The sequence below is a fragment of the Amycolatopsis sp. NPDC051371 genome, from assembly GCF_040682155.1.
GTDB lineage: Bacteria > Actinomycetota > Actinomycetes > Mycobacteriales > Pseudonocardiaceae > Amycolatopsis.
In genome coordinates this window covers 1-91010 of sequence record NZ_JBFBAG010000048.1, presented here as the reverse complement: position 1 = coordinate 91010, position 91010 = coordinate 1, and the positions used below count along the sequence as shown (strand labels likewise).

Annotated in this window: 79 protein-coding genes and 1 pseudogene; 46 read left to right on the top strand and 34 right to left on the bottom strand. The window is 71.2% G+C overall.

The window, feature by feature from the left end; all coding sequences use genetic code 11:
• Nucleotides 1–494: 494 nt before the first annotated feature.
• Complete coding sequence (locus AB0M59_RS42060; RefSeq protein ID WP_364627040.1) at nucleotides 495–1292, top strand: alpha/beta fold hydrolase; 798 nt, start codon at nucleotides 495–497, stop codon at nucleotides 1290–1292.
• Nucleotides 1289–2050 carry an SDR family oxidoreductase gene (locus AB0M59_RS42055; protein ID WP_364627039.1) on the top strand — a complete coding sequence of 254 codons (762 nt, stop codon included), beginning with the start codon at nucleotides 1289–1291 and terminating at the stop codon, nucleotides 2048–2050. Before AB0M59_RS42060 ends, AB0M59_RS42055 begins: the two co-directional genes overlap by 4 nt.
• On the opposite strand, the gene AB0M59_RS42050 is transcribed toward AB0M59_RS42055, so the two are convergent.
• Nucleotides 2035–3591, bottom strand: a complete 1557-nt coding sequence (locus AB0M59_RS42050; protein WP_364627045.1) for a transposase — start codon at nucleotides 3589–3591, stop codon at nucleotides 2035–2037. The genes AB0M59_RS42055 and AB0M59_RS42050 overlap by 16 nt on opposite strands.
• Nucleotides 3592–3744: 153 nt before the next feature.
• Here AB0M59_RS42050 and AB0M59_RS42045 point away from each other — a divergent pair, with 153 nt between their 5' ends.
• The 5 genes from AB0M59_RS42045 to AB0M59_RS42025 all read left to right on the top strand — a co-directional run bounded on the left by AB0M59_RS42045 (nucleotide 3745) and on the right by AB0M59_RS42025 (nucleotide 10488).
• Complete coding sequence (locus tag AB0M59_RS42045) at nucleotides 3745–6342, top strand: bifunctional FO biosynthesis protein CofGH (protein WP_364627037.1); 2598 nt, start codon at nucleotides 3745–3747, stop codon at nucleotides 6340–6342.
• A 90-nt stretch (nucleotides 6343–6432) separates the two neighbouring features.
• Nucleotides 6433–6963: a DUF4232 domain-containing protein gene (locus AB0M59_RS42040; protein WP_364627035.1), complete on the top strand. Its 531-nt coding sequence runs from the start codon at nucleotides 6433–6435 to the stop codon at nucleotides 6961–6963.
• An 87-nt stretch (nucleotides 6964–7050) separates the two neighbouring features.
• Entirely contained in the window at nucleotides 7051–7908 is an 858-nt protein-coding gene (locus tag AB0M59_RS42035) for an arpA protein (RefSeq protein ID WP_364627034.1), read from the top strand.
• Between the two features lie 16 nt (nucleotides 7909–7924).
• On the top strand, nucleotides 7925–8752 hold the full coding sequence (locus AB0M59_RS42030) for a class I SAM-dependent methyltransferase (protein ID WP_364627032.1): 828 nt from the start codon (nucleotides 7925–7927) through the stop codon (nucleotides 8750–8752).
• On the top strand, nucleotides 8749–10488 hold the full coding sequence (locus AB0M59_RS42025; RefSeq protein WP_364627030.1) for a choline/carnitine O-acyltransferase: 1740 nt from the start codon (nucleotides 8749–8751) through the stop codon (nucleotides 10486–10488). The genes AB0M59_RS42030 and AB0M59_RS42025 overlap by 4 nt, the downstream gene beginning before the upstream one ends.
• On the opposite strand, the gene AB0M59_RS42020 is transcribed toward AB0M59_RS42025, so the two are convergent.
• Together AB0M59_RS42020 and AB0M59_RS42015 are read right to left on the bottom strand one after the other, a co-directional pair.
• Nucleotides 10474–11400: an alpha/beta hydrolase fold domain-containing protein gene (locus AB0M59_RS42020; protein WP_364627028.1), complete on the bottom strand. Its 927-nt coding sequence runs from the start codon at nucleotides 11398–11400 to the stop codon at nucleotides 10474–10476. The genes AB0M59_RS42025 and AB0M59_RS42020 overlap by 15 nt on opposite strands.
• Nucleotides 11397–12179 carry a methyltransferase domain-containing protein gene (locus AB0M59_RS42015; RefSeq protein ID WP_364627026.1) on the bottom strand — a complete coding sequence of 261 codons (783 nt, stop codon included), beginning with the start codon at nucleotides 12177–12179 and terminating at the stop codon, nucleotides 11397–11399. Before AB0M59_RS42015 ends, AB0M59_RS42020 begins: the two co-directional genes overlap by 4 nt.
• 199 nt (nucleotides 12180–12378) lie before the next feature.
• Here AB0M59_RS42015 and AB0M59_RS42010 point away from each other — a divergent pair, with 199 nt between their 5' ends.
• From AB0M59_RS42010 to AB0M59_RS41980, 7 genes are all read left to right on the top strand, one after another.
• Nucleotides 12379–14658, top strand: coding sequence for a discoidin domain-containing protein (locus AB0M59_RS42010; RefSeq protein ID WP_364627025.1), 2280 nt, complete (start codon nucleotides 12379–12381; stop codon nucleotides 14656–14658).
• A gap of 12 nt (nucleotides 14659–14670) precedes the next feature.
• Nucleotides 14671–16845, top strand: a complete 2175-nt coding sequence (locus AB0M59_RS42005) for a discoidin domain-containing protein (protein WP_364627023.1) — start codon at nucleotides 14671–14673, stop codon at nucleotides 16843–16845.
• A gap of 88 nt (nucleotides 16846–16933) precedes the next feature.
• Nucleotides 16934–17941, top strand: coding sequence for a LacI family DNA-binding transcriptional regulator (locus AB0M59_RS42000; protein WP_364627021.1), 1008 nt, complete (start codon nucleotides 16934–16936; stop codon nucleotides 17939–17941).
• A 193-nt stretch (nucleotides 17942–18134) separates the two neighbouring features.
• Nucleotides 18135–19514, top strand: a complete 1380-nt coding sequence (locus tag AB0M59_RS41995; RefSeq protein ID WP_364627019.1) for an extracellular solute-binding protein — start codon at nucleotides 18135–18137, stop codon at nucleotides 19512–19514.
• Entirely contained in the window at nucleotides 19492–20466 is a 975-nt protein-coding gene (locus AB0M59_RS41990; RefSeq protein ID WP_364627017.1) for a sugar ABC transporter permease, read from the top strand. Before AB0M59_RS41995 ends, AB0M59_RS41990 begins: the two co-directional genes overlap by 23 nt.
• Entirely contained in the window at nucleotides 20463–21332 is an 870-nt protein-coding gene (locus AB0M59_RS41985; protein WP_364627016.1) for a carbohydrate ABC transporter permease, read from the top strand. Before AB0M59_RS41990 ends, AB0M59_RS41985 begins: the two co-directional genes overlap by 4 nt.
• Nucleotides 21333–21366: 34 nt before the next feature.
• Entirely contained in the window at nucleotides 21367–22944 is a 1578-nt protein-coding gene (locus AB0M59_RS41980; RefSeq protein ID WP_364627015.1) for a glycoside hydrolase family 13 protein, read from the top strand.
• Nucleotides 22945–23001: 57 nt separating this feature from the next.
• Here AB0M59_RS41980 and AB0M59_RS41975 read toward each other — a convergent pair whose 3' ends face one another.
• Nucleotides 23002–24336 (bottom strand): hypothetical protein, encoded by a 1335-nt coding sequence (locus AB0M59_RS41975; RefSeq protein ID WP_364627013.1) that lies wholly within the window; start codon nucleotides 24334–24336, stop codon nucleotides 23002–23004.
• A 97-nt stretch (nucleotides 24337–24433) separates the two neighbouring features.
• On the opposite strand from AB0M59_RS41975, the gene AB0M59_RS41970 reads away from it, so the two are divergent.
• Together AB0M59_RS41970 and AB0M59_RS41965 are read left to right on the top strand one after the other, a co-directional pair.
• Complete coding sequence (locus AB0M59_RS41970) at nucleotides 24434–25891, top strand: ABC transporter substrate-binding protein (RefSeq protein WP_364627012.1); 1458 nt, start codon at nucleotides 24434–24436, stop codon at nucleotides 25889–25891.
• A complete protein-coding gene (locus AB0M59_RS41965) occupies nucleotides 25888–26115 on the top strand; it encodes a hypothetical protein (protein WP_364627011.1) in 228 nt (75 codons plus the stop codon). The genes AB0M59_RS41970 and AB0M59_RS41965 overlap by 4 nt, the downstream gene beginning before the upstream one ends.
• 102 nt (nucleotides 26116–26217) lie before the next feature.
• Here AB0M59_RS41965 and AB0M59_RS41960 read toward each other — a convergent pair whose 3' ends face one another.
• The gene (locus tag AB0M59_RS41960) at nucleotides 26218–27096 is read right to left on the bottom strand and encodes a LysR family transcriptional regulator (protein WP_364627009.1); all 879 of its coding nucleotides are present in this window, start codon (nucleotides 27094–27096) and stop codon (nucleotides 26218–26220) included.
• Nucleotides 27097–27166: 70 nt separating this feature from the next.
• Here AB0M59_RS41960 and AB0M59_RS41955 point away from each other — a divergent pair, with 70 nt between their 5' ends.
• A complete protein-coding gene (locus AB0M59_RS41955) occupies nucleotides 27167–28165 on the top strand; it encodes an SDR family oxidoreductase (protein WP_364627007.1) in 999 nt (332 codons plus the stop codon).
• Here AB0M59_RS41955 and AB0M59_RS41950 read toward each other — a convergent pair.
• The gene (locus AB0M59_RS41950; RefSeq protein WP_364627005.1) at nucleotides 28162–28896 is read right to left on the bottom strand and encodes an SDR family oxidoreductase; all 735 of its coding nucleotides are present in this window, start codon (nucleotides 28894–28896) and stop codon (nucleotides 28162–28164) included. The genes AB0M59_RS41955 and AB0M59_RS41950 overlap by 4 nt on opposite strands.
• 21 nt (nucleotides 28897–28917) lie before the next feature.
• Between AB0M59_RS41950 and AB0M59_RS41945 the strand changes: the two genes are divergently transcribed.
• A complete protein-coding gene (locus AB0M59_RS41945) occupies nucleotides 28918–29547 on the top strand; it encodes a class I SAM-dependent methyltransferase (protein WP_364627004.1) in 630 nt (209 codons plus the stop codon).
• Between the two features lie 37 nt (nucleotides 29548–29584).
• Here the strand turns inward: AB0M59_RS41945 and AB0M59_RS41940 are convergent, their stop codons facing one another.
• Nucleotides 29585–31489, bottom strand: a complete 1905-nt coding sequence (locus tag AB0M59_RS41940; protein WP_364627002.1) for a S8 family serine peptidase — start codon at nucleotides 31487–31489, stop codon at nucleotides 29585–29587.
• Between the two features lie 146 nt (nucleotides 31490–31635).
• On the opposite strand from AB0M59_RS41940, the gene AB0M59_RS41935 reads away from it, so the two are divergent.
• The gene (locus tag AB0M59_RS41935) at nucleotides 31636–31989 is read left to right on the top strand and encodes a PH domain-containing protein (protein WP_364627000.1); all 354 of its coding nucleotides are present in this window, start codon (nucleotides 31636–31638) and stop codon (nucleotides 31987–31989) included.
• Nucleotides 31990–31991: 2 nt separating this feature from the next.
• Here AB0M59_RS41935 and AB0M59_RS41930 read toward each other — a convergent pair whose 3' ends face one another.
• The gene (locus AB0M59_RS41930; RefSeq protein ID WP_364626998.1) at nucleotides 31992–32564 is read right to left on the bottom strand and encodes a nucleotidyltransferase family protein; all 573 of its coding nucleotides are present in this window, start codon (nucleotides 32562–32564) and stop codon (nucleotides 31992–31994) included.
• A 21-nt stretch (nucleotides 32565–32585) separates the two neighbouring features.
• Here AB0M59_RS41930 and AB0M59_RS41925 point away from each other — a divergent pair, with 21 nt between their 5' ends.
• Entirely contained in the window at nucleotides 32586–33032 is a 447-nt protein-coding gene (locus AB0M59_RS41925; RefSeq protein WP_364626996.1) for a GNAT family N-acetyltransferase, read from the top strand.
• Here the strand turns inward: AB0M59_RS41925 and lpdA are convergent.
• The 3 genes from lpdA to AB0M59_RS41910 are packed head-to-tail and all read right to left on the bottom strand — an operon-like array spanning nucleotide 33022 to nucleotide 35692.
• Nucleotides 33022–34413 carry a dihydrolipoyl dehydrogenase gene (gene lpdA / locus AB0M59_RS41920; RefSeq protein WP_364626994.1) on the bottom strand — a complete coding sequence of 464 codons (1392 nt, stop codon included), beginning with the start codon at nucleotides 34411–34413 and terminating at the stop codon, nucleotides 33022–33024. The two genes, AB0M59_RS41925 and lpdA, sit on opposite strands and share 11 nt — an antisense overlap.
• 49 nt (nucleotides 34414–34462) lie before the next feature.
• The gene (locus AB0M59_RS41915; RefSeq protein WP_364626993.1) at nucleotides 34463–35233 is read right to left on the bottom strand and encodes a lysophospholipid acyltransferase family protein; all 771 of its coding nucleotides are present in this window, start codon (nucleotides 35231–35233) and stop codon (nucleotides 34463–34465) included.
• Nucleotides 35234–35287: 54 nt separating this feature from the next.
• Nucleotides 35288–35692, bottom strand: a complete 405-nt coding sequence (locus AB0M59_RS41910) for a nitroreductase family deazaflavin-dependent oxidoreductase (protein ID WP_364626992.1) — start codon at nucleotides 35690–35692, stop codon at nucleotides 35288–35290.
• A 215-nt stretch (nucleotides 35693–35907) separates the two neighbouring features.
• On the opposite strand from AB0M59_RS41910, the gene AB0M59_RS41905 reads away from it, so the two are divergent.
• The 10 genes from AB0M59_RS41905 to AB0M59_RS41860 all read left to right on the top strand — a co-directional run bounded on the left by AB0M59_RS41905 (nucleotide 35908) and on the right by AB0M59_RS41860 (nucleotide 46740).
• Complete coding sequence (locus tag AB0M59_RS41905; protein ID WP_364626990.1) at nucleotides 35908–36948, top strand: LacI family DNA-binding transcriptional regulator; 1041 nt, start codon at nucleotides 35908–35910, stop codon at nucleotides 36946–36948.
• Nucleotides 36949–37273: 325 nt separating this feature from the next.
• Complete coding sequence (locus AB0M59_RS41900) at nucleotides 37274–38407, top strand: dihydrodipicolinate synthase family protein (protein ID WP_364626989.1); 1134 nt, start codon at nucleotides 37274–37276, stop codon at nucleotides 38405–38407.
• Nucleotides 38407–39219 (top strand): sugar phosphate isomerase/epimerase family protein, encoded by an 813-nt coding sequence (locus AB0M59_RS41895; protein WP_364626988.1) that lies wholly within the window; start codon nucleotides 38407–38409, stop codon nucleotides 39217–39219. Before AB0M59_RS41900 ends, AB0M59_RS41895 begins: the two co-directional genes overlap by 1 nt.
• Before the next feature lie 47 nt (nucleotides 39220–39266).
• On the top strand, nucleotides 39267–39926 hold the full coding sequence (locus AB0M59_RS41890; protein WP_364626987.1) for an IclR family transcriptional regulator: 660 nt from the start codon (nucleotides 39267–39269) through the stop codon (nucleotides 39924–39926).
• 16 nt (nucleotides 39927–39942) lie between these two features.
• Complete coding sequence (locus AB0M59_RS41885) at nucleotides 39943–40653, top strand: response regulator transcription factor (protein WP_364626986.1); 711 nt, start codon at nucleotides 39943–39945, stop codon at nucleotides 40651–40653.
• 2 nt (nucleotides 40654–40655) lie between these two features.
• Entirely contained in the window at nucleotides 40656–41951 is a 1296-nt protein-coding gene (locus AB0M59_RS41880) for a HAMP domain-containing sensor histidine kinase (RefSeq protein WP_364626984.1), read from the top strand.
• 234 nt (nucleotides 41952–42185) lie between these two features.
• Nucleotides 42186–43577 carry an amino acid permease gene (locus AB0M59_RS41875; RefSeq protein ID WP_364626982.1) on the top strand — a complete coding sequence of 464 codons (1392 nt, stop codon included), beginning with the start codon at nucleotides 42186–42188 and terminating at the stop codon, nucleotides 43575–43577.
• Nucleotides 43574–44326, top strand: a complete 753-nt coding sequence (locus AB0M59_RS41870) for a carbon-nitrogen hydrolase family protein (RefSeq protein ID WP_364626980.1) — start codon at nucleotides 43574–43576, stop codon at nucleotides 44324–44326. The genes AB0M59_RS41875 and AB0M59_RS41870 overlap by 4 nt, the downstream gene beginning before the upstream one ends.
• Nucleotides 44323–46026, top strand: coding sequence for an NAD(P)/FAD-dependent oxidoreductase (locus AB0M59_RS41865; RefSeq protein WP_364626978.1), 1704 nt, complete (start codon nucleotides 44323–44325; stop codon nucleotides 46024–46026). Before AB0M59_RS41870 ends, AB0M59_RS41865 begins: the two co-directional genes overlap by 4 nt.
• Nucleotides 46027–46095: 69 nt before the next feature.
• Nucleotides 46096–46740, top strand: a complete 645-nt coding sequence (locus AB0M59_RS41860) for a TetR/AcrR family transcriptional regulator (protein ID WP_364626976.1) — start codon at nucleotides 46096–46098, stop codon at nucleotides 46738–46740.
• 108 nt (nucleotides 46741–46848) lie between these two features.
• Here the strand turns inward: AB0M59_RS41860 and AB0M59_RS41855 are convergent, their stop codons facing one another.
• Nucleotides 46849–47580, bottom strand: coding sequence for a TetR family transcriptional regulator (locus AB0M59_RS41855; RefSeq protein WP_364626974.1), 732 nt, complete (start codon nucleotides 47578–47580; stop codon nucleotides 46849–46851).
• 67 nt (nucleotides 47581–47647) lie between these two features.
• Between AB0M59_RS41855 and AB0M59_RS41850 the strand changes: the two genes are divergently transcribed.
• Nucleotides 47648–48514 carry an alpha/beta hydrolase gene (locus tag AB0M59_RS41850; RefSeq protein WP_364626973.1) on the top strand — a complete coding sequence of 289 codons (867 nt, stop codon included), beginning with the start codon at nucleotides 47648–47650 and terminating at the stop codon, nucleotides 48512–48514.
• Between the two features lie 46 nt (nucleotides 48515–48560).
• Nucleotides 48561–48986, top strand: coding sequence for a hypothetical protein (locus AB0M59_RS41845; protein ID WP_364626971.1), 426 nt, complete (start codon nucleotides 48561–48563; stop codon nucleotides 48984–48986).
• Nucleotides 48987–49329: 343 nt separating this feature from the next.
• Here the strand turns inward: AB0M59_RS41845 and AB0M59_RS41840 are convergent, their stop codons facing one another.
• Nucleotides 49330–50565, bottom strand: a complete 1236-nt coding sequence (locus tag AB0M59_RS41840) for a helix-turn-helix domain-containing protein (protein WP_364626969.1) — start codon at nucleotides 50563–50565, stop codon at nucleotides 49330–49332.
• Between the two features lie 111 nt (nucleotides 50566–50676).
• Here AB0M59_RS41840 and AB0M59_RS41835 point away from each other — a divergent pair, with 111 nt between their 5' ends.
• Nucleotides 50677–51519, top strand: coding sequence for an SGNH/GDSL hydrolase family protein (locus tag AB0M59_RS41835; protein ID WP_364627043.1), 843 nt, complete (start codon nucleotides 50677–50679; stop codon nucleotides 51517–51519).
• Here the strand turns inward: AB0M59_RS41835 and AB0M59_RS41830 are convergent.
• The 6 genes and pseudogenes from AB0M59_RS41830 to AB0M59_RS41805 all read right to left on the bottom strand — a co-directional run bounded on the left by AB0M59_RS41830 (nucleotide 51509) and on the right by AB0M59_RS41805 (nucleotide 57373).
• Nucleotides 51509–52027, bottom strand: coding sequence for a pyridoxamine 5'-phosphate oxidase family protein (locus tag AB0M59_RS41830; RefSeq protein ID WP_364626967.1), 519 nt, complete (start codon nucleotides 52025–52027; stop codon nucleotides 51509–51511). The genes AB0M59_RS41835 and AB0M59_RS41830 overlap by 11 nt on opposite strands.
• Nucleotides 52028–52029: 2 nt before the next feature.
• Entirely contained in the window at nucleotides 52030–53013 is a 984-nt protein-coding gene (locus AB0M59_RS41825; protein WP_364626965.1) for an LLM class F420-dependent oxidoreductase, read from the bottom strand.
• A complete protein-coding gene (locus tag AB0M59_RS41820) occupies nucleotides 53010–54203 on the bottom strand; it encodes an acetyl-CoA acetyltransferase (protein WP_364626964.1) in 1194 nt (397 codons plus the stop codon). The genes AB0M59_RS41825 and AB0M59_RS41820 overlap by 4 nt, the downstream gene beginning before the upstream one ends.
• A 4-nt stretch (nucleotides 54204–54207) precedes the next feature.
• The gene (locus AB0M59_RS41815; RefSeq protein WP_364627041.1) at nucleotides 54208–54489 is read right to left on the bottom strand and encodes a hypothetical protein; all 282 of its coding nucleotides are present in this window, start codon (nucleotides 54487–54489) and stop codon (nucleotides 54208–54210) included.
• Nucleotides 54490–54693: 204 nt separating this feature from the next.
• Nucleotides 54694–55904: pseudogene (locus AB0M59_RS41810) on the bottom strand (AMP-binding protein); the annotation flags it as partial.
• On the bottom strand, nucleotides 55901–57373 hold the full coding sequence (locus tag AB0M59_RS41805; protein WP_364626962.1) for a carotenoid oxygenase family protein: 1473 nt from the start codon (nucleotides 57371–57373) through the stop codon (nucleotides 55901–55903). The gene AB0M59_RS41805 and the pseudogene AB0M59_RS41810, both read right to left, overlap by 4 nt.
• Nucleotides 57374–57512: 139 nt before the next feature.
• Here AB0M59_RS41805 and AB0M59_RS41800 point away from each other — a divergent pair, with 139 nt between their 5' ends.
• The 5 genes from AB0M59_RS41800 to AB0M59_RS41780 all read left to right on the top strand — a co-directional run bounded on the left by AB0M59_RS41800 (nucleotide 57513) and on the right by AB0M59_RS41780 (nucleotide 61959).
• Nucleotides 57513–58469 carry a winged helix-turn-helix transcriptional regulator gene (locus tag AB0M59_RS41800; RefSeq protein WP_364626961.1) on the top strand — a complete coding sequence of 319 codons (957 nt, stop codon included), beginning with the start codon at nucleotides 57513–57515 and terminating at the stop codon, nucleotides 58467–58469.
• Between the two features lie 82 nt (nucleotides 58470–58551).
• A complete protein-coding gene (locus AB0M59_RS41795; RefSeq protein ID WP_004559232.1) occupies nucleotides 58552–58737 on the top strand; it encodes a DUF5302 domain-containing protein in 186 nt (61 codons plus the stop codon).
• A gap of 100 nt (nucleotides 58738–58837) precedes the next feature.
• Nucleotides 58838–60064 (top strand): histidine kinase, encoded by a 1227-nt coding sequence (locus AB0M59_RS41790; RefSeq protein WP_364626959.1) that lies wholly within the window; start codon nucleotides 58838–58840, stop codon nucleotides 60062–60064.
• Complete coding sequence (locus tag AB0M59_RS41785; RefSeq protein WP_364626957.1) at nucleotides 60061–60726, top strand: response regulator transcription factor; 666 nt, start codon at nucleotides 60061–60063, stop codon at nucleotides 60724–60726. Before AB0M59_RS41790 ends, AB0M59_RS41785 begins: the two co-directional genes overlap by 4 nt.
• 102 nt (nucleotides 60727–60828) lie before the next feature.
• A complete protein-coding gene (locus tag AB0M59_RS41780; RefSeq protein WP_364626955.1) occupies nucleotides 60829–61959 on the top strand; it encodes a glycosyltransferase 87 family protein in 1131 nt (376 codons plus the stop codon).
• Nucleotides 61960–62111: 152 nt separating this feature from the next.
• Here the strand turns inward: AB0M59_RS41780 and AB0M59_RS41775 are convergent, their stop codons facing one another.
• Nucleotides 62112–63059, bottom strand: a complete 948-nt coding sequence (locus AB0M59_RS41775) for an MBL fold metallo-hydrolase (RefSeq protein ID WP_364626953.1) — start codon at nucleotides 63057–63059, stop codon at nucleotides 62112–62114.
• Nucleotides 63060–63143: 84 nt separating this feature from the next.
• Between AB0M59_RS41775 and AB0M59_RS41770 the strand changes: the two genes are divergently transcribed.
• Nucleotides 63144–64091: a LysR substrate-binding domain-containing protein gene (locus tag AB0M59_RS41770; protein ID WP_364626951.1), complete on the top strand. Its 948-nt coding sequence runs from the start codon at nucleotides 63144–63146 to the stop codon at nucleotides 64089–64091.
• Here AB0M59_RS41770 and AB0M59_RS41765 read toward each other — a convergent pair.
• From AB0M59_RS41765 to AB0M59_RS41745, 5 genes are all read right to left on the bottom strand, one after another.
• The gene (locus AB0M59_RS41765) at nucleotides 64076–64879 is read right to left on the bottom strand and encodes a serine hydrolase (RefSeq protein WP_364626950.1); all 804 of its coding nucleotides are present in this window, start codon (nucleotides 64877–64879) and stop codon (nucleotides 64076–64078) included. The two genes, AB0M59_RS41770 and AB0M59_RS41765, sit on opposite strands and share 16 nt — an antisense overlap.
• Nucleotides 64876–65949 (bottom strand): Glu/Leu/Phe/Val dehydrogenase dimerization domain-containing protein, encoded by a 1074-nt coding sequence (locus tag AB0M59_RS41760; protein ID WP_364626948.1) that lies wholly within the window; start codon nucleotides 65947–65949, stop codon nucleotides 64876–64878. Before AB0M59_RS41760 ends, AB0M59_RS41765 begins: the two co-directional genes overlap by 4 nt.
• 171 nt (nucleotides 65950–66120) lie before the next feature.
• Nucleotides 66121–67314 carry a kynureninase gene (locus AB0M59_RS41755; protein WP_364626946.1) on the bottom strand — a complete coding sequence of 398 codons (1194 nt, stop codon included), beginning with the start codon at nucleotides 67312–67314 and terminating at the stop codon, nucleotides 66121–66123.
• Entirely contained in the window at nucleotides 67311–68105 is a 795-nt protein-coding gene (locus tag AB0M59_RS41750) for a tryptophan 2,3-dioxygenase family protein (RefSeq protein WP_364626944.1), read from the bottom strand. The genes AB0M59_RS41755 and AB0M59_RS41750 overlap by 4 nt, the downstream gene beginning before the upstream one ends.
• Nucleotides 68102–68917, bottom strand: a complete 816-nt coding sequence (locus AB0M59_RS41745) for a PaaX family transcriptional regulator C-terminal domain-containing protein (RefSeq protein WP_364626943.1) — start codon at nucleotides 68915–68917, stop codon at nucleotides 68102–68104. Before AB0M59_RS41745 ends, AB0M59_RS41750 begins: the two co-directional genes overlap by 4 nt.
• A 47-nt stretch (nucleotides 68918–68964) precedes the next feature.
• On the opposite strand from AB0M59_RS41745, the gene AB0M59_RS41740 reads away from it, so the two are divergent.
• Genes AB0M59_RS41740 through AB0M59_RS41725 form a run of 4 tightly spaced genes read left to right on the top strand, consistent with a single transcriptional unit; the run spans nucleotide 68965 to nucleotide 72734 of the window.
• Entirely contained in the window at nucleotides 68965–69717 is a 753-nt protein-coding gene (locus AB0M59_RS41740) for a creatininase family protein (RefSeq protein ID WP_364626941.1), read from the top strand.
• Nucleotides 69710–71221 carry a benzoate-CoA ligase family protein gene (locus tag AB0M59_RS41735; protein WP_364626939.1) on the top strand — a complete coding sequence of 504 codons (1512 nt, stop codon included), beginning with the start codon at nucleotides 69710–69712 and terminating at the stop codon, nucleotides 71219–71221. The genes AB0M59_RS41740 and AB0M59_RS41735 overlap by 8 nt, the downstream gene beginning before the upstream one ends.
• Nucleotides 71218–71910, top strand: a complete 693-nt coding sequence (locus AB0M59_RS41730) for an SDR family oxidoreductase (protein ID WP_364626937.1) — start codon at nucleotides 71218–71220, stop codon at nucleotides 71908–71910. The genes AB0M59_RS41735 and AB0M59_RS41730 overlap by 4 nt, the downstream gene beginning before the upstream one ends.
• Nucleotides 71907–72734, top strand: a complete 828-nt coding sequence (locus AB0M59_RS41725; protein WP_364626936.1) for an enoyl-CoA hydratase family protein — start codon at nucleotides 71907–71909, stop codon at nucleotides 72732–72734. Before AB0M59_RS41730 ends, AB0M59_RS41725 begins: the two co-directional genes overlap by 4 nt.
• A gap of 184 nt (nucleotides 72735–72918) precedes the next feature.
• Here AB0M59_RS41725 and AB0M59_RS41720 read toward each other — a convergent pair whose 3' ends face one another.
• The 5 genes from AB0M59_RS41720 to AB0M59_RS41700 are packed head-to-tail and all read right to left on the bottom strand — an operon-like array spanning nucleotide 72919 to nucleotide 76691.
• Nucleotides 72919–73302 carry a VOC family protein gene (locus tag AB0M59_RS41720; RefSeq protein ID WP_364626934.1) on the bottom strand — a complete coding sequence of 128 codons (384 nt, stop codon included), beginning with the start codon at nucleotides 73300–73302 and terminating at the stop codon, nucleotides 72919–72921.
• A complete protein-coding gene (locus AB0M59_RS41715; RefSeq protein WP_364626932.1) occupies nucleotides 73302–74219 on the bottom strand; it encodes an SMP-30/gluconolactonase/LRE family protein in 918 nt (305 codons plus the stop codon). Before AB0M59_RS41715 ends, AB0M59_RS41720 begins: the two co-directional genes overlap by 1 nt.
• Nucleotides 74220–74229: 10 nt before the next feature.
• Complete coding sequence (locus AB0M59_RS41710; protein WP_364626930.1) at nucleotides 74230–74886, bottom strand: histidine phosphatase family protein; 657 nt, start codon at nucleotides 74884–74886, stop codon at nucleotides 74230–74232.
• Nucleotides 74887–75942 carry a phosphotransferase family protein gene (locus AB0M59_RS41705; RefSeq protein ID WP_364626929.1) on the bottom strand — a complete coding sequence of 352 codons (1056 nt, stop codon included), beginning with the start codon at nucleotides 75940–75942 and terminating at the stop codon, nucleotides 74887–74889.
• A complete protein-coding gene (locus AB0M59_RS41700; RefSeq protein WP_364626928.1) occupies nucleotides 75939–76691 on the bottom strand; it encodes an SDR family oxidoreductase in 753 nt (250 codons plus the stop codon). The genes AB0M59_RS41705 and AB0M59_RS41700 overlap by 4 nt, the downstream gene beginning before the upstream one ends.
• 365 nt (nucleotides 76692–77056) lie before the next feature.
• Here AB0M59_RS41700 and AB0M59_RS41695 point away from each other — a divergent pair, with 365 nt between their 5' ends.
• Nucleotides 77057–77983, top strand: coding sequence for a hypothetical protein (locus AB0M59_RS41695; RefSeq protein ID WP_364626926.1), 927 nt, complete (start codon nucleotides 77057–77059; stop codon nucleotides 77981–77983).
• 1 nt (nucleotide 77984) lies between these two features.
• Here the strand turns inward: AB0M59_RS41695 and AB0M59_RS41690 are convergent, their stop codons facing one another.
• On the bottom strand, nucleotides 77985–80924 hold the full coding sequence (locus AB0M59_RS41690; RefSeq protein WP_364626924.1) for a LuxR C-terminal-related transcriptional regulator: 2940 nt from the start codon (nucleotides 80922–80924) through the stop codon (nucleotides 77985–77987).
• A 75-nt stretch (nucleotides 80925–80999) separates the two neighbouring features.
• Here AB0M59_RS41690 and AB0M59_RS41685 point away from each other — a divergent pair, with 75 nt between their 5' ends.
• Nucleotides 81000–81290 carry a nuclear transport factor 2 family protein gene (locus AB0M59_RS41685; protein ID WP_364626922.1) on the top strand — a complete coding sequence of 97 codons (291 nt, stop codon included), beginning with the start codon at nucleotides 81000–81002 and terminating at the stop codon, nucleotides 81288–81290.
• A 56-nt stretch (nucleotides 81291–81346) separates the two neighbouring features.
• Here AB0M59_RS41685 and AB0M59_RS41680 read toward each other — a convergent pair whose 3' ends face one another.
• Nucleotides 81347–82981, bottom strand: a complete 1635-nt coding sequence (locus AB0M59_RS41680) for an acyl-CoA synthetase (protein ID WP_364626921.1) — start codon at nucleotides 82979–82981, stop codon at nucleotides 81347–81349.
• Between the two features lie 154 nt (nucleotides 82982–83135).
• Here AB0M59_RS41680 and AB0M59_RS41675 point away from each other — a divergent pair, with 154 nt between their 5' ends.
• Complete coding sequence (locus tag AB0M59_RS41675; protein WP_364626919.1) at nucleotides 83136–84824, top strand: bifunctional 3'-5' exonuclease/DNA polymerase; 1689 nt, start codon at nucleotides 83136–83138, stop codon at nucleotides 84822–84824.
• A 192-nt stretch (nucleotides 84825–85016) separates the two neighbouring features.
• On the opposite strand, the gene AB0M59_RS41670 is transcribed toward AB0M59_RS41675, so the two are convergent.
• Nucleotides 85017–86783: a sialidase family protein gene (locus AB0M59_RS41670; protein WP_364626918.1), complete on the bottom strand. Its 1767-nt coding sequence runs from the start codon at nucleotides 86781–86783 to the stop codon at nucleotides 85017–85019.
• A gap of 102 nt (nucleotides 86784–86885) precedes the next feature.
• The gene (gene hrpA / locus AB0M59_RS41665) at nucleotides 86886–90779 is read right to left on the bottom strand and encodes an ATP-dependent RNA helicase HrpA (protein WP_364626916.1); all 3894 of its coding nucleotides are present in this window, start codon (nucleotides 90777–90779) and stop codon (nucleotides 86886–86888) included.
• Nucleotides 90780–91010 lie beyond the last annotated feature (231 nt).

The following is a 91010-nucleotide window of genomic DNA, read 5'->3' as shown; positions in this document are numbered from 1 at the left end:
CGTTCGTCCTGAGCCAGGATCAAACTCTCCAACAATGAATAGTTTGATCGAGACTATGTACTCAATCATTCTCAAAGGAACCTCATACGAGGTTATATATAAGCTCTACTGGCTTAGTTCACTAGCACACTGTTGAGTTCTCAAGCAACACACTCCGAGTCGCGCCACCGTCAAGCGGCCTTACTCGAAGCGAGTATTCCTAGCAGTTTTTGGTGGGACACCCACTCAATCGCTTCTGCGAGAGCTTGGTTCGTGTCCCGGCGGCCACCCGGTTTCCCTGGCGACTTGGAGAACTTTACATGCCCGGAAACCCCCTGGAACAGGGGGGTCCGTTAGCAAGATCAGCGCAGGTCAGACCCCATGACGGAGCCCGCCTGAAGCCCAGTGTGCACCTGCCGGCCCCGGAGCGCCAGAGAAAGGGCCGGGAAAGAACATTGCTCCGAGTACATTGCGCCGTATTGCTCCGCGCCAAAGCTCCGCCTAGCGTCGGCCGCATGACCCTCGCGTACGACGACCTCGGCCCGGAGGACGGCCGGCCGGTCCTCCTCGTCCACGGCCACCCCTTCGACCGCTCGATGTGGCGTCCCCAAGCCGAGTACCTGGCGGCCCGCGGCCACCGCGTCGTGACCCCCGACCTCCGTGGCTATGGGGAGTCCCCGGGGCGAGGCACCAAGACCACCCTCGACGTCTTCGCCCGGGACCTCGTCGACCTGGCCGACCACCTGAAGATGAACCGCTTCGTCCTCGGCGGCCTCTCCATGGGCGGCCAGATCGTCATGCATCTGCTCGAGGACCACCCGGGCCGGGCGGAAGCCGTCCTGCTCGCCGACACCTTCCCGGGCCTCGACACCCCGGACGCGAGGCAGGCCCGGATCGACACCGCGGCGAGGATCACCGAGGAGGGCATGGCGAGCTACGCCGACGAGCTTCTCCCCAAGATGATCTCGAAGCAGACCCGCGCGACCAGGCCGGACGTCGAGGCCCACGTCCGGAAGATGATGCGCGACGCGCCGGCAGAAGGAGCCGCCGCCGCACTGAGGGGGCGTGCCGAGCGCCCCGACTACACCGAGGGACTGCAGCGCATCGACGTCCCCACCCTGGTGGTCGTCGGCAGCGAGGACGAGTTCACCCCGGTGGAAGACGCCGAACGAATCCACCAGCACGTCCGGGGTTCGGCCCTGGTGGTCGTCGAGGGCGCCGGGCACCTGCCTAACCTGGAGCGCGAGACCGAGTTCAACGAGGCACTCGGCACGTTCCTGACCGGCAGCAAGAGCAGCGGAGCCACCCCATGACCCAGCAGCAGACCGTGTTCGTGACCGGCGCCAGCGCCGGCTTCGGTGCCGCCATCGCGCGCCGGTTCGTCGCCGAGGGCGCCCGCGTGATCGCCGTCGCCCGCAGCGCGGACAAGCTCGAGAAGCTGGCCGGCGACCTCGGCGACGCCGTTCTCCCGGTGACCCTCGACGTCAGCGACCCCGAAGCGGTCAAGGCCGTGATCGGCAACCTCCCGGAGGGTTGGCAGGAAGTCGACGTCCTGGTCAACAACGCCGGCCTGGCGAAGGGCCTCGAGCCCGCGCACCGGGCAGAACTGGCCGACTGGGACGAGATGATCGCGACCAACGTCCGCGGCCTCACGCACGTGACGCGCGCGCTGCTGCCCGGCATGGTCGAGCGCGGCCGCGGCCACGTCATCAACATCGGCTCGATCGCCGGCACCTATCCCTACCCCGGCGGCAACGTCTACGGCGCGACCAAGGCCTTCGTCCACCAGTTCAGCCTCAACCTGCGCAGCGACCTGCACGGCACCGGCGTCCGCGTGACGAACGTCGAGCCCGGCATGGTCGGCGGCACGGACTTCTCGAAGGTCCGCTTCGACGGCGACCAGGACAAAGCGGACAAGGTCTACCAGGGCACCACGCCGCTGACCGCCGACGACGTCGCCGAGTCCGTCTTCTGGGCGGCGAACCAGCCGAAGCACGTGAACATCAACGTCATCGAGCTGATGCCGGTGGTGCAGAGCTTCTCGGCGCTGCAGATCTACCGCGAGAGCTGAAAGAGGTCGGCCAAAGCCTGCTGACCCGGGTCCCGCTCGGTGGGCAGGCGTTTCGTCCGCGGCCGCCCGCCGGTGGACGGGTAGCGCAGCACCAGCTCGCCGATGCCGGCCAGCTGGTCGAGCAGCTCGCGCACGGACAGGTTCATCCCGGCCCGGTCGGCCTCGCGCCGCATCAGGTGCGTCACGGTCGCGGCGAGCACCGAGACGAGCCCGTGCGCGGCGATCCGCTGCCGCGTCCACTCCCAGCGCGGGGTCGGCCCGGTGACGGCCGGGCCGGTGAGCCAGCGGAACGTCGACTCCAGGTGCGTGCGGGCCCGGTAGGCGGTGACGACGTCCCCGATCGGCCAATCCCGGTCGGTGACCAGCACCTGCTTGCCGAAGAACTCGTCGTCGAGCCGGGCGATGGCCACGGTGTCGACGCGCCGTTCGAGCCGGATCTCGCCGGGCCGGTTCCCGCTCAGGACGGCGGTGAGCACGCGCTCGATGCGCCGGCCGCGCGTCACCCGGCCGAGCTCGGCGTGGATCTGGGCGCGGTCGCCGCGGTGGGTGCCCGCCGCGAGCGCCCCGGCCAGGCCGTCCAGCTCGCGGGTCGCGGTGGCCAGCTCGTCGGCGAACGCGCGGGACTGCGCCGCGTGCAGCGTCGCCGAATGCGTGAGGATCACCCGCCGCCGCACGCCGTCGACGACCGCGTGCGTGTCCAGGGCGGTGAGGCCGGCGAACCGCTCGGGGTCGACGCGCTTGCGCGCGGACGCGGGCTGGGTCAGCAGCTCGGGGTGGTCGGTCAGCGGCAGCGAGCCGACGAACCCGCTGCGTGAGCCCAGGTCGAGCTGGGCCGCCTGGCCGGAGTGGAAGACGAGCGTCGCGGGGCCCAGCTCCGCGGTCAGCGACGCGAACGTCGGTGCCGAGCCGTCGTCGCGCCGGTACACCCTCGACGCCAGGGGGATCGCGCCGTCGCGGGTCACCCGCAGGCCGGCCCCGGCGAGCACGCCCTGGCACGCCGAGGGCAGCGTGCAGTCGGCCGGGGCGAACGCGGCGAACTGGGGGACGTCGACGGCGAGCGCCGCGTGGTCGTCGAGCGTGTCCAGCACGACGGACGCGATGGTGTCTTCGATGCGTGTGATGCGTTCCGGCGTAAGGCGTTCCAATGCCCGCCACGCCGCGTCCACTGTGGACACGCGGGGCCGCACGACGTCCGCCGCCACGCCCGACTCCCACCACTCGCCGAGCGGCGTGTCAGGCGCGGTCGCGCGGTGCAGCACGGCGATAGCCAGCATGAGCCCGAGCGAGGGCTTCGCCCGCTGAACACCCACGACGGAGTCGACGCGGTGCACGAATTCGAGCCGCGAAAGCGTCGACCAGACCGCGGCGACATCGCCGTACGTCCGGTACGAAGCGGACGCTGGTTCGCCGCCCGGGACGGCGCGGGCGATCTCCTCGGCCGTCCCGAGGTAACGCTGGGTCACCACCCGGGGCTTGCCGTCGACCCGGCCGGATTCCGCCAGGTAGTAGTACGTCCGTCCGCCGATCTTCTTGCCGACCACCGATGCCACCCTTTAGGTAATACACCGCGAACAGCTGATCGACAACCACGGCACCAGGCTGACCTGCGACGACGATCACGCGCACCGATCGGGTGAGCGGGGTGCGGAACACACACTGGCTGGTCTCGTGAGGACGGTCCTAGCGTGGGTGGAATGGGACCCGAACCCGACGCCACCGCCCCGACCGCCTCCGCGATGCGCCGCGCGCTCGCCCGGGCGCGTGACGGGAAGACACTGGACGTAGCCGAAGCGAGCGTCCTGCTGCACGCCCGCGGCGAAGACCTGGGAAAGCTTTCCGAGTACGCCTCCCGCATCCGCGACGCGGGCCTGGCCGAGGCCGGCCGCGCGGGCATCATCACCTACAGCCGCAAGGTGTTCATCCCCCTGACCCGGCTGTGCCGCGACCGCTGCGGTTACTGCACCTTCGTCACGGTCCCGGGCCGGCTCGAATCGCCGTTCCTGTCCCCGGACGAGGTCCTCGACATCGCTCGCAAGGGCGCGAAGATGGGCTGCAAGGAAGCTCTTTTCACGCTTGGCGACCGGCCCGAGGACCGCTGGAAGGCGGCTCGCGACTGGCTGGACGCGCACGGCTACGACGACACGCTCTCCTACGTCCGCGCGATGGCCATCCGGGTGCTCGAAGAGACCGGCCTGCTGCCGCACCTCAACCCGGGCGTCCTGACCTGGCAGGACTTCCAGCGGCTCAAGCCGGTCGCGCCGTCGATGGGCATGATGCTGGAGACCACCGCCACGCGGCTCTGGTCCGAAAAGGGCGGCCCGCACTACGGGTCCCCCGACAAGGATCCCGCGGTCCGGCTCCGGGTGCTCGAAGACGCCGGGCGCAGCAGCGTCCCCTTCACCACCGGCGTGCTGATCGGCATCGGCGAGACGCACGACGAGCGCGCGGACGCGCTGTTCGAGATCCGCAAGGTCGCCAAGACCTACGGCGGCATCCAGGAAGTCATCGTGCAGAACTTCCGGGCCAAGCCGGACACGAAGATGCGCGCGACGCCGGACGCCGACCTCGAAGAGCTCGCCGCGAACATCGCCGTGGCGCGGCTGGTGCTCGGCCCGAAGATGCGCATCCAGGCGCCGCCGAACCTGATCGGCGCCCAGTACGACCTGATGATCCGCGCCGGGATCGACGACTGGGGCGGCGTCTCGCCGCTGACCCCGGACCACGTCAACCCGGAGCGCGCGTGGCCGCAGATCGACGAGCTGGCCCGCCAGACCGAGAAGGCCGGGTTCGAGCTCAAGGAACGGCTGACCATCTACCCCGAGTACGTCAACGCCGGCGAGCCGTGGCTGGACCCGCGGATCACGCGGCACGTCGCGGCGCTCGTCGACCCGGCCACCGGAATGGCGCGCGAAGGTGCGATGCCGGTCGGCATCCCGTGGCAGGAGCCGGACGGCGGCTGGCAGCAGTCCGGGCGCACCGACCTCCACACCGAAATCGACACCACCGGCCGTACCGAAGACCGCCGCAGCGACTTCGACTCCGTCTACGGGGACTGGAAGGAGATCGGCGACCGGATCAAGACCGGGCCGCAGAAGTTCGACTCGACCGTGCTGGAAGCCTTGCGCAGCGCGGAAAAGGACCCCGCCGGGCTGTCCGACGACGCCGCGCTCGCGCTGCTGTCCGCCGAGGGCAAGGAGCTGGACGCGTTCACGCGGCTCGCCGACGACCTGCGGCGCGAGACGGTCGGTGACGACGTCACGTTCGTCGTCACGCGGAACATCAACTTCACCAACGTCTGCTACACGGGTTGCCGCTTCTGCGCCTTCGCGCAGCGTCGCACCGACGCCGACGCGTACACGCTCTCGCTGGAGCAGGTCGGCGACCGCGTCGACGAGGCGTGGGCCGCGGGCGCGACCGAGATCTGCATGCAGGGCGGCATCCACCCGGACCTGCCGGGCACCGCGTACTTCGACCTCGCGGCCGAGGTCAAGCGGCGCCAGCCGGAGATCCACCTGCACTCCTACAGCCCGATGGAGGTCGTGAACGGCGCTTCGCGGACCAACCTGTCGCTGAAGGACTGGCTCATCAAGGCCAAGGAAGCCGGCGTCGACTCGCTGCCCGGCACGGCCGCGGAGATCCTCGACGACGACGTCCGCTGGGTGCTCACCAAGGGCAAGCTGCCGACGTCGGAGTGGATCAAGGTCGTCACCACCGCGCACGAGATCGGGCTGCCGACGACGTCCACGATGATGTACGGCCACGTCGACACGCCGGCGCACTGGGTCGCGCACCTGAAGCTGCTCGCGCGGCTGCAGCGCGAAGGCCTGGAGAAGCACGGGCGGCGGGGGTTCAGCGAGTTCGTGCTGCTGCCGTTCATCCACCAGAGCTCGCCGATCTACCTCGCGGGCCTGGCCCGCCCGGGCGCGACCCAGAACGAGAACCGGGCGGTGCACGCGCTGTCCCGGCTGCTGCTGCACGGGATGATCGACAACATCCAGAGCTCCTGGGTGAAGCTGGGCACCGAAGGCAGCCGCGCGGTGCTGCAGGGCGGCGTCAACGACATCGGCGGCACGCTGATGGAGGAGACGATCAGCCGGATGGCCGGTGCGTCGAACGGGTCGTACAAGACAATCAGCGACATGCGCGAAATGGTCGAGCCACTGGGCCGGCCGCTGGTGCAGCGGACCACCGGCTACGGCCGGCCGTCGGCTGAGCGGATCGCCGCCGCGGAAGCGTCGGACGGCGTCGCGACCGCCGTGCGCAAGCCGCTGCTGCCCCTGCTCACGCCGTAGAAACGATTCGGGGGGCCGGGTGGCGGAGCCCCGGTTGACACAGCTGTAGCGGGCGCCCGGCTCCGGGGCGCCCGCTACTCTTTCCGGCCCATGGGGGTTTCTCGCTTCACACCGCTTCTCTTCGTCGCGCTTCTCGCGGGTTGCGGCACTCCGCCGCCGCCACCGGTACCGACGCCCACGACGACACCGAGCCCGACGTACGGGCCGCCGCCGTCGATCGGGCTGTCGCTTTCGGTCGGCCAGGTCGAAGCCGGGCTCGGGCACCGCGCGAGCGTGCTGACGCTGACCAACCGGGACAGCGTGCCGCGCAAGGTCACCGGCTACCCGGACGTGAAGGTCCTGGCGGGCGACGGCGCGCCGCTCGACGTCAAGGTCCTGCACGAGACGTCCTACTTCGCCCCCGATCCCGGCCCGCAGGACCTGACCCTCCAGCCGGGCGGGAAGGTGCTGTCCGTGCTCGCGTGGTCGGCCACCGTCACCAGCGGCGACCAGCACACCGGCGCGGCGATCTCGGTGATCCCGATCCCCGGGGAAGCCGCGCAGAAGCAGCCGCTGGAGACCGACCTCGGCACCACGGACACCGTCAAGCTCAGCGCGTGGGCCACCGGAATCGGCCACTGATGACCTTGTGTCACCGCTCACAAACCGACGGTTGACCAGCCGGATTCTGTGCTAACTCTGTTCCCTCACCCGCCGGAAGGGACTTCGATGAGCACCTCCGTGGCGCCACTGGAAATGGTCGACACCGACCGGTACCCGCTGACCGAACCGGACAGTCCCGCTTGGCGGGAGACCGTCGCCCGTACCCGTGCGGACCTGGCCGACGTCGGCTGCAGCGTGCTCGCCGACTTCGTCCGCCCGGAACTGCACGACGTCCTCCGCGAAGAATGCGCCGCGCTCGAGCCGTACGCTTACACGAAGGTCGAAAAGGTCAACGCGTACAACACCGCGATCGACGAGCCGCTGCCCGAGGACCACCCGGGCCGGACGATCATGGAACGCGGCAACGCCTTCGTCGCGCGCGACCGCATCCCGGCGTCGTCGCTCATCAGCCGGCTCTACACCAGTCCGCTGTTCCAGCGGTTCGTCGCCGACTGCTTCGGACTGCCGGAGCTGCACGAGCTCGCCGACCCGCTGTCCGGGCTGACGCTGAACGTGATCGCGCCCGGGCGCGCGCACCCGTGGCACTTCGACACGAACTCCTACACCGTCAGCATGCTGACGCAGGCCGCTGAGGACGGCGGGACCTTCGAATTCTGCCCGGGCATCCGCTCCTCCGACGCCGAGAACTTCGCCGGTGTGCGGGCCGTGCTTTCCGGGGAAAGCACCCGTCCGGTGCAGCGCCTGAGCCTCCGTCCGGGCGATCTACAGCTCTTTCAAGGGCGCTTCGCCTTGCACCGGGTCAGTACGGTGAGAGGCAAGGTCGCGCGTCATTCCGCGATCTTCGCCTACAGCGAGCGCCCGGGGGTCATCGGCAGCGCGGAGCGGACCAGGCAGTTGTTCGGCCGGGTCCGGCCGGCACACCTCGCCGGGCGCACCGACCGGGGCGACGAGCTGCTCGACTAGATCAGGAGCCTGGCCTGTGCCTTTCGACTCGACCGGCAAGATCTCGTTCGACCACATCTACACCGCTCCCGACCCGCGGCCGTTCTTCGGCACACTGCGCCGGGTCGGCTACGAAATCCCCCAGCTCGCGAAGCCGTACTTCGCGAAGCTGATCGGCGAACACCCGGCCGAGTCCCCGACCGTGCTCGACGTCGGCTGCTCGTACGGCGTCAACGCCGCGCTCCGCCGCTGCGAAGCCACGATGGACGACCTCTACGCGCACTACACCGGCCCGGACGTGCTCGCGCTGAGCCACACGGGGCTGATCGAGGCCGACCGGGCCCGCGTCACCGGCTCGGGCGGCGCGAAGTTCTTCGGCCTCGACGCGGCGGCGCCGGCGCTCGAGTACGCGCTTTCCGCCGGGTTCCTCGACGAGGCCATCCACGCCGACCTCGAACACGACGACCCGGACAGCACCCAGCGCAAGCTCCTGGAAGACGTCGACCTCGTGATCTCGACCGGCTGCATCGGCTACGTCACCGAGAAGACGATCGCCCGGATCGCCCGCGGCTCGCGGCCGTGGATGGCTCACTTCGTGCTGCGGATGTTCTCCTACGAACCGGTCGCCGACAGCCTGGCCGGGCTGGGGTACGAGACCGCGCAGGTACCCGGCGTGTTCCGGCAGCGGCGGTTCGCTTCGGACGAAGAGCGGACGCAGATCCTCGACACCCTCGACGCCGCCGGGGTCGACCCGACCGGCGTGGAGTCCGACGGCTGGCTGTACGCCCAGCTGTATGTTTCCCGTCCTGAAGGCGCGGCCACGGAACTCGCGGCCACGCTCGCCACTTCTCAGCAAGAAGGATGACCGTGAGCAGTCCGGAATGGTCCACCCGCACCTTCGGCAACGAGGACCGGCTCCCCCGCGTCCCCGTCCCCGCGCTGGAGGACAGCGGCCGCCGCTTCCTCGAGTGGTGCGCGCCGCTGCTGACGCCGGAGGAGCTGGCCGAGACCGAAGCGGCCCTCGCGGAGTTTCTGGCCGGCCCCGGGCCGGAGCTGCAGGCCGCGCTCGAGGAGTACGACCGCTCGCCGGGCGTGCACAGCTGGCTCGACACGTTCTGGCCGTACCGCTACCTCGGCCGCCGCGACCGGATCGCGCTCAACGCCAACTTCTTCTTCCTGTTCCAGGACTCCCCGCTGGGCCAGGTGGAGCGTGCGGCCGAGCTGACCGCGTCCGCCGTGGACTACAAGCTGAAGCTCGACGAGGAGCTGGTGCCGCCGGTGCTGGTGCGCGGCGGGCCGCAGTCGATGGTGCAGCACAAGTACCTGTTCTCGGCCACGCGGATCCCGGGCGGACTGCTCGACACCGCGCGCACGCGGTACCCGTCGCCCGAGCGGCACATCGTCGTGTTCTCGAAGGGCACACCGTTCCGGCTGGACGTCCTCGCCGAGGACGGCCGCCCGTACTCCGCCGAGCAGATCGCCGACGGCCTGCGGGCGATCCTCAAGGACGACCACGGCACCGACGTCTCTGCCGGGCACTTCACGACGAAGGCGCGTGCCGAGTGGGCGGCCACTCGCCAGGCTCTGCTCGACGCGGGCAACGCCGCGGCACTCGAAACCGTCGAGACCGCGTTGTTCTGCCTGTGCCTGGACGACTTCACGCCGTCGAACGCCCTGGAAGCCGGTGACCGGCTGCTGTACGGCGACAACCGCTGGTACGACAAGGCGGTCTCGCTGGTCGTGTTCGAGGACGGCACCGCGGGGATCAACGTCGAGCACTGCGAACTCGACGGCACCACGATCCTCGGCTTCACCGACGCGCTACTGAGCGGTTCGCGGGCACCCCGGGAAGGCGCCGAGGGCGTCCCCGGCCACGAGGTCGTCGAGTTCACGCTGACCGACGCCCTGCGCGAAGACGCCCGGGCGGCCGGAGCGGCCTTCAGGGCGTACGCGGACGCGACGGCGACGCAGACCGTGTCGTTCGACTTCGGCGCCAACCGGGCGAAGGAATTGAAGATGTCCCCGGACGCCTTCGCGCAGATGGCGTACCAGCTGGCGCATCGCCGCGCGAAGGGCCTGACCGGTGCGACGTACGAGTCGATCGCCACCCGGCAGTTCCGCAACGGCCGCACCGAGGCGATGCGCGTCGTCACGCCGGAGGTCGTGCGCTTCGCCGACGTCCTGACCGATGCGAACGCTTCGGCCGACGAGAAGCGCGAAGCGTTTCGCGCGGCGGCCGCGAAGCACGTTTCGCGGGCGAAGGAGTGCCAGGCCGGGGACGCGCCGGAGCAGCACCTGTGGGAGCTGCAGCTGATCGGGAAGCGCCGGGGCGACACTTCTGTTGCGGCGCTCTACACGTCGCCGGGCTGGCTGAAGATGCGCGACGACTACCTGAGCACCAGCTCGGCGCCGTCGGTCAACATCCAGTACTTCGGGTTCGGCTCGACGAGCCCGCAGTGCATCGGCATCGCGTACGTGCTCCTGCCGGACCGCTGGAACATCTACCTCAGCACGCCGAAGCACGTCTCGGCCGAGATGCACCGCTTCGCCGACGAGCTGGCTGTCGCGGTGCGGGAACTGCAGGAGCTACTGGCCGAGTAGCCGGCGCAACCAGGTCAGCCGGGCGGCGCGCGCTGCCCGGCTGACTTGCGCTTCCGGTACCAGCGAATCGAAGCCGTGGAAACCTCCGGGCCAGACGTGCAGCTCGGCCTCGCCGCCCGCCTGCCAGATCCGGCTCGCGTAGGCGACGACCTCGTCGCGGAACGTCTCGGCGGTACCGACGTCGAGGAACGCCGGGGGCAGGCCGGAGAGATCTTCGGCGCGGGCCGCGGCGGCGTACGCCGGGACGTCAGCCTTGCCGCGGCGGTCACCCAGGTAGGCCGTCCAGCCGACGATGTTGGCCGTGCGATCCCACAATCCGCGTCCGTCGAGGTCGACGGCCGAGGGCGTGTCGTTGCGGTCGTCGAGCATCGGGCAGATCAGCAGCTGCCCGGCGAGCTCCGGGCCGCCGCGGTCGCGGGCGAGCAGCGCCGTGGCCGCCGCGATGCCGCCGCCCGCGCTGATACCCCCGAGCACCACCGGCCCGGCGCAGTGCTCGACTGTCCACAGTAGACCGGCGTAGCAGTCTTCGACCGGCACCGGGTACGGGTGCTCGGGCGCGAGCCGGTAGCCCGGCGAGACGATCGTCAGGTTCAGCGCACCCGCCCAGTCCAGCAGGTTCGGCACGTCGGCGCCGAGGTGGCTGCCGACGATCGTCCCGCCGCCGTGCACGTAGTAGAGGACCCCGGTGCTCTCGGCCGCCGGGCGCAGGACGAGCAGCGGGACGCTCCCCGCGTACTCCTCGGCGACCTTGTACGCCGGGTACGCGGCGGCCAGCTCCTCGACGGTCCGGTGCTCGGCGGCATTCAGCTCACGGCGGCCGGGGATGTCGTCGAGCGAAGCCAGCGGCGGGCGCAGGGCACGCAGGGTTTCGACGACGGGCACCAGCTCCGGGTCGAACGGGGGCGGCGTCATCCGGTGGGGTCCGAGACGACGAGGACCAGCGAGCCTTCGAACGTCGGCTGCTCGCGCAGGCGGCCGTAGCGGCGTTCCCACGTGCCGTCGTCGAGGTCGTGCTGCAGCTCGGCGGCGAACCGGTGGTGCACGCGGTCGTCGACGAAGCTCCACGCCGAGCACGACAGCCGCGCGCCCGGGTCGAGCAGGCGTTCCGGGCGGGCGTAGTAGGCCTCGTTGAAGCCGTCCGTGCAGTCGATCGGGATCGGCACGGGGACGATCGACGTGTGGCCGCCGAGGCCGTCGGCGATGTCGTCGACCGACGGGTAGCGCCCCGCCTCGGTCTCGATGACCTCGGGTGCGTAGTCGAGCAACCAGAACCGCCGCAGCAGGGCCGGGTCGCAGGTGAGGATGGCGACCGGGCCGCGGGTGACCCGGCGCAGCTCCTTCAGGCCAGTCCACAGGTCGTTCCACTGGTGGACGCTGAACGTGCTCATCGCGCCCTCGAACGCCCGGTCCGCGAACGGGAGCTTCTCGGCCACGGCGTCGACCGCGGGCGGCAGGTCCGCCGGACGCTGCGCGCGCATCGACGCGGACGGCTCGACGGCGGTCACTTCCCGGTCTTCGGGTTCGTACGCGCCGGCGCCCGCGCCGACGTTGAGCACGGTCCGCGCGTCTCCCAGCGCGTCGAGGATGTATTGGCCGATGCGAGGGTCCGGCTTGCGGTAGTCGGTGTAGACCCCGCCGATCGCGCCGTAATCCGCGTCCCCGGCGCTGCCGTCCGCACGTCGCTGGCTCATGCCAGAAAACTATCAGCGCTTCCCCGCTGCCACGGCGTTGCTCCGCCGGGCGTAAGCGAACGTCGGACATCCGGCGCAGTCGTCAATTCCTGTCGCAAAGTTGCGTAAGTTCGTCCAACTATTGCGATTTCTTGTCCAGGATTCGTATGATCCCGGTCACAGAGGTCCCCCACCTGCTGCGGAAAGGCCAGTGCCGCCCATGTCTCCCAGCTCTGTCTTCAGCGCGCCCGAAAAAGCCCCGGATCGCTTCCGGGCCAAGAGATTCGGTGCTCTCGCCGCCGCCGTGACCGTCGCGGCCGGCCTGACGATCGCCGCCGTCCCCGCCGGGGGTTCGGCGCTCGCCGCCGGCCGCGGCGCGAGTGTGCCCTTCCTCGAACAGGAAGCGGAGAACGCCGCGACGAACGGCACGATCATCGGCCCGAACCGCGCGGCGGGCACGCTCGCCGGCGAAGCGTCCGGCCGCAAAGCCGTGACGCTGTCCGGTCAGGGCAAGTACGTGGAGTTCACGCTCACCGCCCCGGCGAACTCGATCGACTTCCGCTACAGCGTCCCGGATTCGGTGAACGGCACGATCTCGCTGTACGTCGGCGGTACCCACAACCGCGACGTCCCGCTGACGTCGAAGTGGGCTTGGTACTACGGCTCGTACCCGTTCACCAACAACCCGGGTGACGGCCACGCGCACCACTTCTACGACGAGACCCGCGCGCTGCTCGGCACGTCGTACCCGGCCGGCACGAAGATCAAGCTGCAGGTCGACGCGGGCGACACCACGGCCTCGACCATCGACTTGGCCGACTTCGAGCAGGTCGGCGCGGCGGCGACCCGACCGGCGAACTCGGTGTCCGTCACCGACTACGGCGCCACCGCGGGCGACACGAGCGACGACGCTTCGGCGTTCGACTCGGCGGTCGCGGCGGCTCGCAGTCAGGGCAAGGAGGTTTGGATTCCCGCCGGGACGTTCACCCTCGGCCACCACATCACCGTCGACCAGGTGACGATCCGCGGCGCCGGGCCCTGGTACTCCGTGCTGACCGGCCCGCGTGCCGGGATCTTCGGCAAGGGCGAACCGGCCAGCTGCGGGACGTCGACCTACCCGGGCAACGGCGCGATCCCGGGCACGAGCAGCGCGGTGAAGCTCTACGACTTCGCGATCATCGGCCAGGTCGACGCCCGCGTCGACTGCGACCAGTCCAACGCCATCGGCGGCGCGCTCGGCGGCGGCTCGGTCGTGCAGAACCTGTGGCTGCAGCACACGAAGGTCGGGCTGTGGCTCGACGGGCCGTTCGACGGGCTCACCGTGTCCGGCAACCGGATCCTCGACCAGACCGCCGACGGCCTGAACCTGCACCAGGGCATCAGCAACGTCACCGTGACGAACAACTTCCTGCGCAACACCGGCGACGACGGCCTGGCGATGTGGTCCGAGCACGACGCCGACCACCACAACACGTTCTCCTTCAACACCGTGCTGTTGCCGATCCTCGCCAACAACATCGCCATCTACGGCGGGCACGACAACACCGTGTCCGACAACGTCGTGGCCGACAACCAGGACCAGGGCGGCGGCCTCCACATCGCCAACCGGTTCAGCGCGGTGCCGCTCTCGGGCACCACGACCGTCGCGCGCAACACCGCGATCCGCACCGGCGTGCTCGACTCGAACTGGCAGTTCGGCGTCGGCGCGCTGTGGTTCGACGGCCGCGACTCGGCCATCACCGGCCGCGTCGACGTCACCGACCTCGACCTGCAGGACAACAACTACGAGGCCATCCAGTTCATCGACAGCGCCACCACCGACGTGCACTTCACGAACGTGCGCATCAGCGGCGCCGGCACCTTCGCGTGGCAGATCCAGGCCAAGCCCAGCGGTTCGGTGAAGAACGTGGTCGCGACCGGGGTCGGGCGGGCCGGCGTCTACAACTGCATGGGCCCGGACGCGATGAGCGGGCTGGCCGACCAGGGCGGCAACTCCGGCTGGTCGACGACGTTCTGCGGTTCGTGGCCGACGCCGGTGTACGGCTCCGACAACGGCGGCACGACGACTCCCACCACGCCGCCGACCACCACGACGACCACTCAGCCGACCGGGAACCTGGCGCTGCACAAGGCGATCAGCGCGTCGGCGTCCCAGGGCGGGTTCCCGCCGGGCAACGCCGTCGACGGCGACGCGAACTCGTACTGGGAGAGCGCGAACAACGCGTTCCCGCAGTCGTTGACCGTCGACTTCGGGGCCACGGTTTCGGTGTCGCGACTGGTGCTGAAGCTGCCGCCGTCCTCGGCGTGGGGCACGCGCACGCAGACGATCGCGGTCGACGGCCATGTCACTGCCGCCAGCTACACGTTCAACCCCGCGTCCGGCAACACCGCGACCATCACCTTCCCGGCGACGTCGGCGCGCACCCTGCGCCTGACCTTCACCGGCAACACCGGCTGGCCCGCCGGGCAGCTGTCCGAACTCGAAGCCTATTCGTCCTGAGAGGTGCTGACGATGTCCCGTATCCCGGCTCTACTTGCCGCTGCACTCGCGGCATCCGGCCTGGCCGTGCTGTCCGGCGGCACCCCCGCCACGGCCGCGACCTGCCCGACCACGGCGTCCGGCGGCGCGAGCGTGCCGTTCCGGACCGTCGAAGCCGAGTGCTCGGCGACGAACGGCTCGGCCGTCGGCCCCGACTACACGCAGGCCAGCATCGCCTCGGAGGCGTCCGGGCGGCAGGCCGTTCGGATCACGACCGGCCAGTACGTCGAGTTCACGCTCCCCGCGGCGGCGAACTCGATCAACGTCCACTACAACCTGCCCGACGGCTCGTCCGGGCGGCTTTCGGTGACCGTCAACGGGTCCAAGCTCGCGCTGCCCGTGACGTCCCGGTACACCTATGTGGACACCGGCTTCATCACGGGCTCGAAGACGCACCACTTCTTCGACGACGCCCGCGTGCTTTTCGGCCAGAACGCCGCGGCCGGCACGAAGGTCCGGGTCTCGGCCGACTCCGGTGACGTCGGGCAGGCGACCATCGACCTCGCCGACTTCGAGCAGGTCGGCGGCGCGGGCACGAAACCCTCTGCCGCGCTGTCGGTGACCGACTACGGCGCCACCGCGAACGACTCGTCGGACGACACGCAGGCGTTCCGCAACGGTCTGTCCGCGGCGCGCTCGCAGGGTAAGGAGCTGTGGGTTCCGCAGGGCCGGTTCGAGATCGGGTCTGCGTTGCAGATCGACCAGACGACGGTTCGCGGCGCGGGCCAGTGGTACACGGTGCTGCACGGCAACAACATCTTCAACAACGGCAGCGCGTCCGGGAACATCAAGCTGTACGACTTCGCGGTGTTCGGTGACGTGACCGAGCGCAACGACGGCAGCCCGGACAACGCGTTCCACGGCGTCCTCGGGAACGGCTCGGTCGTCAGCGGCCTGTGGATCCAGGACACGAAGTGCGGGCTGTGGCTGATGAACGGCGCGTCGTCGAACCTCACCATCGAGAACAACCGCATCCTCGACACCCAGGCCGACGGCGTGAACTTCGACGGTGCCGTCACGAACTCGACGTTGCGCAACAACTACCTGCGCAACAACGGCGACGACGGCCTCGCGCTCTGGTCCAACGGCCAGGCCGACTCCGGCAACACCCTGGCCAACAACACGATCGTGCAGCCGAACCTGGCCAACGGGATCGCGCTGTACGGCGGCTCGAACAACACGGTGAGCGGCAACCTCGTCCAGGACACGAACGCCCTCGGTGGTGGATACCTGGTCGCGAACCGGTTCAACTCGGTGCCGCTCGGCGGCACGGTCACACTGTCGAACAACACGGCGCTGCGGGCCGGGGCGCTCGACCCGAACTGGCAGTTCGGCGTCGGCGCGCTGTGGTTCGACGCGCGTGACCAGGCGATCACCGGCGTGACGATCCGGGTCACCGGGTTCACGGCGATCCAAAGCCCGTACGAAGCGATCCAGTTCATCGACGGCAACGGCGCCGGCAAGCCGATCCAGGGCGTCACGCTCGACGGCGTCTCGGTGCAGGGTGTGGGGACGTTCGTGGCGCAGTCGCAGACGCAGGGGTCGGTGTCGATCAGCAACCTGAGCGCGTCCGGCGTCGGCGTGACCGGGACGTACAACTGCCCGTACCCGACGTCGATCCCGCGCATGACGTTCGGCGGCTCGGGCAACAGCGGCTGGACCGGCACCTGGGGCGACTGCTCGACGTGGCCCGCGCCGAACTCGGGCCCGCCGCAGCCGCCTACGTCCGGCAGCAACCTCGCGCGCGGCAAGGCGATCAGCGCGTCGGCGTCCGTCGGTGGCTTCCCGCCGTCGAACGCGAACGACGGCAACGCGGACACGTACTGGGAGAGCGCGAACAACGCGTTCCCGCAGACGCTGACGGTGGACCTGGGCGCGGCGGCGTCGATCAACAAGGTGACGCTCCGCCTGCCGCCGTCCTCGGCGTGGGGCGCGCGAACGGAGACGGTGACGATCTCCGGCAGCACGGACGGCGGCTCGTACACGACGCTGGTGGGTTCACGCGGCTACGCGTTCGACCCGGCTTCCGGCAACACGGCGTCGGCTTCTTTCACGGCGACGTCCCAGCGTTTCGTGCGGCTGACGTTCACCGGGAACACGGGCTGGCCCGCGGGTCAGGTGTCCGAGTTCGAAGTGGCGGCTTCGTAGGCTCGGGCATCCGGCAAGCCCGTACCGGTACCTGACACCGGTACGGGCTTGTCATACTTTTGCGCCCAGTTGCTGTAAAGTTTCACTCATGACGCGTCGTCTTGCCGAAGTCGCCCGCCAGGTCGGGGTCAGCGAAGCCACGGTCAGCCGGGTGCTCAACGGCCGGTCCGGGGTGTCCGCCAGCACCCGGGCCGCCGTGCTCACCGCGCTGGACGTGATGGGCTACGAACGCCCCACCCAGCTGCGCGGCGAGCGGGCCCGCCTGGTCGGGCTGGTGCTGCCGGAGCTGCAGAACCCCATCTTCCCCGCGCTGGCCGAGATCATGGGCAACGCCCTCGCGCAGCAGGGGTTCACGCCGGTGCTGTGCACGCGGACGGCGGGCGGGGTGTCGGAGGCGGAGTACGTCGAGCTGCTCCTGCAGCAGCAGGTGTCGGGCGTGGTGTTCGCCGGTGGGCTGTACGCGCAGGCGGACGCGATCCACTCGCACTACCACCACCTCGTCGAGCGGCGGCTCCCGACGGTGCTCATCAACGCGGCGGTCGACCACCTCGGCCTGCCGCAGGTTTCGTGTGACGACGCGGTGGCCGTCGAGCAGGTCGTCGGGCACCTGAGTTCGCTCGGGCACGAGAAGATCGGGCTGGTCCTGGGCCCGTCGGACCACGTGCCGTCCCAGCGCAAGCTCGCGGCGTTCCAGTCGTACGCGGCGAAGCTCGGGCTGCCGGTGCTGGACGAGCTGGTCGAGCACGGCATGTTCTCGATCGAGGGCGGCCACGCGGCGGCGGCCCGCCTGTACCCGCGCGGCGCGACGGCGGTGCTGTGCGCGAGCGACCTGCTGGCCCTGGGCGCGGTCCGCGCGGCGCGACGGCAGGGGCTGTCGGTGCCGGACGACATCTCGGTGGTCGGCTACGACGACTCGGCGTTGATGAACTGCACCGACCCGCCCCTGACGACCACCCGCCAGCCGATCGAGGCGATGGGGCGCGCGGTGGTGGAGCTGCTGGTGAAGCGCATCAACGGCGGTGAGGTGGCGGCTGAGGAGCTGCTGTTCGCGCCGGAGCTGGTGGTCCGGGGGTCGACAGCCCGCCGCACGGCATAGGTCTCCCTCGAAGGCGCGACGGCCTGCCGGCCGTCGCGTCTTTTTCGTACGTCCAGGTCGACGAGGGCGAGAGCGCGGCCGCAGCCTGTTCGTAACTTGCAACTTCTCGTCGCCTTATTGCGTCGATCTGCTCTCACACTTTAGAGTGACCGCAATCACGTGACAGCCGTCGCGACCCGAGAAGAGGCTTGAGATGAGCAGTCCCTGGTCCCGATCCTTGCCCCGCCGGATGTTCTGCCTGCTGGCCGCAGGCGGCCTCGCGCTGGGGGTGGCCGCCTGCGGCGACGACGGCGACACCGCCGCCGCGCCCGGGGGCAAGGTGAAGATCACGGTCACCGGCCAACCGCCCACCAGTCAGCCGTTCGAGCGCAGCGTGTTCGACGCCGACGTCAAGGAGTTCGAGGCTTCCCACCCGAACATCGACATCGATCCGCACGAAGGGTTCATGGACCCGAAGACGTTCTCCGCGAAGCTCGCCGGCGGGCAGCTCGAGGACGTCTACTACGTCTACTTCACCGACCCGGCGCAGATCATCGCGCGCCGTCAGGCCGCCGACATCACGGAAGCTGCGAAGAGCGTTCCGCACATCAACGACATCAAGCCGGAACTCCTCGACAACTTCCGGGACGCGAGCGGCAAGCTCTACGGCCTGCCGACGATGAACTACACGATGGGCCTGGTCTACAGCCGCCCGCTGTTCCAGAAGGCCGGGCTCGACCCGGACAAGCCGCCGACCACCTGGGACGAGGTCCGCGCGGACGCCAAGAAGATCGCCGCGCTGGGCAACGGCACCGTCGGGTACGCCGACTACAGCAAGAACAACCAGGGCGGCTGGCACATGACCGGCTGGCTGTACTCGATGGGCGGCGACATCGCCCGCAAGGACGGCGACAAGTGGGTCGCCGACTTCAACAACGAAAAGGGCAAGCAGGCCCTCCAGTACCTGCACGACATGCGCTGGACCGACAACTCGATGGGCGCCAAGCAGCTCCTCGAAGCCACGGACGTCCAGCGCATGATGGGCGCCGGCCAGCTCGGCATGTACATGGCCGCCCCGGACAACGTTCCTGTGCTGGTCAAGCAGTTCAACGGCAAGTACGAGGACTACGGCATCGCCGGCATGCCCGGCGGCCAGGGCACGCTGCTCGGCGGCGAGGGCTACATGATCAACCCGAAGGCCTCGCCGGACAAGGTCAAGGCCGGCCTCGAGTGGATCCAGTGGAAGTACCTCAACCCGGACCGCTTCGAGAAGCACATCCAGCAGTACGTCGACGGCAAGCAGCCGGTCGGCCTGCCCGCCGAGCCGACCCCGGACGTCTGGACGGGCTCGGTCCGCGAGCAGCAGCTGGCCCTGAAGGCCAAGTACGCCAACGTCCCCGCGAAGAACTACCAGTCCTATGTGGACACGACCAGCAAGATCAAGGGCAGCATCGAGCCGCCGAACGCGCAGCAGATCTACGCCGCGCTCGACAGCGTGATGCAGGCGGTGCTGACCGACCAGAACGCGAACCTCGACCAGCAGCTGTCGTCCGCGTCGTCGAAGGTCAACAGTGTCCTCGCCCAGGTCAAGTAGCCTCCTCGCCTGGCCCGCGACGTCCTCGTCGCGGGCCAGGCGGCCGGTCGCTTCCCCGGAAGAACGCCGCCGCACCGGCCTCAAGCGCAAGCTCAAGGAGAACCTCACCGCGTACGGCCTGCTCTGCGCCGCGCTCGTGGTGTTCGCCCTCTTCTCCTGGTACCCGATCGTGCGCGGGGTCCTGCTGAGCTTCCAGCAGGTCGACTTCGTCAACGCGCCGACGTGGGTCGGGTTCGACAACTTCAGCCGGCTCTTCGCGGACCCGCTGTTCGGCGTCGCCTGGCGCAACACGCTGCTGTTCACCGGGCTGGCGCTGGTCTTCGGCTTCGCCGTCCCGTTCCTGACGGCCGTGCTGCTGAACGAGATCCGGCACGCGAAGGCGTTCTTCCGGCTCGCCGTCTACCTGCCGGTGATGCTGCCGCCGGTCGTGACGGCGCTGATGTGGAAGTGGTTCTACGACCCGGGTCCGGGCCTGTTCAACTCCGCGCTCGGCGCGGTGGGGCTGCCCGGCGGCCAGTGGCTCGACTCCTCCACCACCGCGATGCTGTCGCTGGTGTTCGTCTCGACGTGGGCGAACATGGGCAGCACCACGCTCATCTACCTGGCCGCGCTCGGCACGATCCCCGGCGAGCTCTACGAAGCCGCGGAGCTCGACGGCGCCGGGCTGTGGAAGCGCCTGCGGCACGTGACGTTCCCGCAGACGCGGTTCGTCCTGCTGGTGCTCCTGCTGCTGCAGATCGTCGCGACGATGCAGGTGTTCACCGAGCCGTACGTGATGACCGGCGGTGGGCCGGACGATTCGACGGTCACCGTGCTCCTGCTGCTCTACCGGTACGCCTTCGTCTACAACGACTTCGGCTCGGCGAGCGCGATGAGCCTGCTGCTCTTCATCGCGCTGGGCGTGTTCTCGGCGTGGTACGTCCGGCTGACGCGGAAGGCGGACCAGTCATGAGGACCCTCGTCTCGCCCGGCGCTTTGCGCAGCCCGCGCGGCAAGGTCGTCTACGGCGTCGTCTTCGCCTGCACGCTGGTGCTGTTTCTCCTGGCCTTCATGTTCCCGCTGTACTGGGTGATCACCGGCGCGATGAAGTCCCCGCAGGAACTGGCGCAGACGCCGGCGACGCTCGTCCCGCACGAGTGGCACCCGGAAACCTTCGCCGACGCGTGGGACCAGCTGAGCCTGGGCAAGTACTTCCTCAACACGCTCGTCGTCGCCGGCGGCGCATGGCTGGCGCAGCTGGCCATCGATGTCCCGGCCGCGTTCGCGCTGTCGAAGCTGCGCCCGAAGTTCGGCAACGTCGTGCTCGGGCTGATGCTGGCGACGCTGATGCTGCCGGCCACGGCACTGCTGGTCCCGACGTACGTGACGGTGACGGACCTGCCGCTGCTGCACCTCAACCTGATCAACTCGCCGACCGCGGTCTGGCTCCCGGCGGCCGCGAACGCGTTCAACATCTACCTGCTGAAGCGGTTCTTCGACCAGATCCCGGACGAGCTGATCGAGGCGGCGCGCATCGACGGCGCCGGGCCGGTGCGCACGCTCTGGCGGATCATCCTGCCGATCTCGCGGCCGATCCTGGCCGTGGTGTCGATCCTCGCGGTGGTCACCGCGTGGAAGGACTTCATCTGGCCGCTGCTGGTGTTCCCGGACACCGAAAAGCAGACGCTCTCGGTGATGCTGCAGCGGGTGGCGATCGACATGCCGCTCAACGTGCTCGTCGCCGGGATGGTGCTGGCCAGCCTGCCGATGGTGGCGCTGTTCCTGGCCTTCCAGCGGCAGATCCTCGCCGGGCTGACCGCCGGCAGCATCAAGGGCTGAGCCGGGTTTTCACGACGACTAGGAGGGCACTTTCGTGACCGACAAGACCGGCTGGTGGCGGAGCGCGGCGATCTACCAGGTCTACATCCGCAGCTTCGCGGACGGCAACGGCGACGGCGTGGGCGACCTCGCCGGCGTCCGCGCCCGGCTGGACCAACTGGCCGACCTGGGGATCGACGCGATCTGGTTCACCCCGTGGTACCCCTCGCCGATGGACGACGGCGGCTACGACGTCGCCGACTTCCGCGACATCGAGCCGCTCTTCGGCACGCTCGCCGAGGCGGAGGACCTGATCGCCGAGGCGCACGCCCGCGGCATCCGGGTGATCATCGACATCGTGCCCAACCACTGCTCCGACGAGCACCGGTGGTTCCAGGCCGCGCTCGAAGCGGGCCCGGGATCGCCGGAGCGGCAACGGTTCTGGTTCCGCCCCGGCCGCGGGCCGGACGGCGCCGAGCCGCCGAACAACTGGAAGTCGCGCTTCGGCGGGTCCGCGTGGACGCGCGTGGCCGACGGCGAGTGGTACCTGCACCTCTACAGCTCCCGCCAGCCCGACTTCAACTGGGACAACCCGGAGATCCGCACGGAGTTCGAAGACGTGCTGCGGTTCTGGTTCGACCGCGGCGTGGACGGCTTCCGCATCGACGTCGCCGACGGGCTCGTCAAGGACCCGCGGCTGCCCGACGTCGACGACGGCGACGAGACGCCGTTCTCCGACATGGAGGGCCTGCACGAGATCTACCGGTCGTGGCGCAAGATCGCCGACAGCTACGCGGGCGAGCGCGTGCTGGTCGGCGAGATGTGGCTGGAGGACATGTCCCGCGCCGCGCGTTACCTGCGCCGCGACGAGCTGCACTCGGCGTTCAACTTCGACTTCCTGGTCTGTCCCTGGGATTCCGAGCGCTTCCGCGACGTCATCACCCGCACGCTGCGCGCGCACAACGAGGTCGGCGCGCCGGCCGCGTGGGTGCTGTCGAACCACGACGTGACGCGGCACGTCACGCGGTACGGAAGGCAGGGCGACACCGGGTTCAGCTTCGCGAACCGGCTGCACGAGCTGCCGGTGGACCTCGAGCTGGGCACCCGGCGGGCCCGGGCGGCGGCGCTGCTGACCCTGGCGCTGCCCGGCGGTCTGTACGTCTACCAGGGCGAGGAGCTGGGGCTGTGGGAGGTCCTGGACATCGCGGACGACCTGCGCCAGGACCCGGTGTGGGCCCGCACGAACGGCGCCGACCCGGGCCGCGACGGCTGCCGGGTGCCGATCCCGTGGTCGGGTGACGAGCCGCCGTTCGGCTTCGGCTCCGGGGACGCGTGGCTGCCGCAGCCCGAGGAGTGGAAGGCCTACACGGCGGAAGCGGAGGCGGCGGACCCGGCGTCGATGCTGTCGCTCTACCGCTCCGGGCTCCACCTGCGGCGGGACCTTCCCCCGGGTGAGCTGGAGTGGCTCTCCCTCGGCGAAGGGGTGCTGGCGTTCCGGCTCGGGACGGGGTTCACGTTCGCGCTGAACTTCTCGGCGTCGCCGGTGCCGCTCCCGGCGGGCGAAGTCCTGCTGGCCAGCGGCGAGGTCACGGACTCCCTGCCCACCGACACCGCGGTCTGGCTGCGCGGCTAAAACGCACCGGAGGCCGCCGCCGAGCGAACTCGGCGGCGGCCTCCGGTGGATCAAGCGCTACTTCGTGAGCTGCAGGACGTCGATGCCCCGGGCGTTGTCGGCGACGTAGACGTACTTGCCGTGCCAGTACGGCGCCCACGCGCTCGCGTCACCCGGGCGGTAGTAGGCGATCTGGCGCGGGTTCGTCGGGTCGCTGACGTCGAGGAACCGCGTGCCCTGCGCGTAGAACGACTGCACCAGGATCTTGCCGCGGACGTCGAAGTAGTGCGCGGAGCAGTCGTCCGACGCCGGGTCGCTGCCCTCCTGGCCGTTGACGCCCCACGTGCCGACGCTCTCCAGGCGGAACGGCTGCTCGGGTGTCGAACGCCAGCCTTCGCCGTGGTAGGAGCCCTTCAGCGACGAGATCGTCAGGACGCCGTCGCCCGCGCAGCCGTCGACGAAGTTCTCCTCCGTCGCGTAGATCAGGTCTTGACCGCGCCAGGCGCCGTCGCCGACGCGGTTCCCGGCCGGGTGGAAGCTGTTGTGCATGAACCGCGAGGGCGCCGCCGTCTCGGCGATGCCACCACCGGCATACGGCACCGGCTCGTGCGCCGTCGCGCGGCGGATCCTGCCGGTCAGCGGGTCCCGGTGAATCCCGGAAGTCCAGTAGCCGCGCACGCCGCCGCGGCCGGACACCCAGGCCACGCCGTTGCCGTCCACCTGGACGTCGTGCACGTAGTCGGTCTTGCCGTCGTTGCGGGCCAGCTCGATCGGCTGCGGGTTCACCTTCGGGTGGCGCGGGTCGCGGATGTCGGTGACCCAGATCGGCCGTCCACCCCAGTCGGCGGGCTGGTCGTCGGCCTTCGCCGGGCCGCCGGTCCACAGGTAGCGGCAGCCGTCGACGCAGCTGGTCGTGTGCCCGGCCGGCACCTTCGTGTAGCTGAGGATCGCCGGGGCCTCGGGCTTCGACACGTCGACGACGTAGATGCCGGACTCACCGGTGTGCGTCGTGCCGCCGAACGCACGCGGGTCGCGGGACAGGAACACCAGCTTGCGGTTCTGGTCGACCTCGGTGTCCTCGGTCTCCCACAGCCCCGGCAGGCTGACCTGCCCGACCAGCTTCGGCGCGGCCGGGTTCTTCGTCAGGTCGTAGACTTTCAGCCCGAACTCGCCGGACACGACCATGACGTCGCGGCGGCCGTAGTCGAGGAAGTTGACCGAGATGGCGCCGGCGGCGTCCGGCACGTTGCCGACGGCCTTGACGTTCTTGATCGCCCCCGGGTCGCCCAGGGTGCGGGCGGCCGGAACAGCGGGTTTGTCGTCCTCGCCGCAGGCGGCGGCCGGAAGCCCGGTCGCGACCAGCGTGGCGCTGACGGTGACGGCGGCGAAGCACGACCGGAGCCAGGTGCGCACGAAACCTCCCAGAACGCGTGATCCCCGGGGAACGGTACGACGGAGATCAACCGGACACAACCGCCTTTGGTTGCCTCCTGACTGGTAGGACTGGCGCATGCGCTTGCTCGTCCTGCTCGCCTCGCTCGTCACGGTGGCCCTCGCCGTCACAGGCTGTTCCGATCCCGGCCCGGCCCGGCCCGGCGTCCTGTCCGCCGGCATCCGCGAGCCCGCGACGCTGCTGCCCGCCGACGTCACCGACCAGGCGGGCCGGCTGGTGACCGGTGTGCTGTGGACTCCGCTCGCCGACTACGACGCGGCGACCGGGGAGCTCACGCCGCGGGCGGCCGAGTCGATCGAGAGCACCGACCGGGTGCACTGGACGGTCAAGCTGCGGCCAGCGACGTTCCACGACGGCACCCCGGTCACCGCCCAGTCCTATGTGGACACGTGGAAAGCGGTCGCTGCTTCGCAGTGGGCGGCCGCGCCGGTGTTGACGAAGTTGTTGCGGGCCCGCTCGATCACGGCGTCCACTCCGGACACGATCGCTGTTGTCCTGGATCGCCCGTCCGGCCAGGTCCCCGCGCTGCTCTCGGCGCCTGGTCTGGTGCCACTGCCCGCGTCGGTGCTCGCTTCGCACGACTGGAAGGGCTTTGCCGCGGCACCCGTCGGGAACGGCCCGTACCGGCTGGACGGCGCCTGGCGGCCCGGCTCGGGCGGCACGCTCAAACGCGTCGGCGACGGTGTCGGCAAGGCCGCGGAGATCGAGCTGCGCGTCGGCGACCCGGCCGCCCAGTACGACGCGATCAAGGCGGGCACGCTCGACCTCGCCACCGAGGTCCCCGGCGAGAAGCACGACGCCATGCACGACGACTTCGGCGACGACCACCACGCAAGCTGGGCGTTGCCGCGAGCCGGCTACCTGGCGTTCCCCGTGGCGAACCCCCGGTTCGCCGACGCGACGGTCCGCCACGGCTTCGCCCTCGGCGTCGACCGCGCGGCCCTCGAAGCCGGCCCGCTCGCCCACCAGGCCGACCCGGCCAAGGCACTGCTGCCGCCGGCGGACGCCCCCGGCGAGCGCTCGGGCACGTGCCGTCCGTGCAGCTTCGACGCGGCGGCCGGCAAGGCCCTCCTGCAGCAGGCCGCGTTCCCGGGCGGCGCGACCGTCTACTTCGGGCCTTCGACGGAGGCATGGACGCGGACGCTCGTGGTCGGCCTGCACAAGGCCCTGGACGTTTCGGTGACCGCGCAACCCTTGTCCGGCGCGGCGGATGGTCCGTCCACGCTGGACGTTTCGCTGGCCACGGCGAGCCCGTACGAGCTGTTGTCGAGGCTGGCATCGGAGTCGGGCTACACCGACGAGGTGTTCCGCCAGAACTTGGAGCTGGCGGACGCGGCGGCGACGCCGGAGGAGTCGGGCGAGCTGTACCGGCTGGCGGAGAACCAGCTTTTGCGCGACCTCCCGGTGGCCCCGCTGTGGTCCGGCCACGGCCACGCGGTGTGGTCGTCGCGGGTCCACGACGTCCTGACGACGCCGTTCACCGGCCCGGTGCTGGCAGGGATCGGGGTTTCGTGACCTGGGAGCCGGCGCCGTTGTCCGAGGTCGTCGAGCTGTTCTCGGCGGTCCGGGCACCGTGGTGGATCGCGGGCGGCTACGCGATCGAACTCGCGGTGGGGCGGGCGTTCCGCGAGCACGCCGACGTCGACGTCCTGCTCCTGCGGCGCGACCAGCTCGGACAGCGCGGCGGCGAGTACGAACGTCTTGAAAGACTCATTCAGGTCTTCGGAGGTCCTGAATGACTCATTCAAGACCTTTGGTCCGGGCTACCGAGCCTGGCCCGGGCTCGACGAGCGCCCGGACTCCAGCGGCCCGAACGTCAAAAAAACTTGCCACGCGAGACACTAGACCGCGGCGTACTTCCCGAGAGTCTCGATGAACGCCGTCGTCAGCGGATCCGGCGCGGCCCGCGTGTAGGCGGCCAACGTCCGGCGCACCGGCACGCTCGGGCGCAGGACCCGTCCGTCGAACCGGGCCGGCAGCACGTTCGCCGGGACCAGCGCCGGCCCGAGGCCCGCCGCCGCGAGGATCGGCGCCGCCGCCGTCTGCTCGGTGCGGACCGCCGCTCGGGGGCGGAACCCGGCCGCCGCGCACGCCGCGTCGACCAGCTCCGCCAAACCGTTGCCCGGCGCGTAGTGCACCCACGCGCAGCCGGCGAGCGTGGCCAGGTCGACGACACCCGCCGCGGAGTCTTCCGAAGCGCCGTCCGCCGGGAGCACGACCACGAACTCCTCCACCCCGAGTTCCCGCACCGGCCCGGTCCACGCCGCCGGCAGCGGGCCGAGCGCGACGTCGGCCTCGCCCGCCGTCATCGCCTCCCGCAGCTCGTCGGCGTGGCGGAACTCGATCAGCCGGACGTCGACGCCGGGCCGGTCGCGCCGCCACACGCGCAACGCCGGCGGCAGCACGCCCAGGCTCATCGAGTAGACGGTCGCGACCTGCAGTTCCCCCGCCGTCGTGCCGGAGGCGAGCCGGGCGGCGCAGCGCGCGCGTTCGGCGTCGGCCAGCGCCGCCCGCGCGTGCGGCAGCATCGCCCGGCCCATCGGCGTGAGCCGGACGGTCCGGGGCAGGCGTTCCAGCAACGGCCCGCCGAGGCCCTGTTCGAGGGCCCGCATCTGGTGCGACAACGCGGGCTGCGTCACGTGGAGCTGCTCGGCCGCGCGGGTGAACGAGCCGGTGTCGACCACCGTGACCAGGTACTCGAGCTGCCGCAAGCTTGCCATGACGAAAGCTTATCGCACTGGTGATTACTAAGCCTTGGACTTATCACCGCACCGCGCCCAACCTGGAGACATGGAACGCAAGACAGCCCTGGTCGCCGGGGCGAACGGGATCATCGGCCGCAACCTCGTCGAGCACCTCAGGGCGGACGGGGGCTGGGACGTCATCAGCGTCTCGCGCCGCGGCGGTCTCGCCGTCGATCTGCTCGACGCGGCGGACACCCGGGCGAAGATCGGGGCGCTGACCGGCGTCACGCACCTCTTCTACGCGGCTTACCAGGACCGGCCGACCTGGGCCGAGCTGGTCCCGCCGAACCTGGCGATGCTGACGAACCTCGTCGACGCCGTGGACCCGGCCGCCCTCGAGCACGTCAGCCTGATGCAGGGGTACAAGGTCTACGGTGCGCACCTCGGCCCGTTCAAGACGCCGGCGCGCGAGACCGACGCCGGGCACATGCCGCCGGAGTTCAACGTCGACCAGCAGCGGTTCCTGGAGCAGCGAGGAGGCTCCTGGTCGGCGATCCGGCCGTCGGTGGTCGGCGGCACGGCACTGGGCAACCCGATGAACCTGGCGCTGGTGATCGCGGTGTACGCGTCGATCTCGAAGGAGCTCGGCCTGCCGCTGCGGTTCCCCGGCAAGCCCGGCGCGTACGACAGCCTGCTGGAGATGACGGACGCGGGCCTCCTGGCCGACGCGACGGTCTGGGCGACGGGCCACGAGGGCGCGTTCAACATCGCGAACGGCGACCTGTTCCGGTGGAGCGAGCTGTGGCCGAAGCTGGCGGCGTACTTCGGCCTCGATGTCGCCCCTCCACTGCGGATGTCCCTTGTGGACGTCATGGCCGACAAAGCTCCACTGTGGACTTCGCTCGCCGCGGAACACGGCCTCACGGCGTCTTATGCGGACGTCTCAGCGTCATGGTCGTTCGGCGACTTCGTGTTCGGCTGGGACTACGACATGTTCGCGGACACGTCGAAGTCGCGCCGCGCGGGTTTCCACACGTACGTCGAGACGGAGCAGATGTTCTACCGGCTCTTCGACGAATTCCGCAAGGCGCGGGTGATCCCCTAGCCGCGGCCGATGAACGGCATGGTCGTCGCGGTGACGGTGAGGAACTGGACGTTGGCGTCGAGCGGCAGGCCCGCCATGTAGCGCACGGCGTCCGCGACGTGCCGGACGTCGAACGTCGGCTCGGCGACGACCCGGCCGTCGGGCTGCTGGATGCCGGCGGCCATCCGCTCGGTCATCTCGGTGGCCGCGTTGCCGATGTCGATCTGCCCGCAGGCGACGTTCCACGCGCGGCCGTCGAGCGAGATCGACCGGGTGAGGCCGGTGACAGCGTGCTTCGTCGCGGTGTAGGCGACGCTCGCGGGCCGCGGGGCGTGCGCGGAAATGGAGCCGTTGTTGACGATCCGGCCGCCGCGCGGGTCCTGGTCCTTCATCAGCCGCACGGCCTGCTGAGCGCAGAGGAACATGCCCGTGAGGTTGACGTCGACGGTCCGCTTCCAGTCCTCGACGGACAGATCCGCCACGGTCCCGGCGGCGCCGATCCCGGCGTTGTTGACGAGCAGGTCGAGGCGCCCCCACCGTTCGCGAACCGCGGCGAACAACGCGGCGACGGACTCTTCGTCGGCGACGTCGGTGGGCACGACGAGAGCGTTCGCGGAGTCCGTGGCGGTCTCGGTCAGCGCTTCGGCCCGGCGTCCCGCCAAGGCGACGGACCAGCCGTCCTCCAGGAGGGCCCGCGCCACCGCCCGCCCGATGCCCGAACCTGCCCCGGTCACCACCGCCGTCTTCGCCATCACGCCTCCTAGACTGCCCGCATGGGACTTCGCGAGCGCTTCCAGGCCGGGCTGGCCCGGCAACTCGGCCACCCTAGCGGCCTGCGGGGCAGGCTCGTCGGAGCGATGCTCAACCGCCGCAACCGCGCAGCGGTGGTGAAAGCGGTGGCGGCCCTGGAACTGTCGGGCGGCGAAACCGCCTTGGACATCGGCTTCGGCGGCGGCCTCGGCCTCGGGCTCCTGCTGCGGGAAACCACCTCGGTCCGGGGCGTGGAGATCTCGCGGACCATGCTCGAGCGGGCCCGCGCCACGTTCCGCGGGGAGATCGCCGCGGGCAGGCTGGCGCTGAGCGAGGGGCCGATGACGGCATTGCCCCTCGACGACGGTTCGGTCGACGCGGTCGTCACGACGAACACGGTCTACTTCGTCGACGACCTCGACGCCGCGCTCGCCGAGATCGCGCGGGTGCTCGCGCCGGGCGGACGCTTCGTGCTGGGCGTCGGCGATCCGGACATGATGGCCCGGGCCCGGATGCTGACCGACAACGGCTTCCGCATCCGGCCCGTGCCCGAGCTGGAGACGGCGCTGACCGCGGCCGGGCTGAGCCCGCTGCGGCACGAGCGGTTCGCCCACAGCGGCCTCGGCTTCCACCTGCTGGTCACGCGCAAATAGGGCCCGGCGAGCGCCGGGCCCTATTCGCGATCGGCACCTACTTCGCCGCCACCCCCAGCGCGGCGAGCGCCGGGCCGGCCATGATCACGCCGTCGCCGGTCACCGTGTCGAACCCGGGCGTCCCCAGGTCGATCGCCGACGACACCAGCGCGCTCCGGATCTGCGCCGGCGTCGCGGTCGGCTTGCCCGACAGGAGCAGCGCCGCGATCGCCGCCGCGTGCGGGGCCGCCGCCGACGTGCCGTAGAACGGCTGGAAGCCGGTCACCGACGTCGCCACGCCGTCCGCCGCCGTGATGTCCGGCTTGTTCCGGGTCGTACCACCGGTCGAGGACACGTTGCCCGGCGTGACCGCCGTACCGTCCGCGTTGTAGAACAGGTGACGCTTGCCGTCGGAGGAGAAGCGCTCCCACTTGCTCGCCGCGCTGAACAGGCCGGGGTACGGGCCCACCGGGTTGGCCGGGTCACCGGCTTCCAGCGGCCGCGTGAACGCGGGGCCGGCCGGGGCCGCCGCCACGCTGAACGCGCTCGCCGCCGACGAGTGGCCGTTCGTGACGCCGTTGGTGCTGAACGCCTTCAGTGAACCCGAAGCCACGAACCGGCCGCGGATCACGTTGAGCGCGATGAACCGGTCGGCGCCGCTGTACTTGACCACCGCGACCTTGTAGCCGGAGCCCGTCGAAGGCACGTTCGCGATCTCGTACGGGTTCTGCGAGCCGGACTGGCCGTTCTCGCTCGACGCCACGACGCTGCCCGCCGAGTTCAGGATGAACAGGTCGTAGTCGTTGGCGGACTTGCCCCACGGGTCGGACCAGAACAGCGTCACGGGCTTGCCGAGCGAGCCGGCCGAAAGTGCGTCGAAGTTCTGCGTCGTGGCGCTCGGGTCGAAGTCGTGCGGGGTGCCGGTGACGCCGCTGATCTTCGACGAAGAGGCGCGGAAATCGCCCTCGTAGTAACCGCTCGTGCCGTCGGCCGCGTTGCCCGAGTTGCCGGCCGAGGAGAAGTAGAGGACGCCGGCCGCGGTGACCTCGTTGACCGCCTGCGCGACCTGCGTGTCCTGGAACGGCGACTCGTCGAAGTAGGCGACGTCGTCGACGATGATCGTGCAGTGGCCGGTGGTGCGCAGCGCCCGGATGTTCGCGGCGAAGCTGGCCTCGCTGGTGAACGCGGTCGCGAAGCCGAGCGCGGCGTTCGGCGCGAGGTCGTGGACGATCTCCAGCATCGCGGTGCCCTCGTCGCCGCTGCCCTTCTGGCCGGACAGGACGTCCACCGTGGGCAGCTCGCCGGCGCTCTGAGACTTCGCGAGCGAGTCGACGCCGTCGGAGAGGACGCAGACCTTGACGCCGGAACCGCTGACGCCGTAGGTGGTGCGGGCGGTGTCGGCACCGTGCGCCTTGTCGCCCTCGGAGACCTGGGTCGCGGCGGCGGCCTGTGCCGCGGCGGCCTGGCGGAAGTCCCGGTTGCCCTGCTCGCTCCAGGTCGTCGCCTGCGCGGCAGGCTTGACTTCGGCGACGTCGGCGCGGCCGGCGATCGCGTCCACGGCGGACAGCGGGAGGTCGGCGCGGACGGCGCCACTCGCGGCGAAGCGGACGGTGCCGCCCGCGGCCTTGACCGCGTTCGCGACGGCCTGGTCACCGGTGGCGGCGATCTCGACCGAGACGGTGCCGGCGCCGCTGACGCCGAGGCCCGAGCGGTAGTCGGGCAGCTTCGCGGCGAGGGTCCGGTCGGCCCGCAACCGCTTCTCGACGACGAGCTGGCTCGATTGCTTGCGCTCGGCGGGGGTCAGGCTCTTCTTGATGCCCTGGAGCGCGCTGATGCCCGCCTCGGTGCGCGCGGCGGCCGCGTCCACCGTGGACGGCTGCGCCACCGAAACCCCCGTCGTCAGCAGCAACGCGCCGACCGTCAGCGGAACCGCGTGCGCGGCGACCCGGCTGAATCTCACCATCGATTTCTCCCTGCGCTACTCGGTCACTCGACCGAATGACACCCGACCGGGTGTAATGGGGAGAATCTAAGGAGTGACCGGGCAGGGATCCAGCGACCAAAGTCGGGAACGTCCGTTCGTCCACATCCTGGAACGATCGGGGAAACATGAGAACGATTTTCCCCGGCCGTGCCCGGTCTCGATCTCGCGATGAGCCGAAGACGATCATCATCCACGGCGAACAGGTGATCGCCTGTTTCAAAGCCGTCCGCGACTTCGTGGTGTTCACGGACAAGCGCCTGGTCGCGGTGAACGTCCAGGGCGTCACGGGCAAGAAGAAGGATTTCACTTCACTGCCCTACAGCAAGATCCAGGCGTTCTCGATCGAAACGGCGGGCACCTTCGACCTGGACGCCGAACTCGATCTCTGGTTCAGCGGCCTCGGCAAGGTACGTCTGGAGTTCAAGGGCAGCGCGGACATCCGCCAGCTGGGCCACCTGATCGCGTCCCACGTACTCTGAAGTCAAGGCCAGGGCAGCACCCACAGCCGCGGCCACTGGGTCAGCCACCGGGCGGCTTTGGCTTCGTAGACCTCGCGCGGGGCGAGCCCCGGGTTCGGCCGCACGACCATCCCGAACAGATCGCCGAGCCCGCGCGGCGCGTGGAAGTGCCAGGTCCCGTCACGCCGGAGGCGGACGCCGACGCACGAGCAGACCGAAGGGAAGGCGTCGATCGCCGCCTCCGTGGTCGCGTAGGGCGGGCAGGGAAGGCCGAACTTGGCTTCGTACCAAAGGTGCACGCGGGCTTCGTTGCGCACTTCCACCTCGACGGGGAGGTCGTCGCAGGCGGCCGCCACGGTCCGGATCACGCGGTCTTCGGCATCCCAGCCGAGGTCGGCGGCGTCGTGGTAGACGAGGTCGTAGTCCTTGATCCCGCGTGCGGCGTCCCGCTCGTCGAGGACGTTCCACACGGTCTGCACGACGCACCCGGCGGCGAAGTACCAGTGCGGCAGGTCGAACTCCCGGGCCCGGCGCAGCAGCTCGACGAGGATCTCGTTGTGCGCCAGGACGTCCCGAAGTCGGTCGAAATCCGCCATGCGTCCATCGTAGGCTGCGGCATGGTCGAAATCCGCCGCGCGACGGCGCACCAAGCCGGCGCGTTGACCGCACTGATGCACGCATCATCTGCGTACCAAGGCGTCTACGCGTCGATCCTCGACGGCTACGCGGTCACGCCCGGCTACGTCGAAACGAACCCGACCTTCGTCGCCATGACCGGCGACGAGATTCTCGGCTTCTACGCGCTGCTCGAGGATCCACCGGAACTCGACATCCTGTTCGTGGCGGACGCCGCGCAGGGGCTGGGCCTCGGGGCGCGCCTGGTCGCCCACCTGCTCGAGGAAGCCCGCACGCGAGGGATGCGCAGCGTCCGCGTCGTCTCGCACCCGCCCGCCCTGCCGTTCTACCTCCGGATGGGCGCGCGGCGCACCGGGACGATCCCGCCGGTCCCGCCGAAGGTGCGGTGGGACCGGCCGGAGCTCCGCTTCGACGTCCCTACAGGTTGATCATGTGCCCGGCGAGGCCGTGGAGAGCTTCCTTGACCGCCTCACCCAGCGTCGGGTGCGCGTGCACGTTCCGAGAAACCTCGTGCACGGTCAAATCCCACTGCTGAGCCAAAGTCAGCTCCGGCAGCAGCTCGGTGACATCCGGCCCGATGAGGTGCCCACCGATCAGCTCCCCGTACTCGGCGTCGCTGATCAGCTTGACGAACCCACCGGCGTCGCCCAGCCCCTGAGCCTTTCCATTGGCGGTAAAGGGGAACTTCGCCACCCGGACGTCGAAACCCTTCTCCCGAGCCTGCTCCTCGGTCCACCCGAAACTCGCGATCTGAGGCTGGCAGTAGGTGGCCCGGGGAATCATCGGGAAGTCGAGCTCCATGGTCTCCGCACCGGCGATGGTCTCCGCCGCGACCACGCCCATCGACTCGGACGCGTGCGCGAGCATCAGCTTCGCCGTCACGTCGCCGATCGCGAAGATGTGGTCGACGTTCGTGCGCCCGCGGCCGTCGATCGCGATCGCCCCGCGGTCGGTGAGAGAAACGCCCGTCTTCTCCAGCCCGTAGCCCTCGACCCGCGGCTGAAAACCGATGGCCTGCAGCACCTTTTCGGCCTCGAGGACCTGCTCACCGTTCTTCTCCGACGACACGGTCACGCGCACCGGCGAACCGGATTCGTCGATCGACTCGACGCGGGTCGAGGTCAGCACCTTGATACCCAGCTTCCGGTACCGGCGCGAAAGCTCAGCCGACACCTCGGCGTCCTCCAGGGGCACCATGCGGTCGAGGAACTCGACGATCGTGACGTCGACGCCGTAGTTGTGCAGCACGTAGGCGAACTCGACGCCGATCGCGCCCGCGCCGGCGATGATGATGCTCGACGGCAGCTCGCTCGAGAGGATCTGCTCTTCGTACGTCACCACGCGCGAGCTGCGCGACGTCCCGGGCAGCAGCCGCGTGGTCGCGCCCGTGGCGATGATGCAGTGGTCGAACGTCACCTGCGACCCGTTCACCTCGAGGGTGTGGTCGTCGACGAACGTGCCGTGCCCGTCGAACTCGGTGATCTTGTTCTTCTTCATGAGGAAGTGCACGCCCTTGACGCGCCCGTCGGCGACCTTCCGGCTCCGCTCGTAGGCGGCCGTGTAGTCGACCTTGATCGGGCTGTCGGACGAGATGCCGAACGCCTTCGCCTCCTGCGTCACGACGTGCGCCAGTTCGGCGTTGCGCAGCAGGGCCTTCGACGGGATGCACCCGACGTTCAGGCAGACGCCACCCCAGTACTTCTCCTCGACCACCGCGGCGCTCAGCCCCAGCTGCGACGCGCGAATCGCCGCGACGTACCCGCCGACTCCGGCCCCCAAGACGACGACATCAAAGTGTTGTGCACTCATACGCCCGAAACTACCCCTTCCGCCAGGTCCGGGCGGGGTGACGCGGACCTCAGGCGGCGACCGGGCGCTCCTCGCCGCGGATCGTCTCGAGCAGCGCCGTCACCGCCGCCATGATCCGGGCCGTCGCCTCCTCCAGCACCTCGCGGGTGAGCGGCCGGTCACGCAGGTCGGACAGGTCGACCGGTGGTCCCGCGACCAGGTCGACCGTCTTGCGCGGCAGCCCGCGGGGGAACCACGCCGTCGACGGCAGCAGGTGGTGCGTGCCCCAGTTCGCCACCGGGATCACCGGCGCGCCGGTCTCCAGGGCGGCGCGCACGATGCCGGTCTTGCCGCGCATCGGCCAGCCGGCCGGGTCCTTCGAGAACGTGCCTTCGGGGAAGACCGCGACGCACTCGCCGTCCCGCACCGAGGCGACCAGGTCGCGGTAGGCCTCCGCCGCCGTCGCCGCGCCGCGGTACACCGGGATGTGGCGCCCCGAGCGCATCACGCGGCCCAGGACCGGCAGCTTCCACAGCGAGGCCTTCGCCAGGTACCGCGGCACGCGGCCGGCGGCCAGGCAGAACGCCGTCAACGTCGCCGGGTCGGCGAACGACAGGTGGTTCGACGCCACCAGCACGCCGCCGGACTTCGGGATGTGGTGCGAGCCGCGCACCCGGAAGCGGGTCGTCTGGACGAGGAACTGCCAGACCACCTCGATCGCGAAGCTGTACCAGGCGCCCCGGCCGGCGCGGGCGAAGCGCCGGCCGTAGGCGATCATCTGGCGTCGGGTGAGCAGCTCACCTTCGGTGTGCAGCGCGGTCCAGCGGTCCATGACCGTCATTCGTAGCCGACGACCGGCCGGATCGGCCCACTCCCCCGCCGAACGCGGCGCAGATCACAGTCGCTCGAGAACCACCACAGGAATCTCGCGGTCCGTCTTCTTCGCGTAGTTGTTGTAGTCCGGCCAGACGGCGGCGAGCTTCTCCCACAGCTTCGCGCGCTCCTCGCCGGCGGCGGTGCGGGCGCGGGCCGTGAACTTGTCGGCCTTGACCTGCACGCCGACCTCGGGGGTCTCGACGAGGTTGAAGTACCAGCCGGGGTGGTTCGGCGCGCCGCCCTTGGAGGCCACGATCACCGGGTTGCCGTCGATCTCCTGGTAGATCAGGGCGAACTTGCGTTCCTGACCGGTCTTGCGGCCCTTGGTGGTCAGCACCAGTGTCGGGACGCCTTCCTTCCACTCGTGGCCGACCTCGCCATCGGTCTCCTCGTAGCGGCGGACGTGCTCGTCACCGAACAGCATGCGTGGTTCCTTTCGCGGTCGATCAGCAGTGGCGGGCTCACCACTTGAAGGTTTTCCTTGTTTACAACACACGCGCCGCCGCCGATCTTCCCTCGCATTCACTCGAACGGGTCAGGTCCCCCGGCCAGCGGCTTCTCCCGGCCCACCCCCCTCCCAGTAGATTGCACCGACCGAGCACGCGGAGACACTCGAACCCGATCTTGGAGGAGCCAGCCATGAAGGCCCGGCCGCACGTGACACTGGAAGACGTGGCACGCAGCGCGAACGTCTCGCTCGCGACGGCGTCGCGGGTGCTCAACGGCACCGCGTCCGTCCGCGCCGACCTGCGGGAGCGGGTTTCCGCCGCCGCGGCCGAGCTGGCCTACGCCCCGAACGCGCACGCCCAGGCGCTCGCCGGCGGCACCCACCGCACGGTCGGCGTGATCTGCCACGACGTCAGCGACCCGTACTTCGCGGCGATCGCCGGCGGGGTGATGCGGGTGGCCACCGACAACGGGCTGCTCGTGATGCTGGCCGGCACCTTCCGCGACCCGGACCGCGAGGTCGCCTACGTCTCGACGCTGCGCGCGCAGCGAGCCGCGGCGATCCTGCTGATCGGCTCGGCGTTCGAAGACCGGGCATGGGAACGCGCGATGGCGGCCGAGCTGGAGCCGTACCGCCGCGGCGGCGGGCAGGTCGCGGCAGTCAGCCGGCACCGCGGGCTCAAGATCGACACCGTGCAGCCGGACAACAAGGGCGGCGCCGCGGCGCTGGCCGAGGCGCTGGTCGGCCTCGGCCACAAGCGGTTCGCCGTGCTCGCCGGGCCGCGGAAGCTCAGCACGGTCATCGACCGGCTGGCCGGGTTCACCGACGCGCTCGCCGAACACGGCATCAGCCTGCACGAAGACGACATCGTCGAGGCCGCCTTCACCCGCGACGGCGGCTACGACGCGACGAAGCGGCTGCTCGCCGGCCGCAAGCGCAAGCTGCCGACCTGCGTCTTCGCCGTCACCGACGTGATGGCGATCGGCGCGCTGACGGCGTTGCGCGAGGAAGGCCTGTCCGTGCCCGGCGACATCTCGGTCGCGGGCTTCGACGACATCCCGGTGGTCCGTGATCTGGCCCCGGCGCTGACCACGGTCCGGCTGCCGCTGGAGGAGCTGGGCGAGCGGGCGATGGACTTGGCGATCAAGGGCGCCGGGGGTACCCGGCCGCGGACCATCCGGCTCTCCGGCGAGGTCGTCCTGCGGGAGAGCACCGGGCGCCCCAAGCGCTGACGCCCGGCCGATCGCCATGAGGGGCACCCTCATGGCTCTTGAGCCCAGGGTCTCGGCAAAGGCGGGTGGCCAGGTCGGAGCGGGGGTTGCTCGGGCGTCGGCGTGTCTTGAATGAGTCATTCAGGACCTCCGAAGACCTGAATGAGTCATTCAAGACGTTGGGTGGGACCGGGCGGCGAGCGTGCGACCGGGACTTTGCCGGAATCCTGGCTCTCAAGTCCATGAGGGTGCCCCTCATGGCACCCGGCCGGGCCTTGTCGTGCTCTGGCACAGGCCCTACCGTGGAAATGAGAAAGCGCTTTCCAGATCCTCCGGAGGTCTCCCGATGCTCCTGCTCCCGGTCCCCGGCGGCGGGCTCGTGAACTGGTCACCGTCCGGCCCGCCGCTGCCCGGGCCACCGGGCGCACCGCCGGCGTCGCGGATCGCCTACGCCGCCGTGCACGTCGTCGCGGACGCGCTCGCCGACGAGCCCGGCGCCGTCGACTGGGACACCACGTTGGCCTTCCGCGAGCACCTCTGGGCGTGCGGGCTCGGCGTCGCGGAGGCCATGGACACCGCGCAACGCGGCATGGGCCTCGACTGGGCCACGACCAAGGAGCTGGTCACCCGCACCGGCGCGATCGCCGCGGGACGCCGCTGGTGCGCCGGCGTCGGCACCGACCAGCTGCCGGCCGGGCCCGCCACTCCGGCGTCCATTGTGGACGCCTGGCGCGAGCAGCTGGACCTGGTCGGCGGCGCGGGCGCGGTCCCGGTCGTGATGGCGAGCCGGGCGCTGGCCGCGGCCGCGAAGGGTCCCGATGACTACCACGCGGCCTACGGGAAGCTGCTGTCCGAGGCGAGCGGCCCGGTCCTGCTGCACTGGCTGGGCGAGCAGTTCGACCCCGCGCTGGCCGGTTACTGGGGCCATCACGACGTCCGCGCCGCGGCCCGCGAACTGGCGAAACTCTGCGCCGAGCACGCGGGCACCATCGCCGGCGTGAAGGTCTCGGTGCTCGACGCCGAGGTCGAGACGGAGTTCCGGCGAACCCTGCCCGACGGCGTCGCCTGCTACACCGGCGACGACTTCCACTACCCGGAGCTCATCGCGGGCGACGACCAGGGCCACAGCGAAGCCCTGCTCGGCATCTTCGACCCGATCGCGCCGGTCGCCGCGGCGGGGCTGCGCCGTCTGGACGACGGCGACCGCGCCGGGTTCCACGCCCTGCTCGACGCGACCGTACCGCTGGCGCGCGAGATCTTCCGCGCCCCGACCCGGCACTACAAGACCGGTGTCGTCTTCCTCGCCTACTTGAACGGCCATCAAGAGCACTTCCGGATGCTCGCCGGGAGCGAGTCCGCGCGCACGATCACCCACCTCGCGACGCTGCTCCGCCTGGCCGACTCGGCCGGTGTGCTCGCCGACCCCGACCTGGCCGTCGCCCGGATGCGCCCCTTGCTGCAGGCCGCGGGGGTGGCGTGATGGACCCGCGGTTCAGCCTCAACCAGATCACCACCAAGGCCTGGTCGCTGCCCGAAGCCGTGGCCGGGTGCGCCGCGGCCGGCGTCGGCTGGATCGGGCTGTGGCGCGACAAGGTCGCGGAGACCGGCGTCGACGAGGCCGCACGCCTGCTCAAGCAGCACGGTGTCCGGGTTTCGTCGTTGTGCCGCGGTGGGTTCTTCACCGGCGTGACACCGGAAGGGTCCCCTGTGGACGGTGTGGCCCAGACGCGGGACGCGATCGACGAAGCGGCCGCGCTGGGCGCCGATGTCCTCGTGCTGGTCGTCGGCGGGATCGCCGGCAACGACCTTCCCGCGTCCCGGCAGCGGGTCGCGGACGCCGTGGGCGAGCTCGCGCCGTACGCCGGGGAACGCGGCGTACGGCTCGGCCTGGAGCCGTTGCACCCGATGCAGTGCGCGGACCGGTCCGTGCTGTCCACTGTGGATCAAGCGCTGACGATCGCGGCCGAGCACCCGGCGGCGCAGGTCGGGGTGATCGTCGACGAGTTCCACGTCTGGTGGGACCCGCGGATCGAGGAGTCGATCGCCGCGGCCGCCGGCCGGATCGCCGGGTTCCACGTGTGCGACGTCCTCGTGCCGCTGCCCGACCCGCTGCTGGGCCGCGCGCTGCCGGGCGACGGCCCGATCGACCACCGCCACCTGCGCACCCGCGTCGAGGCGGCCGGCTACACCGGCCCGATCGAGGTCGAGGTGTTCAACGCCGGGCTGTGGGCGCGGCCGGGGGCGGAGGTGCTCGCCCAGACCGTCGCGGCGTTCGAGCGCCACGTGGCCTGACCCGCCGGTAGGCTGGGGTCCATCAGGCGGACGGGGGTCGCTCGGTGATGGCGGAAGACGACGGAGCGGTCCGGAGCGTGCTGCGCGCGTTCGACCTGCTGGCTCTCTTCACCGAACGCCGCCGGACGTGGGCGGTCAAGGACCTCACCGCCGCGAGCGGCCTCGCGAAGACGACCGTGCTGCGGCTCGTTGCCACCTGTGAGCAACGGGGACTGCTCTGGACGCGTCCCGACGGGCGGGTCACCGTCGGGCCGGGGATGCTGCGCTGGGCCCAGCTGGCGAACACCGCGTGGCAGCTGCCCGAGCCGGTCCGCCAGGTCCTGCGCGACCTCGCGCAGGACTGCGGCGAAACGGTCAACCTGTACGTCCGCAGTACCGAAGTGCTCGTCTGCGTGGCCCAGCAGGAGGGCTCGCGGGCCATCCGGCACGTCGGCCGCGCCGGGGACGAGCTGCCGCTCGGGTGCGCGGCCGCCGGGCGGGTGCTCGCCGGCGCCGAGGGCACCGCGGTCAGCCACGGCGAGCCGGAGCCGGGCGCGTCGAGCGTCGCCGCCCCGGTGCTCGACGCCGACGGGCGGCTGCTGGCCGCGCTGGCCGTCACCGGCCCGACGACCCGCTTCACGGCGGAGGCGGTGGCGCAACTCGGCGCGGGCGTGACGGACGCCTCACGTCGTATTTCGCGCATCGGTTTCGGTGCCCGGCCGGAGTAGAACGTAGGCTCCCGGCATGCCGAACCTGCTGGTGGTGGAAGACGACGCGGCGATCGGCAGCGTGCTCGAATCGACCCTGCGACTGCACGGTCACCAGGTGTGCTGGCGGCGAGACGGCCGCACCGCCCTGCAGGCCGCCGGGACCGGCGACTTCGACCTCGTGCTGCTCGACCTCGGCCTGCCGGACCTGGACGGCGTCGAGGTCTGCCGCCGGCTGCGGGCCGCGCTGCCCGCCTCGGTGCTGGTCATCCTCACCGCGCGGCAGGAGGAGATGGACGTCGTCGTCGGCCTCGACGCCGGTGCCGACGACTACCTGACCAAGCCGATCCGGCTGGGCGAGCTGCTGGCCCGGGTGCGCGCGCACCTGCGCCGCGGAGCGCCGGCCGCGGCGCGGCCCCCGGTGACGATCGGCGGGCTGACCGTCGACATCGCCGGCCGCCGCGCCACCCTGGGCGGGCGCGAGGTCGTGCTGCGGGCCAAGGAGTTCGACCTGCTGGCGCGGCTGGCCGAGCAGCCCGGCGTCGCCGTCAGCCGCGAGACGCTGATGTCCGAGGTCTGGGACGCGCACTGGTACGGCTCGACGAAGACCCTGGACGTGCACATCGCGGCGGTGCGCCGCAAGCTCGCGTCGGCGGCCGGTCCCGATGCCGAGGTGCCCCGGATCGCCACCCTGCGCGGGCACGGGTACCGGCTGGAGGACCCCTCCCGGTCGCTCGCCGAAGGCTGACCGTGCGCCGCCGGATCATCTCCCTGACGGTGCTGGCCGCCCTGGTCGCGACCGTGCTGTTCGCGTTGCCGCTGGGCGTCGCGGTGATGAAGTACTACCGCGACGACGCCACCACCGACCTGGAGCGGGCCGCGGACGCCGCCGCGCTCGCCGTGTCCGACGACCTGACCAGCGGACGGCCGCCCGTCCTGCCGCCGCCGGAAGACGACGACGAAGCCGGCGCCGACGTCGGGGTCTACGCCCCGGACGGGCGGCTGCTCGCCGGCCACGGCCCCGCGACCGGCGGCCCGCTCGAGCTGCGGGCGGCGAGCGCCACGGTCGACGTCGTCACCGGGCGCGAGAGCGGCGCTCTCGTGCTGACCGTGCCGGTGGTGAGCGGCGCCCGCGTGACCGGCGTCGTCCGCGCGGCGATGCCGGTGTCCGACCTGACCCTGCGGGTGGGGCTCACGTGGCTCGGCATGACCGGGCTGGCGGTCGTGGCGATCGGGGCGAGCTGGCTGATGGCCCGGCGGTACACGGCGCGGCTGGTCCGGCCCCTGGAGGAGCTGGCCGCGGCGGCCGGCCGGCTCGGCGACGGTGACTTCACCGCCCGCGGCCCGCGTGCCGGGATCGCCGAGATCGACCGGGTCGGCGAGGCGCTGGCCGCCACCGCGGCCCGGATCGGCGAGACCCTCGAGCGTGAGCGCGCCTTCTCCGCGGAGGCGTCCCACCAGCTGCGGACCCCGCTGACCGGGCTGCGCCTGCAGCTGGAGGCCGCGCTGGAGACCCCGGGCGCGGACCCCCGGGCGGCGATCCGCGCCGGGATCGCGTCCGCCGACCGGCTGGAACGCACCATCGAGGACCTCCTGGCGCTGGGCCGCGAACGCCGGGCACCGCGGGCCGAGCTCGATCTCGACGCCCTCCTGGAGGAGGTCCGGCAGGCCGGCGAGGCGCTGCTCTCGCCGCACGGGCGCACACTGCGGATCACCCGCCAGGAGCCGCCGCCGGCGTGGGTGGCGGCCGCGGCGGTCCGCCAGGTGCTCGGCGTGCTGCTGGACAACGCGGCGACGCACGGGCGCGGCACGGTGACACTGGTCGCCCGCGACGCCGGCGACGCGCTGGCCATCGACGTCGCCGACGAAGGGCCCGACCTGGGCGAGACGGACCCGTTCGCGACGGCGACGGCCGGGCACGGCATCGGCCTGCGGCTGGCCCGCAGCCTCGCCGAAGCCGAAGGCGGCCGGCTGCGGCTGAGCCGCCCGGACCCGCCGACGTTCACGCTCCTGCTCCCGACCGACGACCCACTCGCCCCGCCGTGACGAACCGGGCATCACGCGTGTCCGGACAGGCATCACGCGTGTCTGGAGGGGCATCGCGGCTGATGCCCCTCCAGACACACGTGATGCCCCGCTGATCACAGGTGATGCCCCTTACCGCACGTGGAACGATTCGCCACGATTCGTTCAGTCTGTGCAATGAATCACTTGTGATTCATCTGTACGCGCAATGTTCTCCTGTTTTGCGCGTCGAGGACGGCAGATACGGTCGTCGGCATGAACTTGCGGGCCGCGACGGTGCGGCGGAAACCGGTCGCCGATCTGGTCGCCGAAAGTGATCATGGCACGCTGAAGCGGTCGCTCGGGCTCGGCCAGCTGACCATGCTGAGCATCGGCGCGACACTGGGCAGCGGCATCTTCGTCGTCCTCGGCGAAGCCGTGCCGGTGGCCGGTCCGGCCGTGGTTCTCTCCTTCGTGCTCGCCGGGGTGACCGCGCTCTTCTCCGCCCTCTCCTACGCCGAGCTCGCCGGCATGATCCCGCTGTCCGGTTCGTCCTACTCCTACGCCTACGCCACCCTCGGCGAGCTGGTCGCCTGGGTCTGCGGCTGGTGCCTGGTCCTCGAATACGGCGTCTCGGTGGCCTCGGTCGCCGTCGGGTGGGGCCAGTACCTCAACGAGCTGCTCCGGCTGGCCTTCGGGTTCGCGATCCCCGACGCGCTGAGCCGGCCGCCCGGCTCCGGCGGGATCGTCAACGTCCCCGCGATCGTCGTCGTGGTCCTCGCGATGCTCCTGCTGCTGTCCGGCGCGAAGGAGAGCGCGCGGGCCAACGCCGTCATGGTCGCGGTGAAGATCGCGACGCTGGTGCTGTTCTGCGCGATCGCGTTCACCGCCGTGCAGGCGCGCAACTTCACGCCGTTCCTGCCGCTCGGCCTCGCCGGGGTGAGCGCCGGCGCCGCCAAGCTGTTCTTCTCCTACATCGGGTTCGACGCCGCGTCGACCGCCGGCGAGGAGGCGAAGAACCCGCAGCGCGACCTGCCGCGGGCGATCCTGCTCTCGCTCGGCATCGTCACCGTGCTGTACTGCCTGGTCGCGGTGGCCGCGGTCGGTGCCCTGCCGTGGCAGCAGTTCGACGGGCAGGAAGCCGCGCTCTCGCACGTGCTGAGCGTCGTGTCGGGCAACTCCTTCTGGGCCGGCCTGCTGGCCGTCGGCGCGATCGTGGCGATCTCCAGCGTCGTGCTGACCGTCCTCTACGGACAGACGCGCATCCTGTTCGCGATGTCGCGCGACGGCCTGGTGCCACCCTCGCTGTCCAAAGTGGACCCGAAGTCGGGCTCGCCGCGGGTCAACACGCTGGTGGTCTCGGGCTTCGTCGCCGTCCTGGCCGCGTTCATCCCGCTCGGCAAGCTCGCCGACGCCACCAGCATCGGCACGCTGTTCGCGTTCCTGCTGGTCAACATCGCCGTCCTGCTGCTGCGGCGGCGCCAGCCCGAGCGGCCGCGCACGTTCCGCGTGCCGCTCTCGCCGGTGACGCCGCTGCTGGGTGTGCTGTGCTGCGGCTACATGATGTTCAGCCTCGACGGCGCCACCTGGGTGGTCTTCGGCGCCTGGATGGCGCTCGGCCTGCTCATCTACTTCGGCTACGGCATCCGGCGATCGAGGCTCGCATGAGGGTCGCGATCCACCAGGGCCCGCTCGACGAGCTGCCCGATGCCGTCGCGGCGGCCGGCGCCGACCTCGTCGTCACGGCGGAGATGAGCACCACCGGCTACCACATCGGCGCGCGCACGCACGAACTCGCGGAACCCGCCGACGGTCCGACCGCGGCCAGGATGTCCGCGCTGGCGCGGGAAACCGGCGCCGCGTTGGCGTACGGCTATCCGGAAGCCGACGGCGGGAACGTCTACAACAGCGTCCAACTGGTCGACGCGGCCGGGCGGCGAGTGAACTACCGCAAGACGCACCTGTTCGGCGACCTCGACCAAGCGTGGTTCACCCCGGGTGACGAGCCGGTGGTGCAGGCCGACGTCGCCGGCGTCCGGGTCGGGTTGCTGATCTGCTACGACGTCGAGTTCCCCGAGCTGGTGCGGGCACACGCGCTGGCCGGCACGGAACTGCTGGTCGTCCCGACCGCGTTGATGAGCCCGTACGAACTCGTCGCGGACACGCTGGTGCCGGCGCGGGCCTACGAGAGCCAGCTGTTCGTTGCCTACGCCAACCGTTGTGACGTCGAACAGGAGCTGACCTACTGCGGACGCTCCTGCGTCGTCGCCCCGACCGGCGAGGTGCTCGCCCGCGCCGGGGCGGATCCCGCGCTGATCACCGCTGAAGTCACCCGTGCCGCGCTTCTCGCGTCACGCCTGCAGAACACCCACCTGGCCGACCGGCGGCCCGAACTCTACCGAGGAACCACCGCATGACCTCCGCTGTCCCGACCGCGATCCCGACCGCGATCCCCCGGGACGAGCCGGCGGGCCGCCCGATCACCATGTTCGGCCCCGACTTCCCGTTCGCCTACGACGACTACCTCGCCCACCCCGCCGGGCTGGGCTCGGTGCCGGCCCACCGGCACGGCACCGAGGTGGCGGTGATCGGCGGCGGCCTGTCCGGCATCGTCACCGCGTACGAGCTGATGAAACTCGGCCTCCGGCCGGTGGTCCACGAGATCGCCGAGATCGGCGGCCGGCTGCGCACCGTGCGGTTCCCGGGTTGCCCGGACGACGTCGTCGCCGAGATGGGCGCGATGCGCTTCCCACCCGCGTCGACCGCGTTGTTCCACTACATCGGCAAGGTCGGTCTCGAAACGACGCCGTTCCCCAACCCGCTGGCGCCGGAGACGCCGAGCACGGTCGTCGACCTCAAGGGAGAGAGCCACTACGCGCGGACGCCGGCCGACCTGCCGGCGGTGTTCGCCGACGTCGCCGCGGCGTGGGACCGGACGCTGGAAGAGCACGCCTCGTTCGCCGAGATGCAGACGGCGATCCGCGACCGCGACGCGAAGACGATCAAGCGGCTGTGGAACGAGCTCGTCCCGAAGCTGGACAACCAGACGTTCTACGGGTTCCTCTGCGACTCCCCCGCGTTCGCCTCCTTCCGCCACCGCGAGATCTTCGGCCAGGTCGGCTTCGGCACCGGTGGCTGGGACACCGACTTCCCCAACTCCATCCTGGAAATCCTGCGCGTCGTCTACACCGGCGCCGACGACGAGCACCGCAGCATCACCGGTGGCAGCCAGCAGCTCCCGCTACGGCTGTGGGAACACGCGCCTTCGGACATCGTTTTCTGGCCCGAGGGAACGTCGTTGGCTTCGCTGCACGAAGGCGGCCCGCGGCCGGGCGTCACGAGGCTGCACCGGACAGCGCCGAACAACATCACGGTGACCGACGCCTCCGGGCACATCCGGACGTACCCCGCGGCCGTGTTCACCGCGCAGAGCTGGATGCTGCTGTCCAAGATCGAATGCGACGAAGCGCTGTTCCCGATCGACCACTGGACGGCGATCGAGCGCACGCACTACATGGAGTCGTCGAAGGTGTTCGTGCCGGTCGACCGGCCGTTCTGGCTCGACCCCGACCCGGCGACCGGCCGCGACACGATGAGCATGACGCTGACCGACCGGATGCCGCGCGGCACCTACCTGCTCGGTTCCGCGCCGGACCGGCCGGCGGTGATCTGCCTGTCCTACACGTGGGCCGACGACTCCCTGAAGTGGCTGCCGCTTTCGGTGACCGAGCGCGTCGAGGTGATGCTGCAGTCGCTGCGCGAGATCTACCCCGGCGTCGACGTCCGGCGGCACATCATCGGCGACCCGGTGACCGTGTCGTGGGAAGCGGAACCGCACTTCATGGGCGCGTTCAAGGCGAACCTGCCCGGGCACTACCGCTACCAGCACCGGCTGTTCACGCACTTCGTGCAGGACGAGCTCGCGGAGCGTCACCGCGGGCTCTTCCTGGCGGGTGACGACGTCTCGTGGACGGCGGGCTGGGCCGAGGGCGCGGTGCAGACCGCTCTCAACGCGGTTTGGGGTGTGCTGCACCACTTCGGCGGCGAGACGCACCCCGTGAACCCGGGCCCCGGCGACAGTTTCGGCGACATCGCCCCGATCACGCTGCCGGACTGACCGTGCCCCGATCGTGCCACCCCGGGAGACTGAGCTGCCCGGGGCAACCGGTCATGCGACGATGGGACCATGAACACCGAGCCGGCGCCGAGATGGCGAAGACTGGAACCGGACGAGCGGAAGGAACAGATCTACGCTTGCGCGGCGCGGCTGTTCGGTGAACGCCCCTACTCCGAAGTGTCCACTTCGGACATCGCCGCCGCGGCCGGCGTCGCACGGGGGTTGATCAACCACTACTTCGGCACGAAACGCGAGCTGTACCTGGAAATCATCCGGCGCGCGCTGACCGTGCCGCGCCTGGCCGTCGAAATCCTGCCGGACGGGCCGCTCGACCTCCGGGCCGACGTCGCCATCGAGTGGTTCCTCGACATGGTCACCAGCCAGGAGCGGATGTGGCTGGCCGCGATCGCGCCGGAGGGCATCGGACGTGACCTCGAGGTCGAGCGCATCCTCGAAGAGGCCGACCGCGAGTCCGCCGACCGTGTGCTCGAAGCCGTCGGGCTGTCCAGCGAAAGCGACCACGGTCCCGAGCTGAACGCGCTCGTGCGCGCGTTCGGCGGAATGGTGAAGTCCGCCGGGCGGGAATGGCTCGTGCGCGGGTCGCTGACCCGCGCCCAGGTGCACCTGCTGCTGTCCAAGTCGCTCGTCACGCTCGTCGGCGAGATCTTCCCGGCGATCCAGGCGGAACCGCCGCACCCGGACGGTCGCGAATAGACCGAAGTCCCCGGCGCCACGAGGGGGAGGAGGGCGCCAGGGACTCCGGGTCGGCGGACGAACCACCGACGCACGCCCACGGTACGCCGGGGCGCTGTCAAGTCGCTGTCAGCTGTCGTCGCCCGATTCGCGAAGTTCTTCCAGGCGGTGCGCGAGCCCGTCGATGCAGCGCTGGACCGCGTAGTCGTACACCTGCGCGTAGTACCCCGCGGCAAGATCGGGATCGCCCATCAGGTCGTGCATCGCGGCGCCGAGCTCGGCCATCCCCGGCAGGTCGGCCCGCTCGCGGTAGGTCGCGTACGCCTCGGTGTTGTCGATCCGCAGCGCGAGCGCGCCGTCGCGGTCGTCCTCCATCGCGACGAACTGGCACGCGGTCATCAGCAGCAGGTTGTAGGCCAGCACGCTTTCGCGGCCGAAGCCGGCCTTCAGCAGCACGCCGACGCCCGCGTCGATGCTGCGCGTGGCCGCCTCGACGGACGGGCCGAACAGCGCGAGCCGTCGGGCGCAGCCCGGGTAGGCCCGCAGCACCGCGCGCAGGCTCGCCAGCAGTTCGGTGAACCAGTCCTGCCACGGCTGGAACGGGTCGGGCAGCTCCAGCAGGCCGACGACCCGGTCGACGACGGCGTTCACCACCGCGTCCCGGTCGCCGACGTGGTGGTAGATCACCGCCGGGTAGGCCTCGACCGCGCGGGCGAGCTCCCGCAGCGTCCAGTTGTCGAGGCCGCGTTCGCCGGTCAGCGTCGTCGCCGCGCTGATGATCCGGTCGGCCGTGAGCGCCGGCAGTCCCGCCGCGGCCCGTGACCGGGGGCGTTGTCCGGTACCCGAGGATGAGGTCGGCATGGGGGGTAACGGTAACGGCACGGGTGGGACCGGTGCCAGCTCCGCACGGGTACGGCAGGATCGGGGCATGGCACGCGCACAGGCCAACGGTCTCGAGCTCGAGTACGACACCTTCGGCGATCCGGACGGTCCGCCGCTGGTCCTGGTGATGGGCCTCGGCGCCCAGATGATCACCTGGGAGGACGGGTTCTGCGAGCTGCTCGCCGGCCGCGGGTTCTTCGTCGTGCGCTACGACAACCGGGATGTCGGGCTCTCCACCTGGCTCGACGACCTGCCCGCGCCGGATCTGGCCGCGCTGGCCGGCGGTGACCTGACGTCGGCGCCGTACCGCCTTTCGGACCTGGCCGACGACGCCGTCGGGCTGTTCGACGCGCTCGGCATCGGACGCGCGCACGTCGTCGGCGCGTCGATGGGCGGGATGATCGTGCAGCAGCTGGCCATCGACCACCCGGACCGGCTGCTGTCGGTCACGTCGATCATGTCGACCACCGGCGACCCGGCGGTCGGGCGGGCCGAGCCGTGGGCGCTGGCGCTGCTGACCCGGCCGCCGGCGTCGACGCGCGAGCAGGCGCTGGCCGACAGCGTCGACGGCTACCGGCAGCTCGGCTCCCCCGGCTACCCGGACGACGAGGCGTTCCTGCTGGCCAAGGCGACGCTGCACTACGACCGCGCCCGCCACCCGGTGGGCACGCTGCGCCACGCGGCGGCGGTGCTGGCGTCCGGCGACCGGACGTCGGGCCTGCGTTCGGTGCGGCTACCGGCGCTGGTCGTGCACGGCGACGCCGACCCGCTGATCGACGTCAGCGGCGGCAAGGCGACGGCCGAGGCGATCCCGGACGCGGAGCTCCTGGTGATCCCGGGCATGGGCCACAACCTGCCGCGCGCGGTCTGGCCGGTGATCGTCGACGCGATCGGGCGCGTGACGGGTCAATAGCGCGTCAAGATCCCGGGGTCCGGGCGTACGGAATATGTCCTGGCTCATGCTCGTCGTTCGGTTCGCGCGTTTTCTGGACGGCATGAGTGGTGGCTTCGGGTTCCCGTTCGGCTGTGTGGCGGCGGTGGTCGCGGTGCTCCTGGCGGAGCTTTGCGGGGCGACGGGGCATCCGTGGTTCGCGCTGGTCACGCTGGGTGCGGTGGTGCTGCTGACCGCGTTCTGGAGTTCGGTGGTCGCTGCGATCGGGGTCGCGGCGGTGGCGTGGGCGCTGGACTCGGGGTTCGTGCTCGGCCGGGCCGGCGAACTCGCCTTCTCCCCGGCTGCCGCGGTCACGGCTCTGGCGCTTTCCGCCGCTTTCGCTCTGGGCCTCTTCGCCCGGCTCGTCTCCCGACCTCCGGTGCCGGTCCGGATCCCGGCCCCCCGCCGCTCGGCCGACGTCCCGGCCCCGCGAGCGATGACCACGGCGAGCTGACCCGGGTTCGGCTTCCGGTCGGCGGGATCGGGAGGCCCGCCGGCCGTATCGACCCGCCAATCACGCGAGTTCCGCTTCCCATCACGCGAGTTCCGGCTCCGATCACGCGAGTTCCGTGCTCAATCACGCGAGGTCCGGGCTCAATCACGAGCCGACCCCTCCAGCACGCGAGTCGCCGTTCCGGTACGCGGAACTCGCGTGATCAGGGACGTCACCCGCGTGACTGGGGACGTAACTGGCGTGACTGGGGACGTAACTCGCGTGATTGGGCGCGTCATTCGCGTGATTGGGAGGGCATCTCGCGTGATTGGAGGGGCATCACTCGTGAGTGGGGGTCGACGCGTCAGCGCGGGAGGGAGGCTCGGCGGGCCGCCAGGGCCGCGATGATGCGCGGGAGGCCGGCCGGGTGGAGCGGGTCGATGTCCGTCAGGTCCCGGACGCGGCGCAGGCGGTAGTCGACCGTGTTGGGGTGGACGTGCAGCTTGGCCGCCGTGCGGCGGCGGTTCGTGTCCAGCTCGAGGTACGTCGAGAGCGTCTCGACCAGCTCCGGGTGCGCGTCCAGCGGCGCGAGCACCGCCGCGAGCCGGTCGCGGGCCTCGCCCGGACGGGTCAGCTGGTACTCCACCAGGACGTCGTCGAGGCGGTACAACCCCGGCGGGCGGCCGAACCAGCGGAGGACGTCCAGCACCTCACCGGTCCGCCCGGCTACCAGCCGGACCTCCGGCGGCGTCGCGGTGTCGGCCGCCGCCAAGACGTCCACGCCCGCCGCGCGCCCGGCCGTGTCCAGCAACGAACCCCACTCCGAGACCGCCGACAGCCGCCCGGCCAGCGGCAGCAGCACCAGCCCGCCCGGGCCGTCCAGCGACGCCAAGACGCCGTCGCCGCAAGACTGTTCGAACGCGGCCAGGAACCGCCGCAGCTTCCGGCGGATCGCGATGTCGGCGTCGACGCCCGGGGACGCCTCGTCGGCGTGCGGCCCCAGCTCGACGCTCAGCACCAGGTATCGCGCCGGCAGCGTGATCCCGGCGCTGCGGGCGACGACGTCGACCGGGCCGCCGTCGGCCAGCACCGACAGCAGCGTGCGCCGCGCGGTGTGCTCCTGCCCGACCTTCGTGCGCAGCTCCTCCAGGTAGCCCCGCGTCACCGCGCCGGTCACCGTGCCGACGAACGCCAGCACCCGGTCGGCGACGTCGAGGAGGTCGGCGACGTCCGCGCTGCCCGCGTCGGCCGAGCCGACGGCGAAGATCTCCCGCGCGCCGACGTGGTACGCGGTCAGCACGGCCTCCAGCGGGAACCCCTCCTCGGCCCGGCGCACCGCGGACGCGCCGATCTGCCGCAGCTCGGCGTCGTTGAGCTGCCGGTCCTCGCGCAGGCTCCGCGCGAACGCCCGCACCGCCTGCCGGGTGATCCGCGCGATGTCGCCGGCGAGCTCCTCGACCGGCAGCCGCCGGTAGTCCGCGACGTCGGCCTGGATGCGCGTCAGCACCCGCGCGATCAGCTCCGGCTCCTCCTGGGTGAGCCGTTCGTGGACGCGCTGCCCGCCGAGGGTCAGGTCGCCGCCGGCTTTGTGCTCCGTCACAACCGATCCCCTCGTTCTCTGCCCGGATTCCCAGTCAATCCGGACGCCCTCGGTGCCGATGGTGTCACGAAGACCAACCATCGACACAACGTCAAGGAGGACGGCGTGCGAGTGAGGACAACGGCGTTCATCACGATCTTGGTCACCGCGCTGGCGGTCACGACCGCCGGCACCGCGGCCGCGGCGAGCGGGGAGTACGTGGCGCTCGGGGACTCGGCCGCGGCCGGCCCGCTCATCCTGCCCCCGGACCTCTCGTCCCCGGGCTGCCTCCGGTCGCTCGCGAACTACCCGCACGTCTCCGCGAAGCAGCTCGACGTCCCGCTGAAGGACGTCACCTGCTCCGGGGCGACGACCGCGGACATGTACGCGCCGCAGTCGACGGAGACCGGCGCGGTCCCGCCGCAGCTCGACGCGCTCAGCGCGACCACGAAGACCGTCACGCTCACCATCGGCGGCAACGACGTCGGCCTGGTCGGCGCCGCGACCAGCTGCATCAACCTGCTGCCCGGCATCAACCCGGACTGCGTCGACCGCTACACGGCGGGCGGGCACGACCAGCTGGCCGAGAAGATCGCCGCGTTCGAACCGACGTGGGGCGCGCTGCTGGACGCCATCCACGCGAAGGCACCGAACGCGGACGTCTTCGTCGCCGGTTACGGCACCTACCTGCCCCGCAACGGGTGCTGGCCGGTCGCGCCGCTGACCCCGCGCGACGCGAACTACATCCAAGGCAGCGTCGACAAGACGAACGCGGCCCTGGCCCGGCAGGCCGCCGCGCACGACGCGACCTACGTCGACGTCCGGACGGCGTCGATCGGGCACGACGTCTGCAAGCTGCCCGGCGTCAAGTGGTTCGAGAGCGTGATCCCGACGTCGGTCGCGGCGCCGCTGCACCCCAACGCCACCGGCATGCGCGGCATCGGGGCGCTGGTCACCGCGGCCGTCAGGGCGTGAAGTCCCAGCGAGACGCGCCGTAGGGTTCGGCGCAAGCAACGCCGATCGCCCGGGTGGGCACGAGCCGGTAGAGGAACCACGGCGCGGGTCCGGCGCTCGGCGCCATGAACGACGCCGTATAGCCGCCTTCGTACACCTCGGCCGGCCAGCCGCCCTCGCGGTAGACGGCGGCGACCCGTTCGAGGGTGGCGGGATCGCCGACGTGCTCGGCCTCGCCCTCCAGGGTGAGGTCGAGTCCCTTCAGCCGCACCGAGACGCTGCACGCCGGGTTCGCGGCCAGGTTGTGGGCCCGGCGGGTGCCGGCCCCGCTCACGAAGTAGAGGGCGTCGTCGACCCAGATCGCTCCGACGCCGGCGGCGTGCGGCCGGCCGTCGGGGCGGACGGTCCCGACGAAGAAGGTCAGGTCCTCCTTCGGGGTCTGCGTCGCGAGAAGGTCGCGCGCCCGGCTCCACGGCAGCGCCGGGCACCCGTTCTGGTCGAGGTTCTTGGTCTTCGTGGGTTCAGTCATGCCTACGCGTCGAACGGGACGACGGCGGATCGACACGCGGCGAGGGTTTTCGCTCCGCCGGGATCGTCGTCGCTGGTCGCGGGCACGATCGCCAGCTCGTCGATCCCGGCCTCCGCGTACTCCCGCGCCTTCGCGGCGACCTCCTCGCGCGAGCCCAGCAGACCCACCGTCGCGATCGCCTCGACCGGCACCGCGGCCAGCAGCTCACGCGGGTGCGGACGGGTGCGCGCGAAGTCCACCAGGTCACCGAACCCGGCCTCGCGGAACATTTCGCCGTACCCGGGCGCTGCCAGGTACCCGACGACGCCGCGGCGCAGCTGCTCGATCTCCGCGGGGCCGGGATCCACCGCGCCGACCACCCAGGCGGCGACCGGCGGCGGCGTCACCTCCGCCCGCGAAGCCGCTTCGCGCAGCCCCCGCACCAAAGAAGCCGCGGCGGCCGGGCTGACCAGGTTGACCACCATCCGGTCGGCGTGCCGCGCGGCGACGTCGAGAGCGCGCGGCCCGAACGCGGCGATCGTCAACGGCGACTTCGGTGCGGCCAGCCGCAACCGGTATCCCTGGGAACCAGCCACCGAGCCGTCCACAGTGGACTTATCACCGGAAACCAGCTGCCGCACGGCGATCGCGGACTCTTCGAGTGCGGTGGCTGCTCGGGAACGGGACCGGCCGTGCCAGCCCCGCACCACGACGTCGCTGGACGTGCCCAGCGCGACCCCGGTCGGGCGGCCGGTCAGCGCCGCGACCGACGCGACGCCCATCGCGATCGTCGCCGGGTCCCGCACGGTCACCGCGAGGGGCCCGAACGTCAAGGAGATGCGCGAAGTCGCAGCGCCGATCGCCGTGCCGAGCGCGAACGCGTCCCACGTCGCCATCTCGCCGATCCACAGCTCCGCGTACCCGGCGGCCTCGGCGGCCCGCGCGGTCTCCAGTGCCTCCTCCGGCGGCCGGTCCTGCCAGAGCCCCAGCGACACCGAAAGCTTCATGCCGAAGCCTGAACGATCATGGTCACCACTGTAGTAAAAGAGCCGCCGACGTTGAGCGTCAACGCCGTGCGCGCGCCCTCCACCTGCGTCTCGCCCGCGTCGCCGGTCACCTGCCGGGCGACGTCGTGCAGCATCCGGACGCCGGTCGCGCCGACCGGATGCCCGAGGCCGATCAGGCCGCCGCCCGGGTTGATCCCGGCCGTGTCGAGCCCGCCGTCGGCGATGAACTTCCCGCCGTCGCCGGGCGGCGCGGCGCCGAGGTGTTCGAGCGCGACGAGCCCGGTGATCGTGAAGCAGTCGTGCAGCTCGACGACGTCGAGCGCGTCCGGCCCGGCCACGCCCGCGCGCTCGTAAGCGTCGACGACCGCGCCACGCAGGTGCGGGAACAGGTACTCGCCGCCGGACGCGATCTTCTCGGCGAGGCCGATGTGGGAGGTGCGGTGCCCGAAGCCCGCGATGCGCGGGAAGCCGCCGCCGAGCCGCTCGGCGAACGCGGGCGAAGCCAGCAGGACCGCCGCGGCGCCGTCGGTGATCCGGCCGCAGTCCTGCTTGCGCAGCCGGCCCTCGATCACCGGGTTGAGGTCGTCGTCGGCGCCGAAGGCACCGGAAGGGAAGCACCAGTCGCGCGCCTGGGCGAGCGGATTCCTTGCGGCGCGGGCGAAAGCGTGCGAAGCGAACTGCCCGAGGTGCTCGGGATCGAGTCCGTACCGCGAGTCGTACGCCGAAGCGACGTCGGCGAAGAGCGCGGGCCACGGGAACTTCGCGGCGACGGCTTCGTGCCCGGCCCACGCGGCGGACCCTAGGTGCTCGGCGGCCCGCTGGCCGTCGACGTTGCGCATCAGCTCGACCCCGACGACCAGCGCCAGGTCGTAGCGCCCCGCCTCGATGTCGGCGCACGCGGCGAGGACGGCCGTGCTGCCGGACGCGCACGCGGCTTCGTGCCGGGTCGACGGCACCCCGTCCAGCTCCGGGACCGCGGCCACGAGCAGCCCGCCGAGCTGGGCCTGGCCGGTGAACAGCTCCGCCGCGAGGTTCCCGACGTGCGCGACTCCGACGTCCGACGCGCCGACCCCGGCGTCCGCGAGGGCCGCGGGCACGACCTCGGCGAACAGCTCGAGGATCCCGCGCCCCTCCTTCGCGTAGTTGCGCGCGAAGTCGGTCTGCGCCCCGCCCAGCACGAACACGGTCATGGCCTCACTCCAGACTTTCCCGCAGCTGCCGCTTCAGGATCTTCCCCACCGGGTTGCGGGGCAAGGCGTCGGCGTACTCGAGTCGTTCCGGGAGTTTGAACGCGGCCACCTTCTTCTCGCGCAGGTACGCGACCAGCTCTTCGAGCGAGGGCTTGCGCGCGCCCGGCACGACGACCGCGCAGACGCGCTCCCCCATGACGTCGTCGGGGACGCCGACCACGCCGACGTCGGCGACGTCCGGGTGCCCGGCCAGCAGGCCCTCGACCTCGGCGGGCGAGATGTTCATCCCGCCGCGGATGACCAGGTCCTTCATCCGGTCGACGTACTTCATGAACTCCCCTCGCTCCCCGGCGATCTCGAAGACGTCGCCGGTGCGGAAGTGCCCGTCCTCGTCGAAGGACGAGGTGTCGAGCGGCTCTCCCACCGAGGTGAGATACCCGGCGAACACCGTCGGCCCGGCGATGTGCAGCTCGCCGGGGCGCCCGGGCTCGGTCACGTGCTCGCCGGTGACCGGGTCGTGCAGCCGGACCGACGTCCAGGCGGCGACGGGCGTCGACCAGGTTACCTCGGAGGCGTAGTTCGGGAAGTAGCTCGCGCGCTGGTCCGGATCCGGGATGTCGACCGGACCGGACAGCAGCGCGGTGCCTTCGTTGGAGCCGAAGAAGTTGATGATGTCGATGCCGTACCGCTCGGCCCAGGTGCGCACGAGCCACGGCGAGAGCGGCGCCGAGCCGGACCCGATCTTGCGCAGGGCCGAGATGTCCACTCCGGACAGGATCTTTTCGTTGTGCAGCAGCATGGTCAGCAACGCCGGTGGCGCGAGCGTGTACGTCACGCGTTCGGCCGCGAGCTGCCCCAGGAACACCGGCAGGTCGAACGGGTGGTGCGGGACGAACACGGCGCCGGTCAGCAGCCACGGCAGGAACATCCCGCCGATGCCGGCCATGTTCGTCATCGGGAACGGCGACAGCAGGACGTCGTCGCGGGTCATCCCGGCGGCCTGGACGCAGCCGCCCGCCGTCGCGAGCCAGTCGCCGTGGCAGCGCGGGACCGCCTTCGGCTCGGCTTCGGTGCCGGACGTCCAGCAGATCGTCACGCAGTCGTTGATGTCGGTATCGAGCGTGCTCAGGTACGAGTCCAAAGTGGATTGTTCCACTTCGGACAACGGTTCTTCGGGCCAGGCCAGGGCGCCGGCCGGTTCGTCGTCCCCCCGGGCGACGACGAACCGGACCGACGGCGCCGAAGCGCCTACTAGCCCAAGGGCCGCCCCGGCGAGCGGGTGCTCGCCGTACCTGGATGCGGTCACCACCGCGACAGCCCCGGTGCGCCGGCACATCGGACCCATCTCGTGCTCCCGTAGGACACCGGGAACGAGGTGACCACGGCACCGATCCGCACGATCGCGAGGAACGCCTGCACCAGGGCCGAGCAGTTCGGCAGCTGCACGGCCACGACGTCTCCTGCTCGCACCCCTCTGGCGAGCAGGAACGCGGCCAGGACGTCGACACGTTCGTCGAGCCGGTTCCAGGTCCACCGCACCGGGTCGCGTCCGACCAGTGCGGTGGTGTTCGGTGGATCGACCAGCGCGAGACCCTCCGGGTCGGCACTGACCCGCTCCTTCACGAGCCGGTCGATCGTCTCCGCACTCCACCATCCCCGCGCCCGGAGATCCCGGGCGCGACCCTCTCGATGGCATCTCATGAACGGAGGTTTTCCAGCTGGTCCGCCCGGACCCAGGTCGCGTGAAAACCGAGCGGAACCCGCTGGGGCAACAGGACCCTGGCCACGGGTCCGGCAGCGAGATCGGCGGCGTCGAAGATGTCCAGTTCCGAGCGTCCCTCACGCTCGTCCTGCACGAACGTCACCAGGTAACCGTCCGCCGAATCGGCGGCTGCTCCGTCGCGGGGTGCGAACGGGGCCTCACTGCCCCACCGGCCGGGACCGAACCGGTATTCGGTCTTGGAGCCGGCAAGATTGTCGTGGCGCACGAGCCCGTCGAACTTCAGCGTCGACTCGGGCGAGATGTGCACCGCGTAGGAGTACCGGTTCTCACGACCGACTCCACGGGAGTCGACGGTCGGGAACTCGGTGTTGGCGTCGTCGAGCGGGGCCTCGTGGCACGCGCCGGTCCGCAGGTTGAAGCGGTAGCGGTGCAGCTGGGCGTCGAGCCGCAGGTAGGAGAGCATCTTCGCGAGCGGCGTGTGCGCGTCCGGCCGCGGGGCCGGCTTCTGCACGCGGCAGACGTCGAGGACGACCTCGTCACCGGATTCCCAGGCGTTGACGACGTGGTAGATGTAGCACGGGCTCGCTTCGAACCAGCGGATCTGGCTACCGTTCCCGTAGCGTGGCAGGACCCCGAACCGGCTCGGCATCGAGCGGTCGAAATGCAGCTTGTGGCGGCCCAGTTTCGCCGCCTGCACGTCCTGGACCAGCGGCAGGTCCATCAGCACCGCGTGGTGCTCGGTGATGGCCATGTCGTGCGGCAGGCGCGGGCCGGGCAGCTCGATCTCGGTGGTGGTGACGACCTTGCCGTCCGCGCTGATCACGCCGTAGCGCAGATACGGCGGGCGCGGGCCGTAGTCGAACCAGAACAGCTCGCCGGTGGCCTCGTCGACCTTGGGGTGGGCCATCATGTCCCCGACCAGGGTGCCGAGGAAGTCTTCGGCGCCGAGGGTCTCCAGCGAGAGCGGGTCGATGCCGTACGGCGAGCCGCACAGGTACCAGGTCGCGAGGATCCGGCCGCGGTGGAAGACGACGTCGGTGTTGGCGTTGTCCTTGAGGCCCAGGCCGTGGCTGTTGCCGAAGGGGTTGTTCTTCGGGTTCTCCATGACGCCGGTCCAGAGGCCCTTGCCGGCTTCGGACTCGGCCTCGAAGGCCTTCGTGCGGACCCAGCGGTTGCGGTAGCGCGCCTTGCCGTTCTCCAGGTGGACGGCGTGGATCATGCCGTCGCCGTCGAACCAGTGGTAGCGGCCTTCCGGGGCGAACCGCGGGTTCGGGCCGTTGCGCAGGTAGACGCCGTTGAGGTCCTTCGGGATCTCGCCGATGACCTGCAGGTCTTCGGCGTCGATCTCGGCGCCGACCGGGGCGTAGACGCCGAGCAGGTAGGGGTTGGCCTCGCCGGTGTCCGCCGTCCGGGCCACCATCAGCGGCTGTTCGGAGGTGCTGGTCATCGGGCTGCTCCCTGACTGTCGGGCTCACCGCGCTGGCTGATGGGGATGAGACTATGATTTGTGTAGTCAGGTGTCAATAGGCTTCTTTTGCTGTAGCCAGGTGTACGCTGAGGCCGTTCGTTGAACAGGGGGAAGACCGGTGACCGAGGCGACCGCACAACGTGTCCGGCCCGCGGGGGATCCGCTCCGGAGAGCACTGGAGCTGGTCGGTGACCAGTGGACGCTGCTCATCCTGCAGAGCCTGTTCCTGCGCTTCCGGCGCTACGAGGAGCTGCGCCTGCGGCTGGGCATCTCGCCGACCGCGTTGTCCGGACGCCTGCGGGACATGGTGGACGCGGGCATGCTCACCCGCGTGCCGTACCGGGACGCGCGCCGCACGCGGCACGAGTACCGGCTCACCGAACGCGGCCTGGAGCTGTGGCCGCTGCTGATCTCGATCTGGGCGTGGGAGCGCGAGTGGGTCGAAGGCCGCCGCGAGGTGCTGCCGACGCTGATCCACCTCGACTGCGAGCTGGCTACATCAGCGCCCCTCGGCTGCGGCGCCTGCGGCCGCCGGGTCGACGCCCGTGACGTGCGGGCTTCGCGACTGGACAGCACCGGCGTCGCGGCGGCGACGGCGTCCAAGCGCTTCCGCCGCAAGGACGCGGAGTCCCTGGCCGGCGACCCGATGATGTTCTTCCCCGACACGATGGAGCTGCTGGGCGACCGCTGGTCGACGGGGCTTCTGGTGTCCGCGCTGCTCGGCTGCCGGCACTTCTCGGAGTTCGAGCGCGAGCTGGGCATCGGGCCGAGCGTGCTGTCGGCCCGGCTGAGCAAGCTGGTCGAGGTCGGTGTGCTGCGCACCGGTACCGCGAAAACCCGCACCGACGCGCGGGACTACCGGATGACGGCGAAGGGGCTGGCGTTCTTCCCGGCACTGGCGTTCATCGCGGAGTGGTCGCGCGGCTTCGAGGTGGCGGGCCAGGAGCCGGACATCACGCTGCACCACGTCGAGTGCGGCAACCGGCTGCAGCCGATGCTGCTGTGCGACCACTGTGGCCGCCCGCTGACCCGCAAGTCGGTGCAGTTCGGCGGAGTGCCGTCCCCCAAACGCTGATGACGTGACGTAATCGACTCGCCAAGCGGTTTGTCTGATGCCAGGCTGGAGCGGTCACACGTCGTCAGTTCCGGAGGTAAGCATGAGTGAACCGAATCCGTCGCCCAGCGGCGAGGAGGACGACGTCAAGCGCAAGTTCCGGGAGGCGCTCGAGCGCAAGCAGGCGCACGCCCGCTCGGGAGCGTCCCACGAGAACGGCGGCGGCAAGAACCAGCACGCCCACGGGCCCGCGGCCAACAAGCGGACGTTCCGCCGCAAGAGCGGCTGAGACTCCGGGACTTCCGGAAGCTTCCGAAGGCCACCACGGACGCGCGTCCGTGGTGGCCTTCGGCGTACCCGGGCCCGGACCGGCGTCCTAGGGTGGGCCGATGGCCGGTCGGGTGCGGTGGGACGAGGCGTGGCGGAGCACGCGGCACGTCCTCTACGCCGGGGGCCGGCCCGAAGTGCGGGCGCGGTCGGCCGGCCTGGCCCGGTTGCGGGCCGCCGCCGTCGTCGGCACCGGGCTGTGGAGCGGGTTCGTGGCGGCGCAGACCGCACCGGGGGAAATGGCCGGAAGCCCGCTCGCCCTCGGGCTCGCCGCGGCGAGCGCGGTGCCCGCGATCATCGCCGTCCGGTCACCGCTGTGGGCGTGGCGGCTGCTCGTCGTGCTGATCGTGGCCACTCCGGCCGCGTACCCGGCGCTGCCCCGGCTGTGGGGCTGGCCGTGGTCGCCGGGTCTGGCGCTGACCGCCGCCGTGGTCTGGTTCCTGGTCGCGGCGGGCCACGCGCAGGCCGTCTTGGTCGTGGTCGGCGTGGTCTCGGCCGCGGCGATGGGCGTCTGGGTCGGGGACTGGCGCGACCTGGCCCTGCTGATGGCCCTGATGACCGCGGTGCTGCTCGGCGGCAACGCGGTGCGGCAGCGGCGGGTCGCCGAGCGGGAGAGCGCCGAACAGCGGCGACGGCGGGCGGCGGAGGAGACCAGGGCCGCGGTCCTCGAGGAACGCGCGCGCATCGCCCGGGAACTGCACGACGTGGTCGCCCACCACATGTCCGTGCTCGCGCTGCGCACCGGCTCCGCGCGCTACCGCTTCCCCGGGCTGCCGGACGAGCTGCGAACCGAGTTCGCCGAGCTGACCGGGACCGCGCGGGAAGGCATGGTCGAGATGCGCCGGCTGCTCGGTGTGCTGCGGACCGAGAGCACCGGCGAACCGGTCGCGCCGCAGCCGGACGTCACCCGGGTGGCCGAGCTGGCGGAGCGGGTGCGTGCCCTCGGCGCCGCCTGCACGGTGCGGGTGCGGGGTGACTTCGACGCGCTGCCCGCGGGCGTCGCCCTGTCCGCCTACCGGATCGTGCAGGAGGCGCTGAGCAACGCGGTCCGGCACTCGCCCGGCGCGGCGATCGACGTGGACCTGCGGGTCGGCGCCGGGTCCGTGCACGCGGCGGTGCGCAACGCCCCGGCCGGTCCCGGCCGCCCGCCCGGGACCGGCGGGCACGGACTGCTCGGCATGCGGGAGCGGGCCGCGATGCTCGGTGGCAGGCTGGTGGCCGGGCCGACGGCCGAGGGCGGGTTCGAGGTCGTCGCGGAGCTGCCGCTGGACCACGAGGAGAACGCGTGATTTCCGTGCTCATCGCCGACGACCAGACCATGGTCCGGCAGAGTTTCCGCGCCGTGCTGGACGCCCAGGACGACATGCGGGTGGTCGGCGAGGCCGCGAACGGCGCCGAAGCGGTGACCGGCTGCGCGGAGCTCTCGCCGGACGTCGTGCTGATGGACGTCCGGATGCCCGGTGTGGACGGTCTGGAAGCCACCCGCCGCGTCCTCGGCGCGGGCGGTGCCGTCCGCGTGCTGATGCTGACGACGTTCGACATCGACGAGTACGTCTACGGCGCGCTGCGCGCGGGCGCCAGCGGGTTCCTCCTCAAGGACGCGCCGCTGGACGACCTGGTCGTCGCGGTGCGCGTGGTCGCCGCGGGAAACGCCCTGTTCGCCCCGTCGGTCACCCGCAGGCTCATCGGCGAGTTCGCGGTCCGCGGCCGGGCCGCCGAGGCCGGTTCCCGGGGGCGTGCCGGGATCGCGGACTTGACCGAGCGCGAGACCGAGGTGCTCCGCCTGGTCGCGAAGGGCCTGTCCAACGCGGAGATCGCCCAAGCGCTGGTGATCGCCGAACAGACCGCGAAAACCCACGTCAGCAGGGTGTTCGGCAAACTCGGCGCGCGGGACCGGGCGCAGGCGGTCGTGGCCGCCTACGAAGCGGGCATCGTGGTGCCCGGCCGGTGATACCGGAGTAGCACGCGCGAGCAGCGGCCCTACCCGGGTGCCGCCGGAAGACGGCACCCGGGCACGACGACCGGTCGCCCGCCGTCGATCATCGTTGCGGCCATGGGGATCTCGCGGCGCACCAAGACCGTGGCGTTGACGGCGGCGGCGGCCTTCGCGCTCGTCGCGGTGCTGTGGTGGTCACTCGGCCGCCCGCTCGGCGTCGACTCCGCGGTGTACCGCGCCGGCGGGATCGCCGTGCTCCGCGGGGAGCCGCTCTACGGACACCTGTCGGCGTTGCCAGGGTGGGCGCCGGAGCTGCCGTTCACCTACCCGCCGTTCGCGGCCCTGCTGTTCACCCCGTTCGCGGCGCTGCCCGTGCAGTGGTGCTGGGGCCTGGTCGCGGTGACCGCGGCACCCGCGCTGGCCCTCGCCCTGCGGCCCTACGCTCCGGGCGCCACGGCGGTGCTCGTCGCTTTCGGCCTGCAGCCGGTGTGGCAGACCGTCGGGCTCGGCCAGCTCAACCTGGTGCTGATGGCGCTCGTGATCGTCGACGTCCTGCGCCGGCGCGGCTCGGCCGGCGGGGTCCTCATCGGCCTCGCGGCGGCGATCAAGCTGATCCCGCTGATCTTCGTCGGGCACCTGCTGCTCACCGGCCGCCGGGCCGACGCGGCGCGCGCGCTCGCCACGTTCGCCGGAGCCACCGCGCTCGGCGCCGTGCTGCTGCCGGCCGACTCGGCCCGGTACTGGACGTCCGCCCTGTTCAACGACCACTTCGCGCAGATGAAGGGCTGGGTGGGGAACCAGTCGTGGGCGGGGTTCGCCGCCCGGACGGCGCCCGGTCAGGTCTGGCTGCCGGTCGTCGCCGCGGTGGCCGTGGCGGGCGCGGCGTTCGTCGTCCGGTGGCGGCACCGGGCGGGCGACGAACGCGGCGCGTTGCTGGTCACCGCCGGGTGCGCGCTGCTGGTGAGCCCGATTTCCTGGACACACCATTGGGTGTGGATCGGGCCCGCGCTCGGGTACCTGCTCGCCACCGGCCGGCGGTGGTCCGCCCTGCTCCTCGCGGCGGTGTTCACCGGCTGGACCGTGGCGGTGGTGCCCGGCGGAGAGGGCCGGGAGCGGGACTGGACCGCCGGGCAGGCGCTCATCGGCAACGCCTACCTGCTGGTCGCCCTCGTCGCGGGCGTGGTGCTCGTGGCGGCGGCGATCCGCGACCGCCCCCGCCGCTTGGCGGGTTCCGGCAAGGTCCAGTAGCTGTCTTGAATGAGTCATTCAGGGCTTCCGAAGACCTGAATGACTCATTCAAGACGTTTGCGGAGCCGCCGGTAAGCGAACCAAGACGACTTGCCGGGGACGCCGTCCGGTCGAGCGCTTGTCCACACCACGGCGAGGCTGTGGACAAGCGGCTACGGCGTCAACGAACCCAGGTGGTCCAGCACCACGAACTCGCTCGACGTGCCCGCCACCGCCTTCCGCAGGGTCTCCAGACCGCCGTTGGGGTCCTTCGCCTGACCCAGCGGCAGGTCGAAGTCGTCCCAATGCGTCGCCGCCACGTACCTCGGTCCGCCGAGCGCGCTCAGGAGGCGCGGCACGTACTGCGTCACCTTCGCGCCGCCGACCGGCACGCACACGACGTCCGGATGGAGGCCGGCCAGCTCGGACTCCACGTAGTTCGACCCGCCGAAGTCCAGGACGCTCGCGCCGCCGCCGGTCACCTGATAGGCGAGCGTGCCGCCTTCCAGCAGGTCCTCGATCACCCTCGGCCGGTCGCGGCGGGACAGCGGCCGCGAGCCCGGGAACGGCACCCGGGCCCGTTCGCCGGTGGCCGAATGCAGGGACCGCAGGATCCGGATCGAGTAGCCGTCGAACGTCAGGTCCTCACCACCGGACGCGATCGCCAGCTGGTCCTCGGGCGCGCCCAGGGCGGCCATGAGACTCAAATGGGTCTCGGTGCCGAAGACCGTCGCGCCGGTGCGCTTGGCCAGGTAGGGGACGTCGGTGAGGTGGTCGTAGTGGCCGTGCGTCACTAGGATGTGGTCCGCGCGCAGCTCACCGCGGTCGAGGTAGCCGTCGATCAGCGCCTTGTTCACCGAGAGCGGCGTGCGGGGGTTCGCGCCCGCCGGGGTGTACGTCCCGGTCTTGAACCGCGTGAGCCACGGGTCGATGAGGATCGTCTTCGTCCCGGTCGAACCCGGCACGCGGATCTCCCAGCCGTTGTTCCCCCACCACCGCAAAGTCATCCGCGACGTCCCCCGAGGCGCCGGCGTCGCCGAAGCCGCCGGCACGCCGGCGAGGATCGTGGCCGCCGCCGCGCCCGCGCCGAACAGCCCCCGTCTGCTGAGTCCTGTGTTCATGACGGGCACCAGACCACGAACCCGCTGGCAGTGTCCAAGATCGAGACGTCGGCATGTCGATATGCGAACGAGTATCGTCGCAGCGTGGACCACCTTCGCTCGCTGCGCTACTTCCTCGTCGTCGCCGAGGAACTGCACTTCGGCCGCGCCGCCGAGCGGCTCGGCATCGCGCAGCCGCCGTTGAGCCAGCGCGTGAAGCGGCTCGAAGCCGAGCTGGGCGCCAAGCTGTTCGACCGCGGCCGCCGCGTCACGCTCACCGAGGCCGGCGAGGTTTTGCGTGCCGAAGCCCGGGACCTCCTGGGCCGCTGGGACCGGATGACGGCGCTGGTCGCGAAGGCCGAGCGCGGCGAGATGGACGCCCTGCGCGCGGGCGTGCCGCCGGAGCTGCCGGGGCGCGTGCTCGCCGCGCTCCTGACGGCGTTCGCCACGCAGTACCCGGCGGTCCGGCTCGACCTGCAGGAGCTGACCACGGCCGAGCAGGTGCGGCTGCTGGCCGACCGTTCGCTGGACGCCGGGCTCCTCCAGCTGCCGGTGGACGTCGTCGGGCTCGACCTCGGGCCGGCCGTCGACACACCGCTGGGCGTGGTCCTCCCCCGGGATTCGGCGCTGGCCCGGCACGCGTCGCTGACGCTGGCCGACCTGGCCGGGGAAGGCCTGGTGTACGCCCCGCGCGCGGCGGCGCCCGGGAGTTACGACGCGCTGCTGCGCACGTGCTGGGACCACGGCTTCCGCCCGGCTTCGATCCGGCACGCGCGCAATCCGGAGTTCGTGCTCGGCCTGGTCCTGGCCGGACACGGGGTGGCGTTCGAGCCGCGGGCCCGCAAGGAACCGCGCGTGGTCTGGCGACCCCTCGAAGGCGAGGTCCTGCGGGCGCGGACGGCGTTCGCCTGGCCGTCGTCGAGCCCGCACCCGCAGGCGGCGAAGCTGGCGGAGATCGCGGCGGGAGTGCTCAGGGACGACGGCGTCTCGCGGTTGGTGCCGCCGGACCCGGGCGGAGCACGGCCGTGGGACGTGTTCTACGAGCGCAGCTGATCCACCGCCGCGCGAGCCGCGTCGCCGATCGCGCGGTCGATGTCCGGCCGTCTCAACGTCTCCGCCCCGCCGACCGTGAACACCGCGACCGCGTAGGACAGGCCGTCCGGGTACGTGACGATCCCGATCTCGTTGCGGATCCCCGGCATCGTCCCGGTCTTGGCCGCCACCGCCACCTCCGGCGGGAACCCCGCCGTCAGCCGATGCCAGCTGACCTGCGCCGACATCCACTCGCGGACCTGCGCACCAGGCCCGGGGTCGCTCCAGACCGCGGACAGCAACGAAGTCATCTCACGAGGTGTGGTCGCCGAAGTCCGCAAAGGATCCAACGCCCGCAAGGGAAGTCCGGCGACGGTGTCGTCGATGATCGTGCGCAGGAGATCCCGCGGCGCGCCGATGACGGAAGTCCGCGTCAGGCCCAGTTCGGCCAGCAACGACCGGACGTTCTCCACGCCGACCCGGTCGAACAGCAGGTCCGCGGCCGTGTTGTCCGACACCGACAACGCCAGCAGCGCCGCGTCGCGCAGGCTGTAGGAAACGTCATCGGCGAAACCCGACGAGCCGCTGCCCCCGAGCCGGTCGGCCGCCGTCGCCCGCACCCGGTCCGTCGGGTCGAGCTGGCCCGCCGCCACCTGACGGGCGAACTCGTACGCCAGCGCCACCTTCACCACGGACGCCAGCACGACCGGCGAGTCCGCGTCGACACCGACGGAATCGGGGGAACCGAGACGGCGGGCGTGCAGGAAACCCCGTACGCCCGCCGCTTCGAAGATGTCCTCAGGGGTCACCCGGTCATGATGGACCGCAGCCGCCCGACCTCCGCCATCCGGCGCTCCGCGAGCCGGTCGGCCGCCGTCGCGGGGGGCACGCCGTCGGCCTCGGCCAGCGCGAACACGGCCTTCGTCGTGTCGAAGATCGCCGTCGTCTTGCGCTTGGCGCGCTCGAAGTCGAAGCCGTGACGCTCGTCGTCCACCTGGATCACGCCGCCGGCGTTGACCAGGTAGTCCGGCGCGTACAGCACGCCGCGGTCGGCGAGCTGCTTGTCGATGCCGGCGTGCGCGAGCTGGTTGTTCGCCGCGCCGCAGACGACCTTCGCGCCGAGCACCGGCACCGACGAGTCGTCGAGGACGCCACCCAGCGCGCACGGCGCGAAGACGTCCAGCTCGGTCCGCAGCAGAGTGTCCACATCGGACGCGACCTGCACGGACGGGTAGCTCTCGAGCGTGCGCGAGATCGCCGGGGCGTAGACGTCGGTGATGGTCACCTGCGCACCCGCGTCGACCAGGTGCCCGACGAGGATGTGCCCGACCTTGCCGACGCCGGCGACGCCGACGCGCTTGCCGGCCAGGTCCGGGCTGCCCCAGAGGTGCTCGACCGAGGCCCGCATGCCCTGGAACACGCCGAACGCCGTGAGCACGGAGGAGTCACCGGCGCCGCCGTCTTCCGGCGAGCGGCCGGTGACGAAGTCGGATTCGCGGGCCACGATGTCCATGTCCCGCACGTACGTGCCCACGTCGCACGCCGTGATGTAGCGGCCGCCGAGGGACTGCACGAAGCGTCCGTACGCGCGCAGCAGCGCTTCGGACTTGAGCGTCTTCGGGTCGCCGAGGATCACGGCCTTGCCGCCGCCGAGGTCGAGGCCGGCCAGCGCGTTCTTGTACGCCATGCCCTTGGACAGCGCGAGCACGTCGTCGAGCGCGTCGGATTCGGTGGCGTAGGGGTGGAAGCGCGTCCCGCCCAAGGCAGGTCCGAGCGCCGTGGAGTAGATGCCGATGATGGCCTTGAGGCCACTGGCCTGGTCGTGGCAGTACACGACCTGTTCGTGCCCGGTGCCCCGGGCGAACACTCCTTCGGTCACGGTGGTGACTCCTTTGTCTCCAGCGCCCGGTTCGTGGCCGGGACGCGCTTCGAGGGTGGCAGGGAGGCAGGGCGGAGGTCGTCCGCCCTGGTGCCTTCCGGGCACCAACCTAGATCCCCGCCGATCACCGGACCAGTGGAGGTCCCGCGATACGGACGGGTAGCACGGAGATCAGCCGCGGACCACCTTGCCGAGCGCGTTCATCGCCGTCTCGAGCTGGGTGTCGGAGAGGTACGGCGCCGGGCCGAAGCGCAGGTACTGCCCCCGGCTGTCGGTCTTGACGCCCTGGGCGGCCAGTGCCGCCTGCAGCCCGCCCGCGTCGGCGCAGCGCAGCGAGAGGAACCCGCCGAGCCGGTCCAGCGGCGTCTCGCGATCCCGCGTCACGACGTCCTCGGGCAAGCCGAGCGAGTCGAACACCGACGTGAGCAACCCGACCTGGTGCTGCGAGACCTCGCGCAGGAACTCCGGTGTGAGGCCCTGCTCGGCGAAGAACCGCTGGACCCGGACGCCGCGGTAGTGGCTGGCCGGGTCGTAGGTGGCGCCGGCGAACCGATCGCCGCCGGTCGCGTAGGGCACCGCGCCGGGGTGGCGCGCGTCGGCGAGCGCGCCGAACTCGGCGTACCAGCCGGTGATCACCGGCCGCAGCTCCTGGGCGTGCGCCGGCAGCCGCAGGAAGCAGTTGCCCTCGCCGAGCTGCAGGTACTTGTAGCCGCCGCCCAGCACCCAGGCGTTGGTGAGCCCGAGGTCGTGCAGCGGGAACGGCACGACGCCGAGCGCGTGGTAGGCGTCGACGACGAGCTCGATCGACCGGTCGCGGCACGAGTCGGCCAGGTGCGCGAGCCCCGGGACCAGCCGCGACGTCTCGAACAGCACGGCCGAGACGAGCACCGCGGCGGTGTTGTCGTCGACTTCGGCGGCGACGCGCTCGGCGAGCGTCGTCACCGGTTCCAAGGGCACCCGCACGACCTCGACGCCCTCCTCCTCGATGCGGGCGAGCTGGCGGCGCAGGGTGTGGAACTCGCCGTCGGTGGTGACCAGGCGCGGTCTTCGCGGCAGCCCCATCGCCGACAGGAACCGCAGCACCAGGTCGTGCGTGCTCGCGCCGAGCGCGTACTCGCCGTGCGGGTCGCCGAGCAGCAGGCGGAACCCCGCACGCAGCTCGTCGGCCTTCGCGAACGCGCGCTCCCACTTCTCGTCGACGTCGCGAGCGGCGTCCGCGAAGGACTCCCGCAGTCCCTCCTCCGCGACGTCCGGCCACGCCTGGTGCGAATGCGCGGACAGCAGCAGCCGTTCCGCGACCGCGAACCGGGAGTAGTGCGGGGCGAGCGCGTTGTGGTCACCGCGCAGGTCGTCCAAAGTGGTCACAGTCGGCTCCGTACGGCCCAGAGATCCGGGAACATCGGCTGGAAGAGCGTGGTACGCAGGTAGGTCGCGCCGGACGATCCCCCCGTCCCGGTCTTGTCGCCGATGGTGCGTTCGACCATCTTCACGTGCCGGTAGCGCCACTCCTGCATCCCTTCGTCGAGATCCACCAGACATTCCGCGACGACCGACGGTCCGCCGTCGTCGCTGTACACGTCCAGCAATATCGCCTGCAGGGCGGAAGAGGGCTCCACCGGTCGAGTGACGTCTCGGTCACACTCGACCGCATAGCCAGAAACCTTGAGGTACGCGAGAAAAGAGTCGAACAACGACGGCCGCGCCATCGCTTCGGCGATGCCTTTCCGCTGCTCGCCGCCTTCGGGGTAGTGCGCGAACACGCGCTCGTCACGCCGCCCCAGCACGGCTTCCAGCTCGCGGAACTGGGCCGACTGGAAGCCGCTCGAAGCGTCCAAACGGGTGCGGAAGCTCGTGAACTGGCTGGGCGTCATGGTTTCCAGCACGTCGATCTGCGCGACGGCGACCTTCAGGATCGTCAGGATCCGCCGCAGGACCCGGATCGAGTGCGCGGTGTTCCCCTTTTCGAGGTTGCGCTGGAGGAACTCCGCCTCGTGGAGGATCTGCTTGAACCACAGCTCGTACACCTGGTGGATCACGATGAACAGCAGCTCGTCGTGCTCGTCGGACCGGGTGCGCTGGGCGCCCAGCACCTCGTCCAGCGCCAGGTAGGACGTGTAGCTCAAAGCTTCCTGGGTCGCCTGGCTGGGTTCGGTCATCCTTGGGTCACCTCGTCGAAGTGGCGCTGCGCGGGTTTCGCGAGCGCGGTGTACAGATCGTGGAACAACTCGACCGCGGCCGCCCGGTGATCCGGTGCGGGCACCAGGTCGGCGGGCAGTTCGGGGTCGAGCGACGGGAACGCCCGGAACGTGTGCACCAGGCGCGTGCGGACGGCGAAGGCTTCGGCGTCCGGGGTGTTCTTCCCCGCGTACCCGCCGAACTGCCCGACGAACGCCGTGTAGCGCGCGGCGAGGTCGTCGAGGTCCCAGGCCCGGCCGGCGAAGCGGCGGACGTCGAGCGCGGCCGAGGGCCGGCCGAGCAGCAGCCCGGCGTGCTCGGTGACGTCCAGCTCGCCGAGCAGGGCGACGACCTCGGCCTCGCGGTCGTGCGGGGCGATCCAGGTGCCGTCCTGGTAGGGCCCGAACCCGAGGAACCGCAGCCGCCGCACCAGGCGTTCCCGGGCTTGACGGCGGCTCTCCGGGATGCTCTGCCACAGCACGGTCCACTCGCCGGCGGCGCGCTCGCGGCGGCCGAGGGAGAAGATCCGGTGGTCGCCGTCGGCGAGCAAAGCGATGGTGCGGCGCGTCAGCGAGTAGTGCACGGTGCGGCCCTCGCGGTGGCGCTGGAGCAGGCCGCGGCGCACCACGCGGGTGAGCGCGATCCGGGCCGCGCCGTCGGAGAAGCCCAGCTCGGCGAGCGCCGCGACCAGGCCGCCCGACCACACCCGGCGGGTTTCCCGCGGGTGCACGTAGCTGCCCAGCAACGTCACGACCAGCTCCTGGGGGCTGGCGTCGAAGGCGTCTCCGGGCATGGCGCAACTCTATACACCTCAGGCCGCTGCGGTGTAGCTTGATTTGCGTGACGTACTTCGCGGATCTCAGCTCGCGGCAGGTCGCGGCCTTGGCGGACGGCGACCGCACCCCGGTCCTGCTGCTCCCGCTGGGCGCGATCGAGCCGCACGGGCCGCACGCGCCGCTGGGCACCGACCCGCTGATCTCGCGCGGGATGTGCGAGCGCGCGGCCGACCGGCTGGCGGCCGATTCCGAACTGCACGTCCTGGTCCTGCCCGAGGTCCCTTACGGCGTGACGCGGTTCGCGGCCGGGTTCGCCGGCGGTGTCCACATCGGCGAGGAGACACTGCACTCGCTGCTCGTCGACATCGGCGCGGCGCTGATCGGCCAGCGACTGCGGCGGATCCTGCTGGTCAACAACCACTTCGAGCCCGCGCACCTGGTCACGCTGAGGCGCGCGGCGGAGACGTTGAACTTCGCCTACGACGGCCGCGTCGCGCTGCTCGACCTCGTCCGGCGGCGGCACGCGCAGCGGCTGACCGACGAGTTCCGCTCCGGCGAGTGCCACGCGGGCCGCTACGAGACGTCCCTCGTGCTCGCCGACCGGCCGGAGCTGGTCGACCAGCCGTTGATGCGGACGTTGCCGCACGTGCCGGTGAGCTTGGCTTCGGCCCCTTCCGATGGCGGCTTCCGCGAGATGGGGATGACCGAGGCGTACTGCGGTTCGCCGGCCGAGGCGACCGCGTCCGAAGGGGAAGAGACGTTCTCGACCCTGACCGACCTGCTGGTGGAAGCGATCCTGGAGCTGGCCCGTGAGTGAGCCGTTCAACCTCGCCACGCACTTCCTCGACCGGCACGTGGCTTCGGGCCGGGGTGACCGGACCGCCCTACTGGTCGGCGATCGTTCGGTGAGCTATTCGGAGCTGGCGCGGCTGGCCAACCGGGTCGGCAACGTGCTGCGCGACGCCGGCGTCCGAAGAGGACAGCGCGTGCTGCTGGCGCTGAGCGACGGCGACGAGTTCGTCGCGACCTGGTACGGCGCGCAGAAGATCGGCGCCGTCACGGCCGAGGTCTACCCGTTCCTGCAGCCCAAGGACTACGCGTACTACCTCGGCTACACCGAGGCCGTCGCGGTGATCGCCGACGCCGTCACCCTGCCCGCTCTCCGCGAAGCGGGTGCTACTGGGCTCTTGGTCACCGGCGTGCCCGAAGACGAGCTGCGGCCCGACGAACGTCCATTTCGGACGCTCGTCGACGCGGCGCCGGACACCCTCGAAGCCGCCCCGACCACGGTGGACGACGTCGGGATCTGGAAGTTCACCACCGGCAGCACCGGCGCGCCCAAAGCGTGCGTACATCCCTTGCGCAGTGCGAAAGAGAGCTTCGAGCGGTACGCCGTCCAGGTGCTCGGGCTGCGGGAGGACGACCGCGTGCTCGCCGTGCCCAAGCTGTTCTTCGGCTACGCACGAGACCTGGTGGCGCTGTTCCCGTTCGGCGCCGGCGCGGCCGGGATCGCGTTTCCCGAGCGCAGCACGGCGGACCTGATGTTCGAGCTGATCGCGCGTCACCGCCCGACGGTGCTGGTGAACGTGCCGACGATGATGAGCGCGATGGTCGCGCACCCGGCCGCGGCCGAGCAGGACCTGAGCTGCCTGCGGATGACGACGTCCGCCGGCGAGGCGCTGCCTCCGGAGCTGCACCGGAAGTGGGACGCGGCCTTCAGGGTGCCGGTGGTCGACGGGATCGGGTCGTCCGAGGCCTACCACATCTACCTGTCGAACCGCCCCGGCTCCGCGCGGGCCGGCACGCTCGGGACCGAGGTGCCGGGCTACCACGCGCAGGTCGTCGACGAGCTGGGGAACCCGTTGCCGGACGGGGAAATCGGGCCGCTGCGGGTCACCGGGCCGACGATCGCGCTGGAGTACTTCGGCGATCTGGAGAAGTCCGCGAAGACGTTCGACGGCGACACGCTGACGTCCGGCGACCTCTTCAGCCGGGTGGACGGGTACTTCCGCCACCACGGACGCGCGGACGCGCTGCTGAAGGTCGGCGGGGTGTTTGTCGCGCCCGGCGAGATCGAGGACTGCCTGCTCGGGCACCCTTCGGTGGTGGACTGCGCGGTGGTCGGCCAGGAGGTCGACGGCCTGGTCGTGCCGCGCGCATACGTCGTGGTGCGAGCTACGGTGACTGCCGACGACCTGAAGGACCACGTGAAAGCCCGGCTGGCCAAACACAAGTACCCCCGCGAAGTGGTGTTCATGACGGAACTTCCCCGGACCGCCAACGGAAAGCTCGACCGGCGCGCGCTGGCGGGCCGGTCGTGAGCCGCCTGGTCGTGGTCACCGGCGGTACCCGCGGCATCGGTGCCGCGATCGCCTCCCGGTTCCGGTCCGCGGGCGACGAGGTGCTCGCGCCGGGCCGCGCCGAATGCGACGTCACCGACGAGGACGCCGTCGCGGCCTACTTCGCGGCGGCGGGACCGGTGGACGTGCTGGTGAACAACGCCGGGATCTCCTCCAGCGCCCCGCTTTCGCGGACTTCGCTCGCCGATTGGCAGTTGCAGATCGAGGTCAACGCGACGGGCGCGTTCCTGTGCACCCGCGCGGTGCTGCCCGGAATGCGCGAGCGTGATCGCGGCCGGATCGTCACGGTGGCGTCGACGGCGTCGCACGTCGGCTACCGTTACACGGCCGGGTACACGGCGTCGAAGCACGCGGCGGCCGGGCTGATGCGGGCGGTCGCGGCGGAGCTGGCCGGCACCGGCGTCACGGCGAACGCGGTCTGCCCGGCGTTCGTCCGCACCGACATGACGGCGACCTCGGTGGCGCGGATCCAGGAGCGGACGGGACGTTCGGTCGACGACGCCGAGTCCGCGCTGGCGGCGGCGTCCCCGCTCGGCCGGCTGCTGGAACCTGCGGAGGTGGCGTTCGCCGTCGCCTTCCTGGCGGCGCCCGAAGCCGCCGCGATCAACGGCCAGACCCTCGTACTCGACGGCGGAGGAATCCAGTCATGAGCCCGTTCCGCGCGACCGCACCGCTGACGAAGGAGTGGGAACACTTCGAGTTCACCGTCTCCGACGGCGTGGCGACCGTGACGTTCACCCGGCCGGAGAAGCTGAACGCGCTGACGTTCGACGTCTACGCCGATCTGCGGGACCTCGTGGTCGAGCTGCCGCAGCACGAAGACGTGCGGGTGCTGGTGATCACCGGGCAGGGCCGCGGCTTCTGCTCGGGTGGCGACGTCGAGGAGATCATCGGCGAGCTGCAGAAGTTCGAGACGGCGGAGCTGCTGGAGTTCACGCGCATGACGGGCGCGGTGGTGAAGGCGCTGCGCGAGTGCCCGCTGCCGGTGATCGCGGCGGTCAACGGCGTCGCGGCGGGCGCGGGTTCGGTGATCGCGCTGGCCAGCGACTTCCGGCTGCTGGCCGAGTCGGCGAAGTTCGCGTTCCTGTTCACGAAGGTGGGCCTGGCGGGGGCCGATATGGGCTCGGCGTATCTCTTGCCGCGGTTGGTGGGCCTGGGCCGGGCGACCGAGCTGCTGATCCTGGGTGACAAGGTGTCCGCCGCGCGAGCTTCGGAGATCGGGTTGGCCACCCAGGTGGTGCCGGACGATTCGCTGGCTTCGACGGCGTCCGCGTTGGCCCGGCGCCTGGCGGACGGCCCGGCGCTGGCGTACGCGACGACGAAGGTGCTGCTGACCCGCGAGCTGGACATGGACCTGGGCAGCGCGATCGAGCTGGAAGCGATGACCCAGGCGCTGCTGATGACGGCGAAAGACCACAAGGAGTTCTACGCGGCCTGGTCGGCCGGGCGGGAACCCCGCTGGACCGGCCGCTAGTGTCGCGCGCGGCAAGTTCGTCGACGTTCGGGCCGCTGGAGCGAGGGCGCTCGCCGAGCCCGGGCCCGGCTCGGTAGCCCGGACCAAAGGTCTTGAATGAGTCATTCAAGACCTCCGAAGACCTGAATGACTCATTCAAGACGTTCGCACTCGCCGCCGGGCGGGAACCCCGCTGGACCGGCCGCTAGGGCACGATCTGGGCGAGGCCGATGAGGTTGCCTTCGCTGTCGCGGAACCAGGCCGCGCGCTCGCCGCTGCCCTTGCTCGGGTAGTTGCCCTGGATCTCGACGATGCCGCCGTCCCCGTACTCCTCGAAGACGACGCCGCGTTCCTTCAGACCGGCGACGGTCGCTTCGAGGTCGTCGACGTAGAACCCCGCCTGGGTGAACGACCCGTCGGACGCGCCCGCCGAGGCGTACAGGCAGAAGACGCCCGACTCGCCTTCGTAGCGCAAGCCGCCTTCGCGCTCTTCGGACGGCTCGAGGCCCAGCTTTTCGCTGTACCAGCGGCGGGCGCGGTCGAGGTCCTGGGTGGGGAGACGCGATTCGAACCGGAGGTTGGTCAGCATCACCCGATGGTAGGCGTCACCGCGATCGCGTCTTCCTCCAGCGACCCGAAGTACAGCTTCCCCTGCCACTCGCGCACACCCACCAGCATGTGGAACCCGGGAACCTCGCCCCGCAGCTCTCGCTCCACCTTGCCGTCCGCCGCGACGCCCAAAACCCCGACCTCGCGCCCCGGGCTCGGCTGCAACGACGTCGGCAGCCGCCGGACCCCCGCCCGCAGGAACGCCGGCATCCGGCGCACCACATCCAGCGCCGGCACGCGAGGGGACGCCTGCGTGATCCAGATCAGCCCGTCCGAGCCCGTCGAAATGTTGTCCGGGAAGCCCCACAGGTCCTCGACCAGCACGTCCCGGTGGCCGTCCGAGAGCCGGACGCGGGACACGCTGAACGCGCCCGTCTCCGCCACCGCCACGAACGACTCGTCCGGCGCCAGCGCCACGCCGTTCGCGAACTGCAGGCCGTCCAGCACCAGGTCGATCGAGCCGTCCGGCGAACGCCGCAAGAGCCGGCCGCCCGCGGTCTGTTCGATCAGGTCGTCGCGCCAGTTGTCGATGCCGAACCGGCGTGACGAGTCCGTGAAGTAGACCGTGCCATCGGCAGCGACCGCTGCGTTGTTGCAGAACACGAAGTCCAGGCCCAGCGCCGACGTCGCCAGCACCGAAGGCGAGCCACCCGACAGCGGCATCACGAGCAGCCCCGCCCGTGCGTCGCAGATCAGCAGCTCGTCGTCGCCGTACAGTTCCAGCCCGAGCGGCCGCCCGCCCGTGTCGGCGATGACGTCGATGCGCCGGCCGTCGGGCGACAGCCGCAGGATGCGCCCGTCGTCGACACCGGCGTAGATCCGGCCTTCGCCGTCGACCACGACGTCTTCCGGGCCGTGCCCGTTCACCGGGATGAGCGTGACCTCGCCGAACCGCATCGAACGTCTCCTACCGGTAGGTGAGCAGCGAAGCCGCGTCGGCCTCGAAGTGCGGGTGCTCGTTGAAGGACAGCATCGTGACGCCGCCGCGGCCGGACACCAGCTTCGTGATCCCGCCGTTGACCGTGACGCGGTTGAGCTTGAGCAGCCCGGCTTCGGGGGCGCCCATCAGCAGACCGCAGACCGTGGCGATCACGCCGCCGGAGGTGAACACGACCGCGTGCTCGCCCTTGCCCAGCGACGCCACCAGATCCGAAAGCGCGTCCCGGCAACGCGCGAGGAACGCGGGCCACGTCTCGGCGCACGGCCCGTCGGAGCCGGCCGACGTCCACGCCGTCAGCGCCGCGTCCAGCAACCCTTGATACGCGCGGGAATCCTCCTGCGGCGCGCCTCCGGCGTGGTGCAGCGCGATGTCGACGTGGTCGTACTCGTTCCAGCGCGGGTCCTCGACGACCGGGACGTCGGAGCCGAGGACCTTCAGCGCCGTCGCCGCGGTGTCCCGCTGCCGCGCGAGCGTTCCCGAACGGACCTGGCTGAAGGAGACGTTGCGCCGCAGCAGCTCCGCACCGACCACAGTGGACTGTTCGAAGCCGCGCGGGGACAGCGCGTCGTAGTCCTCGGCCCCGAACGACGCCTGCCCGTGCCGGACCAGGTAGATCGCGCCCACTCAGACACTCCCCTTCGCGATGATCTCCCGGCAGCGCCAGTCCAGGTACCCGACGAACTGCCAGAAGTCCTTGAACGCCGGGTTGCGGGTGGCGCCGTCGTGGTAGCGCCGGTACAGCTGCTGCAGCACCGCGGCGAGCCGGAACAGACCGTAGACCTCGTAGAACCGCCAGTCGCCGATCGCCAGCCCGGTCTGTTCGGCGTAGCGCGCGACGAACTCTTCGCGCGTGAACATCCCGGGCAGGTGCGTCGGCTGGCGGCGGCTCGCCTTCATGACGTCGTCGTCATCGGCCTGGACCCAGTAGGCGAGCATGCTGCCCAGCTCCATCAGCGGGTCGCCGAGCGTGGCCATCTCCCAGTCGAGGACGCCGGCGATGTTCAGCGTGTCCGGGCCGTCGAGGACCAGGTTGTCGAGCCGGTAGTCGTTGTGGATCAGGCAGATCTTGACCTCGTCAGGCTGGTTCGAAGCCAGCCACGAGCGAACTGCGGCGAAGTCGCCGACGTTGTCCGTGCGCGCCGCGGCGTACCGGTCCGACCAGCCGCGGATCTGCCGCTCGACGTACCCCGCGCCCTTGCCGAGGTCGGCCAGCCCGGCCTTCTCGACGTCGACGGCGTGCAGGTCCACGAGCCGGTCGACGACCTTGCCGGACAGCGCTCGCGCCTGCTCCGGCGTCAGCGTCATGCCCTCGGGGAGATCACCGCGCAGGATCAGGCCGTCCAGCTTCTCCATGACGTAGAAGTCGCCGCCGAGCACGGCCGGGTCGTCGCCGAACGCCAGCATCCGCGGGACGTACGGGAACACCGGCCGCAGCGCGTGCTGCACCCGGTACTCGCGCCGCATGTCGTGCGCCGACGCCGCTTTGTGCCCCGCGGGCGGGCGACGCAGGATCAGCTCGCGGTCCGGGTAGGTCAGCAGGTACGTCAGGTTCGACGCGCCGCCGGGGAACTGCCGGACGTGCGGCGGCTCGTCGCCGAGGCCCTCGATCCGCGCGGCCAGCCAGGCGTGCACTGCGGCCGCGTCGAAGGTGTCTTCCGCACGCACCTCGATGGTGGTCACGCGAACCTCCGCAGCACCCAGGCCGGCACCACGCGCATCGCGAGGCTCAGCGGCACCCACGGCCACGCCGGGACGTAGGCCCGCGCCCGCTCGGCCTCGACCGCCTTGGCCAGCGCCCGCGCGCCGCTCTCGGCCTTGGCCAGCAACGGGTTCCGGCCGATCCGGTCGTTCATCTCCGACTCGATGTAGCCCGGCCGGATGTCGGTGACGGTGATGCCCTTGCGCTCGAGCTCCAGCCGGGTGCCGTCGACGAACGCCGAGATCCCGGCCTTCGAAGCGGCGTACGCGGTGAGGTTGCCCGGCAGGCCGCGGATGGCGCTGAACGACGAGACGACGGCGAGGTGCCCGGCGCCCTGCTCGCGGAAGATCCCGGCGGCGGCCTCGATCTGGGCGGCGGCCGCGACGAAGTTGACCTCGAGGGTCTGCCGGTTGGCGTCGAAGCGGCCCTTCCCGACCGGCTGCCCCTTCCCGAGCCCGGCGTTCACGATCACCCGGTCGAGTGACCCCAGCTCGGCGCGGAACTCCTCGAAGACCGTGAAGACGCTGTCGTGGTCGGTGACGTCGAGCTTGCGGGTCACGACCTTGATCCCCGGGTGCGCCGCGGTCAGCTCTCGAGCGAGCTTTTCCAGGCGATCGGTGCGTCGCGCGCAGAGGGCGAGGTTCCGCCCCTTCGCGGCGAACTGCCGGGCCATGCCCTCGCCCAACCCGCTGCTCGCGCCGGTGATCAGGATGTTCTTCCGGACCGTCATGCCCGGGATGCTACCCGGAAGTAATAGGACCGGTGGCCCGGCGCTGGGGGCGTCGCCGGGCCACCGGTCATCGCGCGGCCGCCCGACCGGTCGCACAACGCGGCCGGGTGAGCCGGAGCCGTTGTCCACGGCTGTCGCCCGCACCCGGATGGGCCGTGAGGGGGAGGCGGAGCCACCGGCGCGGGCAAGTCATACAAGCGCGTCCGCCCAGGCCGGGGCAATGGTTCACAGTTGCCAGTACTAGCCCGTTCGCCCGAGTGGACGCGCGTCCCCGGCCACCGGCCACCCCGGCGAAGTGGGCGGCGGATCCTGCTAACGTGCACCGTGTCGGGGATCGTCGGGGGACGTTACGGGGCGGGTCGGCCATGGCGGGCAGCACGGCGGGCGGTCAGCAGGGTGAGCGCACCGCGTTCGCCACCCACTTGCGCGCCGCCATCGCCACCAGTGGACTCTCCCTCGACCGGATCCAAGCGCGGCTGCGCGTCCGAGGCGTCGTCGTCAGTGTCACCGCCCTCAGTTATTGGCAGTCCGGCAAGCGCCAGCCGGAGCGGCAGAGCTCGCTCTCGGCCGTCCGCACCCTGGAAGAAATCCTCGACGTCCCCGCCGGATCCCTGCTCGGGCTGCTGCCGCCGCCCCGGCCCCGCGGCGGTGCCGGGAAGCGTCACGCGGGCGGCGAACCCCTGACGTTCCCCCGCGAGACGCTGCAGCCGCTGCTGGACAAGGTCGGCGCCCCGGACGCGCTCGAGCGTCAGCACCCGCTGAAGCTGGTCGGGCTGCACGACCTGTGCGAGATCGCCGCGGACGGCGGCCAGCGCGCGGTGACCGCGCGGGCGGTGTTCCAGGCGGGCGCGGACGGCCAGGACCGCTGGCTGCTCGTCTACACCCAGGACGACCCGGCCGCCGGCGCGCCGGAGCTGCACGCGGTGCGCAACTGCCGGGTCGGCCGCGCCGAGGTCGACGAGGCCCACGGCCTGATCGTCGCCGAGCTGATCTTCGACCAGCCGATCGACCGCGGCGAGACGCACCTGATCGAGTACACGCTGACCAACGGCGGGCCGCCGTACCCGGAGTGCCGCAACACCTACTACCGCGAGTTCCGGCGCCCGGTCCGCGAGTACCTGCTGGAGGTCCGGTTCGCGCCGGGCACGGCACCCGAGCGCTGCTGGCAGTACGCGCGCAACGGCGGCACCGGCGGCCCCACCCGGCGCCCCCTCAAGCTCGACGGCGGCGACGGCGTCCACGCGGTGGCGCTCGACTTCGGCCCCGGCGTCTTCGGCATCGACTGGGACTGACTCACTCGCGGTGGGCGGCCGCCACGGTGGCCAGCTCGGTGCGGTTCGCGATGCCCAGCTTGGCGTAGACGTGCGCGAGGTGCGTCTTCACCGTGCCGCGGCTCATGAACAGCCGAGTCCCGATCTCCGGGTTCGTGGAGCCCCCTGCCGCGAGCTTCACGACCTCCAGCTCGGTCGGTGTCAGGCTGCCCCAGCCGCTCGTCGGGCGACCGCGCGCGCCCCGCGTCCGGCGGACGAACGCGACGACGTCGTCGAGGCTCATCGGTTCCTCGCCGGTCTCGAGCCCGAGCGCGTCCAGCTCGGCCTGCTCCCCCGCGCGGCGCGGAAAGCCCAGGTCATCGCGGGCGCGAGAAGCCGAGACGAGCACCCGGGCGGCGTCGGCCTCGCGGCCGGTGCGGGCCAGCAGCGTGGTCAGCGCGTCCAGGCTCGCCAGGACGCCCAGGCGCAGGCCGTGGTCGAGTCGCAGCGTCAGCGCCTCGTGGTGCAGCTCGGCGGCCCGCTCCGGCCCGGCCAGGTACCCCTGCTGGTCCAGGGCGTCGGCCAGCGCCGAGCGCAGGCCCCAGCGCCGGGTCAGGTCGACGGCGGCGGCGAGCACCTCCGCCGCCTCCTCGGTCCGACCCAGCGCGCGCAGCACGGCTCCGCGTTCGGCGAGCCCCTGCGACGCCATGTACGTCCCGGGAACGGCTTCGCGCTCGAACCAGCGCGCGGCCTCGTCGAACTCGCCGCGACGCCGGTGCAGCTCGCCCATCACCCCGGCCATGCCGGGCACGAAGACGTCGCCCGCGGTCTCGACGAGCCGCAGGAACGGTTCCATCACGCGGAACCCGGCGTCGACGTCACCGGCCAGGCAGTGCACCATCGCCAGCCGGCACAGCGTGGTGTTGACGCGGTGGAAGTCCCCGAGCGGCGCGGCGACCTCGACGGCGCGCTCGGCGAGTTCGCGCGCCCGCGGCAGGTCCGCCGACGCGAGCGCACTCGCCGACTGCGCGCTGAGGACGGTCGACGCGAGTCCGCGGTCGCCCCGGCGAAGGAGTCCTTCGGCCGCTTCGGCGAGCAAGGGCTCGGCTTCGTCGTGGCGGTCGCGGGCGTGCAGGACGATTCCGCGCAGCATCAAGGCACTGTCGCGCGCGAAGCCGTCGGTTTCCGCGGCCTTCTCGGCTTCGAGGGCGAGGTCCCAGGCGGCGTCGAAGTCCGTGTAGAGGTGCCCGAGTGCGGTCAGCGAAAGACACCGCGCGCGCAACCCCGCTTCGCCGAGTTCGGTGGCGATCTCCAGTCCCTGCCGCGCGGCTTCGACGTCGAACGGCGCCGTCGTGTCCGCGACCAGGCCCATGCCGGTGAGCAGCCGGGCCTGCAACGGCGACCGCTCGTCCGGGCTGCGGGCGACCGCGCGCTTCAAGTACGCCAGGCCTTCGTGGCCGCGGCCCCGCAGGTTCCACAGCCACGCGACGGCGGCGGCGAGCCGGCGTCCCCGTGTCGGATCTTCCTGTGCCAGCCCCCATTCCAAGGCCGCACGCAGGTTGTCGCGCTCCGGTTCCATCCGCGTGCGCCAGGCGTCTTTGTCCCGGTCGAGGTCGGGTTCGGCGGCTTCGGCGAGCGCGAGGAAGTGGTCGAGGTGCCGGTCGCGGACGGCATCGGTCTCGCCTGCCTCGGCCAGCCGGGCCGCCGCGTACTCGCGCAACGTCTCCAGCATGCGGTAGCGGCCGTCTTCGGCGAGCACCAGAGACTTGTCGACCAGCCGGCCGAGCGCGGCCGGGCCGTCCACGGCGTCGAGGGTGAACCCGCCGGCGAAAACGGAGAGCCGGCGGAACAGGGCGCGGTCCTCGTCGTCGAGCTGGTCGTGACTCCACTCGATCGACGCCTCCAGGGTCCGCCGGCGCGCCGGGACCCCGCGCGGCCCACGCGTCAGCAGAGCGAACCGGTCGTCGAGGCCCGCGTCGATCTGGTGCGGGGTAAGGGTTCCCAGCCAGGCGGCGGCGAGCTCGACGGCCAGCGGGATGCCGTCGAGGCGGGCGCAGACCGACCGGACGGCGGCCGCGCTCGAACTGTCCAAAGTGAACAGCGGCCGGACGGCGCCGGCCCGTTCGACGAACAGGGCGACGGCTTCCTCGACGGCCAGCGGCGGCACCCGCCACACCGTTTCGCCGGGCGCGCCGAGCGGTTCCCGGCTGGTCGTCAGCACGGCGACCTCGGGACAGGAGCGGAGCAGCGCGACAGCGAGGTCCGCGACGCCGTCGAGGGCCTGCTCGCAGTTGTCGAGGCAGAGCAGCACCCGCCGGTCACGCAGGTGGGTCACCACCGACCGGACGGCGCCGACGTGCGGCTCGACGGGCACCCCGAGCGTCGCGGCGACCACCTCGGCGACTTCGGCGGGCTCGGTGTCGAGTTCGACCCACCACACCCCATCAGGCCATCGCCCGGCCCCGGCGGCGGCGACCTGCGCGGCCAGCCGGGTCTTGCCGCTGCCACCGGTCCCGGCCAGCGTGACGAGCCGTCCCCCGGCAAGCCGCCGCCCGAGTTCGGCGGCTTCGGTTCCGCGGCCGACGAACCCGGTCAGCTGCACCGGGAGGTTGTTCGGGGTCGTGTCGAGCGAGCGCAGTGGGCCGGGGCTGCCGCCGAGCTGGAAGATCCGCTCGGGCACGGTGAGATCGGGCAGCCGGTGGACGCCGAGGTCGTGCAGCGGCTTGCCGGGCAGATCGGCGGCGGCGCGCGCGGAGACGAGCGTGCGGCCGTCGGCCAGCTCGCGCAGGTGCCGGCAGCGCCGGACGGCGGGACCGGTGGGGGTGCCGTCTTCGCGGAGCAGCACGTCGCCGGTGTGGAGAGCGGCGGGTCCGCTGGTCAAAGTCGCCAGCGCCGCTTCGGGCGTCGCGAAAACAGCCGGCGGTTCGTCGCCGGCGCACAGGATCGTGACCGTGCCCGCGGGCACCAGTTTCGTCTCGCTCATCGCCCGGCCAGTCTGCCAGCGAATCTCGGCCAGGTGGCAGATGTCCGCGCCCCCGCCGCCTGCGACCTTCGATCCGTGAACACCTTCGAAGACCTGCTGGCCCGCTGGCGCGACGCCGAGACGCGCGGCGACACCACCGCGTCCTTCCTGGCCGCCGGCTTCCGCGGCGACGGCCCCGACGGGCTGGTGCTCGACCGCGATCACTGGCCCGGCCGGGCGCCGACAGCGGCGTTCCGGTGGACCCGGCTGGAGGTGACCGCCGCCGTCGGTGTCGCGACCGGGCAGCGCGACGGTGCCGCCTGCACCGTTGTCGCCGCGTGCCAGGACGGGTGCTGGCAGCTTGTCAACGTCCAGCGCGGCTCATGACAGCTTTTCGGGGGTCCGGGTGGCGAAGCCCCCGGCCCGAGGCGAAGCCTCGGTTGTCACTGCAGCTTGGTCCGCAGCACCTTCCCGGTCGCGTTGCGGGGCAGCTCGTCCAGGAACTCGACGTCGCGAGGCACCTTGTAGCGCGCCAGGTTCGCCTTGACGTAGTCGCGGACCGTGTCGATGTCGAGGTCCGAGCCGTCGGCTCGCACGATGAACGCCTTGAGCCGCTGGCCGAACTCCGGGTCCTCGACGCCGATCACCGCCGCTTCCAGGACGTCTTCCCGCTCGACCAGGAGGTTCTCCACCTCGATCGGGAACACATTCTCGCCGCCGGAGACGATCATCTCGTCGTCACGGCCGTCGATGAACAGGAGGCCGTCGTCGTCGAAGTGGCCGACGTCGCCGCTGGAGAGGAGGCCGTCGATGATCTCCTTGTGGCGGCCGTCGGTGTAGCCGCCGAAGCTGAGGCCGCTGCCGACGAACACCCGGCCGGTCACGTGGGGCTCGGTGATGCGACCGCCCTTTTCGTCGTACAGCGCGACCTTGCACCCGACCGGCGCGCGGCCGACCGTGCCCGGCGCCTTCGCCCAGTCCTCCGGCGTCGCGACCGTCGCCACGGCGACCTCGGTCGAGCCGTAGAGGTTGTGCACGACCGGGCCGAACGCCTCGTTCGCGCGGTTGCCGAGGTCCGGCGACAGCGCCGAGCCCGCGACGAAGATGATCCGCAGCGCCGACGTGTCGTACTTCGCGAGGACGTCCTTCGGCAGGTCGACGATGCGCTGCAGCATGGTCGGCACCAGCACGAGCGCGGTGCACTTGTGCTCGGCGACGCCGCGCAGCGCCTCCTCCGGCGTGAACTTGCGGCGCATCACGACCTTCGAGCCGAGCGCGAAGGAGAGGATGAACTGCGAGAGGCCCGTGCCGTGGAACAGCGGCGCGCCCATGTACGTGGCCTCGTTGGACCGCAGCGGGATCCGGTCGAGGAACTGCGCCGACGCCAGCGCCGAGGTGTGCGGCCGGGGCGCGCCCTTCGGCGTGCCGGTGGTGCCGCTGGTCAGCAGCACGAAACCACCCGGCTTGGCGGGCGCGGGCCACGGCCGGTCGTCGGTGCTGGCGATGATCTCGGACAGCACCGGCACGTCCCGGTCGCTCAGGTCGCTGTCCGGGTCGACCCAGGCCAGGTAGCGCTCGACGCCGTCGGGGATCGCGTCGAGCAGGTTCGTGAACTCCTGGTCGTACACGAGCGCGGTGACACCCTCGCGCTTCGCGACGTCGGCCAGCTGCGGCTTCGCGAAACCGGTGTTCATGAGCAGCAGGCGGACGCCGAGCTTGCCCGACGCCGCCATCGTGATCACCAGGCCGCGGTGGTCGCGGCACAGGGCGGCGACGACCTGGCCCGGCTTGATCCCGCGCTCGGACCAGGCCCTGGCCAGCGCGTTCGACTGGTCGTCGAGCTGCTTGTAGGTCAGCGGGCCGAGCTCGTCGATGATGCCGACGGCGGTCGGGTCGCGGCGCGCGGAGATGTGGTTCGCGCCGGCGAACGGGCCGAACTTGCGTAGCGCGACCAGCGACCGGACCCCTTCGTCGAGCCGGGGGAAGGGGACGAGACCGGCCCGCCGCATCACGTCCACGCTGCGCGCCGTCTCCGCCACCTTGTCCGCCACTTGCGTAGCGAGCTCGACCAGGCTCATCCAGGCACCTCCGTTGCTGCGGGGAACGAGCCCATGCCGACGGCGGGCGTACCGGCGGTATGGGAGCTACTGGACAGTAAACCAACGACGCCGCGAGCGCACCAGACGTGGGCGTGGTCCGCTTTCTGTCGGTGGTGCCCGTCATGATGTCTTCGTGCAGGTGATCGCCGGGCGGGAGGAGGACGGGAGCTTCACCGTCCGGTCACCGTCGTCGACGGCGAACGGCCTGGACGACGCGGGTTTCGCGGCGCTGGCCCGGGAGCTGGAGACATCACTGCGGCCGCGGTGGGTGTTCCCGTCGGTGGAGCTGGTGTACCCGGTGCTCGTGGCGGCCGGGCTGCGGGTCGAGCGCTGCTACGACGTCGCGCTGGCCGAAGGGCTGCTGCTGGCGTACGAAGGCCGAGAAGGACAGTCGCGGAGCCTGCGCGCGGCCTGGGCCAGGGCGAACGGTGAAGAAGCGCCACCGGACTCGACGGCCGTCGAGCTGGCGCAGCCGACGCTGTTCGACACCCGGGTGCCGACGCTGCCCGAGGGCGTGACGGTCGTCACGGCGGTCCGGCGCGTGCTCGCGGAGCAGGAGCGGCGGGTGGCCGCGGCCGAGCACCCGGACCGGATGCGGCTGCTGCTCGCCGCGGAGTCGGCGAGTGCGCTGGCCGCGGTGGAGATGTCGGCCGACGGCCTGCCGTGGCGCGCCGACCTGCACGAGGAGCTGCTGGTTTCCCGGCTCGGCCCGCGGGTGCGCGCCGGCGAGCGGCCGAAGGTGCTGGTGGAGCTGGCGGCGAAGATCAGCGAGGCTTTCGGCGGCCGGCCGGTCAACCCGGACTCGCCGCCGAGCGTGGTCAAGGCGCTGGCCCGCGCCGGGATCGAGGTGCCGGCGGCGCGGAAGTACCTGTTGAAGGGGATCGATCATCCCGCCGTCGCGCCGTTGCTGGAGTACAAGGAGCTATCCCGGCTGTACGCGGCGAACGGCTGGGCCTGGCTCGAGGAGTGGGTCGCCGATGGCCGGTTCCGCCCGCACTACGTCGTCGGCGGGGTGGTGTCCGGGCGCTGGGCCAGCCGCGGCGGCGGGGCGCTGCAGATCCCGAAGGTGCTGCGCACCTGCGTGCGCGCGGATCCGGGCTGGAAGCTGGTGGTGGCCGACGCGGCCCAGCTGGAACCACGGGTGCTGACGGCGTTGTCTGGTGACCGGCGGCTGGCCGACGTCGCGGCGGCGACGGACCTGTACGCGCGCCTGGGCGAGGCGTTGTTCTCGGGTGCCCGCTGGGTCCCGGCCGCCGACGACGACCGCGACGACCGGGCGCGCGCGAAGATCGCGATGCTCTCGGCGATGTACGGCGGCACGTCCGGCGAAGCGGGACCGCTACTCGCCTTGCTGCGCCAGCGCTTCCCGGACGCGGTGTCCTATGTGGAGCACGCCGCGCAGGCGGGCGAGCGCGGCGAACGAGTCCGCTCCCGGCTGGGCCGGACGTCCCCCGCGCCGTCGGCTGCCTGGCGCGCGTTGACCGGCGGCCTGGCCGACGACGAGGCCGCCGAGCTGAAGGCGCGCCGGGCATCGCGCGGCTGGGGCCGGTTCACGCGCAACTTCGTCGTCCAAGCCAGCGCGGCGGACATGACGGCGGTGATGCTGGCAACGCTGCGCCGGCGCCTCCCCTCCCCGGCGCACCTGGTGTTCTTCCAGCACGACGAGGTCATCGTCCACACGCCGGCTTCGCTGGCGGAGGAGGTGTCGTCGGCGATCACGGACTCGATCGCGGAGGCGGCGAGAATGCTGTTCGGCCCGGCCTGCCCGGTCCGCTTCCCGCTGCACATCGCCCCGGTCGACACCTACGCCGACGCGAAGTAACGCCGTGATGCCCCGCCAATCACGCGAGATGCCCCGCCAATCACGCGAGTTACGCGTTCAATCACGCGAGTCACGTGCTCAATCACGCGAGATACGTCTTCGATCACGCGAGTCCCGTGTTCGATCACGCGAGCCGACCCTCCGGGCAAGCCGTGCCGGTCACCCGGCGGGAGTGACCGGCACGGCCGGATCCTAGGGGAACATCGCCAGCGTCTGCGTGCCGACGTCCTGGTTCGGCAGGGTCTTGCCCGGGTTGCCGCGGAAGTCCGTCCAGCACGGGTGCAGCCGGAAGTCGGTGCCGACCGCCGCCGCGGTGTAGTCGCCGATGAACACGCCCTGCAGTTCCTTGCCGGTCACCGCACCGGTTCCGACGAACTGCACCTGCGGATTCGCGGTCTGCGTCGTGATCCGGCGGATCGGGGCCAGGCGGTCGCCCCAGCCGGTGGCGTAGGCGTAGTCCAGGCCGATGCCGTGCGGGTCGTAGGCGCGGGTGTAGAAGGTGACCGCGACACGTCCGGCCAGCGCCGCGACGGCCGGGAACACCTCGTCGGCGCCCGTGCCGATCTTCACGGGCTTCGACCAGCCGTGGCGTCCGTCGGACCCGCTCAGGAACGCGTCGCCGTTCGTCTTGACCGACTCGCCGTCGCGGTAGACGCCGTTGCGGTCGTCGGCCCAAGTCACCCACAGGTGATCGGTCACGCGGTCGTAGGTCAGCTGCGGGAAGCTGTTGACGCGGAAGTTCTCCCCGGTCAGCGCGTTGTTGGCGACGTCTTCGTCGACCGGGAAGTCGAAGTCGAGCGCCACCTCCGTGTGCCGGAACGTCCGTCCGCCGTCCCGCGAGGTCGCGACGACGACGGCGTCGTGATCGGCCGGCTGGTCGCACGCCGCGGTCGCGCACACCGACGTCTCGTAGGCGATCTGGAGCGTCTTGTCGCGGGTGACGACCGGGTTCGAGCCGCTGCCGTACGGCGTGATCCCGCCGTGGAAACCGGACAGGGACGGCGAAACCCGGCGCATCGGCGACCACGTCCGGCCGAAGTCGGCCGACTTCGACAGCACGATCGGCGACTCGGTGAACGCGCCGCCGGCGTCGTAGGTGAACTGCGTCCAGGTCACGTAGACGTCGCCGGACACGGGGTCGGCGGCGATCCACTCCTTGTCGTTGAAGATGTTCGTGGGGGTCGGCGTGCCGGCCGGCGTGACGCCGTCGAGGTGCAGGATCGCCGGGTCGCCGAAGCTGCGCCCGCCGTCGTGGGACACCGACACGGCGATGCCGCTGGCGAGCTGCTGGTCCTCGGGGACCTCCGCCCGGCTGAACAGGAGCGTGGCGTAGTAGACGGTGTTGTGCGGCCCGAAGGCGACCGCCGGGTCACCCGCGGCGTCCATGTAGGACAGCGGAGCCGGCGCCCCGGTCGGGAAGTCGAGGTGCGGCAGCTGGACGTTCGCCCAGGTCCGGCCGCCGTCGAACGACGTGTACGCGAAGCCGCCGGAGTCGTTGCGGGCTTCGCGGGTGTTGTAGAGCCGGTAGTCGTTCGAACCGGCGACGATGTTGCGCGGGTTCTCGGGGTTGACGGCGATGGTCGTCTCGTTCTGGGCGGTGCTGCAGCCGGTCTGGCTGCCGGTGGGCACGATCGTGTCGCCCGCGATGACGTCGTTGTTGGGGGCGAGCGGCCGGTAGGGGTTCGGCTTGCCGATGTAGGTCTGGCAGAGCGCGGACAGCGCCGGATCGTCGCCGCCCTCCTCTTCGCCTTCGGCAAACTGCTCCTTCAGCAGCGGGTTCGGCACGTCGTGCCGAGCCTCCGCCGCGATCTTGTGCTTGCTGTGAAGCGGATCCACCGGCAGCGGCGACCCACCGCCGGCAGCGTGCGCGGCCGGCGCGAGGACGACGGCGAGCGGCAGGACGAGCGCGGTGAGCGTGGCGAAGATTCTGCGCTTGGCGGACGAAACACCCGAGGACATCGGAAGATCCTTTCCCAGGAGGTCTTCAGCCGTCCCAGGCTTGACGCCCGTCCGCGCGCGGTCAACCGACGGAAGTTCGGAGCCGGACATACCCGGCGAGCCTCACGCCAGAGCGTCGTCGATGGCCTTCGTGATCCGTTTCAGCGACACCGGGTGCGCCGTCCCCAACGTCTGGGCGAAGAACGAAACCCGCAGTTCCTCGATCATCCACCGCACCTCGTCCAACGCCGGCGACGACGTGCCCGGCGGCAGCGAAGCCAGCGCGTCGGCGTACTCGCCGGTGATCCACGCGATGTCCGCCGTCCGCTGCAGGTCGCGCGTCGGCTCGGAAACCAGCTTCTCCAGTCGTCGGGAAATCCCCTGCAGGTACCGGACCACGTGACGCAGCCGCGAAGCACCCGTCGCCGTCACGAAACCCGGGTAGATCAGACCGGAGAGCTGGGCGCGGATGTCCGCCAGGGACTCCGCCGGGCCTCGCGACGAAGGCAGCTGCACCTCGACGTCGTTCGCCGCGCGGAGGATCTTCTCGACGTCCCTCAGCACGTCCAGCACCGTCGGGTGCAGGCCCGCGCGGACCTTCTCCAGCAGCACCTTGAAGCCGGTCTCGTCGAACACCGGGCCGCCGCCGGCCGCCATCAGCGCGTCCACCGCGCAGTCGACGCAATCCTCGAGCAGCGCCGCGACGCTGCCGTGCGGATTCCGGTTCAGCACCAGCTTCGACGAGTTCGACAGCGACCGCGTGATGAACTTCATCGGCGAGCTCAGGTTCAGCCGCAGCATCCGCCGCGTGCCCGCCCACATCGCGTGCCGCTGCTGGCCCGGCGTGTCGAGCAGCCGCACCGCCACCGACGCGCCCTCGTCCACCAGAGCCGGATACGCCTTGACGTCGTGGCCGCGCTGCGTCGACTCGAACACCGGCGGCAGCGAGCCGAACGAAGGCTTGGTCAGCCCGGCCTTCTCGAGGGTGTTGGCCGCCTTCGAAATCGTCTCGCGGACCTTCGGCGCCAGCTTCCGTTGCAGCTCCTCGACGTCCTTGCCTTCGGCGACGCGCTTGCCGCGCTCGTCGACCACCCGGAACGTCATCTTGAGGTGCCCCGGCACCGACGAAAGGTCCCAGTTCGCGTACGGCACCGTCACCCCGCGCAGCGCACGCAGCTCGCGCCCGAGCACTTCCAGCAGCGGACCGTCCGAAGGGGACACTCGCGAAAGGACATCCCGGGCCGTGTCCGGCGCCGGGACGAAGTTGCGCCGCAATGCCTTCGGCAGCGACTTGATCAGCTGCGTCACCAGCTCCGAGCGCAGGCCAGGCACCTGCCAGTCGAACCCGTCCGGCGTCACCTGGTTCAGCACCGGCAGCGGAATGTGCACGGTGACGCCGTCCGCGTCCGCGCCCGGCTCGAACTGGTAGGTCAGCTTGAAGACCTGCGTGCCCTGCGTCCACGAGTCGGGGTAGTCGCCCTCGCGGACGCCGCCCGCGGTCTCGTTGATGAGCATGGACTTCTCGAACGAAAGCAGGTCCGGCTGCTCGTGGCGCGTCTTCTTCCACCAGGTGTCGAAGTGGCGCACCGAGACGACGTCCGCCGGGACGCGGGCGTCGTAGAACTCGTACAGCGTCTGGTCGTCGACCAGGATGTCGCGGCGCCGCGCCCGGTTCTCGAGGTCCTCGACCTCTTCCAGCAGCGCCCGGTTCTCGGCGAAGAAGTGGTGCCGGGTCTGCCAGTCGCCTTCGACCAACGCGTTCCGGATGAACAACGCCCGTGACATCTCGGGATCGATCCGGCCGTAGTTGACGCGGCGGTCGGCGACCAGCGGGACGCCGTAGAGCGTCACGCGTTCGGTCGCCATCACCGCGCCCTGCTTGCGTTCCCAGTGCGGCTCGGAGTAATTGCGCTTGACGACGTGCCCCGCCAGCGGCTCGACCCATTCGGGCTCGATCCGGGCGTTCACCCGCGCCCACAGCCGCGACGTCTCGACCAGCTCGGCCGACATCACGAGCCGCGGCTGCTTCTTGAACAGCGCCGACCCGGGGAAGATCCCGAAGCGGGCGCCACGAGCGCCCAGGTAGTCGCCCTTGGCCGGGTCCTTGAGCCCGATGTGCGAGAGCAGCCCGGCGATCAGCGACGTGTGCACGCGCTGAGGGTCGACCGGGGCCGTGTTCGTGTTCAAGGAGATGCCGAGCGGTTTCGCCAGCTGCCGGAGCTGGCTGAAGATGTCCTGCCACTCGCGCAGGCGCAGGTAGTTCAGGTACTCGGTGCGGCACATGCGGCGGAACTGGTTGCCGGACAACGCCTTCTGCTGCTCGGCGACGTACTCCCAGAGGTTGAGGTAGGCGAGGAAGTCCGACGTCGGGTCGGCGAACCGCGCGTGCTGCTGGTCGGCCGCCTGCTGCTTCTCCGCCGGCCGCTCGCGCGGGTCCTGGATGGACAGTGCCGCCGCGATGATCATGACCTCGCGGACGCAGCCGTTCTTCGCGGCCTCCAGCACCATCCGGCCCATCCGCGGGTCGACGGGCAGCTGCGCGAGCTTGCGGCCGATGTCGGTGAGCCGCCGGTCCGACGAGCTGGTGGCGGCGCTGTCGAACGCGCCCAGTTCCTGCAGCAGCCCGACGCCGTCGGCGACCTGACGGCGGTCCGGCGGCTCGACGAACGGGAACGCGGCGATGTCGCCCAGCCCCAGCGACGTCATCTGCAGGATGACCGACGCGAGGTTGGTCCGCAGGATCTCCGGGTCGGTGAACTCCGGCCGCGCCTCGAAGTCCTCTTCGGAGTAGAGCCGGATGCAGATGCCGTCGGACGTCCGGCCGCAGCGGCCCTTGCGCTGGTTCGCCGACGCCTGCGACACCGGTTCGATCGGCAGCCGCTGCACCTTGGTGCGGTGGCTGTAGCGGGAGATGCGCGCGGTGCCCGGGTCGACGACGTACTTGATGCCCGGCACGGTCAGCGACGTCTCGGCGACGTTGGTCGCGAGCACCACCCGGCGCCCGGTGTGCCGTTGGAAGACGCGGTGCTGGTCGGCCGCCGACAGCCGCGCGTACAGCGGGAGGACCTCGGTGTTGCGGAGGTCCGCGCGGTTGAGCACGTCCGCGGTGTCGCGGATCTCGCGCTCGCCGGAGAGGAACACCAGGACGTCGCCCGGGCCCTCGGCGCACAGCTCCTCGACGGCGTCGAGGATGCCCTGCGTCTGGTCGCGCTCGTCGTCGCTGTCGGGGTCGTCCGGGTCGACCAGCGGCCGGTAGCGCGTCTCGACCGGGTACGTCCGGCCGGAGACCTCGACGATCGGCGCGTCGTCGAAGTGCTTCGAGAACCGCTCGGGGTCGATCGTCGCCGAGGTGATGATGACCTTGAGGTCGGGACGGCGCGGCAGCAGCTGCTTGAGGTAGCCGAGGATGAAGTCGATGTTGAGGCTGCGCTCGTGGGCCTCGTCGATGATCAGCGTGTCGTACTGGCGCAGCGAGCGGTCGGTCTGGATCTCGGCCAGCAGGATGCCGTCGGTCATCAGCTTGACCAGCGTGTCCTGCCCCGACTGGTCGGTGAATCGCACCTTGTAGCCGACGGTGTCGCCGAGCTCGGTCTTCAGCTCGCTCGCGATCCGGTCGGCGACCGTGCGGGCGGCCAGCCGCCGCGGCTGCGTGTGGCCGATCTGGCCGCGGATGCCGCGGCCGAGCTCGAGGCAGATCTTCGGCAGCTGGGTGGTCTTGCCGGAGCCGGTCTCCCCCGCGACGATCACGACCTGGTGCTTGTCGATCGCCGCGCCGATCTCGTCCTTGAGCTTGCTGACCGGCAGCTCTTCGGGGTACTCGATCTTGGGCACGCTTTCGCGGCGCGACGCGATGCGCAGCTCGGCCTTGTCGATGTCGGCGGAGATCTGCGCGAGGGCGGCGTCGCGGTCGCGAGCCTTGCGGGCACCGTCGAGCCGCCGGCGCAGCCGGTGCTCGTCGCGCGGCATCAGCTCGGGCAGGCGCGCACGCAGCGCTTCGAAGGGGGATGACGTGGACATGCTTGGACCGAGGATAGCCGTGCGTGACGAGCCCGGCCTCTCAATATCCCCGTCGCGTGACCCGGCGCACGCCAGGAGCGCCCCAATGTGGCCTTCGGTGCGTTCAACGCACCGAAGGCCGCCTTGGGTGCGTTCAACGCACCGAAGGCCGCCTTGGGTGCGTTCAACGCAACCAAGGCCACATTGGGGCGCTCGGGTCCGGCGTCAGCCCTGCTGGCCGGGCTGCTGCGG

Excerpts from the sequence above, each read along its gene's own strand:
- AB0M59_RS42060 (WP_364627040.1), top strand. The coding sequence starts at position 495 with ATGACCCTCGCGTACGACGACCTCGGCCCGGAGGACGGCCGGCCGGTC.
- AB0M59_RS42055 (WP_364627039.1), top strand. The coding sequence starts at position 1,289 with ATGACCCAGCAGCAGACCGTGTTCGTGACCGGCGCCAGCGCCGGCTTC.
- AB0M59_RS42045 (WP_364627037.1), top strand. The coding sequence starts at position 3,745 with ATGGGACCCGAACCCGACGCCACCGCCCCGACCGCCTCCGCGATGCGC.
- AB0M59_RS42040 (WP_364627035.1), top strand. The coding sequence starts at position 6,433 with ATGGGGGTTTCTCGCTTCACACCGCTTCTCTTCGTCGCGCTTCTCGCG.
- AB0M59_RS42035 (WP_364627034.1), top strand. The coding sequence starts at position 7,051 with ATGAGCACCTCCGTGGCGCCACTGGAAATGGTCGACACCGACCGGTAC.
- AB0M59_RS42025 (WP_364627030.1), top strand. The coding sequence starts at position 8,749 with ATGACCGTGAGCAGTCCGGAATGGTCCACCCGCACCTTCGGCAACGAG.
- AB0M59_RS42020 (WP_364627028.1), bottom strand. The coding sequence starts at position 11,400 with ATGACGCCGCCCCCGTTCGACCCGGAGCTGGTGCCCGTCGTCGAAACC.
- AB0M59_RS42015 (WP_364627026.1), bottom strand. The coding sequence starts at position 12,179 with ATGAGCCAGCGACGTGCGGACGGCAGCGCCGGGGACGCGGATTACGGC.
- AB0M59_RS42010 (WP_364627025.1), top strand. The coding sequence starts at position 12,379 with ATGTCTCCCAGCTCTGTCTTCAGCGCGCCCGAAAAAGCCCCGGATCGC.
- AB0M59_RS42005 (WP_364627023.1), top strand. The coding sequence starts at position 14,671 with ATGTCCCGTATCCCGGCTCTACTTGCCGCTGCACTCGCGGCATCCGGC.
- AB0M59_RS42000 (WP_364627021.1), top strand. The coding sequence starts at position 16,934 with ATGACGCGTCGTCTTGCCGAAGTCGCCCGCCAGGTCGGGGTCAGCGAA.
- AB0M59_RS41995 (WP_364627019.1), top strand. The coding sequence starts at position 18,135 with ATGAGCAGTCCCTGGTCCCGATCCTTGCCCCGCCGGATGTTCTGCCTG.
- AB0M59_RS41985 (WP_364627016.1), top strand. The coding sequence starts at position 20,463 with ATGAGGACCCTCGTCTCGCCCGGCGCTTTGCGCAGCCCGCGCGGCAAG.
- AB0M59_RS41970 (WP_364627012.1), top strand. The coding sequence starts at position 24,434 with ATGCGCTTGCTCGTCCTGCTCGCCTCGCTCGTCACGGTGGCCCTCGCC.
- AB0M59_RS41960 (WP_364627009.1), bottom strand. The coding sequence starts at position 27,096 with ATGGCAAGCTTGCGGCAGCTCGAGTACCTGGTCACGGTGGTCGACACC.
- AB0M59_RS41955 (WP_364627007.1), top strand. The coding sequence starts at position 27,167 with ATGGAACGCAAGACAGCCCTGGTCGCCGGGGCGAACGGGATCATCGGC.
- AB0M59_RS41950 (WP_364627005.1), bottom strand. The coding sequence starts at position 28,896 with ATGGCGAAGACGGCGGTGGTGACCGGGGCAGGTTCGGGCATCGGGCGG.
- AB0M59_RS41945 (WP_364627004.1), top strand. The coding sequence starts at position 28,918 with ATGGGACTTCGCGAGCGCTTCCAGGCCGGGCTGGCCCGGCAACTCGGC.
- AB0M59_RS41940 (WP_364627002.1), bottom strand. The coding sequence starts at position 31,489 with ATGGTGAGATTCAGCCGGGTCGCCGCGCACGCGGTTCCGCTGACGGTC.
- AB0M59_RS41935 (WP_364627000.1), top strand. The coding sequence starts at position 31,636 with ATGAGAACGATTTTCCCCGGCCGTGCCCGGTCTCGATCTCGCGATGAG.
- AB0M59_RS41930 (WP_364626998.1), bottom strand. The coding sequence starts at position 32,564 with ATGGCGGATTTCGACCGACTTCGGGACGTCCTGGCGCACAACGAGATC.
- AB0M59_RS41925 (WP_364626996.1), top strand. The coding sequence starts at position 32,586 with ATGGTCGAAATCCGCCGCGCGACGGCGCACCAAGCCGGCGCGTTGACC.
- lpdA (WP_364626994.1), bottom strand. The coding sequence starts at position 34,413 with ATGAGTGCACAACACTTTGATGTCGTCGTCTTGGGGGCCGGAGTCGGC.
- AB0M59_RS41915 (WP_364626993.1), bottom strand. The coding sequence starts at position 35,233 with ATGACGGTCATGGACCGCTGGACCGCGCTGCACACCGAAGGTGAGCTG.
- AB0M59_RS41910 (WP_364626992.1), bottom strand. The coding sequence starts at position 35,692 with ATGCTGTTCGGTGACGAGCACGTCCGCCGCTACGAGGAGACCGATGGC.
- AB0M59_RS41905 (WP_364626990.1), top strand. The coding sequence starts at position 35,908 with ATGAAGGCCCGGCCGCACGTGACACTGGAAGACGTGGCACGCAGCGCG.
- AB0M59_RS41900 (WP_364626989.1), top strand. The coding sequence starts at position 37,274 with ATGCTCCTGCTCCCGGTCCCCGGCGGCGGGCTCGTGAACTGGTCACCG.
- AB0M59_RS41895 (WP_364626988.1), top strand. The coding sequence starts at position 38,407 with ATGGACCCGCGGTTCAGCCTCAACCAGATCACCACCAAGGCCTGGTCG.
- AB0M59_RS41890 (WP_364626987.1), top strand. The coding sequence starts at position 39,267 with ATGGCGGAAGACGACGGAGCGGTCCGGAGCGTGCTGCGCGCGTTCGAC.
- AB0M59_RS41885 (WP_364626986.1), top strand. The coding sequence starts at position 39,943 with ATGCCGAACCTGCTGGTGGTGGAAGACGACGCGGCGATCGGCAGCGTG.
- AB0M59_RS41875 (WP_364626982.1), top strand. The coding sequence starts at position 42,186 with ATGAACTTGCGGGCCGCGACGGTGCGGCGGAAACCGGTCGCCGATCTG.
- AB0M59_RS41870 (WP_364626980.1), top strand. The coding sequence starts at position 43,574 with ATGAGGGTCGCGATCCACCAGGGCCCGCTCGACGAGCTGCCCGATGCC.
- AB0M59_RS41865 (WP_364626978.1), top strand. The coding sequence starts at position 44,323 with ATGACCTCCGCTGTCCCGACCGCGATCCCGACCGCGATCCCCCGGGAC.
- AB0M59_RS41860 (WP_364626976.1), top strand. The coding sequence starts at position 46,096 with ATGAACACCGAGCCGGCGCCGAGATGGCGAAGACTGGAACCGGACGAG.
- AB0M59_RS41855 (WP_364626974.1), bottom strand. The coding sequence starts at position 47,580 with ATGCCGACCTCATCCTCGGGTACCGGACAACGCCCCCGGTCACGGGCC.
- AB0M59_RS41850 (WP_364626973.1), top strand. The coding sequence starts at position 47,648 with ATGGCACGCGCACAGGCCAACGGTCTCGAGCTCGAGTACGACACCTTC.
- AB0M59_RS41845 (WP_364626971.1), top strand. The coding sequence starts at position 48,561 with ATGCTCGTCGTTCGGTTCGCGCGTTTTCTGGACGGCATGAGTGGTGGC.
- AB0M59_RS41830 (WP_364626967.1), bottom strand. The coding sequence starts at position 52,027 with ATGACTGAACCCACGAAGACCAAGAACCTCGACCAGAACGGGTGCCCG.
- AB0M59_RS41825 (WP_364626965.1), bottom strand. The coding sequence starts at position 53,013 with ATGAAGCTTTCGGTGTCGCTGGGGCTCTGGCAGGACCGGCCGCCGGAG.
- AB0M59_RS41820 (WP_364626964.1), bottom strand. The coding sequence starts at position 54,203 with ATGACCGTGTTCGTGCTGGGCGGGGCGCAGACCGACTTCGCGCGCAAC.
- AB0M59_RS41815 (WP_364627041.1), bottom strand. The coding sequence starts at position 54,489 with ATGAACATCTCGCCCGCCGAGGTCGAGGGCCTGCTGGCCGGGCACCCG.
- AB0M59_RS41805 (WP_364626962.1), bottom strand. The coding sequence starts at position 57,373 with ATGACCAGCACCTCCGAACAGCCGCTGATGGTGGCCCGGACGGCGGAC.
- AB0M59_RS41795 (WP_004559232.1), top strand. The coding sequence starts at position 58,552 with ATGAGTGAACCGAATCCGTCGCCCAGCGGCGAGGAGGACGACGTCAAG.
- AB0M59_RS41790 (WP_364626959.1), top strand. The coding sequence starts at position 58,838 with ATGGCCGGTCGGGTGCGGTGGGACGAGGCGTGGCGGAGCACGCGGCAC.
- AB0M59_RS41780 (WP_364626955.1), top strand. The coding sequence starts at position 60,829 with ATGGGGATCTCGCGGCGCACCAAGACCGTGGCGTTGACGGCGGCGGCG.
- AB0M59_RS41775 (WP_364626953.1), bottom strand. The coding sequence starts at position 63,059 with ATGAACACAGGACTCAGCAGACGGGGGCTGTTCGGCGCGGGCGCGGCG.
- AB0M59_RS41750 (WP_364626944.1), bottom strand. The coding sequence starts at position 68,105 with ATGACCGAACCCAGCCAGGCGACCCAGGAAGCTTTGAGCTACACGTCC.
- AB0M59_RS41745 (WP_364626943.1), bottom strand. The coding sequence starts at position 68,917 with ATGCCCGGAGACGCCTTCGACGCCAGCCCCCAGGAGCTGGTCGTGACG.
- AB0M59_RS41725 (WP_364626936.1), top strand. The coding sequence starts at position 71,907 with ATGAGCCCGTTCCGCGCGACCGCACCGCTGACGAAGGAGTGGGAACAC.
- AB0M59_RS41720 (WP_364626934.1), bottom strand. The coding sequence starts at position 73,302 with ATGCTGACCAACCTCCGGTTCGAATCGCGTCTCCCCACCCAGGACCTC.
- AB0M59_RS41715 (WP_364626932.1), bottom strand. The coding sequence starts at position 74,219 with ATGCGGTTCGGCGAGGTCACGCTCATCCCGGTGAACGGGCACGGCCCG.
- AB0M59_RS41700 (WP_364626928.1), bottom strand. The coding sequence starts at position 76,691 with ATGACGGTCCGGAAGAACATCCTGATCACCGGCGCGAGCAGCGGGTTG.
- AB0M59_RS41695 (WP_364626926.1), top strand. The coding sequence starts at position 77,057 with ATGGCGGGCAGCACGGCGGGCGGTCAGCAGGGTGAGCGCACCGCGTTC.
- AB0M59_RS41690 (WP_364626924.1), bottom strand. The coding sequence starts at position 80,924 with ATGAGCGAGACGAAACTGGTGCCCGCGGGCACGGTCACGATCCTGTGC.
- AB0M59_RS41680 (WP_364626921.1), bottom strand. The coding sequence starts at position 82,981 with ATGAGCCTGGTCGAGCTCGCTACGCAAGTGGCGGACAAGGTGGCGGAG.
- AB0M59_RS41670 (WP_364626918.1), bottom strand. The coding sequence starts at position 86,783 with ATGTCCTCGGGTGTTTCGTCCGCCAAGCGCAGAATCTTCGCCACGCTC.
- hrpA (WP_364626916.1), bottom strand. The coding sequence starts at position 90,779 with ATGTCCACGTCATCCCCCTTCGAAGCGCTGCGTGCGCGCCTGCCCGAG.